Origin of the sequence: Bacillus sp. CGMCC 1.60114 (assembly GCF_042676365.1) — a bacterium.
GTDB classification, from domain to species: Bacteria; Bacillota; Bacilli; order Bacillales; family Bacillaceae_G; genus Bacillus_A; species Bacillus_A rhizoplanae_A.
Map to the genome: position 1 here is coordinate 1 of NZ_JBHTHG010000093.1, position 115,343 is coordinate 115,343.

Consider the following 115,343-nt stretch of genomic DNA (forward strand, 5'->3'; position numbering starts at 1 on the left):
GCAGAGAGGTCACACCCGTTCCCATACCGAACACGGAAGTTAAGCTCTCTAGCGCCGATGGTAGTTGGGACTTTGTCCCTGTGAGAGTAGGACGTTGCCAGGCTGGTATTATTCCGCAGTAGCTCAGTGGTAGAGCTATCGGCTGTTAACCGATCGGTCGTAGGTTCGAGTCCTACCTGCGGAGCCAATTGGAGAGCTGTCCGAGATGGCCGAAGGAGCACGATTGGAAATCGTGTATACGTCATAAGCGTATCAAGGGTTCGAATCCCTTGCTCTCCGCCATAACATTTTGGCCCGTTGGTCAAGTGGTTAAGACACCGCCCTTTCACGGCGGTAACACGGGTTCGAATCCCGTACGGGTCACCACTTTGGAGGATTAGCTCAGCTGGGAGAGCACCTGCCTTACAAGCAGGGGGTCGGCGGTTCGATCCCGTCATCCTCCACCATATAAATTTATAAATATCGTCGCGGGGTGGAGCAGTCTGGTAGCTCGTCGGGCTCATAACCCGAAGGTCGCAGGTTCAAATCCTGTCCCCGCAACCAATGGTCCCGTGGTGTAGTGGTTAACATGCCTGCCTGTCACGCAGGAGATCGCCGGTTCGACCCCGGTCGGGACCGCCATTTATGAAGGCTCGGTAGCTCAGTCGGTAGAGCAGAGGACTGAAAATCCTCGTGTCGGCGGTTCGATTCCGTCCCGAGCCACCATTTTAGATATATTTGATAATGCCGGCTTAGCTCAATTGGTAGAGCAACTGACTTGTAATCAGTAGGTTGGGGGTTCAAGTCCTCTAGCCGGCACCATGTAAGTCGGAGGGGTAGCGAAGTGGCTAAACGCGGCGGACTGTAAATCCGCTCCTTCGGGTTCGGCAGTTCGAATCTGCCCCCCTCCACCATTTACATTTTATATAGGGGCATAGTTTAACGGTAGAACAGAGGTCTCCAAAACCTCCGGCGTGGGTTCGATTCCTACTGCCCCTGCCAACACAGCATGGCGGCTGTGGCGAAGTGGTTAACGCATCGGATTGTGGCTCCGACACTCGTGGGTTCGATTCCCATCAGTCGCCCCATTTTTAAGTATTACTTTACAAGTCATATTAATTGTGATAATATACTAAATGTCGAGTTTGGATATTTAGAGTAATAAAAATGATAATAAATCATATAATGTATTAATAATTCGATGGGCTATAGCCAAGCGGTAAGGCAACGGACTTTGACTCCGTCATGCGCTGGTTCGAATCCAGCTAGCCCAGCCATTTTTGCGGAAGTAGTTCAGTGGTAGAATACAACCTTGCCAAGGTTGGGGTCGCGGGTTCGAATCCCGTCTTCCGCTCCAAATTTAATATGGCGGCATAGCCAAGTGGTAAGGCAGAGGTCTGCAAAACCTTTACCACCGGTTCGAATCCGGTTGCCGCCTCCATATTATGCCGATGTGGCGGAATTGGCAGACGCGCACGACTCAAAATCGTGTTCCGTAAGGAGTGTCGGTTCGACCCCGACCATCGGTACTGTTTAGACGAGATTACTCGTTTTTTTTTTTGACTTATAGTATATCAAGCGTTTTCTACTGTAGTAGAAGACGCTTTTTTTCTTTCGAGTAATTTCTCTTACAACTTTGTAAGGAAGTTGTAAGAGAAATCGATTGGATATTTTTAAAAAGCAAGGTATTCTTAAATTAAGAACATTGAATGTTAGAGAAACGGGGGGTGTCTGTCGTGAAAGAACGAACAGTATCTCGTACTGCTTTTGATCACAATATTACTTTAACTGCGAGAACAAAATTTTTTTATAAAGCTCTTATATTATTATTAATACTATGCTGTGCATTATTATTTGCTGGAAATAAAATGATTGAACAAAAAGATATAAGTAAATTGAAAGTACCTGTTCATTTTGAGGTGCCAGAGCAGTTAGGGAATGCATTTATTGCAACTGAAGATAAGCGCTTCTATCATCATAATGGGTTAGACTATATTGCAATTGTTAGAGCGGCAGTGGAAAATATAAAGGCGGGCGGTGTTGTACAAGGTGGCAGTACAATAACTCAGCAGCTTGCCAAAAATGTTTTTTTAACAAAAGACCGAACATTTTCTCGTAAATGGAATGAAGTTTTCTATACAAAAAAAATTGAACGAACATTTACGAAAAATGAGATTTTAAAACTGTACTTAAGCAATATTTATTATGGAGAAGGAGCATGGGGAGTTGAGAATGCGGCGAAGCTTTATTTTGGTAAAACGGTAGATCAATTAACATTAAGTGAAAGTGCTATGCTTGCAGCTGTTGTGAAAGCTCCTACTTATTATTCGCCTGTACAGCACTATGATAAAGCTGTAGAAAGACGTAATATTGTGTTAAAGCTTATGGAACGGGAAGGATATATTACTCACGCGGAGTATGTACAAGCTGCAAATGAAAAGCTTATTATTCGTAATGATATTCCAAAAAATCAACCAGTACAGCATGTAAAAGCGGCTAGTTAAGAGTAAGTTCAAAATGAACTTACTCTTTTTTTCATGAATGAATTCTAGAAAAGTGAGACACAATATTGTCACATTTGCTTAATTTTGATTATTTTGTGAGCGACTTCAATGGACTGTTTATATGAGAATTGATATCATGATTATTGTGTGTATAAGTAGCATACAAAGAATAAAACATTAAAGAGGAATGTGTATGAAATCAAAAAATATTATGATTCTTGGCGTTGTTTTTTCTATTGCAGTGCTTATTGTAATTGGTACTATTGCATATAGCATTGTGAGTAATAAGACGGAAAATGGAAAAGATACATTTTTATATGGTACACAACAATCGTTAGGAGAGAAAGATGCTCCAATTCATATTGTTGAGTTTGGAGATTTTAAATGTCCAGCTTGTCGCACATGGGATTCAACGGTATTCCCACGTTTAAAAGAAGAGTATATTAACAAAGGAAAAGTTCAGATGCACTTTATTAACTTTCCATTCATTGGAAAAGATTCTAATATAGGGGCAGCAGCTGGGGAAGCAATTTATAAGCAAGATCCAAAAGCTTTTTGGACATTTTATGATGAAATATATCAAAATCAAAAGAATGAAAACGAAGAGTGGATTACAGAGGATCTATTAGTAAATATAGTAAAGCAAAAGCTTCCTAGTATTGATATAACGGAGTTTAAAAAGGACTTAAATAGTAAGGAAATAAAAGATAAAGTACAGAAGGATTTTGACCTTGCTCAGAAATTAAAGGTACAAGGTGCACCATCCATATACGTAAACGGTAAGCTTGTTAATCCAGACTACGATAGTATTAAAGCTGCAATTGAGAAAGAATCGAAAAAGTGATGAATACTTCATCACTTTTTCGACTTTTTTCGATAAAATTCTTGCAACACCTAATATTCCATGTTATACTTCTTAACATAAGTTAACAAAGAATTAACATTTTCTTTATATTTGCGGGTGTAGTTTAGTGGTAAAACAAGAGCCTTCCAAGCTCTGGTCGAGAGTTCGATTCTCTTCACCCGCTCCAAATCTCATTCCAAATTCCCATAATTATTGTGATCAACGCAGTGTTTCGTTTCTTAGATAAACGAGGTATTGCGTTTTTTTATGTTTGGAATGCATGAATATACGTGAAAATAGTAATGTGGAATTTCCTATAATATATATTGTTATAACAAAGTGAAATGTTTATCAGTGAATATATTAAGAAGCGGTGAATCGTTTGTAAATATAAATGAAACATAATTAATGAGGACATTAAAGCGTGAACAGCGACCTCTATATGGATTCTATAAAAAGAAAGGTGGTAAAACTGTTACTGAAAAGAGGCGGAACCTCAATAAGCAGAGTATGTTGTATGAATTTAATTAATCAACATATATACCAGTAACTAGGCGGAAATTTACGCCTATGGAACTATACAAGCCAAAGTGCCGAGGTAGGGTTTGTAGAAGCAGGAAAACTCTGAATGGGTATGTTTGTACACATTTTCAGTAGCAGAGTAAGTGTGAACTTCGAACAATTAAAGCAAGATGTGATAGCTTATAGTAAAACAATCGGAATTGATAAAATAGGTTTTGCGAGTGCTTCACCATTTGAAGAGTTAAAGCAACGACTGGTGCAGCAACAACAATTAGGATATCAATCTGGATTTGAAGAATCAGATATAGAAAAAAGAACGAATCCGCAATTATTATTACCAGGTGCAAAATCAATTATTGCGATTGCGTTGGCTTACCCTTCAAAATTGAAAAATGCGCCGCTAAGTAAACGAGGTGAGCGACGAGGTATTTTTTGTCGTGCTTCTTGGGGGAAAGATTATCATCTTATTTTACGGGATCGTTTAGAGAAACTAGAGGCATATTTAATTGAACGTTTGCCAGAGATAGAAGTAAAGTCGATGGTAGATACGGGAGAATTAAGTGATCGAGCTGTTTCAGAGCGAGCGGGTATTGGGTGGAGTGCAAAGAACTGCTCCATTATCACGCCAGAGTTTGGTTCGTATGTCTATTTAGGTGAAATGATTACAAATATTCCTTTTCCACCAGATACTCCAATTGAAGATCAGTGTGGCAGCTGTACAAAATGCATAGATGTGTGTCCAACAGGAGCGCTTGTACAAGGGGGACAATTAAATTCCCAAAAATGTATTGCATTTTTAACTCAAACGAAAGGTTTTCTTCCAGAAGAATATCGAGATAAAATTGGAAATCGCATTTACGGGTGTGATACGTGTCAAACAGTTTGTCCCAAAAACAAAGGAAAAGACTTTCACAATCATCCGGAAATGGAGCCGGATCCAGAGCTCGTAAAGCCGTTATTAAAACCGCTTCTTACGATTAGCAATCGTGATTTTAAAGAAAATTATGGCATTATGTCTGGATCATGGCGGGGAAAAAAGCCATTGCAGAGAAATGCGATTTTGGCGCTTGCACATTTTAAAGATACGACTGCTATTCCCGATTTGGTTGCCTTAATGAAAGAAGATCCTCGTCCTGTTATTCGTGGAACAGCGGCGTGGGCATTAGGTAAAATTGGTGGAGAAGGGGTGCAAGAGGCTATTGAAAAAGCAAAAGAGCGGGAGAAAGATGAGGAAGTACTTCATGAAATGAATCGTGGTCTTGAACTATTAGGTGAGAAAAAGTAGCAGATTCTTCCTCGTTCCCTCATATTGTAATAGGGGGAGGGATACGCTATGTCTATAAAACAGCACCTTCAAGAATGTCTTCAAAGGCAATTGGATTATATAACAAATAAACGTATTGATAAACAAGAAATTTCAGATGATATTGTTGATATGCTACAACGTAAACGGGGGCTCTGTAAGCAGCGAAATGCTGAAATTGTAAAGAGCAATGCCAATGTATCTTTTATTAGACAGTTAAAAGGTATTAACTATGATGAGGTGGATTATCAAATTCATTTTCAGTATTTAATTCGTCATCATCATTTATTTTATGTAGAAGAAGAACTAATGGAGAGGCGTTTACGATTAGAAGCTGGGTGTATCACGCAAGATATAATGCTTGGAACGTCAATGGATGAACAGAAAATTGGAACGCTAGAACGTGAAATAACAAAGGGAAAAGGAGAATATATCCCATACAGTTATAATCGATTAGAGGCAGTGAAATATGCAGAGCGTTGGTGGGATGACCGCAATCCAGCTTATCAAAACTTCCCTGATAATTGCACAAATTATATTTCACAATGTCTTCATGCTGGGGAAACACCGATGACTGGGTATCCGAATATTCGCAGTGGATGGTGGCAGCAAAATAACCAATGGAGCTGGAGTTGGGCGGTAGCTCATTCTTTTCATTGGTACTTATCAAGTGCTTCCATGGGACTTCGAGCAAAACAGATGGAGAAACCAGAGGATCTTATGCTCGGAGATGTGATCGTATATGATTTTGAAAATGATGGAAGATGGAATCATACAACGATTGTCGTAGCAAAAGATGCGAATGGTATGCCTCTTGTAAATGCCCATTCTGCTAATAGCCGCATGCGTTATTGGAATTATGAAGATTCAAGTAAGTATACACCGCAAATGAAATATAAGTTTTTTCATATTCTCGATAACGACTAGAGATTTTTTGTCCAAGTGGTATAATACGTAGTAGAAAAAGATTGAGGTGAACATTGTGGGAATACATGTTGTTTTATATCAACCAGAAATTCCAGCGAATACAGGTAATATCGCACGTACTTGTGCAGCAACAGGTACGGAATTACATTTAATTAGACCGCTCGGATTTTCTACTGACGATAAAGCGTTAAAGCGTGCTGGATTAGATTATTGGGAACACGTAAAAATTACGTATTATGATTCTATTGAGGAATTTTATGAAAAAAATGCAAATGGTGAGTTTTTCTACTTAACGAAGTATGGTGAGAAAGCACACACAACATTTGATTATGGCAATGTAGAACAAGATTACTATTTCGTATTTGGAAGAGAAACAAATGGTCTTCCAGCAAATGTGATTGAACAGAATTTTGATCATTGCTTACGCATCCCAATGACTGATAAGGTCCGTTCTTTAAACTTATCTAATACTGCAGCAATTTTAATTTATGAGGCATTGCGCCAGCAAAATTATCCAGGATTAGATGTAGAAATTGTTTATTAAAAACCGTCATATGACGGTTTTTTTTTGGGGGAAGAAAATTAATATTTTTGATAAAAATTTGCATCTGTTTAAAAAAACGACAAATTCCGTTAAAATAGTATATATAAATACAAAATAAGACAGGTTGCGATGCTAATGAAAGAATTATTTACAAACAAGAGAAGTATAGTTAACTCTTTACATGGCATAGATATGAATTTAATACACCAAGGCTTGCTTCATGCCATTCAAGATTTCGTGTTTATTGTAAAAGTTGTAGAAAATAAATGGTTCCAATACATATATATAAATGAAAAAGGGATGCAACATTCGAGGTTAGATGAAAGTTGTTACGGTAAAATATTGCAAGAGGTATTACCTTCAGATCTGGCCCATTCGTTACAAGTAAGATATGAGGATGCTTTACAAAATAAAAAAGTAAGTACGTTTCGTGACTCTATGATTCTAGATACAGGAGAAATTTCACATTATGAGTCATTGCTATATCCAATATGTTCAATCGATGGTATATGCCAATATATTATTTGTATTACACGTAATATTACCGCTCAGTTACAAGAGAAGACAGAGATGCAAGAAAAGAAAATGTTCTTTCAATCCTTATTAGAATATGATGATGATGCTATTATATCGCTTGATTTGACAGGACACATCATATATATGAACTCTGCAACAAATAAGATTTTTGGTTACGGAGCTACTGAGTTGAGCAATCAATCTATTTTTCAATATCTTGAAGAAGATATAATGAACAAGTTTCAACCCATGTTTCAAGATGCAGTACAAGGCTATTCTAAACAAGCTTTTGTACAAAAATACGAACACAAAAATGGACATAAATCGTATATATCGCTAAAAACAGTTCCAATTATTGTTAATGATAATATTACTGGTGTGTATGTCATAGCACGAGATATTACGAAGCAGATACTACATGAACGGAAAACAGAGTATTTAGCTTATCATGATCAATTGACAGGCTTATTGAATCATATTTCCTGTACAGAAATTCTAGCTCGTTTGTTAAGAGAAAAAAAGAGATTTACAATTATTTGTATAGACTTAGATCAGTTTCATTTGATCAATGATATATTCGGTTATGAAACTGGAGACGAAGTATTAAAAAAAGTGGCAAGACGTTTAAAATCTCTTCTTCCAAAGGAAGCATATCTCTTTCGAGAGCATGGTAATCAATTTGTGATTGTAAAAGAACATACAGATAAAGAGTGCGTTGAAAAACTTGTTCGGATGTTATTAAAAGGAATGGAGAAGCGTTTTGTCATAAAGGAAGAGGAAGTATATATAAATGCTTCTATTGGAATTGTAATGTCACCTACAGACGGAGAAGATGAGAAAATATTATTAAAATGTGCGGACGTAGCATTAGTACATGCAAAAGAGCAAGGAAAAGGTAACTATAGCTTCTACCATTGCGGTCTCAATGCGCAGCGTGAGAAACAATTTATGATGGAAAATCAATTGCATCAAGCTCTAGAGCGTAATGAGTTTACAGTATATTATCAGCCGCAAATTAATATTGTAACAGAAGAGATGGTAGGGATGGAAGCCTTGCTTCGCTGGAACAATAAAGAACTCGGAAATGTATCACCTGAAGAGTTTATTCCACTTGCAGAAAAAACGGGATTTATTCTTAAAATTGATGAGTGGGTATTACATGAAGTGTGCAGACAAATACGTGAATGGTTGGACAAGGGGATTGCTCCTGTACCAATTGCGGTAAATATTTCTGCAAAGCATTTTCGTTCTTTTAAATTAATAGAGACCATTACGAATGCTTTAACGACATATCGTATTCCGCCGCATTTACTAACAATTGAAATTACAGAAGGAGCTTTAATGCATAAAGAATTATCAGAGAAAGTGCTTCTTCGCTTAAAAGAGAAGAAGTTGGAAATTCATCTTGATGATTTTGGAACAGGATATTCGTCGCTTAGCTATTTAAAACAATATCCAATTGATACTTTAAAAATTGATCGATCTTTTATGCAAGAAGTAGGTACGGATGAAAAGGGGACAAATATTACAACAGCTATTATTGATCTTGCTCACACATTAGGGTTGAATGTCATTGCTGAAGGAGTGGAGGAGGCAGAACAAATTCAATTCTTGAAAGAAAAAAATGCAATTTTAGCCCAAGGCTATTATTTTAATAAGCCTCTTTCGATAAGCGATATTGAGAGGCTTTATTTTAGATAGACAAAAAGTGATGAGCATTAAGCTCATCACTTTTTATTTTGTTCCTGGCTTATCATTGTATCCTGATGTAAAAATGGCAGTGAGAAATGTGAGCATAACACCTAAAATTAATAAAAGTTTCATAAGAATTTAGCCTCCCATCCATATTCATCCACCGTTACTTGTATTATAACGAATTTTCTTTCAATTTTGGTAATAAAATTTATAAAGTTTGTGTGTGATTTCATTTTGATTCGTATGAATGTTTAAGGACATCCTCGCATACTTTTATAATAATCCGATTGAACAAGGAGATGGGGGAGGAGCTATAATGGATATTTTAAAGAAAATCGAACAGCACCGGGAAGCAGAAGAACGCTTAAAATGGGAAGGTACATTTGCTGACTATTTAGAAATTCTTAAAGAAAGACCATGGGTGGCGCAAACAGCACATTCTCGTATTTATAATATGATTAAGGATGCTGGAATTGAGGAAGTAGATGGCCGAAAAAAATACAATTTCTTTAGTAATCAATTATTTGGATTAGAAGAAGCATTAGAGCGCCTTGTAGAAGAGTATTTTCATCCATCTGCAAAACGTTTAGATGTAAGAAAACGGATTTTATTATTAATGGGACCAGTTAGTGGCGGGAAATCTACGTTGGTTACGATGTTAAAGCGTGGATTAGAGGCATATTCGCATACAGATCGAGGCTCGGTTTTTGCAATAAAAGGGTGCCCAATGCATGAAGACCCGCTGCATCTTATTCCTCACCATTTACGTGATGATTTTTATGCAGAGTATGGCGTGCGAATTGAAGGAAACTTATCACCATTAAACTTAATGCGTCTAGAGCAAGAGTATGGAGGCAGAATTGAAGATGTAATTGTAGAGCGTATTTTCTTCTCGGAAGATCGCAGAACAGGGATTGGAACATTTAGTCCATCTGATCCTAAATCACAGGATATTGCTGATTTAACAGGTAGCATTGATTTTTCTACTATTGCTGAATTTGGTTCAGAATCAGATCCACGTGCTTATCGGTTTGATGGAGAATTGAATAAAGCGAACCGTGGAATGATGGAATTTCAAGAGATGTTAAAATGTGACGAAAAGTTTTTATGGCATTTATTATCATTAACACAAGAAGGGAATTTTAAAGCAGGCCGGTTTGCACTGATTTCGGCAGATGAATTAATTGTTGCACATACAAACGAAACAGAATATCGTTCTTTTATTTCTAATAAGAAAAATGAAGCACTTCATTCACGGATTATTGTAATGCCAATCCCATATAATTTACGAGTAAGTGAGGAAGAGCATATTTATGAGAAAATGATTCATGAGAGTGATGTTGCCAATGTCCATATTGCACCGCATACATTTCGCGTTGCAGCAATGTTTACAATCTTAACACGCTTAAAAGATCCGAAGCGGCCAGACATCGATTTAATTAAGAAAATGCGTTTATATGATGGTGAAATGGTAGAAGGATACAATGCTATTGATGTAGAGGAACTGCAGCGCGAATATCAAGATGAAGGTATGAGTGGAATTGATCCGCGTTATGTTATCAATCGTATTTCTTCTACAATTATTCGTAAAGAAGTAGCATCAATTAATGCTTTAGATGTACTACGTTCTTTAAAGGATGGATTAGATCAACATCCATCTATTAGCAATGAAGATCGTGAGCGCTATATGAATTTCATTTCATTAGCACGTAAAGAGTATGATGAAATTGCGAAGAAAGAAGTACAAAAAGCATTTGTATATTCTTATGAAGAATCTGCGAAGACACTTATGGATAATTATTTAGATAACGTAGAAGCATACTGCAATAAATCGAAACTACGCGATCCATTAACTGGAGAAGAAATGAGTGCGGATGAAAAACTTATGCGCTCTATTGAAGAACAAATTGGTATTTCTGAAAATGCGAAGAAAGCGTTCCGTGAAGAGATTTTAATTCGTATCTCTGCATATGCTCGCAAAGGGAAGCGATTTGATTATAATTCACATGAGCGTCTTCGTGAAGCAATCCAGAAGAAACTATTTGCCGATTTGAAGGATGTTGTGAAGATTACGACTTCAACGAAAACGCCGGATGAAAATCAGCTGAAGAAAATTAATAATGTTGTAGCACGATTAATTGATGAACATGGCTATAATTCCACATCTGCAAACGAATTACTGCGTTATGTAGGTAGCTTGTTAAATCGATAATAATCCTAGTCATAGAAAAAGAAAAGCTGTCTCTTGGAAAGGGGCAGTTTTTTTATATTTTGTTTTCGACTATAAGAGGTGCTTGTCTACTATGAGTAAATTTAAATGCAATCTTATGAATTTATTTGTCAATTATTTTCACCACGAGCATATGATAGAGTAACCAACCATTCATACAGAAAAAGGCCAACACAATACAATATGTTGTGCAACTGGAAAGTGTGCAACAATGCATTGTGTTTCTTTCTTAATTATGAAAGTGTATTAGTTTTTATTAGTGTGAAAGTAAATTTTTCTCGGTAGGATTTTCATGTTCGAATCTGTGTTTAAGTGAAAGTATAAAAATTAATGTAAGGAGGGAAAGAAATGGCAGAAGAAAATCAATATAATTATACGGTTTCACAGGAAAATTGGTCCCTCCATCGTAAAGGGCACGATGATCAACAACGTCATCAAGAAAAAGTACAAGAGGCAATAAAAAATAATTTACCAGACCTTGTTACAGAAGAAAGTATTATTATGTCCAATGGTAGGGATGTTGTGAAAATACCAATTCGTTCACTAGATGAATATAAAATTCGTTATAACTATGATAAGAATAAGCATGTTGGTCAAGGAACTGGTGATAGTAAAGTCGGGGATGTTGTAGCGAGAGATGGATCTAGTGGTCAAAAGCAAAAAGGACCAGGGAAAGGGCAAGGAGCGGGAGACTCTGCAGGAGAAGATTACTATGAGGCAGAGGTGTCGATTTTAGAGCTTGAGCAAGCGTTTTTTAAGGAATTAGAGCTTCCTAACTTAAAGCGGAAAGAACTGGATGAAAATCGTATTGAACACATTGAATTTAACGACATTCGTAAAATGGGTCTTTGGGGGAACATTGATAAAAAGCGGACAATGATTTCCGCTTATAAACGAAATGCAATGAATGGAAATCCAGCTTTTCACCCGATTAAAAGAGAGGATTTAAAATTCCGTACGTGGAATGAAGTGTTGAAACCAGAATCAAAAGCTGTTGTGTTAGCAATGATGGATACGAGCGGTTCGATGGGGCTTTGGGAAAAATATATGGCTCGTAGCTTTTTCTTCTGGATGGCTCGGTTTTTACGTACAAAATATGAAACAGTAGATATTGAATTTATCGCACACCATACAGAAGCAAAAGTTGTTACTGAAGAAGAGTTTTTTTCAAAAGGTGAAAGCGGTGGAACAATTTGTTCATCAGCATACAGAAAAGCATTAGAACTGATTGAAACAAAATATTCTCCGGAACGCTATAACATATATCCGTTTCACTTCTCGGATGGAGATAATTTAACATCTGATAATGCCCGTTGTGTGAAACTTGTGCAAGAGTTAATGAAAGTATCTAACATGTTTGGGTACGGAGAAGTGAATCAGTATAATCGTCACAGTACACTCATGTCAGCATATAAAAACGTAAAAGATGAGAAGTTTCGCTATTATATTTTAAAACAAAAAGCTGACGTGTTTCATGCGATGAAGAGCTTTTTCCGAGAAGAATCGAATGAGAAGATGGCTTGAACCCCTAAGTGCAGGGGTTTTTGTTTTTAAGTGAAACCAAAAAGATTGAGTAGAAAAAACTACTCAATCTTTTTTATACGATCAAATAATAAACCATCTGTTGTATTATTTTCTCCTATTACAAAATCTTTCATATAATAAGAAAGATACTGACCATACTTTGAATCCGTATTTAACAGAAGTTCATCTACAAAATAACAACCAAGTGGTAAATCATCGAGTAAGAGGCTAGCGAGTGCACCGTAAACGCCGCAAGCCACTTGAAAATAAGTTGCATTTGTTCTGTATTGTGTATACACATTTTGGGTAGCGGTGGTGTTGTACATATATACCTCTTTGTCTTTATACACAAGTAGGACACCAATTAAATCTTCACCGATGAGTTGTCCATTTTCTGGATTTAATACGTGATGATCCCAGTTCCATAATTCATCAACATTATGTTGATTGTTATGAATTAATTGCGTCATATAATCATTGATACGATATAAAAAACCAACCTCCATGTCATATAACTTTCCGAGATTAATAACTTCTTCATGTCCCATTAAACAACCGTAAAACTGTTTCTCTCCTAACGTTACTTTAAATTCTTGTTCATAAGAGGTGTTACATAAAAGAATGGGAGTTTGATGTTTCATAAAAAGAGGATAGTTTAAAATACCTTCTTCTAAAAAACCTGCTGGAGACCATGTCGAGTATACGGTTTTTTCTTTGATAAGAGTTGGATCCTGATAGAAAGTTGTATCGTGTTCGACGATGAAGCAAGCGAGGGGGATTTCCGTAGGATTTTGCTTCATTAATTTAATTGCCATCCATTGGACGACACCGGGATTCATACCGGAACAAATAATGCCTGTCATTTTTGTGAAGGTAGGTTTATGTTCTTCAAAGAAATTTTGTCTTTCTAGTAAACTGAATCGCTTTATATGTTCATTCGCATCAATTGCTGGTGATTGCAATGCTGTATTAATATAATGTACGCCAAGTTCATTACAGCATGTCAACATTTCTACAGCATCAGCTAAGGAAGCATCAATAACCAGGGTTGTCCCCGTTTTTTGTAGATGATTTTGAAATAATGCGTTATCGCTTAGATCGAATATATGAAATGTAAAACTCTCGTATAATGCAGGATACATTTCTTTAAAATAGGATTGTGGTTTTTCCTTTATGTCAATTAAATGAATCGAACAGTTTTGCAATTGAGAGTATATAGGATTATGACTATCTTTCATGGCATGATTTAATAAAGATAAAAATGCACGAGCAGCGCCGCCGCTGCTTCCAAGTATAGTAAGAATGAGTTGTTCTTTTTTCATGTTTTCCCTCCTATGTGATTAAGATATTCTCTACACATAAGAAAGGCTTATTTGTTTGTCCATAAATGCATAAAAATCAGCGTCTATTTATAATACAGATTTTTGCTCTATGTTTATCCCGCATTAACGGGCAGTAAGACCCCCACCTCAAGATTCAGAGAGAGGCAAAGAAGATAGGTGGGGGATAACTGCCCGTAAAAGCCCGATTGGTTCAACTAACCGTCAGTGGGGGATGAAGAAAACCCCCACTGACGGAAGTTTCACTTTATCATTTCTAGCGATTTATCCCCCAACTCAAGCATGAAGCGGTAGGAGGGGGAGTTCAATACTTCTGTTTTCTGGATAAAGCCCCATCGCCATCAAGCTAAATTTTAATTCCTCAAAATACGAAGATTATATCTTTTTAAAGTTAACCATGAGTTATCAACCACACAGCCCTATTAAGTTAAGGTCAATTTATAAAAACTATCTTATATACCGAAAACAATACAACTACATATTAAAATTAGAAATGCAATTAATAAACTTTTAGGGAAATTTTCCATAGGATAAGACTCCTTTTTTATAGGATGCTTAATAGATTTTATCATAAATTGAATTAGAGAATAATAATAAAAGACATTGTTTCCACAATGTTTTAAAGTTTAAAGTAATATTTAATTCAATTCCAAATAAAATATCGAACTTGTCAGGATTCCGTGTTTTTTGTTCATTTTTTTGAACTCTTTATTTACAGAGTTTTGAATGTATACTTTTGTTGTGCAAACACAATGTACAAGTTCAAAGGAGTGAAGTTTTGTTTTTCCTGCGATAAAGTCTATTGAATCAAAAATAGCCATAGGTGATACTAAACTTGCTACAGCAGCAGTATTTTGTTTTGATAATTCGAGTTGATTCGCAGTATCTTTTATAAAAAATGTATAATTTTTAAAATGTAACATTATAATTTATTGATGCGTTCATAATGAATACATCAATAAATTATAGATAGTATAGGGATAAAATTGAGTTATAAAGAAAACACCAATATATATAAAACTTTACTTTTTATGTAAAAACTTGTATTCTATAAATATATAATATAGTGATTTATTTTCAGGAGGAGGCTGTCACCATAGCTTTCTCCTGTTCTTTTTTGGAGTCTGTGGTATAAGGCTCTTTTTTTAAGGATTAAATGATTGAAAATTAAGATAATAGGAGGGGATGCATGTGTGAAAAAGAATTGTGATCTTACTATTTGTCACATATTAATGGGGAAGTAAGCTCCTACCTCAAGAATGAGAAGAATCTGAAGAACTGCCTGTAGTTTCACTTTATCCCGCACTAACGGACAGTAAGCCCCCCACTTCAAGATTCAGAGAAAGCGAAGAAGATAGGTGGGGAATAACTGTCCGTAAGAGCTCGATTGGTTCATAACCATCAGTGGGGGATGAAGAAAACCCCCACTGATGGAAGTTTCACTTTATGTTGAAAGGAGTGAAGCAGTATGTTATTTAACGTTTCAATTGAAACAATTTATTTGTATGGGCTTATTATCACTGCAGCTATTGCCATTCTTTATTTGCTTTTTGGGGATATTTTAGAATCTCTTTTTAGTATATCAAGCGGAGCTACTTCTCCTTTTACACTGTTATTTAGTTTTCTTGCTATGCTATGTGGATTTGGCTACATATTAGAATATATATTTCCTTGGAGTAGTATTTCTATTTTTGTTATTTCTTTTTTTCTTGCACTTGTTGGCGTTATTACAATGAAAATGCTTGTTTTAGCACCAATTTCTAAGGCGGAGCAAAATACAATGCACCGCATGGAAGAATTTATTGGATGTAAGGGAGAAGTGATTATAACAATTCCAAAAGAAGGGCTAGGTGAGGTTTTGCTAGCTTCTCAATTTGGCAGTAATGCGATGCCAGCTAAAACGATAGGAAAGAAAGATATTTTACAAGGATCTTATGTCATTGTTGAAGCTGTGCAAGATGGTGTTTTGCTTGTGCAAAATTTAGCAATGTCTTTAAAGAAACCAAAATAATAAGGAGGATTTATTATGGTTCCATTAATTATTGGCGGTGTTTTATTAGCGATATTAGCCATTCTTATTTTAGTATTTATTACAAAATATCGAACGGTTGGGCCAGATGAAGCGCTGATTGTAACAGGTAGCGGTCTAGGAAGTGGGAAAAATGTTGTTACAACAGATGATGGTAAGAAGATTAAGATCATTCGCGGGGGCGGTACATTTGTTGTGCCAATTATGCAACAAGCAGAACCTCTTAGCTTATTAAACTATAAGTTAGAGGTAGGAACACGTGATACATATACGAAGCAGGGTGTTCCTGTAACAGTAAATGGTGTTTCGATTATTAAAGTGGGTTCTACAATTGAAGAAGTATCAACAGCAGCAGAGCAATATTTAGGAAAAGAAACAGAAGAGCTAAAGGTAGAGGCAAAAGAAGTGTTAGAAGGACATTTACGAGCAATTCTTTCTTCGATGACAGTAGAAGATGCGTATAGTAATAGAGAACAGTTTGCCCAGAAAGTACACGAGGTTGCTTCTACTGATTTGAAGAAGATGGGGCTACGCATTGTATCATTTACTATTAAAGAAATTAGTGATAAAAACGGATATTTAGATGCACTTGGCCAACCGCAAATTGCGACAGTAAAACGTGATGCACAAATTGCAAACGCAGAACGAGAAAAAGAGGCACGGATTGAAAAAGCGCGTGCCGAAAAAGAAGCAAAAGAAGCAGAGTATCAACGTGATGCACAAATCGCTGAAGCAGAGAAATATAAAGAACTAAAGGTGCAAGCATATAAAAGGGAGCAAGAACAAGCACGTGCTGATGCAGACCTTTCATATGAATTACAGCAAGCAAAGGCACAACAAGGTGTAACAGAAGAGCAAATGCGTGTAAAAATTATTGAGCGTGAAAAACAAATTGAATTAGAAGAAAAAGAAATTGCTCGCCGTGAAAAGCAATATGACGCAGAAGTGAAGAAAAAGGCAGATGCAGATCGTTATGCAGTTGAGCAAGCTGCGGAAGCAGAAAAAGTGAAACAAATTAAAAAAGCAGATGCAGATCAGTATAAAATTGAAGCGGAAGCAAGAGCACGTGCAGAAGAAGTACGTGTTGAAGGTTTAGCAAAAGCAGAAGTACAAAAAGCCCAAGGTACAGCAGAAGCAGATGTTATTAAACTAAAAGGTCTTGCAGAAGCAGAAGCAAAACAAAAAATTGCTGAAGCATTTGAACTATACGGTCAAGCAGCGATTATGGATATGGTACTGAAAATGTTACCAAGTTATGCGAAAGAAATTGCAAGCCCGCTTAGTAATATCGACAAAATTACAGTTGTGGATACAGGCGGCGGTGGAAAAAATAGCGGCGCTGGTAAAGTGGCAGGCTATGCAACAGATTTAATGGCAACGATGCAAGAAACATTAAAAGCTTCTTCAGGGATTGATTTGAAAGAATTGCTAGAGAGCTTCGCTGGAAAAGGTGCAGTGCAGCAGACACCGAAGGAAAAAATGGTTGTGCAAGTAGTTGAAGAAAACAAAGATAATAATTAGTTAAAAATAAGAAAACTCTAGACCATATTTATCAAGACCTAAATTCAAAAAAACTTAAAATATAAGGGTTGCAACATATTATATATGACTAATATGTTGCAACCTTTTATTTTTGGAACTGATTTTTGAAACTGAATTTGCATAGTATTTTTCTCTATTTGAATAGAAGTAAATAAAGCACCATAAACGGTCGTTTATGGCACTTTTTTCACCAATTGGACAGGTTTGTAGTGCACAATACAAAGGTGTGAGTAGAAGAGTGCGTTTTTTACTCATGTTTCCTTATATGTTGAATAATAAACTTAACATATTAATAAATTGAAGGGAGTAAATATGATGAATACATTAGTATCTGCAAAAAATGTGACAAAGATTTACAACAAAAATCAATTACCTGGACTTAATAAAGTATCTTTTGACATTGAATCGGGTGAATTTGTTGGGATTATGGGGGCGTCCGGATCTGGGAAGACAACTTTATTAAATATCCTATCAACCATTGATACGCTTACAGATGGAGATGTTTTGATAAATGGTGTCAATATTAAAACACTTAATGATAATAGATCTGCGGATTTTAGGAAGGATCATTTAGGCTTTATTTTTCAAGAGTATTTTTTACTCGATAGTTTAACAGTGCAGGAAAATATTGCTGTGCCACTTACTCTGTTACACAAATCCCCAGGAGAAATTGAATCGTCTATAAATAGTTTAGCAAAGCGTTTCGGGATATTCGAACAATTATCAAAGTACCCTAGTCAACTATCTGGAGGGCAAAAACAAAGGGTTGCGGCAGCAAGAGCGATTGCGAAACAGCCAAGTATTTTATTTGCAGATGAACCCACAGGCGCGTTAGATTCAAACTCTGCGACAGAGCTACTTCAAAAATTAAGAGAAGTAAATGAGGAACTTCATACAACAATTTTAATGGTAACTCATGACGCTTATGCAGCAAGTTTTTCAAGCAGAATCCTAATATTTAAAGATGGGGGTATTATAAAAGAATTAAAAAACAATGGACAGGGTCGAAAAGAATTTTTTGAAGAGATATTAAAGGAAATCTCTAAAGTTGATGAAAAACGATATAACTAAGTGTATGAAAGGAAGACATGAGCGTGGGATTATTAACAATAGCAAAAAAGAATCTGAAGAATAACTTTTCCTTCTATTCGTTCTATTTTGTTTCAGTAGCTTTTGTGCTGATGGTGTTTTTCTCCTTTATTTCTTTTTCCATGAACGATATTATCATGGAAAAGATTTCGTCTGATGGTAGAGTAGAAACAATGTCGAGAACGGTGGCAGTCTTTGTTATGACATTTGTATTATTTTATATGTCATATTCCAATACTTTCTTTATGAAAAAAAGAATGAAAGAACTTGGAATTTATTCGCTCTTGGGGTATCGAAAGTCAACCATGGTAAAGCTATTAACCTTTGAAAATATTGTTATTTGTTTTGCTGCTCTAATTGTAGGAATCACTTTTGGTGCTATTGCTCATAAAGGAATTGTCGAAGCGATAGTCAGAGTACTAAAATTACAAATTGATACTTCTGAAGTGCCAATTATTAATCCTAATGCGGTACTATTCACTTTTGTTTTTATATTTGCTGTTTTGACTGTTTTATTTTTATCAAACTGGATAATTCTTCGAAAAAGTTCCTTATTGACTTTGGTACGTATGGAAAAAAAGGAAGAAAAAAAAGTGAAAATCAATACAGCTTTCTCGTTACTGGGATTATTCTTGATTTTAATTGGTTATTTCTTAGCTATTGATATTACAAGAGGAACTAAATCATTTTGGAAAACGATAGGGTTTTCACCAATCGCACTTTTAACAATGTTAAGTGTAATACTAGGGACAATTTTCTTTATTCATTCTTTTTTACCATATGCCATTCAAAAATTGAAGAAAAAGAAAAATTGGTTTTATAAGGAATCGAATATTATTATCATTCCAAACTTTATATTTAAAGTCCGTTCGAAGGCAAAAACTTTAATTTTGCTAACTTTATTAGCTGCAGGAACTTTGGCTATATTTTGTTCCACTATACTGACTCTCTACTACCCTGTTGCTGCTACAGAACGTATCATACCGTCAGCTATTGAGTTTCCGGTGGAGGATAAGCAATTAGCTACTAAAGCAATTAAAATCGCACAAGATACAGTCGGCAAAGAAAATATGAAGTATAAAGAAACGACTATTATCCACGCAACATCCTCTTCTGACAATTTGCCTAAAGAATATAGCGCAAAAAAAGAACATGGATTTGATCTTATATCCGAGTCGGATTACAAGGAATTAATAAATATTCAGGATAAAAATGTAGAGTTTAAGAATTTAGCTAAAAATGAAGGTATCTTAGTAAAATATCGACCTGAAAAAGAAAAGTTAGATAAAGGGAAAATATATACTCTGAACTTAACACCTACAAATAACGTGGATATAAAAGTAAAAGAGACTACATTACTTAATCCAATCGGATTTGCAAATAGTGTAGGAACTTTTATTATTTCGGACCAACTTTACAAAGAAATAAAAATCTTAGGGCTTACAGGAAAGACTATGATGAGCTTTAATGGAGCAGATATGAGAGATAACAAGGAAGTTTATGAAAACTTAGCTCCACTATTTAAAAATAATATTTATTTTACAAGTAGTTACCAAAAAGTAGACTATATTATTCAACAAAATAGCTCAACATTCTTGCTCATTAGTTTTGTTACTATCATCTTCTTTATTGCAACAGGTAGCATTCTCTATTTCCATAACCTTTCAAGTATGATGTCGAATAAAGATGAGTTTACAATTCTAAAAAGAATGGGGTATAACAGGAAAAATATAAAAAGAATAATAAGTAAAGAAGTCTTTACGTTATTTAGCATCCCCTACGTATTAGGGTTAACGCATAGTATTTTTGCACTGCTGGCCTACAAAACTGCTTTAATGGACGATTTATTAGGAAAAAGCAGTGCCTTTATATTACCTATTCTTGTTGCGGTAATTATTTTTACCCTGGTGTATATCATTTATTATTTGTTAACAAAACGAGCATGCTATAAAATCATATTTAACGATAAAAAGTAAAAATTTGTAGATAAAGCTGATGATAGTAGGCAAACATTAGCTTTATCTGCATTTAACCTAGTAAAGGCAAGTGAGTTTATGAAAAAGTACTATGAGCAAAAACAAATCTTTATTTTAATTAATCAACTTTGTATGATTATTTTTTTATGTTATGAATTTTTGCAGAGTAATATTGTAGGAACAGCAAAGTTACTTCCACTAACGCTTATAACGATAATGCTCATCTACGGAGCATACATCAGTTTTGTAAACGTAAAAGAAAACAACACGCTATCACAATTTTCTAATTTGCTACTCTTTACTTCATGGCAGTTTTTACTAACGCTTAATGGGAGTGGAATTTTTTATACACTAAGTATGCTACTTAGTGTAGTGGTTCTATATATGACAGTACAATTTTTGCTCCTGTTCTTTTTCCAAGATTCTAACTTTACTTATAAAAAAGAAACAGATTGGATTCTACAGATTACATGTGTATTAACATTAATTGCGAACTTTATAAACGATAAAATATTTGCCATTTTATTTTCATGTCAATGGATTTTTAGTTTTAGTTGTATTATTTTTCTGTTCTTGAAGCATCGAAAACGAATTAAATTTGTCTTCAAAAGCGAAAAGAAGCATTTGCTTAGATCTGTTACTATTCTTATTTTTCCCTTTAGTATATATGCTATGGTGTTTGCAGAGAGTCCCGAATATTTAAGTAATTTAGGATGGTATATAGTGATCCTGTTACCACTATTTAGTATTACTGCAATAGCTTTTAAAAACCATATATCTATGAGGCAATATTTTCTCTTAAAAGAAGATAAAATGGGCTTAATATTTTTATGTTTTCTTGTTTTTATTAGTTCGCTTGGGGTGTTGTTTAGATTTAATATGATTACTTATTTCATCATTATACATACAATTTTTTGGTTTATTCAGCTTTATTTCATATTATTATTTCAAGACACAAAAACTACTATCTTAAATTCAGATACAGAAGAACTAAAAACCTTGCCAGAGAGCTCTTACGTTCATAACCTCGTACAGATAGCTAAAGAGGAAAAATTAAAAAGTGGGTTTTCTGATTATTTACATGACGAAATATTACAAGATATATTAGCTGTTAAAAATATGATGAATAAATCTAACAAAGAAGAGATCCATGAAATGATAGTAGAAACGCTGGGAAACTTAAACCAGTCAATACGTGTACAAATGCAAGAGTACCATCCAACCCTATTAAAAACACTCACATTAAAAGAAAATTATAGCAATTTGCTTGAGATGATACAGCAAAAATATGGAATGAAAAATATTGATATATCTTTTAAGTGTAATGAAAATTTATTTTTAGTTGAACCCTATCATCTTGTTATATACCGAATTTTAAAAGAATTGGTAACAAATGCATTCAAACATTCGGAATGTTCAAAGCTAGTTTTGAGTTTGACACAAGAAAATAGTGAAATAGAACTTATAGTAAAAGATAATGGTAAAGGCCTGATGGCTACCGAAACAGGCGCTCTTAATGGCCATAGAGGATTGAATTCGATTAAAAAACAGCTATTTTTATTAAACGGTAAAATGACAATTTCAGAGTGCAATCCTACTGGCTTATGTGTTGCTATTCTTATTCCCATGAGAGGAGATGATTCCTATCAATATTTTATTAATAGATGACCATGCTTTGTTTGCAAAAAGTTTGGAGATAGCCTTAGAAGATTATCCTGAAATAGACCATTTTTACTCATTACACTTATTACAAAATATTGAAAATGTCATTGCAATCATCAATGAGTTTAAGCCAGACATTACCTTAATAGATATTAACTTAAGTAACATCAGTAGTGAAGATGGTTTAGGAATAGCAAAAAATATTTTAGATAGTAAATGTGACACGAAAATAGTCATATTAACAGGCTATGATTTGCCTGTTTATCGGTATGAAGCTCAAAAAATCGGTGTAAGTGGTTTTATTAATAAAAACATTATGCCAGATAAGTTATTGCAAATTTTAATTGAGATTAATGAGGGTATTTGCTATTTTCCAATGTCCACGGACTATGTTGAGGAATTGACCCATAGCGAAAAACAAATCTTACAATTACTATGTGATGGATATAAGCGTAAAGAAATTGCGTCTATGTTATATGCTAGTGAACGCACAATTTCAAACCATATTCAACACATATTTGATAAGTTGGATGTTTCATCCTCGTTAGAAGCTGTAACCAAAGGAATAAAATCAGGTTATATTCAGCCTAATTATTAAAAATAGTTAATTAAACTAATAGCTTTAAGAAAAAGAAAAACGGAGCATGACAGTCACAAAAATACAAGTCACGCTCTCGTTGCTTTATAGATTGATGTTCTTCTAAGCGTACAAAATTCGCGTTTTGCGGTCGGGACCCCAGTATTGAGCAAGACCATCCATATATTAGATTGAATGCTCCAAATATTAATGGTCTTGCTTTGTTTTCTTTTCTAAAAAGGCTTATGATAAAATTGGATCTTTTTATTAATTATTAAAATCTAAAGCTCTTAAATCTGTTTATATACATCTGCATAAGCAACCTTCAATTGCTCACGCAATTGTTTTTTCTCTTCTTCTAATTTCTTAATCTTACGTTTCAAAGAGGCGATAATTGCATCTTTATTGTTTTCATCTATCTCCCGCTTCACCTGTTTTTAGTTTTGCCCCGTTCTCCAATTCCCCTCGGTCCGTCAGATGAATACGATGTCCTTTTCCGTGGTCGAATCGTAAGTCTTCCAAAAATAACGAGAGAGCCTCTCCAATCCGTAATCCTGTCTCAAACAATAATTGGATGAGGAAAGTGTCGCGTATATTCGTGGTGGCTGCTTAGACCTGCTTCACCTGTTCCTTTGTAAGTATCTGTATCCTCTTACGAGGCTCTTTTATCTTTAACACATTCCGTATAGATGGCTTATCCTTATTGACATGATGAAGGAAGCTTTTGTACGGTTTTCTGCCTCCCGTAAAGATCTCACGCATCAACTTCTCGCTCATATCATACGGCAACTCTTCATTACGGTACAAATAGTCATAGAAGTTTGTGACAGCCGTGACCGTCAGGTTCACCGTCTTCTCTGTTTTCTTTGACTTTACAGGTCGAAGGGATGTCACCTTTGTGCTCTCATGAGGATTCCGCAACCAGCCAATAAACTCCACTAAGTCCTCCAGTCTTATATGCTTGTAATCTTTCCTTATCTCCTGCAAATACAGAAAATACTGTTTTAGTGCATAACAGTATGTCTTCTGGGTGTTGCTACTTTTCCCTGTAACATCTAAAAACTTAAGGTACTTTATCACTGGGATTACAGGAAAGCCCTCTTTGTCTACTAACATGTATCTTTTACCTTCCTCCAGTTTCACTTCTTGTACACGCACAGTTCCTCACCCCTAAAATCTTTTTACGTTCAGTCTACCGACCTCCCTACGCCTCCCGCTATGGGCTACGTCCTCTACCCCCTTGAACAAACGTAAATTCCTTAAACATAGTATACATCTTATACGATTTTTTAAATCTCTTGTTATGTGATATATAATGTAATAAAAAAGAGGATATGTCCTTCATATTAGACATAATATCCTCTGTTTATTATAGTACGTTTAAAAAAATTCTAGAGTTTTCTTATTTTTGATATATCTAAAAAAGGCTGGATATGATTGAATCAAGTGACATAGTAATTACATTGTTATAAGGTAGGTTATAGATTCATAGCTTGTATAGGAAATAGATCTCTTAGTACAATATAGATAAGAGGAATGTGGTTCATATAATGTAGAATTAAATTTCTGTATATTCTTAAAACTTAAGTGTGGTATTAGTTAGGGGATCTTGCTTTGAAACTGAAAAAACTAAAATTGCAGCCAAGAGTTGCATTATTTATAGGCATTCTTGTTTTGTTCGTTATCGTTCAAATGAGTATTTTATTTTATTACATATTATCTGATAGCATGGAAGATCAAATTGGGAAGAGAGCTTTACAGGTAGCTAAGACAGTGGCTTCTATACCAGAAATTCGTAAGGCATTTCATACAAATCATCCATCTGAAGTGATTCAGCCAATTGCAGAACAAATTCGAGCTGAAACGGGCGCAGAATTTATTGTAGTCGGTAATAAGGAAGGGATTCGTTATGCGCATCCTGTACCGGATAGAATTGGTGAAAAAATGGTTGGTGGAGATAACGAGGGTGTACTAAAAGAGGGAAGATCTTACGTATCAAAGGCGACTGGAACTTTAGGGCTTTCTGTACGCGGGAAAGTTCCAATTCGTGATGAAACGAATAAGGTTATAGGAGTTGTGTCCGTGGGGTTTCTTGCAGAGGATATACATGAAGTAATAGAAAAACATAGTGTTCCAATCTTGTGGGTAGCTGTATGTGGACTTGTAGTAGGTATTGTTGGTTCTGTCTATTTGGCACGGGGTATTAAAAAATTAATGTTTGGATTAGAGCCGGAAGAGATTTCTTCTTTGTATGAGGAGCATAGCGCTGTAATTCAATCTGTACGTGAAGGGATTATAGTTATTGATAAACGAGGGTGTATTAGTTTAGTAAATCAGGCAGCCTGCGATATCCTTTCTCTACGGCAAGGGGAGTATGTTATTGGGGAGCCTATTTTGCAGATTGTGCCCAATTCTTCCATATTAGAAGTACTTTGGACTGGAGAGGAACAATTGGATCGACAAATGGATTTAAACGGGAAAGTAGTGATTGTAAATCGATTGCCTGTCAAAGTAGAAAATGAAGTAATCGGAGTCGTTTCTAGTTTCCGGCTAAAATCAGAGATTGACCAGTTAACCGAAGAACTCTCACAAGTAAAAACATATACAGAAGCACTTCGTGCGCAGACACATGAATATAAGAATTTTTTATATACATTATCAGGATTAATTCAACTAGAATCTTATGAGGAAGCGATAGAGCTTATTCATAAAGAAACAGCTCTTCAGCAGGATTTTGTACAATTTATTATGACAAAATTACAAAATCCGTGGTTAGGAGGAATTGTAGTTGGTTTTTATAATCGTGCTAAAGAATTAAAAATTGATTTGATAATAGATCGAGAGAGTTGTTTGAAACAATTGCCAGCTCATATAGATAGTAACCATGTTGTATCAATTCTCGGCAATTTAATTACGAATGCTTTCGAATCAGTAGAGAGAAAAGAAGAGAATAAGAAAATAATAAACTTATTTGTAACAGATATTGGAGATGAAATTATTATTGAAGTAGAAGATTCTGGACCTGGAATTGATGATAAGGTTGTTGCACATATCTTTCATAAAGGTTTTTCCACGAAAGAAGGCGAAAAGCGTGGGTATGGATTGGCTAAAGTGAAAGAATTAGTAGATGAATTGCATGGTAACATTACGATTGAAAAAGGGGACTTAGGGGGAGCTTTATTTATTGTGGCGTTACCAAAGGAAAGAGGGGAATAACATGTCTCAAACTATTGAGGTGTTAATTGTAGAGGACGATGTTCGCATTGCTGAAATTCATCGCCGTTTTACTGATAAAGTAGAAGGGTTTACTGTAGTGGGTACAGCAATAACAGGGGAGCAAGCAAAGGAATGGATAGAGCTTGTAAAGCCGCAGCTTGTATTACTTGATGTTTATTTACCTGATATGAAAGGAACAGATTTAGTAACGTTCATTCGTCATAATGTGCCAGATACAGATGTTATTATGATTACTGCAGCATCTGAAGTTGAGGTTGTTCAGCGTGCACTCCGTGGTGGAGTATTTGATTATATTGTAAAACCGCTTATGTTTGAAAGGTTCAAGGAAAGTCTAGAAAACTATCGAAATAAAGTGGAGAAATTAAAGCAATCTCAAAAATTATCACCAGAACAGATTGAAAGTTTATGGAACAGGAGAAATCAGGGGGAGAGTACTCATATAGAACATTCGCCTAAGGGGATTGATCCTTTGACTCTAAAAAAAATTTTACAGTGTGTGTTAACAATGGAGTATAACGGAATAACTGCGGAAATGCTTAGTAAAGAATCAGGAGTCAGCCGTTCGACAGCAAGAAGATATTTAGAGTATTTAATTTCGCAGAAGAGAATTTATGCTGAACTGATTTATGGAAATGTGGGACGACCAGAAAGAAGATATTTTCCTATTTCTTCATAATTTAAAAAAAGGAGAAGAGCAGCTCGTATACAAAGGGGCTGCTCTTTTTTGTGGAAAGTAGCCCGGAGTAGATGAAAAAAGAAACTCCTTATGGGAAAGGAGTTTCTTGTATAGAATAAGCGAGTCCTGTTTCTATCTTATTAGCCTAAAATATGATTATACATGTTACAAATTATTATGATGCAGGCTTTTTTATCCCGCTATTCGTGGACAGTAAGGCCCCCACTGATGGAAGTTTCACTTTATAAAGAAATTACCCCTGTAAGAATAGCAATGAACAACATAAAGAGTGTCGTTCCAACGGCCCATTTTAATGTGAATCGTTGATGATCTCCAAAATCAACTTTTGCCATTCCTACTAATAGATATGTAGATGCGACGAGTGGACTAAGCATATGAACGGGTTGTCCTAATAAGGAAGCCCTTCCCATTTCAGCAGCACTAACTCCGTAGCTTGCTGCAGCTTTCGTAAGAATTGGCAGCACACCGAAATAGTAAGCATCATTAGACATAAAGAACGTGAATGGCATACTTGTAATTGCTGTAATGATTGGAAGATGCGGGCCAAGGGAATCTGGAATAAGAGCAACTAAACTATGTGCCATCGCATCGACCATTTTCGTGCCTGATAAAATACCCGTGAAAATACCAGCTGCAAATACTAAGGAAACAACTGCTAACACATTTCCGGCATGGGAAGCAATCCGTTCTTTTTGTTGTTCAAGGTTCGGATAGTTAATCATGACAGCGATTGCAAAGGCAATCATGAATAAAACAGGAAGAGGTAAGATTTCCATAATTAAACATGTCATAAGAACTACAGTTAATAAGAAATTAATCCATAATAATTTTGGGCGTTTATAATCACATACTTCTACAGTTGCTGCTTGTTCTGTAAAAGCTGATTTCTCTGCTGTGGAAAATTGAATATCGACGATTCCTAATCGTTTCTGTTCCTTTTTTCCAAGCATGTAAGCGACAAAAATCACCCATATTGCCCCGCCAATTAACGCTGGAATAAGCGGTGTAAATAATTGAGAAGCATCAAGGCCAAGTGCGCTCATTGCTCTAGCAGTAGGACCACCCCATGGAATAATATTTGTTACACCAGCGCCTAGCATGACAATTCCGGCCAAAATGAGTGGATTCATATTAAGGCGTTTATAGAGCGGATACATAGCAGATACAGTAATCATATATGTTGTTGTACCATCACCATCTAAAGAAACAAGTAGTGTCAAAATGGCTGTTCCAACAACAATTTTTAATGGATCGCCTTTTACAATTTTTAATATTCTCGAAATAGCGGGATCGAATAAACCGCTATCAATCATAATACCAAAGTATAAAATAGCAAACATTAACATAATACCAGTAGGTGCTAAATTTTTAATCCCCGCTAGCATCATTGGACCTACATTAGCATAAAAACCGCTTATTAAAGCAAATAAAGTAGGTATAAGCATTAAGGCCACTAGTGCGGACATTCGCCTTGTCATAATTAAAAACATGAACACAAATACCATTGCAAATCCCAATATTGCTAACATAAAAAACCCCTCCTTAATAAATTGATTACGCTTTCAATAAATGATTTAATTTTCAGATAATGACGTTATTACGGTCATGATACGTGATAAAGGATACCTGGTAAATAATTAGAGAAATAAATCTATTAAAAGCATAATTTTTATATAGTTCATTTTGTTCACAGGTTTATCAGAAAATGGGCAAGAAACTCCCATCTTCAAAACGCGCAGGGCATAGCCCAGGTTAAGGTGGGGATGAAAAAACCCCGCTGATGGAAGTTTTACTTTACTATATTGGTATAGCTAACTAGAAAATGTAATACAATTCAAACCTTTTAAAATATAAAAGATCTGGAATAACAGTGATAGAATGGGTGAGGAAAATGAGATTTTGAATAGGAAAGTAAGGAGTAGAGCTTGTATGAAAGCAGTTATTGAAAGTGTCTATAGTCCATGTAATGGAGTAGTAGAAGAAGTGTTAATCAATGAAACGTCTTATGTATATGAATGGGAAAAGCTACTTATTGTTAGAAATAATAAAGGTGTATTAGAAGCAGCAGCAGTTGGGATTAGTGGAAATATATTATCTATAGATGTAGTAGTTGGACAGGAAGTAGATACGAATACAGTATTGTGTAAAGTAGAAGATGATTTTTTAATAACGGGATGCGAATAAATTTCATTTTATTAAAATATAAAAAAGACAAAAACGAGTATGTGTGTAAGTAATACATGTACTCGTTTTTTTGTAATGAAAAATGATATACCGAAGGGTTCTATTCGTTGCTATCCATCAATATTTTTAATATGAATGAAAGATTATCCCGCTATTCGTGGGCAATAATCCCCCCACCTGAAGATTGCGAGAAACGAAGAAGATAGGTGGAGATGAAGCCCCGCCACTGATGGAAGTTTCACTTTATTTTGTATTTATTTTTGTTATCATATTTGATAATATAATCATAAGATATAGTAAAGGAAGTAGGTTTTTTTATTATGAAAGAAAAAAAGATGGACATATTATTTCATCCGATTCGTTTTCAACTTATTCAAGAGTTTATTGGTGGAGAACGATTAACAGCAAAGCAACTTGCTAAAAAATTACCTCATATTCCACAAGCGACGTTATATCGTCATTTAGAAAAATTAACAACAGCACATATTTTACAAGTTGCTCAAGAAACGCAAATACGAGGAACGGTTGAAAAGTTATATGTGTTAAATAACAGCGTGGCCAGTGTTTCACAAAATGATTTACAAGATGTAACAAATGAAGAGCATATGCAATATTTTATGATGTTCGTCACACAGCTTACAGCAAATTTTAAAGATTACTTGCAGCAAGATCATATTGATTTTGAGAAAGATGGAGTGGGATATCGACAAGCAAGTTTTTATATGAGTGATGAGGAGTTTCAAGAATTTATACAGGACATGAGTGGAGTGTTTTTAAAAGCAATGGAGCGCAAGCCATCTCCAGAGCGAAAGAGAAGAACCATTTCAACGATTATAATTCCTGAAAGGAATGGGAAGGGAGAATAAAAAAGATGGCAAAAGAATTGTTCGTTACAATTGAAAGTACGGTTTCACTTCAAGGAACGTTAACAATTCCAGGATATGATGCACCAACATACCCAGCTATTTTACTTATTGGCGGAACTGGAAAAGGAGATCGGGATGGAAATGCTCGTGGTTTAAAATTACATTTATATAAAGATTTAGCGGACTATTTCACATCATTAGGATTTGCAACGTTACGTTATGATAAGCGTGGTACGCACAAAAGTGAAGGCGATTATTATAAAACAGGTGTTACAGATTTAATTGATGATGGGGTTGCTTGCGTACGTTTTTTGAAGGAGCACCCGCAAATTGATCCAAAGCGAATCGTAATTGTAGGGCATAGTGAAGGTGCTTTACTGGCGCCAGCTATTTATGTAAGAGAATCAGTTGCTAACTTAATTTTACTTAGCGGCGGAGCTGAACCTTCGGAAACATTACTTCCAAGACAAATTGAAATGGTAGTAAAAGAATTGGAAGAAACAGATGGATTTCGAGGTAGGCTATACCGCCTTTTAAAACTTCCACAGCGTATTAAGAAACAGAATGAAGCGGTAATGGAAAAAATACAACAATCATCAAACCCCGTTATGCGAATAAAAGGGGCAAAGGTAAATGCAAAGTGGATACGTGAACAATTTCAATACAATGTCGTAGAGTATTTAGAGAGAGTAACATGTCCTGTTTTAGCGATTACTGGAGATCGAGATATACAAGTGCCGCCAGAACAGGCAAAGGATATTGCGGATTATGTAGCTGGTGAGGCAGAGTGGCATATCATTCCAAATATGAATCATATTTTACGAGAAGTTGAGAAACAGCACACAATGCTAGGCCTAATGAAGGAATATAAAGGGCTTGTGGATAAGAATATTCAAGAAGAGTTATTGTCTGTTATGAAGGAATGGTTAGCAAAATACAATCTTCCATAGGGGATGAGACTGTGCAAAGAAAAAACGTTTCATTTCTCGTATTACTTGGACTATTGGTGGTAATGACAGCTTGTGAAAAACAGGATCAAGCAAAGTTTATGATAGTGAAAAAGGAAGACGTAGCTACAAAGGAAGAGAACTGGATGGATAAGCAGTTATTACTTTCAGCGCAGCTCGGAGATACAGAAACAGTTGTAAAATTGATAAAAAGCGGGGCAAATCTGAATGTAAGAGGTACACAAGGGGAAACCCCGGTGATGGCAGCAACGTATTATAACCATATCGATACTGTGAAAGCATTACTGACAGCAGGGGCAGATGTAAATATTCAAGATAATTACAAAGATAATCCATTTTTATATGCTGCGGCAGAGGGAACTTTAGAAATATTAAAGCTAACGATTGAAGCAGGCGCTGATACGAAGATAATAAATCGATTTGGCGGTACGGCATTAATTCCAGCAGCAGAACGCGGCCATGTTGAAGTTGTAAAGGAACTTCTCGCTTATACAGATATCGATGTCAATCATATGAATAACCTTGGCTGGACTGCATTAATGGAAGCTGTTCTATTAGGAAATGGAGGTAAAGAATATCAGCAAATTGTACAGATGCTAATAGAGCACAATGCTGATGTAAACATTCCCGATAAAGAAGGGGTTACCCCACTCCAACATGCTAAAGAAAGAGGATTTACAAAAATCCAGTCTATCCTAGAAAAAGCAGGTGCTTATTGATAAGGTGAAACTTCCTCCCCCCACGGATGGAAAGCTCTCACCAATCGGGCTTTTACGGGCAGTAGCCCCCACCTATTTTCTTCGTTTTGCCCATTAATGCGGGATGAAAAAACCTCACACGTTTTATTGTGTGAGGTTTTTACTCTAACTGTTAAAAGTATTATTTTTTTGTTTGTTCCCAAGTACCATCTTGGTTTAGAAAGTACCATTTACCATTATCTTGAATCCATCCGGTTTTCATAGCCCCGGAGGAATCAAGGAAGTACCATTTACTATTATCTTGAATCCATCCAGTTTTCATAGCCCCAGAGGAATCAAGGAAGTACCATTTCCCGTTGTTTTGAATCCATCCAGTTTTCATAGCTCCGGAGGAATCAAGGAAGTACCATTTCCCGTCGTTTTGCAACCATCCGGTTTTCATAGCCCCGGAGGAATCAAGGAAGTACCATTTCCCGTTGTTTTGAATCCATCCAGTTTTCATAGCCCCGGAGGAATCAAGGAAGTACCATTTCCCGTCATTTTGCAACCATCCGATTTTCATAGAACCAGAAGAATCGAGGAAGTACCACTTACCATTCTTTTGAATCCATCCTTTTTGTATGGAGTTATTTTGGTTTTGTGATTCATAAGGTAGATGTGCATCTTGTAAGATTTTTTTATAAGCCGCTGCTTTTGGATCACCGTTATTAATCTTTTGTGAAAGTTCTTTTGCATAATTTGTTGTCGCAGAAGGATATTGGCTACGGTCCCATACATGATCGCCTGAGATTTGGTCGTCTGTTAAATTAAAATAAGAATATGTAACCCAGTTTTTTACATCTGGAACGGGATCATCAAAAGTTGTATCAAGATGGTACCATTTGCCTTCTATTTCAACAAGGTTCCATGCATGTGGTCCGCCATTTCCAGTTCCTTCTACAATCTTTACATTGAGCCCAGCTTCTTTTAACAACTGATATGTTAATAATGCATATCCTTGGCACACGACAGTGTGAGTAGTTAATGCTTTATATGCTGTATATGATTGTAATGAAGTGTCATATGAGATGAGTTTCACAACATAGTCATGTACCGCTTTTACTTTCTCATGATCGTCCATATTGGTTGTAATAATAGAATTGATAATTTGTTTCGATTGTTCTGCTACATATTGGGTTTGTTCTTTTGATTCTAAGTAATTCGTAGTCAATGTAAGTGTATAGTTCCCTGAGAATCCCTGAACAGAAAAATAAGTAGTACCTGTTATAGTGAAACGTAAATAATCATCTTGTTTGATTATATCGTTATACGAGTTTTTAAATTGGTTGAGTACGTCTTGTATGTTATTGCTTTGTGTATTATACGGAAGTACAATTTTTGTTTCACGATTGTTGAGATGTGCTGTAAGCTGCTGTTTAAATTGCTGTAATAATTGTGCATCATTTTGTGAGACTGCTAGTTTTGTTTCTGCATAACTATGAGAAGGTATAGTTGATATGCCAAGAACGAAAGTAGAACAAAGAGTTAGTGTAGAAATATATTTTTTATATAATTTCATAGTAGTACGTTCTCTCCCTTAGATGTGTGTACATGTCTAAATAAAATTCCTATCAACTATCTATTTAAAATTATCCGAATAATTTTTACAAGTGTATTTTTATAAAAATATTATCTTATTAAGAAATAATAACTTTATATTAATAGTTCCGTTTATTATCAATTAACTCACTAAATTTAGTGGGGTACATAATGGCAATTTTATCCTGCTATTAACAGGGAGTAAAACCTTGATTGATGGGAGCTTTTCAGCGGTGAATGACGAAGAAAATTCCTATTGATGGAAAATTAATATATATAATTTTTTTTGTATATATATTGAACACATCTTGGACACACATTTGACATATGTGTGTGCTATATTTCAAATTAAAGCTGTGTGCTCTTGTTCTTCGTAGTCTTTGAGTAATAATATGAGCACTCCATTCATACAGCTTTCAGTGATAAAAAACGATTTGTTATTCGTTACATGTTAGTTTTGGGAAAGGATTGAATTGTATGAAGTCCATACTAGAAACATCTACACATACGCATTTTCCTCCTTTCGAATGGAATTACGGTCAAAGAAAACCAGAACTTCTTAAAGAGGAATGTTTACATTATATATTTGAAGAAACTGTAGATCGTTACGAAAATAGAATAGCTGTTATTTGTGACGATAGAACGATAACGTATAGAGAGCTAGAAGTAGAATCGAATAAATTAGCAAGATATTTACGATTGAAAGGAATTACACGTGGCAGCTGTGTAGCGATTCTTCTAGATAAGTCTATAGAATCTTATATAGCAATGCTGGGTATTATGAAAGCGGGGGCAGCATATGTACCGCTAGATCCGAGTTATCCGGAAGATCGGGTGCAATATATTGTACAAGACTGCGGTATTGCTGCAGTTATTATGACTGAGGAAATTGCTGCTCGGTATCATGTAGGATGTTTAGCTGTACGATTGGATCAAGAAGCTACGCTGATTGCAAATCAAGACGGTGAACGTTTATGTAAAGAAGAAGTGCAAGTACAATGTGAGGATTTGTCTTACATTATTTACACTTCAGGCACTACAGGGCGTCCAAAAGGTGTGCTAATCGAGCATCATACTGCAGCTCATGTTGTGAGAGCTTCGCAAACTTTTTATAAAGTTGTGCCAGAAGATCGAGTGTATCAAGGATTTACGACTGCGTTTGATGCCTCTGTAGAAGAAATTTGGATGGCATTTTTAAACGGTGCAGCGCTTGTAGTTGGTACACGCAAGTTACAGCAAAGTGGAATGGAGTTACCGAAGAGATTGACGGAGCTTCGTGTGACTGTTCTTTCTTGTGTACCAACATTGCTTACGATGTGGGAAGAAGATATTCCGACACTTCGTTTGCTAATTGTAGGAGGAGAAGAGTGTCCAAGTCATATTGTGAAGCGCTGGTGTCTTCCAGGAAGGCGCATGATGAATACGTACGGTCCAACAGAGGCAACGGTAATTGCTACTTATGCAGAATGTGATCCGAATAAACCAGTGACAATTGGAAAACCTCTTCCTAACTATACTGTTTATATTTTAGATGAACAGATGCATTCCGTTCCAATTGGAGAATCTGGTGAATTATATATTGGAGGTGCCGGATTAGCTCGTGGGTATGTGAATCGAGCAGATTTAACGAAAGAAAAGTTCGTTAATAATCCATTTTGTAAAACGCCTTTTGATTCTTCACGTTTATATCGGACAGGAGATTTAGTTCGTTTTAATAAGGAAGGAGACATTGAATTTTTAGGCAGAATTGATAGCCAGGTGAAAATTCGTGGATATCGAGTTGAGCTTAACGAAATTGAAGCAGTTATTATGGCCGTTCCCGATGTACGCAATGCCGTCGTGAATGTACATGAGCAAGCACCTGGACTACAAGTATTAGTTGCTTATATTGTATTGGATGAAGGAAAAACGTTGGATGTATCGGTTATACACAATCGTCTTAAAGAGCGTCTTCCAGCATATATGGTACCTTCTTACATTGAGGTACTTGATGAGCTTCCGACTCTTCTAAGCGGGAAGGTTGATCGTAAGAGTTTACCGGCACCAACGGGACAGCATCGTTTCAATAAAGAATATACAGCGCCGAAAAACGAAACAGAAGAAATAATCGCAAAGGCATGGCAAGAAGTTTTTCAGCAAGAGATGATTTCTGTTACAGAGCATTTCTTTGATGATTTGGGCGGACATTCCTTATTTGCTGCACTTGTTGTATCAAAACTTCGGGAACATAGTATGATGACAGGCATGGCTGTTTCAGATGTGTATGCGCATCCAACAATTGAACAGCTTGCTGACTTTATACAATCACAATCTAGAACTGAAATAAAGCAACCAGTTAGTAAAGAATTACCGCCTGTATCAGACGGTGTATATAAGAGAAATGGGTTTATGCAGGGAATCAGTATATACGCTCTTACACTGCTAGCATCTTTGCCACTTGTACTTGTATATTTACATTTATCTAATAGTCCATGGGGAGATGAGCAAATTTTCTTAGCTGTAGTTTCTATGTTTGCTATTTATTGCCCGGCTATGATGATTATTTCTATTGCGGCAAAGTGGCTCTTAATTGGTCGTTTTAAAGAGGGAGAGTATCCACTTTGGGGAAGTTATTATTTTCGTTGGTGGCTTGTGCGCCGAACTCAAGCACTTGCACCGGTTAGCTTCTTAACAGGAACACCATTTTTAAATTGGTATTATCGTCTGATGGGAGCAAAAATCGGAAAAGATTGTTATATTGGCACGCAGCACTTGCATTCGTTTGACTTAATTGAAATCGGAAATGAAAGCAGTATTGGATTAGACGCCCAACTTCTTGGTTACACAGTTGAAGGGAATATGCTGAAAATCGGTAAAATTTCAGTGGGAAGCAACTGTTATATCGGAGCAAATGCTGTTATTTCTCCTAATACAACTGTCCAAGGTCACTCGCAATTAGGAGAGCAATCGATGCTTCCTTCTAATATGGTCATACCATTCAATGAGCGTTGGAGCGGCTCTCCTGCAAGACAAACAAATGTAAAAGATGAGCATGTAGAGGCAATGGCGACTGTTACAGAAAAGCACAGCAGATTTCATCGTTTTGGGCTTGGGATATTGTATGTAATGGGAATCATTATGCTTATGTTTGTTCCAAGTATGAGCTCTTTACCAGCTATTTTTCTAATACGAGGCTTATTTCCATATATGGGAGCTTGGGAATTCCTGCTAGCACCTATATTTTCGCTTATTGCTGTAGTTACGTTATGTTTTGTAATCGTATTGCTAAAACGGGTTATACTCGGTCGAATAAAAGAAGGACAATATTCGTTGCATAGTACATTTTATGTACGAAAATGGTTTGTAGATAAGCTACTTATGATGAGTTTAGTATTCAACAATTCGCTGTATGCAACAATTTATGCAGCACCATTTTTACGTCTACTTGGTGCGAAAATGGGAAAAATGGTTGAAGTTTCTACAGTTACGAATATTGCTCCAGATTTACTAATCGCGGGCGATGGCAGCTTTATTGCTGATGCTGTTTCTATTGGTACACCAAAAGTATTTCATAATCAAATTTATATTGCAAAAACAAGGATTGGAAGCCGTACGTTTATTGGAAATAGCGCTCATATTGAAGGAGGAAAAACAATCGGAAATGGTTGTTTAATTGGAGTTATGTCTGTTCCTCCTGAAGAAAAAGAGATTTCGGATGATACATCATGGTTAGGTTCACCATCTATGTTTTTACCAAAACGAGACATTAATACTTCTTTTTCGGAAGAAGAAACATATCATCCAACAAGAAGTCTTTATATAAAACGACTTATGATTGAATTTTGTCGCGTTACGCTTCCTGGTGCTTTTGCGATTTGGATTAGTGGCTTGTTAGTGTTTAGTCTCTGGGAGGAAACTCGCTATTTTTCTGCCCTCGAGATAATTACGTTGTTTCCATTGTTGACTATAGGAGCAGGTTTACTAGCATCAGGAGTAGTTGTTCTTATTAAAAGGTTGCTTATTGGCAGTTATGAGCAAACGGCAAAGCCACTATGGAGCACATTTGTATGGCGCAGTGAATTAGTGACAGCTTTATACGAAAATGTGACTGTTCCTTACTTGTTAAATTTATTTTTAGGGACACCATTCGCTCGGTATATTCTTGGTTGGTTTGGTGTGAAAGTAGGAGAAAGAGTCTTCCTGGATTCCACACACATATCAGAATTTGATTTAGTTCATATTGGAAATGGGGCTGCTATTAACTTGAACAGTACATTGCAGACTCATTTATTTGAGGACCGTGTTATGAAAATGTCTAATCTTGTTATTGGTGATAATTGTTCAATCGGAAATGGTTCTGTTGTTTTATATGATACAGTTATGAATCAAGGATCATCACTTGGAAATCTTTCGCTTGTCATGAAAGGAGAAACTTTGCCAGCGTATACACATTGGGAAGGAGCATCTGCCCATTATTGTTATGCTACGCAGAGACAAGATAAGGAAGTGGGGTGATTTCATATGCCAGAAATATATGCTGTGCATATGGAGAAAGAGACGTTCATCGATTGGGAACGTCTTCTCCCTTATATAAGTGAAGGAAGACGTGCGAGAATTTCGCTTCGAAAAACGTACGAAGATATTATGAGAGAAATAGTATGTGATGTATTGGTGCAGCACATTGTTTATAAAAAATATGGTATAGAAAATATGATAGAGTGGGGCCGTACTTCATATGGAAAGCCCTATATTCATAATTTACCTTCATTTCAATTTAGTTTATCTCATGCAGGTGAATGGGTTGTATGTGCAGCTGATACAGAGCTTATTGGAATCGATATAGAATGTGTACAAGCAGTGGACTTTCAAGCAACAAAGCATTTATTTTCGTTACAAGAACAAAAGTGGTGGCAGCAAATAATAGAAGACAAACAATTAGAGACTTTTTATCGCATTTGGACTGCAAAGGAAAGTTATATAAAAGCGATTGGAACAGGCGTATCTAAAAACTTGTCCTCTTTTACAGTTTCCCTTTCAGAAGGGAGAGTATACGATGAACAATTGAAGGGAATTTGGTTTATAAAACATATCCCCTTCCGCCAGGAGTATATTCTTTCGGTATGTACAAGAGGAAAGAATTGTTCGAAGGACGTTCAATATACTACTATGAAACAATTAATAGAAGAAAGACTTTATCGTTCTAGTTAGTAATGAAGAGTTTTTCTAGCTCAATCTAGCGAGTGGTAAGTTCCATCAGCGGAAGATGAAAAAGCTTTCCACTGATGGAAGTTTCACTTTATCCCGCATTAACAGGCAGTAAAATCCCCACCTCAAGCTTGAGAGAAAAGCGAAGAAGAAAGGTGGTGATAACTGCTCGTAAAAGCCCGATTGGTGAGGGCTAACCTTTTGGAGAAGAACGCTCCAAAAGGAAGCTTCACTTTATTACAATCATAGCGGAAAATGCAGAAGAACTGTTCTGATTTTGGTTGTTTTATCTTAAAAAACATAGTGTTAGCAAGGACTTTCAGCTTTAGCTATTCTTTGTACAAAATACGTGCAAGAAATAGAAAAGTTGCTTATACTATTGCTACACTTCATTTTTATTAAAAGAGGGATTCAGATGAATATGAGTAAGAAAATTTTTACACTAATGTTAGCTTTCACTTTGTTTGCCTTACCAACATTTGCACAGGCAAAAACCTTTAGTGGTGGTAAATCGTCAGTTTCATCTCATTCTAGTAGTAGTGGATTTAGTACGAAAGGATCAACTTCTGGTAGCTATCGTTCTTCAGATGGGACATATCATTCTGGCTATAAATCTTCGTCATCAAATGTGCAATCGAAGAAACCAGCTTCTGTAGATCAGCATACATCACAGCCACAGCCAGCTCCTAAGAAATCTAGCTTTTGGGGTCATGCAGCATCATTTGGGGCAGGAGCTTTACTAGGTAGTATGCTACATCCATTTGGAAATCATGGAGTTGGTGGAGTAGGTGGAAGCTTTTTCTCTAGTGGTTTATTAATAGATATTGTTATCATTTTGGGAATCGTTTGGATTCTACGACGTATTTTCGCAAGACGTTAAGAAGGAGAGAGAACGATGAAGATTTTCTTTATTGAACAGGATGTAGTTGATGCGGTTTGTGTACATGCGGCCTCTATCCACGCGTATCGTCCGGAACAAATTGATGTTGATTTGCAGTTTCATCCGGATAGAGGATTTGGTGCCAGTGCTCGTTTACCGTACCGAACTGTAGAGCTTGGAGAGCAGGAGTTAATCGATGCAATTGCATTTTACCTAAGGGAATATCACAACTTTATTCCAGAGAGTTTGCGTATTGACTTACAATTCCATGAGCAAACAGGGTTTGCTGCGGATATTGAGGTAGCGTAGATAAGAAATGCTTGTTTTGGAATAAAATAATATAAATGCGAGATCAACCTGATTATAGTATATGAAGCATGTTTAAAAGACTAGCGTCTAAATAGACGCTAGTCTTTTATTTTAGTAACATCTTTTTAGTTTGAAAATTGAGATATTAATAGAGCTTCTCTATAATATGAATTAACTTTCATAATTAGAAAGAAGGAAATACATATGAGAAGAACGCTTGTAATAAGTGATATTCATGGCGAATTAGAGAGATTTGAAAAGTTATTAGAAAAAGTAGAGTACAATCCAAAAGAGGATCAACTCATTTTGCTGGGAGATTATGTAGATCGTGGTCTTAATGCTAAAGAGGTAATTGAAAAAGTAATACGATTAAAAGAAGCTGGTGCACTAGTCTTAAAAGGTAATCATGAAGATATGATGATAAAAGCTTTAACGACAGAGGAAGAGAAATTTTGGGATCATTGGGTAAAGAGAAATGGAGGAGATCAAACGTTACATAGCTACGGTTTTTCTGAGAGTGATATTGCTGTAAATGAAGAGGAGTTCATAAGACCACAGTTACATTCTGAAGTGTTAGAACAACATTTAGAATTCATAAAAGGGTTAGAACACTATATTGAAACAGATGAATATATTTTTGTTCATGCGGGTGTACAACCAATGATACCTGTTTCTGAAACAGATGCGCATACATTGATGTGGATTAGAAATGAGTTTCATAATGGATATAATGGTGAGAAAACTGTTGTCTTTGGGCATACAGAAACGAAAATTCTTCACGGGGATAACGAGAATTTTGGTGTGTATTTTGGTGGAAATCGTATCATTGGTATTGATGGAGGGGCTGTATATGGCGGCCAGCTGAACTGTTTAGAATTGCCGAGTCAAAAAGTATATTCTATAAAATAAGATAGATTCCCTATACAAACGAGCTAATGTAGGGGAAAAGAGGAGATAAGGGATCAAAACAATGATGAAACCTTATCTCTTTTTATTTTTGTTAAGGGAATTTTAAGGAATAGATTCGATAATAAGTCTTACTTAATGAACAATGAAGTATAGGAAAGGAGACACGATTGTGAAAAAGTGGATTAGTATTTTAGGGGTTCTTATCATTGTACTCGGTGCAGGGGCTTGGTATGTATTGAAGAATAAGTCGCAACCAGTGATGAATCAAGCAGTAAGTGTGGCAGTTCAAAAAGGGAAACTAGATGTGAAAGTAACAGGTTCTGGTTCTACTCAATCTGTGACAAATGAAGATATTACAGCAGACTCAAATAAAGTAGTCGATTCAGTATTAGTTTCAGCAAATGATGTAGTAAAAAAGGGTCAGGAGTTAATTACATTTACAGATGGAAGTGATTCAATTGTAGCGCCAGCTGATGGAACGATTACATCTATATCAGTGCAAGCTGGAGATCGAGTAGCAGTTGGAAAGACAGTTGCTCATATTACGAACTATAGTGATTTAGAAACAGTTACTCAAGTTGATGAATTAGATATTCCAAAAGTGCAGGTTGGACAAAGTGTAACGGTAAAAGTAAATTCATTTCCAGATACAACCTATACAGGAAAGGTAACAGATGTAGCGAAGGAAGGAACGGTTTCTAATGGTGTATCTACATTCAATGTAACAATTCATATTGATAATCCAAAAGATTTGAAAATTGGAATGACAACAGAAGCTAGTATTTTGACTGATAGTAAAGATAATGTTCTATATGTTCCGGTAGAAGCAGTTCATACAAGAGGAGATCAAAAGTTTGTTCTCGTTCAATCTTCAGCAGCTTCTTCTAATGGACAGACAAGTTCTAATGGACAAGCAAGTTCTAAGGGTAAGACAAATTCTAATGGACAGGCAAATATGGAACGAAAACTTGTTAAAACAGGTATTCATAATGAAGATTACGTAGAAATTACGGAAGGATTGCAAGAAGGGGATCATGTTCAATTACCTATGGCTGCACAAGGAAATGCAGCAAGTAATAACAACAATAATAAACAAAGAGGCTTTATGATGTCACCAGGCGGAGGCATGGGAGGCGGCTACGGCGGCGGAGGTATGAATAGAAATAGAGCTGGAGGGAGAGGGTGAGAATGAAACCAATTATTGAGATTCATAATATGGCTAAATCATATGAGATGGGCGGCGAAATTGTACGTGCGCTCGATAATGTTTCTCTTACAATCTATGAAGGTGACTTTCTCTCCATTATCGGTCCTTCTGGATCAGGAAAGTCTACGTTTATGAATATGGTTGGTTGTTTAGATCGTCCAGATGATGGACAGTATCTATTGGATGGAGATGCAGTAGATAAGATGAATGATAATCAACTAGCCACGATTCGAAATGAAAAAATCGGATTCATTTTTCAAAATTTTAATTTGCTTACAAAATTAACTGCCCTTGAAAATATTGAATTGCCCCTTTTATATCGAGGGATGAGTCAAAAGGAAAGAACAAATATGGCGTATAGTTGTTTAGAGAAAGTGGGTTTACAAGAGAGGGCTCATCATTTGCCGAGCCAATTGTCAGGTGGACAGCAGCAGCGCGTTGCAATCGCACGCGCTTTAGCTGGAAACCCACCAATCTTATTAGCGGATGAACCGACAGGGGCATTAGATAGCAAAACAAGTGAAGAGATTATTGAGGTCATGAAAGAGCTGCATATGCAGGGACATACAATTATTTTAATTACGCACGATTTAGAAGTAGCAAAACAAGCAAGCCGCATTGTTCGTATACAAGATGGGCAATTGTTTGAAAGTAGAGGTGAGTACATTGGGACTAATACAATCCATCAAAATGGCAATGCGCAGTATCAAAAGCAATAAGTTACGAGCATTTTTAACGATGCTAGGCATTATTATTGGTGTTGCGTCTGTTATTGTACTTGTCTCGATTGGTCAAGGTTCAAGTCAAGCTGTAGCAAATCAAATTAATAGCTTAGGAACGAATTTGTTAACAGTAAATATGATGGGATCTGACACGATAAAATTTACTGAAGAAGATGTTGCGAAGTTTCAAAAGATTGATGGGATAAAAAACATGTCCCCTGTTGTTTCAGGACGAGTTACTGTAAAAAATGGGAAGGTTTCAACACAAGTATCGCTTACTGGAACAAATAGTTCTTATGAGCAAGTTCGCGATATGAAGGTAAATGAAGGTCGCTTTTTATCAGATATGGATGTAGAATATAGACAAAAAGTCATTGTACTTGGTACGAATACAGCACAAAATCTATTTGGATTTGAAAATCCAGTTGGAAAATATGTACAAGTAAATGGTGGATCTTATAAAATAGTAGGTGTACTTGCTTCAAAAGGTGGTTCTATGGGACAAAGCGGTGATGATGTTATTATTATGCCGTTAAGTACAGCGCAGCGAGTTGTAAAGAATACAAGCATCCAAACGTTGTATGTGCAAGTAAGCAGTGAGGAAAAGATAGATACTGTCATGGCACAAATTCAAAATAAATTAGCTGTGATGTTCCCGAATAAGCAAGATAACTACAGCGTGTTTAATCAAAAAGATTTAGTAGATACGATGAGCTCGGTAACAGGTACAATGACGATGATGCTCGGAGGAATTGCTTGTATTTCCTTATTAGTCGGTGGAATCGGAATTATGAATATTATGCTTGTATCTGTTTCGGAACGCACGAAAGAAATCGGCATTCGTAAAGCAATCGGGGCGAAAAGAAGAGATATTTTACTACAATTTCTGATTGAATCGGTAGTGCTAAGTTCACTCGGAGGGCTAATCGGGATGGGACTAGGAATTTTTGTTGCAAAGATTCTTTCCATGGCAACAGGTATGACGATTGCTTATTCTCTTCCTGTTACATTGCTTGTATTTTTATTCTCCTTATTAGTAGGAGTTGGATTTGGAGTATTTCCAGCCAATAAAGCATCGAAGTTGCACCCTATTCAAGCACTTCGATATGAATAGAACATGTTATTGGCAGCATTTTTGCCTAGAAAAGAAAGCGATCGCATATGGCGGCCGCTTTCTTTTGCTAGTAGAAAGTGGAACTTCCATCAGTGGAGGAGTTACTCTATGATAAGCTTATAAGTAAATTTTTTTTGTGGTTTCTCATAATCTAGGGGATTATTGCTTGTTTGTGTGGGATAAAGTAGAGATTTTTTCATCCCTACTGATTAGCATCATCAACGGACTTTTACGGATAGTTATCTCCCACCTATTTTCTTTGTTTTTTTAGAATTATGAGGTGAGAATCTTACTGCCCGCGAATAGCGGGATAAAAAATAAGAGGTGAAGAACTGAGATGCGTTTATTAGTTGTGGAAGATCATCCTCCATTGTTGGAGTCAATTACACAAATTTTACGAAATGAATTTGAAGTAGATACAGCAAAGAATGGTGAGGAGGGATTATTTCTAGCATTGCAAAATATTTATGATGCAATTCTTCTAGATGTGATGCTTCCAGAGATGGATGGATTTGAAGTAATTCAGCGGATTCGAAGTGAAAATATTCAAACGCCTGTTTTATTCCTTACTGCAAAAGACTCTTTAGAAGATCGAGTAAAAGGATTGGACTTTGGCGGAGATGATTATTTAGTGAAACCATTTCAGGCACCAGAACTTCAGGCAAGAATTCGCGCTTTATTAAGAAGGAGTGGGAGCTTAACAACTAATCAAACGATTCAGTACCGTGGCATTGAGTTGTTTGGAAAAGAGAAAGATATTCAAGTGGATGAGGCATCTATAAAATTAACGTTAAAGCAATATGAGCTATTAGAGTATCTGATTCAAAATAGCGGGAAGATTTTAATGCGCGAACAAATTTTTGATAGAGTATGGGGATTTGATTCTGATACAACAGTAGCGATTGTGGAGGTATATGTGCATCATCTGCGAAAAAAATTAGAACCATTTGGATATCATAAAGATATTCAAACTGTTCGTGGGATCGGATATATATTAAAAGAACAATGAGAAAACAGAGTATGTTTCAAAAGACGCGCATTCAACTTACCATTTTGAATTCATTAGTATTTATTATATTAATTGCTATGTTAGGAAATGTTATTTATTCATATACACATAAACGTTTATATGAAGGAATAGATGATTCAATAGATAGATTTATTAACAAACAAGAAAAGGAACACAAGTCTATTCCAGGTCAGTTTGATTTTAACAAAGACGTGCATATCGGTGATTCTCGGACTATCGTTTTACAATGGGATGCAAAGAATCAACTGGTAGGGATGGAACCACGATTTATAGATTCAAACTTTTTTGAGAGAAATCAATCTAAATTATTTCCTAAAACATTTGGAGAACGGCAAGATATAGAAGTAGAAGGCGTAAATTTTCGGATGATTGCAGTTCAGGGAGATACTGATTCAGGGAAAGTTACGTTTCAAGTGTTACGAGAAATAAACGCTGAAAAGGAAATGCTGCATACACTGCTACTTATTCTTGTAATTGGATGCAGTATAGGAAGTATATGTGCGGTGGGGATTGGCTTTTTTTTAGCCGGCAGGGCGCTTGTACCAATTAAGAATGCTTGGCATAAACAACAGCAGTTTGTTTCAGATGCTTCACATGAATTACGAACCCCTTTAGCAGTGATTCAATCTAAATCGGATGTATTGTTTCAATCACCTACCGCAACAATACAAGATAAGGCGATGGATATTTCAACTATATCAAAGGAATGCCGACGCTTATCCAAACTAGTTGCAAACTTACTAACATTAGCACGTTCTGATTCAGATCAAATTGAAATGGACAAGAAAACTTTTTCATTAGATCAATTACTAAGTGAAATTGTAAATCCTTATTCGGAAATTGCTTTGTATGAAGAAAAAACAATTACGTTGGATGTCGTTCCTTCTATTTTATTTATGGGAGATAAAGAGCGTATTCATCAATTAATTGTAATTTTATTAGATAATGCGATGAAGTATACAAATGCAGGTGGAAATATTAAAGTATCTTGCTTTGAAACAACAAATGGGATTGTCATCCAAGTAAAAGATGATGGGATCGGCATCATTGAAGAAGATATCCCGAAAATTTTTGACCGTTTTTATCAAGGTGATAAATCAAGATCAGCATCAAATGGAGCTGGATTAGGCCTTTCTATCGCAAGCTGGATTGTTGAAAAGCATTCCGGAAAAATAAAAGTGCATAGCAAAATTGGAGAAGGTACTTGTTTTGAAATTATATTTCCAAAGAATCCAAAGTACGAAATATTTATAAGAAAGAAAAATAGGTGATTAAAAAGACGACTTTGTTTTATACTGACGAGTTCGGATTTGAAGTGCAAAATTAAAAATAACCATTTAAAAAGAGGTGCAATTAGCACCTCTTTTGCATTTATTTTAGCAATTAAACTAGCACCCAAATTGGTGAACTTATTGATAGTATCAGTTTATCATTAATTTGTCCTAACGATTTCTTGGAGTTTTTCCATTATCCTCGATAAAGCTAAAATTGAGTTTGTTGTTTCAAATTCTCCAACATCTAAGGAATGGTTTGCATTTTGGACAACATCAATCTTAAATTTTGATTTACTTAATTGGTTAATTTGATTTGAATTGTAATGATGGTCTTTATCCCCAATAACTAAAAGCCCTTGATGTTCACTATTCAAGATTGAATCAAAAATTGAATCAAACTTTAACAGCGGAGTAAGTAAAATCATTTTTGACTTTAAGAATTCATCTCTCTTCATTAAGTCATTCGCAATTGGAATTGTTCCGAGTGATTTTCCTAAAAAAATCGAATTGTTGTATTGCCCATTTTTTAAAACATCTAAAATCACAGGATTAATATCATCCATCATTATTTTGGTTAGTTCCTCAATCGTTTTTTTCATTGTTTGCTCATCATAGGAGTAATGGATGTGGACAATATCGATTTTGTTTTGGCGCATTACCATCGTCGAGTAATAAAACAAGGGTTTATCGTAATTGTAACCTGAACCTGAAAACATAAAGCAAATCGTTTTGGAACCCATTTCTGCATGTGTATAACGAATCGCTTTGTTGTTTGTTTGTATCTCCTTTTTATTTCCTTTCATCATTTTCCCCTCCGAAACTTTTATAACATCATAACATAAATTACCAATCGGTTTATAAAAAAATCATCCTCTCTAGAGCAGGATGATTCATCGGAAATAAATTATATCCTTACCTGTTAGTTTTTTACAGGGTCGTCTTTTTTAAGGGAAAGTTAAGGAACCTTTTTCATAATAAATATAGACCTAATGACGAATTACAAATGAGAAATGATAAATGATGAAAAAGGAGAGTGAAGAGTGGAAAATGAAAAGAATGAGAAAACTTCATTTTTGGATTGGGTTAATTGCTTCGGTATTTATTTTTATTCAATCTGCAACAGGGATATATATGTATTTTAATGAAAAAGGCCGCGGTGAAAGAATAGGAGGAGCTGCTAATTTTAGAGAACGAGGATTTGGCGGAAATGGTGCTATAGGGAATGGACAAAATGGACAAGGAATGCAAGCTGGGAATTCCGATTTTAATCAAAGAGGTGCAGCGGCAAATGGACAATTTTTTCAAGATAGAAATAATGGGGGACTCAATTCTCTATCAAAATTAGTTAAGGAACTGCATACAGGAGTAATTGGATTAATCGGTGCGATTGTTATGCTTATTTTAACTGGAACTGGACTATGTATATCTTTTGTCATGTTGCGAGCAAAATGGAGAGTAAAGCGTCAAAAAGACATAACGGCTTAAGGAACAGTTATGATGAAGGGAGGAAGTGAAAGGTGGTTAGAAAAAAAACGTTTGGTCTACTGGTTGTTGGAGTATTAAGTCTCAGTGTAATGGGTGGAGCTTCAGCTTGTACAAATAAGGAGATAGATAAAGGAATACAATCATCTCAACCTAGTAGTGCACAAGTCAATGGTGAGGTTATACATGCTGCATATACGGAAGATAAAGCGCAGAATTTAGGAATTGAAACAGAAGGAAAAGAGCTACTTACACTTGAGAAGGAAATTCATGAAACGGAAGTAGAGAAAGAAGCAAATCAGCTGGGGGTTTCCACAGAGGGCAAAGATGTTGGAACACTTTCGGAAGAAATATATGAAGCGAAGGTCAAAAAAGAAGCAGAAAAACTTGGAATACCAGTAGAGGGAAAAGCAATTGTAGATTTAATAGCGGAAATTAATAAAATCAAAATAAAAAGTGAAGCAGAAAAATTAGGAGTTTCTACAGAAGGGAAAGAGATTGGTGCGATAGCTGAAGAGCTTTATGGCACAAAAATAAAAAACGAAGCAAAGCAACTTGGTATTTCAGAAAAGGGAAAAAGTATGGAAGCGTTAGCGAAAGAAATATATGAAACGAAAATTCAAACAGAAGCGAAAAACCTTCATATTGATCTGTATGGAAAAGATATTTATCAAGTGCTACAAGAAATTAATGAACAAAAGGCTTTGCAAGTGGCAAAAGAACTTGGGATAGATGTAACGGATAAGGATACACAGCAGCTTACAGAGGAAATTGAAAAACAACAGCCAGACAGAGTGCAAGAACTTCATTTTTCACCTTGGGTACAAACAGATGCAGAGGCATTTTACTATTATTTAACGTCCTAAAAAGGAGTTTTATAACGTATGCTGGTTTTTCATAAAAAGAGATAAGGGATCAAAACAATGAAACCTTATCTCTTTTTATGTGATTGTATGGGAGATATTCATTATTTGTTTAACTCCATTGCAATATTTTTACCATTCACTAAAACTAGGACTACCGCTACTACAACTTCCATTATTTTTTTCATCTCTTATCTCTCCTTGTTTTTGGTTTCATTTCTTACTTTTAGTATAAATGAGAGGAAGAGATGGAACTATTGAATTAGATGACGTAAGGATTACAGTTTTGTAAGGGAAATGCTATGATTTGTCCCGCTATTCGCGGACAGTAAGACCCCCACCTCAAGATACAGAGAAGATCGTTGTCCAGCTCTAGCGGATAGAATCTCCGGTCGTTTCGCCTCCTCGGACGAGGCAAAAAGCGCCTCTCTGTCGGGTGCTCCAACGTCCTGCGATTCTGGGCGAGCCGCTTCCGCTTTTCTACAGAAGATAGGTGGGGGAATAACTGCCCGTAAAAGCCCGATTGGTTCAACTAACCATCAGTGGGCCCCACTGATGGAAGTTTCACTTTATTACTTTCTTCTACATGTACAACAATCTGTCCATACAACTTTTCTCCAATGTATACATTTAATAGCCATAAGCCAGAAGAAGGGAGTAACATACTAGAGGGAATACTTGTGATATCTTTTGTAATCTCTTGCGGTGCTGTCCAAACATTGCCTGTTATCTCATCTTGAAAAAGGACAGGAACTGGTTTCGTTGAGCCTTGTTTTATTGCAATGACGGTTAGTTTCCCAGAGGGTATATTTGAGTTGAGAAAAACCCACATATATTTATTTGGTTGATTAGCAATCCAAGTAGCATCTACAATTGCAACCTTGTCTTGTATACCTTTTACAGATATTTTATCGTGCTGAAATGATGGACTTTCTTCCCAATTGACATCTTTAAGAATGCTAAGGTGAAAGAAAGAGGGGATGTTATTTTGTGGTTGTATCGTTTCAATTATTTTTGGGGAAGTAGATGTCTTTACTGTAGTCGTACAGCCAGTGATGAGACAGGAGAGAAGTAGCACGGTTCCAAGTTTTTTCATTTGGCCACGCTCCTATTCATATTTGTATTTTAATTGTATTGGACAAAATAAAGAACAATTCCTGTAAAAGAAAAAGAGAGGCTACGCGGATAGCGTCTCCTCTTTTCTTACATGTGTTCTGTTGCTGGATTTTTCTGGCATTGTTAAAAAGACAACTGCGACAATAATGAAAATACCACCTAATAATTGATAGGCTCCAAATGATTCATTTAACCAGATAATTGAAACAATAGCTGCTACGAGTGGTTCAATACTTGATAAAATACTTGTTTCTGTTGCAGATAAATATTTTAGACTACCAATATAGAGAAGGAAAGAAAGTGTTCCACTTATAATTACGAGAATAAGCATAGAAAATGTGCTTATTGTTAATGTATTTGCTACATAACGGAAATGAAATTCCTGATTATATAGAAATAAGAAAATTCCTCCAAGTAACATCCCCCAACCAACAATTATTGATGTCCCCCATTGTTTTATGAGAGAAGCGGGATGGAGTGTGTAAAAAGCAAAGCCGACTGCTGTTAAAATACCAAATAGTATTGCTTGTTTAGAAAGAACAATATTTTCAATTGAACCATTGGTAATAAGGAAATACGTACCTATTAGTGCAGCAGAGATTGCTATAACCTGCATAAAGGAAGGAAGTTTTTTATGCTGTATTACAATATAAATAGTAATAAGAACTGGACCGAGAAATTGAAATAGTGTTGCGGTTACAGCATTACTTATATGCACTGTTTCAATGAATGCATACTGAGCACCAAGCATGCCAACAATCGCAAAAATTAGTAGTTGAATCCAATGACGCGGGTGCTTCCAAATCCCAAATATATTTTGTTTTGTAAATAGTAAGGAGCATAAAATAAACATGCCTGCTAATAGTAAACGAATGACTAAAAAATCAGTAGATGATAGTTCAGTATAGTTAAATAGCCATTGAATCATAGGGCCAGATAATCCCCATAATGTTGCTCCACTAATAATCATCATCAGACCGAGATGTCGAGGTGATTTCATGATGTATCCTCCTTTGATATGAAAGTTCTTGATTTATTAAAACAGAAATGATAATTATGAAAGTATTATATATAACTTCTGATACTGTAAAAAGTGTCAGTTTTCTACAAAATAAAGGGGTCAGTTTGTATGTTAGAATTAACGCCGAAACTTGATATTCATAGTAAAGAACCACTATATGTACAACTATATAATTACATGAAAGAGGAAATGAAATCTGGAAATGTCCCGCCTTATACGAAATTACCATCGAAGCGTAAATTAGCTCACTATTTGCAAATTAGTCAAAATACAATTGAAGCTGCTTATGGACAGCTTGTTGCAGAAGGTTACATAGAGGCGATTCCACGTAAAGGATATTTCGTATGTGAAATGGAGCAAAATGTATTGCATGTAAAACAAAAGATGCAGCATGTAAAAGAAATACTTTATGATGAACGAGACTATGTATTTGACTTTACGCATACAGGTGTTGATGCTCAGTCATTTCCATTTGCCCTATATCGCAAATTGACGAATGAAGTGCTGCAGATTGAGAATGAAAAAGTACTGCTGCTTGGGCATCCGCAAGGGGAACTTGGATTGCGAAAAGAAATTGCAAAATATCTGTACGAATCGCGAGGTGTCCATTGTTCACCAAGTCAAATTATTATTGGAGCAGGAACCCAATATTTAATAAGAATGCTATTTCAATTGTTAAAGGAAAGTACATTTGCGGTAGAAAATCCAGGATATCATCGAAGAATGGTTACGTATGAAAAAGGGATAGAGCATGTAGAGCAGCTTCCGCTTGATGAAGATGGAATTATGCTGTCACGTTTAGAAGAAAGCGATGCAGATGTTGTATTTGTTACACCGTCCCATCAATTTCCATGCGGAATGATTATGCCAATTTCAAGGCGGATACAGCTTTTACATTGGGCAGAAAAAGAGGAAGGACGTTATATTGTAGAAGATGATTATGATAGTGAATTTCGCTATTCTGGTAAACCCATTCCAGCCCTCCAAGGATTAGATACAAATGGAAAAGTTATTTATATGAGTACCTTTTCGAAAGCGTTACTTCCATCGTTACGTATCAGTTATATGGTGCTCCCAAAAAAGCTAATTGAAGTATATCAACAAGAATATTTCTTTTATACACAAACTGTATCTCGAATTGATCAAGAAATTGTGGAACGTTTTCTTGAAGGCGGACATTGGGAAAAGCATATTCATAAAATGAGAGTTGTATATCGAAAGAAGAGAGATACATTGGTTTCAGCAATTTCAACGTATTTTCCAAAATATGTTGAAATAATTGGACAAGACTCAGGGCTGCATATATTATTACGCACAAATAATGGCATGACAGAGGAAGAGCTTATTGAACGAGCGGCAGCATATCGTATAAAGGTATATTCGGTTTCCATGTATTATGATGAGGTGAAAGCTGATAATAAAACCGTCTTGCTTGGTTTTGCAATTTTATCTGAGAAAGAAATTGAGAAAGCGGTTCGATTGCTGGCAAAAGCATGGTTTGATTGAAGGGGTATTCCTTTATTAATATATGTAATAAAGGAAAAGGGACTTTTTAAAAAAGTCCCTTTTCCTATTCGTTTTCTTCATGTAAAAACAATACCATATGCTCTTCGTCCCAATATTGATCGTTATATTTTAACGAACGTTCTTGTACGCCAAATGTTTTAAAGCCTAATGATTCATAGAGTTTTTTCGCACCTTCATTGCCAACGACAACATCAAGCATAAGTTGTTCTACTTCTAATTCTTTTGCTTTTTCAATTGCTGCTTGCATAAGCGCTTTACCAGCACCGAGTCCACGTGCTTTTGGAGAGACATAAACAGCACCGATTTTTGCTTTATGTTCCTGCTTTAAAAATGATTTCGTTTCCAGAGTTGCAGCACCGATTAATTCGCTATCTTTAAAAGCGCCAAGTGTATAATTTTCATTTTGAGATAATACTTCTGCTTTATATTCAACAGGATCTTCTTTGTTAAGGATATCTTCGTAAGTGGAACTAAAAGCTTCTGGGTTTTGCTTTAATCCTTCAACGCGAAGTTCTAAATAAATTTCTGCATCCTTTTTTGTCAATACACGAATTTCCAATCATATCACCCTCTAAATCTTTGGTAGTTGTATATACATATTATATTAAAGTAATAATAATTTCAAAAATATACTATTTATGGTTAATGTTATTGGATAAAAATATTTACTAAAATAATAAAAATGTTTATTGAATTGGTAATTCTATCGTAAATATAGTTCCAGTTCCAACTTCACTTGTTACATGTATAGAACCACCGTGTAATTCTACGATTTCTTTTGTAACAGCTAAGCCAATACCTTTTCCACCAGTTGCTCGTGTTCGGGATTTATCGACTCGGTAAAAGCGCTCAAAAATATGTGGTAAGTCTTCACTTGGAATTCCCTCTCCTTCATCTTGCACTTGTATAAGAAAAGTATGCTCCTTTTTTAATACTTGTACTGTAATTTGAGAATCTTCATGAGAATGTTGGTGTGCATTATGAAGCAAATTCAGCATGACTTGCTCCATACGGCGTTCATCTATGCAGACATATAAATCTTCAGGGCAATATAAAGAGATGTCTATTTTCTTTTTTTGAAGAGATGGTTTTATTTTTTCAACCATACGCTCTACAAATGGCAGTAGTGAAATATCCTGCTTTTTAATAGCAAATTGGTGTTGTTCAAGCTGTGCAAGTTCAAATAAATCTTGTACGAGTTCGGTAATATTTTCTGTTTCCTCTTCAATGATTTGTAAATATTCTTCCCGTTCTTCTTTCGATAAAGATTCTCTTTTTGCAACTTTTGTATAGCCTTTTACATATGTGAGCGGGGTTAATAATTCATGTGCGACACTTGCGAGAAATTCATTTCGTTCTTTTTTCATATAGGTTAGCTCACTAGAAAGCTGTTCAATTGTTCCTGCTAAGCTTCCTAATTCGTCTTTACTCTTAATACCTAATGTAATCGGTTCATTTTGCTTCATCATTTTTTCGGTTGCTCGCTTCATTTTGATAAGCGGATTTGTAATAACTCTTGAAAATAAAAATACTAAAATTGTTGTGAGAGCTACTGTCAAAGCACCAACGGAAACGAACTGTTTTGTTAAGCGAAAAATCATTTCTTTTATAGAAGCAGTTTCTAAAAACATATGGACATAGCCAACCACTACCCCATATTTTGTAATAGGACTGACTGTTGAAATATATTTTGATTCTTTCCAGCGATCTTCTGTTATCATTCCGTCTTTAGGAATATACTCAATCTTTTGTTCAAGTTGTTTGTGCATGCCTTCTGTAATGGGATTAGAAGAAGCTAAAATATGACCTGTTGCATTTGTTATGACGAGTTTCGTACGAGAAGGGGCGTTAGATTCCATCGCCGCCACACGTTCAATGGCTCGTTCGCTATAGCGTTTTTCAATAATATCACGATACCAATTTCCTTTTGCCAATAAGGCCGTAGTTTCTTCATTTACACGCATTTGCGCCAGTGTTGTATGAAAGGATACAAATAATACGGATTCAATGCAAAGAGATAATAATAAAAAGTATGTACCAAGCTTTATAGAAAGTTTATTCATTATGATTCACAACCTTTTTCCTGTACTAACAGGCAGTAAGACTCCCACCGCAAAGTTCTGAAGAAACAACGAAATTCGATAGAAGAAAAACTGCTGGCGTATGCCCGAGTGGTTCAAATAAAATTTCTTCACTAGCGGAAGTTTCACTTTATCCCGCTCTAACAGTCGGTAAGATGCTTAGCTACGAGGTAATACCAAACCGACTGTAAGAGCCCGATTGGTGAGGGCTTACCATAAGTAGGAAACTCACCTACTTATGGAAGTTTCACTTTATCTTTACGATTAGTTACCTTTCCATTTGTAACCGATTTTATAAACAGTTTCTAGATAATCTTCAATAGGGAATCCTACTTTTCGAAGCTTTTCGCGTATATTACGAATGTGAGAATCAACGGTACGATATTCAATATCTGTTTGAAATCCCCATATTTTTTCGATAAGTTCATCACGGCTATAAGCACGGTTTATATTTTGCAAAAAGAGTCCAAGTAATGAAAATTCAATTGGTGTAAGAGCGAGTTTTTCATCATAGACAGTTACGGTATGCCTCGTTTTATCCCAATCAATTCCGTTAAAGCTTACGAACCCTTCCTTTTTCGTACGACGCAGTACAGCTTCAATACGAGCAATTAATACTTGCTCATCAAACGGTTTTGTAATATAGTCATCAGCACCTAAGGTGAGACCTTTTACCATGTCATAATTTTGATTACGTGCAGTTAGCATAATAATAGGGACGTTACTTATTTGCCGAATTTGAAAGCAAGTCTCCCAACCGTCCATTTCTGGCATCATCACGTCTAATAAGATAAGATCAAATTCTTTTTGTTGAACGAGTTCAAGTGCTTCTAGTCCTGAAGTTGCCTTCATGCAAAAATGCCCGCGCGGACTTAAAAATAAATCTAATAAGCGCAGCATGCGTTCTTCATCATCTACTAATAATAGTTTTGCCATAACGATGTACACCTCAAGTTTCCAGTATTTATCCCGCTATTAACGGGCAATAAGACCCCCACCTCAAGATTCAAAGAGGAACAAGGAAGATAGCCCGTAAAAGCCCGATTGGTGAGGGCTAACCTTTTGGAGAAAAGCGCTCCAAAAGGAAGTTTCACTTTATCCCGCTATTCGCGAGCAGTAAGCCTCCATCTCAAGATTAAGAGAAGAGCGAAGAAGATAGGTAAGATCAGGTCCTCATTGTCAAAAGTTTCCCTTATATATTTTACATGAACTTTCTAAAAAACACTGTTTATATTATAAAGAAAAGGACAATTGCCATAAAAAATGCACTACTTTTGCAAATCTTTCTTTTATAATGAGGGTGTAGCAGCACAAAAAATACCCTATGTTGCGACATAACGTCTTGTCATTTTGTTTTTCAAAATGACAAATTCCATTCTATTGTGTAAGTGAGATAGAAAACATTTTTCGTATTCACCTCGCATCGGATAAGAAAAATTTCTATCTCACCTTTTTTTTATAAAGGGAATTTACATAGTGAACAAAAAGAAGGATTCCTTGAAAAGCAGGAACGATGATTGTTGTTGTTTGTGCTAGGAAGGTACTTGGATTATTAGAAAGAAAAGCTTTTATCAATGAAGAGTTTCCTCACTGATAATGAACTGAGCCAATGGCTCTTATAGATGATTTTGTATTACACACCCGCCTGTTGTTAGAACGGGATAAAAATAAGAAGCCTCGCACGCATTGTGCGAGGCTTTTTTAGTGATCTTTTATGTGTAAAAAATCACTAAGCGTTTAAAAATAAAACCATATGCTCTTCATCCCAATATTGTCCGTTATATTTTAAACCACGTTCTTCTACGCCATATGTTTGGAAACCAAGTGATTCGTATAGTTTCTTTGCCGTTTCATTTCCGACAACAACATCAAGCATGATTTGTTCTATATCTAATCTGGGTGCATTTTCAATGATTGTTTCAATTAACGCTCTTCCAGCACCAAGACCACGTGCCTTCGGAGAAACATACACAGAGCCAATTTTTGCTTTATGCTCTTGTTTAATAAAAGGTTTAATTTCAAGTGTGGCAATGCCAATTAATTCATCGTCTTTAAAAGCGCCTATTGTAAATTTTTCAGGATTATCTAATCGCTTTGCCATCGCAGCAACAGGATCTTCTTGTTTCATAACATCTTCATAAGAGGAACTAAATGCTTCTGGGTTTTGAGTTAACCCTTCTACGCCAAGCTGTAAATATATACTTGCATCTTCTTTTGTTAAGACACGAATGTTCATACAAGCAACCTCCTAATGTAATGGTTTTATGTAATAAAATTATATATTAACTTTATTAACTATTCAACAGTTATATATGTTACATTTTTATAACTAAAAAGGTTTCTCATGTGAGAAACCTTTTTAGCTTTTTATATGGAAGTTTCACTTTATCCCGCTCTAACATTCGGTAAGATGCTTAGCTACGGAGTAATAACAAACCGTCTGTAAGAGCCCGATTGGTGAGGGGTGACCATAAGTAGGAAACCCACCTACTTATGGGAATTTCACTTTATAAATCCTTCGATTCGTTTTGGATGTGTGTAAATATTGCAAGAATCACCACGAATAAAGCCAACGACAGTAATTCCTAAATCATGAGCAAGTTCTAGAGCTAATTTTGTCGGGGCTGATTTTGATAGGACAATTTCACAGCCGATTTTTGCCACTTTAAGTAGAATTTCTGATGAAATGCGGCCGCTAAAGGCAATTACTTTTCCGGTTATTGGAATATTGTTTTGTAAGCAATAACCGTAAATTTTGTCCAAAGCATTGTGGCGTCCAATATCCATTCGTGAAATAAGAATTTGCGTTGCATCACATAAGGCGGTGTTATGTACACCGCCTGTTTGTCTGAAAGTAGAGGAGGATTGTTGTAAATCTTTCATTAAACGAAAGCAATCTTCGGGCTTGAGTGTAATATGAATATCGTGCATTGTTTTTGCTTTTGCAGCATCATTGACAAATACAAAGCCTTGTCTGCTTTTCCCACAGCAAGATGTAACATACCGTTTGTTATAGCAAGTTTGATATAGTGGATTTGTTTGCGATGTTGTTACATGAGCAAATCCTTTTTCTTTTTGGATCCATAATTGTTCAATGTGTTCATAGGAAGGAATAATACCTTCTGATATTAAGAAGCCAACGACCATATCTTCAATATGATCAGGCGTACAGACAATTGTTACATATTCTTCACCATTTAGTTTAATTGTAAGTGGATATTCTGTTACAATTTCGTCATCTTTTTGATGAAATGTACCATTTCGGTACTGAATCATTGGATATGTACTTTGAACAGACTCCATATAAATTTCCCCTTTATCAATTATTCTCCCATTTTCATCATAAAACAATAGAAAATGAAAAGCATCCAGTTTGTACTTTTACTACATTCCTTGGTGATTATTTGTGTTCTACGATATAATAGAATCGTAGTAATATACATTCATTGTAAGCTTTTTATACATCAAGATAGGAACTTCTTAGAACTGGTTTTCGTGTTTTTGAAAAAAAGAGCGTATAGCAACGCTGTTTTGAAAACGCATTCAAAAGCGTGTTTGAAACGTGTTGGACGGTTGGCCATAAGGAGAGGGTAAAGATGTCAGAACACATAATTCGTGTAACTGTTGATGGCGCAGAGTATATTTCATCTGGTAAGAAAACGATATTACAGTTATTAAACGAAAGAAAGCTTGAGCATCCGCAAATTTGCCACGTACCAGAAGTAGATCCAATTCAGACATGTGATACATGTATTGTTGAAGTAAATGGGAAGTTGATGCGTGCTTGTTCGACAGCACTTGAAGACGGTATGCATATTGAAAGAAAATCAAAGCGAGCGATTGAGGCACAAACAGAAGCGATGGATCGGTTACTGGAGAATCATTTATTATATTGTACTGTTTGTGATAATAATAACGGGAATTGCAAAGTACATAACACAGTGCATATGATGGGAATTGAAGAGCAGAAGTATCCGTACGAACCGAAAGTGAGCGCTTCGGAAGTGGATATGTCTCATCCGTTTTATCGTTATGATCCAAATCAGTGTATTGCATGTGGTCAATGTGTAGAAGTGTGTCAAAACTTACAAGTAAATGAAACCTTATCAATTGATTGGAATTTAGATCGGCCGCGTGTAATTTGGGATAATGGCGTATCGATTAATGATTCGTCTTGTGTAAGTTGTGGTCAATGTGTAACGGTTTGTCCATGTAATGCTTTAATGGAAAAGTCGATGCTTGGGGAAGCTGGCTTTATGACAGGTCTTAAACAAGATGTTTTAAATCCAATGATTGATTTTGTTAAGGATGTAGAACCTGGTTATAGTAGTATTTTAGCTGTTTCGGAAGTAGAGGCAGCAATGCGTAAAACGAAAATAAATAAAACGAAAACTGTTTGTACGTTTTGCGGTGTAGGATGTTCATTTGAAGTATGGACGAAAGATCGTCAAATTTTAAAAGTACAGCCTGTATCAGATGCACCAGTAAACGGGATTTCAACGTGTGTAAAAGGAAAATTTGGATGGGATTTTGTAAATAGTGAAGAACGTATTACAAAGCCGCTTATCCGTACAGGAGACATGTTTGTTGAAGCAACTTGGGAAGAAGCAATGGAAGTTGTTGCATCAAATATGAGTCATATTAAAAATCAATACGGCAGTGATGCTTTTGGTTTTATTTCTTCTTCTAAAGTAACAAATGAAGAGAACTATTTAATGCAAAAGCTTGCGCGCCAAGTATACGGAACAAATAACGTGGATAACTGTTCCCGTTACTGTCAATCACCAGCAACAGATGGTCTATTTAAAACTGTAGGCATGGGTGGTGACGCAGGGACAATTAAAGATATCGCAGAGGCTGGACTTGTTATTATTGTTGGTGCAAACCCAACGGAAGGTCATCCCGTTCTCGCGACGCGTGTGAAACGTGCACATAAACTACATGATCAAAAATTAATTGTGGCTGATTTACGTAAACATGAAATGGCAGAGCGTGCCGATTTATTTGTTCACCCGAGTCAAGGTACAGACTATGTTTGGCTTGCAGGTGTAACGAAATATATGATCGATCAAGATTGGCATGATAAAGCATTTTTGGCTGAAAACGTGAAGAATTTTGATGAATATAAAACAATGTTAGAGAAGTATACGCTTGATTATACAGAAAGTATCACAGGCATTTCCAAAGATACATTAAAAGAAATGGCAAAAATGATTCGTGATGCAGATGGTACATGTGTACTTTGGGGCATGGGTGTAACGCAGAATACAGGTGGAAGTACTACGTCTGCTGCCATCTCAAACTTATTGCTTGTAACAGGTAACTACCGTCGTCCGGGTGCTGGAGCATATCCGCTTCGCGGGCATAATAACGTACAAGGTGCTTGTGACATGGCAACATTACCAAACTGGCTGCCTGGATATCAAGCAATATCGGATGATGCACTGCGCGCAAAATTTGAAAGTGCATACGGCGTATCTATTCCGAAAGAACCAGGATTAAATAATATTGCGATGCTGATTGCTGCTGAAGCAGGGAAATTACGTGGCATGTATGTCATGGGAGAAGAAATGGCATTAGTCGACTCTAATGCTAATCATGTGCAGCACATTTTAGGAAATCTTGATTTCCTTGTTGTACAAGACATGTTTTTAACAAAAACAGCTCGTTTTGCAGATGTAATTTTACCAGCGGCACCAAGTTTAGAAAAAGAAGGCACATTCACGAATACAGAACGCCGCATTCAACGTTTATACGAAGTAATGCCGCCGCTTGGTGATTCGAAACCAGACTGGTGGATTCTTCAAAAGGTAGCTCGTGCTTTGGGCGCAAATTGGAATTATGAACATCCAAGCGAAATTATGGATGAAATCGCATCACTTGCGCCGTTATATTCACAGGCAACATATGACCGTTTAGAAGGATGGAATAGCTTGTGCTGGGGTAGTCATGATGGAAGTGATACACCATTATTATATGTAGATGGATTTAATTTTCCTGATAAAAAGGCACGCCTATCACTTAATGAATGGATACCGCCAGTCGAGGCGCCAGAAGAATATGATTTATTATTAAATAATGGCCGAATGTTAGAGCACTTCCATGAAGGGAATATGACAAAAAAATCAGCAGGTATTTTATCTAAAATGTCAGAGGTGTTTGTTGAAATTTCACCAGAGCTTGCAGCGCAGCGAAATGTGAAAGATGGAGGTCTCGTAGAACTTGCATCACCGTTTGGAAAAATAAAAGTTCCAGCACTTATTACAGATCGTGTAACTGGAAATGAACTATATTTGCCAATGCATGCAACAGTAAATGAAGAAGCAATTAATATTTTAACAGGAACGGCGACTGATCTTTATACATGTACACCGGCATATAAACAAACACGTGTAAAAATGCGTGTGCTGCGTGAAAAAGGAAATCGTCCGCTGCCTGCTTCCAATCCGCGAAATAAAAAACGTCATCCGCAAAATGGTGTTGAAGTAGAAAAGAAATGGCAACGAAAACAATATGTATCACTTGTGGATGAAAACTAGGGGGGAGCACTGTGGCAAAAGAAATTACGATGATTCAAAAAACAGTTTTAACAGAGGAACAAAAGAAACAACAACTATCTGAAGAGTTATTACAACAAGTAGGAGAGAATCAAGAGGCAATTGAAGAAACAATTCATTTGTTAGCGCAGCTTCAAAAAGCAGGTATACTTGATGCAGCTGTGAGCTTGCTGGCAGCGAAAGAAGATGTTTCGAAAATTGCAATTGAACAACTAAACCGTGAACCAGTGAAAAATGCATTAAATAATATGATGGGTGCAGGAGAAGCGCTATCTTCAGTAGACCCAGAAGTGACCAAGCAAGTAACATCTAGTTTAGTTACAGGTTTACAATATGCAACAGATGAATTAAAAAAAGGCCAGAAAACAAGTGTGATGGATTTCTTTAAAGTATTACGAGATCCAGATATAAATCGAGCAATTACATTTGGATTTAATTTTTTGAAAGCATTTGGTCAAGAACTAGAAAAGAAGAACTAATAAGAAAAATAGGCTGCTAGCTAAATACTAGTAGCCTATTTTTTGTATAGAGAGATCTGTACTAAATTGTTAGTAGTGTAAATAGGATGGTAGAAGAGTACAACAAAGGAGGCCGGGAATGGAACGGTATCGTATCATTGGAAAAAGTGTTAAGCGAAAAGAAAGTGCTGATAAGGTAACGGGAAGAGCGAAGTATATTAATGATGAAATAGAGGTTGGTACGCTATATGCGAAACTTCTTACGAGTACATATGCACATGCTTACATTAAGAGTATAGATATTCGTGAAGCGAAGAAAGTACAAGGCGTACATGCTGTGATAACAGGAGCTGATTATCCTATTCTTGTCGGTTCAAGCATCGTTGATCGTCCTCCGTTAGCCTTTGAGAAAGTACGATACTTTGGTGAACCTGTTGCGCTTGTTGTAGCGGATAATGAAGCGATTGCAAGAGAGGCAGCAACACGAATTCGTGTGATATATGAAGAGCTTCCGGCTATTCGTTCGCCTTTGCAAGCCTATAATGAATCAAACATATTAGTACATGAACATGTGGAACAATATGAATTAGAAGACAAAGTATACCCAAAGCCGCATACAAATATCGCAAATCGGACGAAAATCCGTAAAGGTGATATTCAAAAAGGATTTACTGACAGTGATGCGATTGTTGAAGAAACATTTTCTTTTCGGCAATCCGATCATGTGGCAATGGAAACACGGTGTGCTAGGGTAGAAATTAAGCCTAATGGAGATGTTATTGTTCATTCTACTTCGCAGGCTCCTTTTGAAATAAAGAGGCAGTTAAGTAAATCGTTTCAAATTGATGAAGGAAAAGTCATTGTATATGTACCGTTAGTTGGAGGCGCATATGGCGGAAAAACAGCGGTACAACTTGAATATTTAGCATATCTTGCTTCAAAAGCAGTAGGGGGAAGACGAGTTACTCTTCGAAATAGTAGGGAAGAAGATTTTATAACGTCTCCTGTTCATATCGGTTTACAAGCAAAAGTAAAGCTTGGATGCACAAAAGATGGAAAGCTGCAAGCAGCAGAAATTTTGTATTTATTTGACGGCGGTGCTTATGCTGGTCGGGCAGTAAAAATGAGTCAGGCGGCTGGACTGGACTGCACAGGCCCATATGCTATTGAGAATGTTTGGTGTGATTCGCTTGCTATGTATACGAACCATACATATGCAACGTCGTTTAGAGGTTTTGGGCATTCGGAGTATACATTTGTAATGGAACGAACGATTGATATGCTTGCTCAGAAATTAGGAATGTGTCCGCTTAAGTTTCGCCTGAAAAATGCGATTAGACCAGGAGATACAACACCGACACAAGTGCCTGTCACATCAAGTAATACGGGAGATGTGACAGCTTGCCTACAAAAATTAAAATCGCTTATAAATTGGGAAGAGGGAAATAAAGTTACTCTATCTAATGGCATGGTACGTGCAAAAGGGATCAGCTGCTTCTGGAAAAATTCGACTACACCAAGTAATGCCGGAGCAGGTGCTGTGTTAACCTTTAACGGTGATGGCAGTGTCAATATTAATTGCGGCGCTGTTGAAATTGGGCAGGGAACAAAAACGGTGCTCACACAAATGGTTGCAGAGAAAATGAACATGAATACTGATGATGTACATGTAATGATGGAGGTAAATACACAAGTTTCTCCAAAACATTGGAAAACAGCAGCGAGTCGAACGACACTCCTTGTTGGAAATTCGGTTGTAATGGCTGCAGAAGATGCAATGAGACAGTTGCGACAAACGGCTTCAAATTTACTTGGACACCCCGCGGAAGAATTAGAGATTGCAGGAAAACAAGTCTATGTCAAAATGAATCCGACTATGTATGTACCTTTTTCGAAAATTGTGTTTGGATATGTAGATTCAAATGGAAATGTAAAAGGAACTGAAGTGGTGGGGAGAGGTAGTTACGTATCTGAGGGACTTACAGAAATTGATTATGAGACAGGGAAAGGCAGACAAGGACCTGAATGGGGAGTAGGAGCGCAAGCAGTAGAAGTGGAATTTAATCCTAAAGACTATACATACCGATTGTTGAATGCTGTAACAGTTGCAGATGCTGGAACAATTTTAAATAAAAAGGGAGCAGAGACACAAATTATGGGAGCCATGAGTATGGGGCTAAGTTTTGCAACGCGAGAAACATTTCACTATGATGCAAAAGAAAGGAACTTGAATCATCAGTTTCGTTCTTATAAAGTCATCCATTACGGCCAACAGCCAAAGTATATAGTGGACTTTGTAGAAGTACCGCATGAGCAAGCTGCATTTGGTTCTAGAGGACTTGGGGAGCATGGAATTATTGGCATGCCGGCAGCTTTAGCGAATAGTCTTTCAATTGCGGCTGGTATTTCATTGCGAAACTTACCGCTTACTCCAGAATTAATTTGGAAAGAGACGCAAAAAAAGGATGGGATTGAATGATACCATTTGATTTTGAGTATTATCGTCCGAATTCTATTCAAGAAGCAATTCAGTTATTTCACCAGCTAGATAAAGAGGGAAAGAAGCCGCTCTACTATGGAGGCGGCACAGAAATTATTACGTTGGGACGTTCGCAGCGGATTAGAACAAAGGCTGTGATTGATATAAAAGGTATTCCGGAATGTAATGTTTGTGAATGGAAGGATGACCAACTTTTTCTTGGTGCAACATTGACGATAACAAGTGTTCAAGAAGCGCAAGTCTTTCCGCTTCTTGGTGAAACTGCTGGCCGAGCTGCAGATCGCACAGCAAGAAATCAAATTACGATTGGTGGAAATGTTGCGGGAAGGATTAGATATAAGGAGGCAGTGCTGCCTTTTTTACTAGCTGATAGTACATTTGTCATTGCAGGGATAGAGGGGATTCGGTATGTACCTGCTCATCAAGCTTTTGTGGAAAAACTACAATTACAAAAGGGTGAGTTTCTTGTACAAATGATTACAGAGCGGCGGTATGTGACAGCGCCGTATTATAGTGTGAAAAAGCGCCAACTAGAAAAAATTGATTATCCCCTTGTGACAGTTGCAGCGATAAAATATGGCGACGAAATTCGGATGGCGTGCAGCGGTTTATGCGCATTTCCGTTTCGTTCACTTATAATGGAAGCTGATTTAAATAATAAGCATATTCCATTCGAGAAAAGAATTGAACGGGCTCTAACTCATATTCCTGCTCCTGTATTAGATGACATAAGAGGCTCGTGTGCTTATCGGACTTTTGTATTTCAATATGTACTTCACGATATGCTGATTAAGCTTGAAGGGGTGGGAGAGTCATGAGAAATGTGCAAATGATTCTTCATGTAAATGGAGAAAGACGAGAAGTAGTTGGCAGAATGGCTGATACTCTACTACATATATTACGTCACGAACTTGATTTAACAGGAGCAAAGCCTGGCTGTGAAAATGGTGACTGCGGTGCTTGTACAGTTCTTGTTGAAGGAGTAACAATTAAGTCTTGTATTATGTTAGCTGTTGAAGCGGTTGGAAAGCAAATTACAACGATTGAAGGATTACAAGGGGCACCCATTCAACGAGCCTTTGAAGAAAAATGGGCTTTTCAATGCGGGTACTGTACACCAGGATTTATTATGAATTGCCACGGGCTTGTTACACAAAGGCCTGATGCAGATGATCGAACCATTGAAGAATGGTTAAGTTCTAATATTTGCCGCTGCACGAGTTATCAAGAAATTGAAGAAGCTGTAAAGTCTGTGTTACAAAGGCAGCGGGGGGATTCATAATGGCTTCCACATATGACGTATTAGAAGCGTTGTTATGTTGTGAAAAACGTTGTGCATTAGCGACGATTATTCATGTTGAAGGATCAGCATATAGAAAAGAAGGAACGATGATGCTTTTTCAAGAAGATGGTACAAAAGTGGGAATGCTAAGTGCAGGGTGTATAGAAGAAGAACTTTCCTACTATGCTGCAGATGTTATGGAGCATAATACTTGGGCGATTCATACATTTAATACGAAAGCAGAAGATGATTTGTCCTGGGGAGTAGGGTGTAATGGTATTATTCATGTATTAGTGGAGCATATAGATGATACCTATAAAGGGATTTTACAAGATTTATATATTCACCTTGCAAATGGTTCCTCCGCTTGGATGGTGAAAAACCTTTCCTTAGAGCAAACTGCGCTTATATATAACAATGGTAATACGCGTGGGAATTGGGAAGGATCTCTTCCGCAGGCAACTTACTTGAAAAATGGTTTACAAGATGAATATTATAGCCAACATTTTATACCAAAGCCCCGCCTTTTTATTTTTGGCGCAGGAGAAGATGCAAAGCCACTCGTTCAGTTTGCAAAGGAAACGAGTTTCTTTGTAACAGTTTGTGATTGGCGGGAGGCCTTATGTAATACGGATCAATTTCCAAATGCTGATGCATGTGTGGTTGGTTTTCCAGTGGAAATGATACAAAACCTTTTATTCCATCCAAGTGATTTTCTTGTAATTATGACGCATCACTTTGAAAAAGATCGACAATTATTATCTCTCTTGTTAGAACAAAATGTTCGTTATATAGGCATTTTAGGACCGCGTCATCGTACAGAGCGCTTATTAGAAGGTAAACCAATCCCTCATCACCTCCATTTTCCTGTTGGCATTTTAATTGGTGCACAAGGTCCAAGTGAAATTGCCATTAGTATCATGGCTGAAATCATCGGGCAGTTGCGGGGGAAGTGATATGAAAATCATTGGTGTATACTTGGCGGCTGGAAATAGTAGACGAATGGGACCGGGAATACATAAACTTTCTCTTCCTTTACATAATGAACCACTAGGTAATGCAGCCCTCAAAACCGCTTTGTCCTCAAATCTCTCCGATATTATTATTATCACAAATGATGCGAGTTGGGTTTCACAATCATTACGATACGAGAACGTGCACATTCTTTCTTGTTCCCATTCTAGTCAAGGACAATCATATTCACTTCGCTGCGGTGTTAAAAAGGCAATGCGTATGAAAGCGGATGGAATTGTTGTCTTACTGGCTGATCAACCCTTTATTAAAACAGAGCTAATTAATGAATTAATAGATTGTTATAAACAAAATGAAACGGTCTATTATGTAGCAGCAAAGTATCGCGGAATTGTAAGACCGCCTGTTTTGTTTGCAAAGAAAATATTTCCTTATTTGCAAACATTAAAAGGTGATCAAGGAGCGCGTACTATTTTTCAAGAATCATTTGTAAAGGGCATAACGATATCGTATGAAGAAGCAGCCTTTTTTTATGATGTGAATAGTTGGAGCGATTATACGAAAATTATAAAGTGAAACTTCCATCAGTGGGGGTTTTTTCATCCCTCACCTACCTTCTGTAGAAAAGCGAAAGCGGCTTGCCCAGAATCGCAGGACGTCCGAGGGGGGCGAAACGACCGGAGATTCTAGCCGCTAGAGCTGGACAATGCTTGTCTCTCAATCTTAAGGTGGGGATCTTACTACTCGCGAATAGCGGGATACAGTGATACATATATTTCGAAAATAGTTATTATATATTGAAGAAACTGGTATGCTGTTAGCCTTTTAACATATTTGTCGACATTCATAATCAAGAAGAATCTAGAAAAAGGTTTTTTACCTAATACTTCTAGTAGTTCATTTATTGTAGCATTTATGTTATCCTTGTCCGTGTGAGTTTCCTTATAATTAGAAATTTGGATAGGATTACCCATCTTAATTATAAGGGGTTGTTTGTTTATCTATTAAAGATAATAAGCGAAGTGAAGTTTTCATACGTTTCTTCGCGAAAACACTTGATAAAGTGAAACTTCCATCAGTGAGGGTCTTACTGCTCACGAATAGCGGGATGAATAGGAAATATATTCATATAACGCTACTGTGTACCATTATAGATAGTGTCATTCTAAAGGTATTATTCTAGTCTTTATAAGCATTTTTAGAAATATGTATATTTTGTGTAATACAAAGAGGTGTGAATTGGATGAAATCTTATACACAATTTGAACGAAGAAAATACATACTTGATGAGTTAGAAAAATACAATCGGGTAATGGTAAATGATTTAGCTAAAGCGCTAAATGTTACCACAGAAACAATTCGAAGAGATTTAGATATGATGCATAAGGAAGGTAAGCTTACGAAAATACATGGTGGTGCAGTTAAGAAAAAAGATCATACCATTGAATTCTATTTTGATAAGCGTCGATCTGAGAATATTGAAGAAAAACGAAAAATTGCTATGGAAGCAAGTAAATTAGTAGAAGATAATGATATTATTGCAATTGAAATTGGGACAACCACGATGCAAATTTTAGATTTCATACATGATAAAAAGAATTTGACGATTCTAACAAACTCGATACCTGCTGTTAATAAGGTTATCGAGCTGAAAGAACAGTATGATTCATTTGATTGCAAATTAATAGTATTTGGTGGAATGTTAAACTCAAATTCATTAGCATTGTCTGGAGAAATGATGTTAAACTATCTTGACCAATTTACTGTTAATAAATTATTTGCTTCATGTGATGGAATTTCTTTAGAAAAGGAACTGACGTGTTCGTATATTGAGGACGCGCAAGTTTTCCAGCAATTAAAGAAAAACGCAAAACAAGTTGTGATGATGATAGATGAGACAAAGTTTAATTTAACAAAGTTTTATAAAAGTGGAAATTTTGAGGATATCGATGCGCTGTATACAAATGCTAAGCTCGATGAAAGATGGCAAAATGCCCTATTAAGTAAAGGTATTGAAGTAATAACAGTATAGAAAGAACATTTTAAAGTAGACTATTTCTTAATGAGAAATAGTCTTTTTTGTTATGTTTTTTGTAAATATATTGTTTTGTTTTGTTATTATGTTGATTTTACAATTCGTTAACATAATAACAACATTGCATTAATAATGTGCCCGTACAATATGAATTAGGAGGTGCGAGAATGCAAATAAAATTATCAAAAGCTGTGTTCTTTTTATTACCGGTTGGAATACCTCTAATATTGTTTTGGATCATTCCGAATTTCATTAGTTTGGGTATTAGTTTTACAGACTGGGATTTCATGACCAATGGCTTTAATTTTGTTGGTTTAAATAACTATATTAATTTGTTTACGCAGGATTCTTTTATACAGGCATTGTTAAATACTCTTTATTTTGGAATTGGGACAGTCGTTCCAACGATTGTATTAGGTTTAGGTTTAGCATTATTCTTCCGAAAGAAGTTCAGAGGTTCTGCAATTTATCAATTAATGATTTTTTCACCTTGGGTAACGCCAACGGTAGCTGTATCCATTGTATGGTCACTTCTATATGAACCTCAATTTGGAGCTATCAATAAGGTGCTAGAATTTTTCGGGATACCGGGTTTGGACTGGCTAAAGAGTAGTCATACAGCGATGCTAGCGGTCATTATTGTAACGGTATGGAAACTAGTTGGATGGACGATGCTTTTCTATATCGGTGCACTAGAGAAAGTACCAGATAGCTTGTATGAAGCTGCTAGTATTGATGGAGCAAATGCATGGCAGAAATTTCGATATGTAACACTACCGATGGTTTCACCAACAACATTCTTCTTAGTTGTTGTCAATATAATTACTTCGGTGCAGGCTTATGATCAAATTAAAATTTTAACACAAGGTGGACCGAGCGGTTCGACACGAACGTTACTTTATTTATTCTTCCAACAAGCGTTTGAACAGTTCGATATGGGGTCTGCAACGGCAATCGCATTTATTATATTAATCATTACAATTCTGCTATCCGTTATAAACAAGATAGTAGGTGACAAGTGGGTGAACTATTAAGATGAATGATACGAAAAAGAAGCCATTAATTCTAAAGCATATCTTTTTGACTTTATCAAGTATTGTGTTTGTCTTTCCATTCATATGGATGGTACTTGGTTCGTTTAAAACATCCAGTGAAGTATTACAAGGAGGTTTTTGGCCTACGCAATTTCACTGGGAAAATTATCGTCAAGTATTAGACACTCTTCCGTTTGGCACGTATATATTTAATAGTTTTTATACCTCTTTCCTTATCACGATATATGTACTTGTTTCGTCTGCACTCTTTGCTTATATGTTGGCATTTTATAAGTTCAAAGGGAAGAACTTGACATTTAGTGTTGTCATGGCAACGTACATGATTCCTGGAGCTGTATCTTATGTTCCGGTATATGTGATGTTAGGAAAAATGGGCTTACTTAATTCACACTTTGGATACATGATTACTATGGCTGTTAGTGTATTCGGTATTTTCTATTTAAAACAATCATTCCACAAGGTTGGTTATGAAACAGTAGAAGCAGCCAAAATTGATGGAGCAAGTGATTGGCGTATTCTTTGGAAGATTATTTTTCCGATGACGCGATCATCATTTGTAACATTAGGTTTAGTTACATTTATTGGTAATTATAATAACTATATTTGGCCAGCTCTTATATTGAATGATGGCCACAAAAAATTAATTACTAACGGAATTGCTGATTATTTCATTAATAGTTCTTTAGGCCGAGATTGGTCGCACATTATGGTTGCAAGTACAATCGCCACAGTGCCGCTCTTAATCGTATTTTTAGTTTTACAAAAATGGTTCCTCTCAGGCGTTACTGATTCAGGAATAAAAGGCTAACTAAACATTAAAGGAGACATTCGGGATGAGAAAATTATTAATGCTTTTAACAGTTTTGTCCTTATTTGTTGGTGCACTTGCAGGCTGTTCAGGTGGAACAGGAAGTACTGTCAAAGTAAGTAAAGAAGGAGATAAGATTGTTGTTCCGTTTATTAATGGTGTAGGTGGTTCACTTGCAGACAAAGTAGACAAGATTGTCGAGGAATACAATAAAAGTCAAGACAAATATGTAGTGAAAACAACAAAAGCAGGTAACTACGATGAGTCTTATCAAAAGCTTCAAAGTGGATTTGCAGCGAATAACCAAGAGGCAATTGCATTGTTAGGTTCAGACGTTGCTCAAGAATATGCTAAGAAAAAGTTAATTGTACCTTTAGATGAATATGTTAAAGATGATAAGCAATTTAACAAAGAAGATTACGGAAAAGGTTTTATGAATCAAGCGACAATTGATGGGAAATTATATGGGGTTCCTTTTTACGGTACAACTCAAATTTTTTATTACAATAAAAAAGTGTTAGCGGAAAATGGCTTTACACCTGACGATTTAAAGACATGGGAAGGCGTAGAAAAAGTAGCGAAAAAAGTAGCAAAACGTGACGCAAATGGAAATGTCACATACGCAGGTTGGATGCCAATGTGGGGTACGTCAAACTTAATTGACGCGGTTCGCAGTGCTGGCGGAAATGTATTAAGTGAAGATGGTAAAAAAGTATTAATTAACGACGACACTTGGGTTACAGTATGGGAAAAATTCCGTACATGGCTTCACCAAGATAAAATTATGAAGATTAATTCAGGTGGAACTGGATGGGAATATTGGGATAAAACAATCATCGATTTAGTTGAAGGTAGAACGTTAGGATTTACAGGCTCATCTGGTGACCAAGGATTTGTTTTTAAATCGTTAGGCAAAGGAATGACTGAGCAAGAACGTCTTGACACATTTGGAGCATTACCGCAACCAGCTTGGGGTAATAATAAACCAGCACCAAAATTAGAAACGTATTTATTAACATTAACGAGAAATGTTGATCCAGAAGTAGCAAAAGGTGCATATGACTTTATGAAATTTGCTACAAGCACTAAGCAAACGGCTGAATGGTCAATGGCAACAGGTTATATCCCTGTTCGTAACAGTGTAACAGACTATGGTCCTTATGCTGAATTTGTTAAAAAACAACCACAAGCATTAGTTCCATTAGAGCAAGCTAATAAAAATGGAGTTGCGCCATTTGTGGATCCAACAGGCGGTAAAATCAATGACGCATTAAATGTAGCTAAGGATAAAGTAGAAATTGAAGGAGTGCCTGCAAAACAAGCATTAGATGAAGCAGCTAAAGTTGCGCAGGAAGAATTAGATAAAGTTCTGAAAAAGCAGAAATAAAATTTCCATGAATTAGTTTGTAGAGAACAGAGAGGTGCTTTTGAATCAAAGAGGTACCTCTCCTCTATATTTTAGTAAGTAAAAATAAAAAAAGGGTGTGGGAATCATGATTGAAATGAAAGGTGCCATGACTCTTTCTCCATTTATAAAAAATAAACATTGTTTCCAAATGGATTCAACTGACATTGCTAACTTTACATTAACTATCGATCAAGGGGTCGGCCGAAAAATTCCGCTTTTACTAATCTTGAGAGATCCTAAAGGTTATGTGCGTATACAGTATCAAACGCCAATTGTTGACGAAAAACTGGTTGTTGCAAAAAATCCGAAGTTTTGTTCAGCTGGGTGCGTTGGAGGGGAAATACCATCTGGTAATTGGGAATTAGAAGTAGTATATACCCCTCATTGTGCAGATAAAGCACTAAAGTTTACCGGAAGAAAACTGGACTATCAGGTAAATATATTGGTGAATGATGAGGTAGAACGAGAATATGATCGAGAGCATTTTTGCAAGGAAAATGTCTTTATTGATGAATACAATTTTGAAAAGGTAATGAATGAAGAGCATCGTTGGTACAAAGGAGATTTTCACGTCCACACAGATTTAACAGATGGTGAGATGGATGACGAGCTGGCAATGAGCGTATGTGAAAAACAAGAGTTAGATTTCTTATATGCAACGGAACACAATATTGTTATGCCATCTTATCAAAAAGGAAGCACATTGATCATACCATCGATGGAACTGACAACTCCTTACGGTCATTACAATGTGTTCGGGATGAAAGAATATGTTAACTTCACAGAGTATTTAGATGAATCGCTGAACGCTAAAAGCATGGATGAACTATTTTCTTTCATAAAAGAAAAAGGCTATTTAATTAGTGTGAATCACGCATTTATGAAACCTTGGACGAACCAAGTTGATATTGATCTAGAAAATATTCATACAATGGAAATCATGTGTGATCCAACTTATAAAAAGAGCAAGCCATCTACTTTAGAAGCTTTAAAGTTCTTCGATCAAATGTGGTTAAGTGGTCTTAAAATTTGGGGGATTGGCGGAAGTGATTCTCATTTACATCCATCTAAAACATTCCCAGGATCTAAAGACCCATCGATTTATGGTGACCCAGGAACGTACGTATTATGTGATGGCTTATCTATGAAAAACTTAAAAGATTCTATTCAAAGAGGCAGAATTTATTTTTCTCGATTTAGAAAATTAGAGATAGATATTCAAAATGAAGGTAAAACCATTTATGTCGGTGACGAGGCGCAAGGAAATATTCGTTACAGCATTCATACAGATAAACCATGCGAGTGGAGATTAATTGTGAATGGCCAAGTGATTGAAAAAGAATTTGGCAGCCAAGTAGCCTTTGACTTTTCTTTAAATGAAGGAGCATATGCTAGAGTTGAGGGTTGGGAAGATGATGAATTAGTAGCGTTTATAAATCCTATTCATAATAACGTTAAGCGTCAGAGCATAAAAACATGGTATGAAGTTTTAGGAGGACCAGAAGGTGAATAAAGGAATTATTTTTGATAAAGATGGAACACTCATACAGCTAGATTCTGTATGGTACAAAGTTGTTCATCGTGTGCTAGATGATATATTTCAAATGTATCCAAATGAAAAAAGTAAACGAAATGAATACCTTAAGATTATTGGTATGGGTGATAATGATTTTGAGAGTACGAGTTTACTAGCTTGTCAAACAAATTACTTTATTGCGGCTGCATGGTTTTCGTTATTAGAAAATCAAAATGTGGATAAAGAGAGTTTTATTGATGATGTATGTGCATTATTTAAAAAACATTCTACAGCAGATGATCTCGTATTTACAGAAGTGAAAGGTGCGAAAGAAACCTTAAAATATTTAAAAGATCATAAATATGTAATAGGGGTTGTTACAGCAGACGACGTTGATGCAGCTGTTCACTCACTTAAAATGACAGGATTATATGATTATGTAGACTTTTTAGGCGCAGATGATGGTGTTCATAAGACAAAGCCTGACAGTGATTTCTATTATATGTTCAAAGAGAAATTTTCACTGAATGAAGAAGATGTTTTAATGGTAGGCGATACACTAACAGACATTAAATTTGCAAGAAATAGCAATATTAAAGTAGTAGGCGTTTTATCGGGTGCAAGCAGTAAGGAAGATTTAGAAGGCGAAGCGGATTATATTTTAGACAGTATGAAGGACATTTCCAAAATTTTATAAAGTGAAACTTCCATCAGTGGGGGTTTTCTTCATCCCCCACTGATGGAAAGCTCTCACCAATCGGGCTTTTATGGGCAGTTATCCCCCACCTATCTTCTTCGCTTCTCTCAATCTTGAGGTGGGGGTCTTACTGCCCGCGAATAGCAGGATAAAACAATGTGTGGTCAATATTGTCAATAACAGTATCTTTAAAAATAGCTAAAATTATAGGAGGCAATTATGGCTCAGCTATCATTCAAAAATATTTATAAGAAATATGATCATGATGTGACAATCGTAAAAGATTTTAATTTAGAAGTGAATGATGGAGAATTTATCGTTTTGGTTGGACCTTCAGGATGTGGGAAATCGACGACATTACGTATGATTGCAGGACTTGAGGAGATTTCAGAGGGAGACTTTTATATTGATGGAGAGCGTGTAAATGATGTTACACCGAAAGATCGAGATATCGCAATGGTTTTTCAAAACTATGCTCTTTATCCACATATGACAGTTTATGATAACATGGCGTTCGGCTTAAAGCTGAGAAAATATAGTAAAGAGGAAATTGACCAACGTGTGAAACATGCAGCACAAATCCTTGGACTTGAGCAATATTTAGACCGAAAGCCAAAAGCACTTTCTGGTGGACAACGTCAGCGTGTTGCATTAGGTCGAGCGATTGTTCGAAATGCAAAAGTTTTCTTAATGGACGAGCCATTATCAAACTTAGATGCAAAGCTGCGCGTTCAAATGCGTGCCGAGATTACAAAGTTACACCAACAACTGCAAACAACAACTGTGTACGTTACGCATGATCAAATAGAAGCGATGACAATGGCAACACGCTTAGTTGTGCTAAAAGACGGTATCATTCAACAAGTTGGCACACCTAAAGAAGTTTATGAAAAACCAGAAAATGTATTTGTCGGAGGCTTTATCGGTTCTCCTGGAATGAACTTTTTCAAAGGAACATTAACAGAAAATGCTGTTATGATTGATAAATGGAAAATTGAAGTTCCGGAAGAGAAGATGAAGAGTTTACGAAACAAAGGGTATGTGAATAAAGAAATTATCATAGGTATACGTCCAGAAGATTTTTATTACGGCAAAACACTTTTAGAGTCACCTCATAATACAAAGATAACGGTAACGATTGATGTGTCAGAATTAATGGGATCAGAAACATATCTTTATTCTAATATCAATGGTCAATCCTTCGTTGCACGTGTTAACTCCTCAGTTGATGTGTATAGTCAATCTGAGATGGATCTAGCTTTGAATATGGACAAAGTTCATTATTTTGACTCTGAAACTGAAAAACGAATTGTGTTATAGATTATTCAACGAACAAGTCATTAATATTTCAACAAAGGCCTATCCCAAACTGGGGTAGGCCTTTGTTGTTGATTACTTTCTTTAATTTTTAATAAGGTGAAGCCTCCACCAGTTGCCCAAATTAGGTTGCAGCTGATACTATTTCGGAAAATGCAGATGGTGTAAGAAAAAATTATTCGAAATCGTATAGAAGCTTATATATGATGTAACTTAACTATACTTGGCATTCTTTTAAAAACACGGATTGATGTAAAAAGATACAATGATAATGCTCTGCTTTATAAGCGATTTTGTTCAATTGAATGTAATGAGCATAGTAGTTGATTTAGTTTCGGGAATTATACTGATAAAGGAATAAGTATGTAATCTAAGCTTTTGTAAAGGTGTTAAACAGGAATTTAAAAGAACCATTTCTGAAGTTTTACCTATATAATCCAAATTAATCTTCTGATATTTGTCTATTTTAGAGCATTTTCTGGGAATAATAAAAATAGAATGGTAGAATAGAGAAAGAGAGTATGCACCCTTTTTAAATAAATATAATTCCTTATATTTACACTATTCGAAATATAAAGACTTTTACTTTTTAAATATGTTAGCGTTTTCATAAATATGAAGTTATGCTAGAATAAATTCATAAGTTATTAATTATTATAAAAAGAAAAAAGAATTGCTTTTTTCTGTTAATTATAAGGGGGCATTTCATTATGCGTATTGGGGTACCTGGAGAAATTAAAAACAACGAAAACCGTGTAGCTATGACACCAGCTGGTGTTGTACATTTAATTCGTAACAACCATGAAGTATTCATTCAAAAAGGTGCAGGATTAGGCTCTGGTTTCACTGATGAGCAATATGTAGAAGCAGGAGCAAAAATCGTAGAAACAGCTGAAGAAGCTTGGTCTATGGAAATGGTAATGAAAGTTAAAGAGCCAATTGCGAGCGAATACAAATATTTCCGTGAAGGTTTAGTGTTATTCACTTACTTACACTTAGCGCCAGAACCAGAATTAACAAAAGCATTAATTGAAAATAAAGTAGTAGCAATCGCTTACGAAACAGTTCAATTAGAAAACCGTTCTTTACCATTATTAGCACCTATGAGTGAAGTTGCAGGTCGTATGGCAGCACAACTTGGTGCACAATTCCTTGAGAAAAATAAAGGCGGAAAAGGTATCTTACTTGCAGGTGTTCCAGGGGTAAAACGCGGTAAAGTAACAATTATCGGTGGTGGACAAGCTGGTACAAATGCTGCTAAAATTGCAGTTGGTCTAGGTGCTGAGGTAACAATTATCGACTTAAGTGCAGAGCGTCTTCGTCAATTAGATGATATTTTCGGCAATCAAGTAGCAACTTTAATGTCTAATCCTTACAATATTGCACAAGCTGTAAAAGAGTCTGATCTTGTAATCGGTGCAGTATTAATTCCAGGAGCAAAAGCACCAAAACTTGTAACTGAAGAAATGATCAAATCTATGGAGCCAGGTTCTGTTGTTGTTGATATCGCAATCGACCAAGGCGGTATTTTTGAAACTACTGACCGTATTACAACTCATGACAACCCAACTTACGAAAAACACGGCGTAGTTCACTATGCAGTTGCAAACATGCCTGGTGCGGTTCCACGCACATCTACACTTGCGTTAACAAACGTTACAGTACCATATGCAGTACAAATCGCAAACAAAGGCTACAAAAAAGCTTGCTTAGAAAACACTGCATTATTAAAAGGTATTAACGCATTAGAAGGCTATGTAACATTTGAAGCAGTTGCAGAAGCTCATGGTGTAGAATATAAAGCAGCAAAAGAATTATTAGAAGCAGAAGCAGTATCTTGCTAATTTAAATATCGGACAATATTTTCATGCATCAGGATAAGAGCTAAGAGAAATGCCTCTTAGCTCTTCTTACTAGAAGGAGGTAAGAAGAGTGGCCAACTTATTCAAAAAGAAATCTGTGACACAATTGTTAAGCCAAAGTCAAGGTAAGACTTTGACAAAAACATTAGGGGCATTTGACTTAACAATGTTAGGAATTGGTGCGATTATCGGTACAGGCGTTCTTGTATTAACTGGAATCGTTGCAGCAAGAGATGCTGGTCCAGCTGTTATTTTCTCATTTATGATTGCAGCAATTGTTTGTGGCTTTGCGGCATTATGTTATGCAGAGGTTGCCACAGCACTACCTGTATCAGGGAGTGTATATACGTATGCATATGCAACGATTGGAGAATTTATTGCTCATTTAATGGGATGGACATTGTTGGCAGTGTATGTCGTAACAATAGCAGCAGTAGCTGGTGGTTGGACAGGTTACTTTAGTAATTTAGTGAGTGGATTCGGATTAGAAATTCCGAAACAATTGTTAACGATTCCAGCTCATGGCGGAATTGTGAACCTTCCAGCGATTGTAATTACGTTAGTATTAACATGGTTACTATCTCGTGGTACGAAAGAAAGCAAACGTGTAAATAATGCAATGGTATTAATTAAACTCGGTATTGTTATATTGTTTATTGCAGTTGGTGTGTTCTATGTAAAACCAGCAAACTGGACACCGTTTGCACCTTATGGTTTAAGTGGAATTTTCGCTGGGGGAGCTGCGGTATTCTTTGCTTTCTTAGGGTTTGATGCATTAGCAACTTCAGCTGAAGAAGTAAAAAATCCACAGCGTGATTTACCGATTGGTATTATTGCTTCACTTGCAATTTGTACAGTTATTTATATTGCAGTTTGTCTTGTTATGACAGGAATGGTGCCATACAAAGAATTAAATGTACCAGAAGCGATGTCTCACGTATTAGAAGTTGTTGGACAGGATAAAGTAGCGGGTGTTATCTCAATTGGGGCAGTAATTGGTATCATGGCTGTAATTTTTGCTTACATTTATGCAACAACACGTGTATTTTTTGCAATGAGCCGTGACGGTTTACTTCCGAAATCATTTGCAAAAATTAATCCAAAAACAGAAGCACCGGTATTTTCAACATGGTTAACAGGTATCGGAGGTGCTTTAATTGCCGGATTTGTCGATTTGAAAGAATTGTCAAACTTAGCGAATATTGGAGCATTATTAACATTTTTAATGGTAGGTATTGCAGTACTGATTCTTCGCAAAAAACATCCGAATTTAAAACGCGGCTTTATGGTGCCGCTTGTACCAGTACTACCAATCATTTCGATTGCATGTTGTTTATTCTTAATGGTTAACTTACCATTGACAACATGGTTATACTTCGGTGGATGGCTTGCACTAGGGGTTATTGTATACTTCGGGTATTCTAAAAAACATAGCCATTTAAAAGAAGATGAAAGTTCGCAAGATCATTTAAAACAAGCAAATTAAAGGGGAAAAGCCTTGTACGCTTAGGAGCGTGCAAGGCTTTTTGGTTTTTAGAAGGAAGTTTAGGAAAGTATATAGAAACCTTTATGTCGAAAGATGTAAAAGGGGGAGAAATAATGTTTGTAAAAGAAGAAATAAGAGTTGTAGTTGGAGCAGAAGGATATAACAATAATCCAGGGTGGTTACATACACAAGAAGATGAACTGAATTTATTGAAAAGAGCAGATTGGACAAAGAAATTTGCTTCAAATTCTATAAAAGCAATCTTAGCAGAACATGTATGGGAGCATTTAACGTATGAAGAGGGAATAGAAGCTGCAAAAGTTTGTTATGAATTTTTACAACCAGGCGGCTATATTCGCTGTGCAGTACCAGATGCATTTTTTCCAGATGAAGATTATCAAGCTGGGGTACAAGTCGGAGGACCTGGACCATTAGATCATCCAGCTGCAAGTCATAAAATTGTTCATAACTATAAAACAATGACTTCGATGTTTGAAGAAGCTGGTTTTGAAGTAAATGTACTAGAGTATTGTGATGAAAATGGAGAATTTCATTTTAACGACTGGAATGAAAAAGAAGGCTTTATTTATCGATCAAAACGCTTTGATCATCGCAATCAAGATGGGAAACTTGGGTTTGTCTCATTAATTGTCGATGCAGTTAAGTCTGAATAGGAATATTATGCAAGAAAGAAGAGATATATTGTCTCTTGAATAGTTGGAATTTTCGGAATTGAAAACTTGAGGTTATTTATACAATAAAGAAGGAACCTATTTCATTTTCTGATAAGTTCCTTCTTTAATTATATAAATTTTTAATTTTGGCGGGTTATTTCTCGAATTGTTGTCATAACCCAATAGCGGCTTTTATTTTTGCAAAAATGAAAAGATATTAATAGGTAAGGTAATTAAATAAGATGCATATAATCTAAAATGTTTTTTCCGATTAGAAACAGAGTAACAACGATAAACAATATTCTTACATATGATACACCTTTCTTAATTGCAAAGTTTGATCCCACTAAAGCTCCTAAGATCATAGCAATTCCCATGGGAATTCCATACGAAAAATTGACAACATCTAGATATAGAAACATGATGAGTGCTGCAATGTTACTACCAAAGTTAAGGACTTTTGCATTGCCTGCTGATTGTACAAAATCAAATCCGATAATTAGAAAGGAAAATAACAAAAAAGAACCTGTGCCAGCCCCAAAAAATCCATCGTAAAAGCCAATACTTAATACCGCTACTGCAAAGATGAGGCCCCTTTTCCAGCTCATTCCTTGATATCTAGAATCTTTGCCCCAATCTTTTTTTAGAATTGTGTAGATAGCAACTGCGATTAGTAATACTAAGATTAACGGCTTTAAGACCTCTGAGGAAATATGTTTTACAATGTATGCACCTAAGAAAGAACCAACAACAGTCAAAGGGAATAGCTTAGATACGAGTGGAAAGTTTACTTTTCCAGATTTAATAAATGATATGGTACTGGTTAAAGATCCCATTGAACTTGCTAACTTATTGGTAGCAATTGCTGTTGAAGGTGGTAATCCTGTAAACAGTAGGGCTGGGATAGAAATTAACCCTCCTCCTCCTACTACTGAATCTACGAAAGCAGCAAAAAAACCAGAGAGTACTAAGAAACTTAATGTGTAAAAGTTGATATCTTCCATATCCATTCCTCCTATGAAGTAAAAGCTATTAATTCTTTCATTAAAGAATTAATAGCTTGTTCATTATCATTTGTTTGAAGTTAGTTCTATTTTTAAGGGCATACAAATGTTACCTGATAGTGAACGGCTCGCACTAGAATTCTTCATATCAATTACAGCAAACATACGTTGTAACCATCTATCTTTTCCATCGTATCGAGGAGTAAATGCTGTTCTAGCATGGGCAGCTAAGTGATTGTCAATTATAATTAGATCTCCTGGACGTAATACAATTCCAATAGATACTTTATGTAAGGCATTTTTTAATTCAGTCAAGGCCCATTGAGCTTCTTCATTGATACCTTCCATTAAAGAAGCATGAATACATAAGTTAGGCTTCATTATATTCCCTGTTAATACAGCTGTTTGTATGGATAACTCAGGGGAATTAAAAGATGCTGGTGGACGTAATATGAATAATGGCTGTCTTAGAATATCAATAGCGTATCCTGGTAGTAATTCCAACGCTTTAATAATAGAAGCTGTCTCGGTTTCTGCTTTTTCGTCATGATCCGAACGTAAACAGAATAAAGAGAGGTAATCTGGTTTGTAGGGATGGATGGCGTCTTCTGTATGATAGCTAAAGAATACTTTCGAGCCGCTGTTTTCGATATTTTTCTCTTTACCTTTAATTGGACAAATATCATGAATAATCTGTCCATTTTTCTCATCGGCATACCCGATAGGCTCACCTAAATTCAACATAAACAGATATGATAGTAACTCACTTACATTAGTTTGCTTTTGAGATGAAGGTCTACCGTCGTGTGGAGTATCAGGTAACTCAGAATCTGTTGGAAGATTTCTAAAAAGGATAGTACCATAAGAGTTTTTTTCTCTTTTGAATTGAATGAGTTGTTCCATTACTTTGTCAGGTAACCTATGGGACATTCTTTCAAGATAGTTTAATGTAAAATGATCCATGTGCTGAAGGTCCACTTTTAAGGAGTCGACTAAACTCTTTACTTCTTCTTTTTGTTGATCTGTTAATACTAAAATATGAGCTTCTGTTTTTTCGATTGTTGCTAACAACGTTCTCCACCTACCATATGTATTTTATATATTAGAAATCAGCTCGTAATTAGAACTGTAAATCCCTTAATTAGAACAATTGATAAGATTTATTAACATAGCACTATAGTCACCATTTAAGTAGTGACTATAGTGCTATGTTAGCAAACTGATTAATATTTGTATATAGAAATTTAAAAAATAAAGGAAATTAGACATTATTAGACAATTTTCTCCAATTAGTTATTTGTAAGGCCTTTTTATGAGAAATTTACAATGCAATAGAAGGCATTTACTAAACTGTTGTTTAACGATACTATTAGTTTTAGTAGATTAAAAAATTAAAAATTATTTATCGTTTTTTAAATGCTCACATAGGAAGGTTAATATGGATAAAATTTTACAAGAAATTCAGTTGCTAGGTTTTAAGCAATACGAAGCGAAAGCATATGTAGCTTTAGTATATCTAGGGACGTCCAGTGCTTACCAAGTAAGCAAACAATCAGGTGTTCCTAGAGCCCGAATTTATGAAGTATTAGAAGGATTAGAGGAAATGGGTGTAGTTATGAAAGAAGAAGTAAACGGAGCTGCACAATATTCTCCTTTGCCTGTTGATGTATTTTTAGAATCTATCAAACAAAAGTGGGAAGAAACATATACATCTGTAAAACAAGAATTAAAACTATTCGAGAATCAAGAACCCAAGGCTGATACACGTGTTACAACTATTAAGGGAGAAGAAAATATTCTTTCATTCTGTCGTATTCTGCTTCGTCGTGCTCGGCACAGAATTATAGTATCTATTTGGGATTCTATGTACGAGAAACTCGTAGACGACTTAAGAGAGAAACAACAAACTTGTAGCCTTAAGGGGATTGTCTTTGGGGTTAAGAATCCATTACCAGAGCTGGTGGTTCATCGTAAGACTGATTATGTAGACAATATTGGAAAAAAGAAGTGGTTTATTATTTCTATCGACGGCAGGGAAATGGTTTATGGTCATCCTGTAGAGCAAAATGGAAATGCCTTTTATACGGATGATGCTGTACACGTATCTTTATTAGAGAATTACATCTGGCATGATGTACTAGTCAATCGGTTGCTTCAAGAAAGTAAGGATGATTTACAACCTTGGATTTCTAGAGAAAGAGAGAAGTTTTTCAAGATATAATCAGTTAGAATTTACTTGTTTCATTTCTCAATGTTGTACTTATAAAGATAACCATATAATAGTGACAAAGAAATGGGGAGAGCGCCTACTATCAATGTAGGCGCTTTCCCCATTTTTAATATACTTTACATAAAGTTATTTTTTTAGTTATTCAAATGGGATAGGGCACTTTCCGTACTCATCTTCATTATGGAACTAGAAAAGGAGTAACCATTTACCGATTTTTATCTTTTACATATAATGTTCAAAAAATAAAATCGGAAATTATTGACACATATGAGCAGTCGTTCATATAATAAAGGTATAACATATATGAATGATTGTTCATATGTTCAAATAAAGAGGTGAGCTATTGTGACTGAACAAAAAGTAGAAACAACTGAAGAAACGTGTTTACAAAATGTCATTCATCAAGAAATTGTAGAACAAGTACAACAAACAATTCCAAAGGATGATAGCTTAAGTCAAGTAGCAGAGTTATTTAAAGTATTAGGAGACCGTACACGCACACGTATTTTGCATGTTTTATTTGAAGCAGAGCTGTGCGTATGTGATTTAGCATATTTACTCGGAATGACACAATCGTCTATTTCTCATCAATTACGTGTATTAAAGCAAGCAAAGCTTGTGAAAAATCGTAAAGAAGGAAAAGTAGTGTACTATTCACTTGCTGATGATCATGTCATTCGTATTTTCGAACAGGCATTTGAGCATGTAAACGAAGAAGAACAGTAGAGACACAAGGAGGAAGACATATGGGGGAAGCTTTGATAAAACGAAAACTTGTGTTAGAAGGATTGGATTGTGCGAACTGCGCAATGAAAATTGAAAAAGGTGTTGGGGAGTTAGAAGGGGTATCCTCTTGTTCCGTTAACTTTGTAACGAAAACAATGACGGTAGAAACAGCGAAACAAAAAGAAGAACACGTTGTAATGGAAGCAAAGCAAATTGTAAATAAATTAGAACCGCATATCCATGTGAAAGAAGAACAAAAAACGAAAGCAACAAAAAAAACATTTGTGTTAGAAGGATTGGATTGTGCGAATTGTGCAATGAAGATAGAAACAAAAATAAATGAAATGCCTGCGGTTGCATCTGCATCTGTTGATTTTGTTTCTAAAAAATTAAGAGTAGAAGTAGCGAATAAAAAAGAATTAGAGACTACTATTGAAAACATAAAAGAAATCGTACAGCGATTAGAGCCAGAAGTGAAAGTAGTTCCAGAGAAAGAGCAAACAGAGCATGATCATAGTCATGACCACGGAGGAGCTGGTACGAAAAAAATAATCTGGCGTTTATCGATTGGGGCAATTTTAACTGCTATCGCTGCACTAGCTTCATTACCACAAATGGTTACAATCCCGCTTTTTGTTATTGCCTATATTATTATAGGTGGAGAGATTGTTTTACGTGCTGTAAAGAATATTACACGCGGGCAAGTGTTTGACGAAAATTTCTTAATGGCAGTTGCGACGCTTGGTGCTTTTGGGACTCAAAACTATCCGGAAGCTGTCGCGGTTATGCTCTTTTATCAAGTAGGTGAACTGTTCCAAAGTATTGCGGTAAATCGTTCTCGTAAGTCGATTAGCTCGTTAATGGATATTAGACCTGACTATGCAAACTTAAAGCTAGGAAATGAAACGAAACAAGTATCACCAGAAGATGTGCAAATTGGTGATTTCATTATCGTCAAACCAGGTGAGAAAGTACCATTAGATGGTAAAGTAATAGAAGGAACATCGATGGTAGATACATCGGCGTTAACAGGAGAATCGGTACCGCGTGAAGTAGAGGTCGGCAGTGACGTATTAAGCGGTTTTGTCAATCAAAATGGTGTATTAACAATTGAAGTGACGAAAGAATACGGTGAATCTACTGTTTCAAAAATTCTTGATTTGGTGCAAAATGCAAGTAGTCGTAAAGCACCGACGGAAAACTTTATTACGAAGTTTGCTCGTTATTATACACCAGCTGTTGTAATTACAGCTGCAATATTAGCTTTTGTTCCGCCAATTATTTTGGAGGGAGCAACATTCTCAGACTGGATTTACAGAGCGTTAGTCTTTCTCGTTATCTCTTGTCCTTGTGCATTAGTTGTCTCTATTCCACTTAGTTTCTTCGGTGGTATTGGCGGAGCATCTAAGAGCGGAATTTTAATAAAAGGAAGTAACTATTTAGAAGCATTAAACGATGTGAAACATATCGTATTTGATAAGACGGGTACGTTAACAAAAGGTGTATTTAAGGTAACAGATATGCAGCCAAGTGAATTTGTGACGAAAGAAGAATTGTTAGAGTATGCAGCATTTGCAGAAGTATATTCGAATCACCCAATTGCACAGTCAATTCGAGCTGCATATGGAAAAGTAGTTAATGAACATATGATTGAGGAATATAATGAAATTTCTGGTCATGGTACAGTTGTGAAAGTAAGCGGAAAAGAAATTTTTGCTGGAAACGCAAAGTTAATGAGTAAAGAAAATATTACATTCCAGCAACCGCAAACTGTTGGAACACTGGTACACGTAGCCGTAGATTGTGTGTATGCTGGATACATTGTCATTTCTGATGAAATCAAAGAGGATGCTAAGCAAGCAATTCAATCATTAAAACAACTTGGTGTGAAGAGAACAGTAATGTTAACTGGCGATGCGAAATTAGTCGGAGAAGCAGTTGGAAAACAGCTTGGTGTTGACGAAGTACATGCAGAACTGTTGCCACATCAAAAAGTAGAAGAAATCGAAAAAATTGATGTGACAAAACATCCGAAAGAAAAAATTGCGTTCGTTGGAGATGGCATTAACGATACACCAGTATTAGCAAGAGCAGATGTTGGTATTGCAATGGGTGGTTTAGGATCGGATGCAGCAATTGAAGCAGCTGACATTGTTATTATGACAGATGAACCTTCGAAGATTGTAACCGCTATTCAAATTGCAAAACGTACGCGCAGTATTGTATGGCAAAATATCATTTTTGCTTTAGGGATAAAAGGAGTTTTTCTTTTATTAGGGGCATTTGGCATTGCGACAATGTGGGAAGCAGTCTTCTCAGATGTTGGTGTAACGTTACTAGCTGTGTTAAATGCGATGCGTGTATTACGAGTAAAAGATTTGTAAAAGTAAAAGGAGAGAAGCAAGGTGCTTCTCTCCTTATTTTTTTGTAGGATTTGCAATTTGTTCTCGGACTGTTTGGATATAGTTCATTTTATGATCCCAGCACGCTTGACTTAAATCGACTGGATATTCTTCTGGATTTAGTGTCCGTTTATATTCTTCCCACAAGGATGCTAAACTGTGTTGTGTGTGACGCTGAATATCAAGGATGTCTGGCGATTCGTATGTGCGCTGTCCGTTTACGAAAATATCATGATGCAGTTCTTTTGCTTCAAAGTTCGTGACAAATTTACTAATATACGTATGAACAGGATGGAACATTTTTAAGCGCTCTTCTTGCTGTGGTTCTTCTGTCTCTAATGCAATATAATCACCTTCTGCATGCTGATTGATGCGATTAATAATGCGATAGAGGCGCTTTAATCCTGGTGTTGTAATTTTTTCAGGATTGGAAGAAATTTTAATTGTGTCGTTCAGTACACCATTTTCGTCTTCAATACAAACTAATTTATAAACAGCGCCTAATGCTGGTTGTTCAAATGATGTGATTAGTTTTGTTCCAATACCCCATACATCAATTTTTGCTCCTTGTGATTTTAAATGTAAGAGGGTGTATTCATCTAGGTCACTTGAAGCGATAATTTTTGTATTTGTAAAACCGGCAGTATCTAGCATTTTACGTGCTTCTTTTGATAAGTATGCCATATCACCGCTATCGAGACGGATACCGTAAAAATCAATGCGGTCTCCGAATTCTTTTGCTACGCGGATAGCATTTGGTACACCAGATTTTAATGTGTCATATGTATCGACGAGAAAAACGCATTTTTTATGTGTTTCTGCATATTTTTTGAATGCCACATATTCATCACGATACGCTTGTACAAATGAATGAGCATGTGTGCCGGCAACCGGGATGCCAAAACGTTTTCCAGCTCGAACATTACTTGTTGAAGAAAACCCACCGATGAATGCTGCACGTGTTCCCCAAAGTGCCGCATCAAACTCATGAGCGCGGCGTGTTCCGAATTCAAGGAGCTCATCATCACCAGCTGCATGCTTCATCCGTGCAGCTTTTGTTGCGATTAATGTTTGGTAGTTCACAATATTTAAGAGAGCTGTTTCAATAATTTGTGCTTCTCCAAGCGGTGCTTCTATACGTAAAAGCGGTTCGTTATGAAAGACAACTTCGCCTTCCTGCATGCTGCGAATAGATCCGCTAAATTTCATGCTTTGTAAGTAGTGTAAAAAACCTTCCTCAAATTGAAGTTCTTTTAGATAGGCAATATCACTATCTGTAAAATGAAAGTTCTCCACATACTCTATAATTTTTTCAAGCCCTGCAAAAATAGCATAACCATTGTCAAAAGGCAGCTTGCGAAAGTATAAATCAAATACTGCACGGCGGTTATGAATATTATCTTTCCAATATGTATAGGTCATATTAATTTGATATAAGTCTGTGTGTAAGGCGTAGCTATCATCTTTATAATGAGTCATAACGTAAACACCTCCATATTTTGGTTATAGTATACCGCTTTTTTTGTAGTTTTTGCTAAAAATAATAAATATCATATAAATGTTATAAAGTGAAAATGAATAAAAATGTTCGGAATGTTTTTATTTATCAATTTATCTTTCGCCCAATTTTATGTATTATTAAGGTAATAGGGTATACATTAGAATGGAGGAGGGAGCTATGCAGCAAAATTTAGAAAAAATGGGCAAACAAATCTTTTATAAACGCCTTCATCAAAAAATGACTCAAGAGGAGCTCTGCCAGGGCATTTGTTCCGTCTCATATTTAAGCAAAATTGAAAATGGGAAAATTGAAGCTTCTGAAGAAATATTGCAGCTGCTATGTACGAGATTAGAGATTGCAGTTTCAGATTTAAGAGATATAGAGGCGGAAGTGAAAGGGAAGTTAGATGAGTGGTTACAAGCGCTAGTTCACTTAAATAAGCATAAAGTTGAAGATGTATATAGAGAACTAGAAATTGAAATGAAACAAATTAGTGATTTTGAAATTGTAAATTATTATAAATTATTATATACACGTTATTTAATTATGAAGAGAAATATACCAGTTCTTAAAGAGGAGTTGGAGAAACTAAAAAAAGTTTATAAAAAATATTCTCCATTTCAGCAACTGTTATATAAGTATAGTCAGGCTTTATGCTATTGCCTACAGCATAAATGGCAAGAGGGATTACGTCTTTTAGTTCAGACAGAGTTAATGGCAAAAGAACAAAATTATTATGAAACCGGAATTTATTATAATTTAGCACTTGCATATAGTCATTTGGAAATTCCACATATGGTACTTCATTTTGCTAATATTGCTATGGAAGGATTTCGAAATGAATATAAGTTCCGAAATGTGATTAATTGTCAAATCATCGTTGCGTTAGGCTATGTTGAAAAAGGGCAGTATGATGAAGCATTAAAAATTTATGAAAGTATACTGCGTGAAGCGGATTCTTTTTCAGATAAAGATGTGCTGATGTCAATCACATTAAGCAATATTGGAGATATATACAATAGAAAGAAAAAGTATAAAGAGGCCAAAAAATATTATGTAGAAAGTTTACAATATCAAAAAGAAGATGTGAACTATGTCGATACGTTATATGAGATGGCACTTCAATGTATTTACCTTGAACAACTGGAAGAAGCAAAAGAGTGGATTGATAAGGGGATCATTTTTGCTAAGAAAGATGAAAGGTGCAATACGAAGTTGTACTTACTCCTTATGCTTCGTTATAAATATTTTGCAGAACCAAGTGCGTATAAACTATTTTTAGAAACAGAGGCAATTCCTTTTTTTAAAAGTGCAGGAAGTATAAAAGAATTGAAGAAAGTATATGTAGAGATTGCGGAATATTTCGCTAATCGTTCGGAATTTAAAGAAAGTAATAAGTATTATAAACTAGCCATTGAGGTTCTAGAAACAATTCGGGAGGGATAAGGATGAAAAAAGTAGTAATTGGTATCATTTTAACAGTAGTATCATTAGTTGTAATAGTTGATACGCAGTATGGTAATAGACCAGATGTTTTTGGACAAGAGGCAAATGAAACTGAAGTTGTAAATATATAATGGAAAGCTCTCACCAATCGGACTCTTACTGCCTAAAAGTAGCGGGAGATCTTTAGAAACGCAAGAACTAAAAAGATGGCTTCGGTATTGTACCGAGACCATCTTTTTTTAGTGTTCGCTGGCAGCGAGAATAATTGTAACTTGCATATAATTATTTATCCGTTCTGAAGGCACTTTTCAAAAAATGTTTTGTCGAAACTCTTCAAAACTTGAGGAATAATATACTTTAATATAGTGACTTTGAGATATTGATTGTTAGAATCAACCCGACATAAGTATTGAAATAGTATAGCGTAGAAGAAAAACCTCTTTCCTTCAGGAAAGAGGTTTTTCAAAAATTGTTCGTCAAAATTCTCCAAAACTTGAGAAAGAAATTATTTCAATTTTCAGTATTTTAATAGTGGAAACTTAATGCTACTATAAAGCTACTCTTTTAAAAAAAATTTTTAGGGGGAAGAGAATATGAAGAAAAAGGGTTTAGCGTTTGTGTTAGCGGCAGGAATGGCAGTAACAACATTTGGGGGGACAAGCTCTGCGTTTGCAGATTCAAAGAACGTACTGTCCACAAAGAAATACAATGAGACAGTACAGTCTCCTGAGTTTGTATCGGGCAATCTAACTAGTGCATCAGGAAAGAAGGCGGAAACTGTTGTATTTGATTATTTAAATTCTTCTAAAAAGGATTATAAACTAGGCGCAAAAAGTGCAGAAGAATCTTTTAAAGTACAACAAGTTACAAAAGACTCTGTTGGCGATGCAACAGTTGTTCGTTTACAACAAGTATATGAAGGTGTACCGGTATGGGGATCTACCCAAGTGGCTCACGTTGGGAAAGATGGCGCATTAAAAGTTGTATCAGGAACAGTTGCGCCTGAGTTAGACAAGAAAGAGAAATTGAAGAACAAAAATAAAATTGAAGGCAAAAAAGCAATTGCAATTGCACAACAAGACTTAGGATTCACTCCAAAGTATGAAGTAGATCCATCTGCGGACTTATATGTATATCAAAATGGTGAAGACACAACGTATGCATATGTTGTGAAATTAAACTTCTTAGATCCAGAGCCAGGAAACTATTATTATTTCATTGAAGCTGATAGTGGTAAAGTTTTAAACAAATATAATACAATTCATAATGCAACAGAAAATAAGTCGCCAATTAAAACTGCAGCTGGTACTACTGCTAAGCCTGTAACAGGAACAAATAAAGTAGGGACAGGAACAGGTGTGTTAGGTGACACAAAGTCTATTAATACGACATTATCTGGATCTACTTATTATTTACAAGATAATACGCGTGGTGCGACGATTTACACATACGATGGAAAAAATCGTACGACTCTTCCAGGAACGTTATGGGCAGATGTGGATAACATCTTTAATGCTACTCGTGATGCAGCGGCAGTAGATGCGCAGTACTATGCTGGTGTAACGTATGATTACTATAAAAACAAATTTAACCGCAATTCTTATGACAACGCTGGTGGGGCGTTAAAATCAACAGTTCATTATGGAAGCAACTATAACAATGCCTTCTGGAATGGAACACAAATGGTGTATGGTGATGGAGATGGATATACATTTATTCCATTATCCGGTGGTGAAGATGTTGTCGGACATGAATTAACGCACGCTGTGACAGAAAGAAGTTCTAATCTTATTTATCAAAATGAGTCTGGTGCATTAAATGAAGCAATCTCTGATATTTTTGGAACATTAATAGAATACTATGATAACCGTAATCCAGATTGGGAAATTGGTGAAGATATTTATACACCTGGTACAGCTGGTGATGCGCTTCGTTCTATGAGTGACCCATCAAAATATGGTGATCCAGATCATTACTCTAAACGTTATACAGGAACGAGTGATAATGGCGGGGTTCATACAAATAGTAGTATTATCAATAAAGCGGCTTACTTATTAGCAAATGGCGGTACGCATTATGGTGTGACGGTGAATGGTATTGGTAACGAGAAAGTAGGTGCAATCTACTATCGTGCAAATACAGTATATTTCACTCAATCTACAACATTTAGCCAAGCGCGTGCTGGATTGGTACAAGCAGCTGCTGATTTATATGGTGCGAATTCTGCGGAAGTGGCAGCTGTTAAGCAGTCTTATGACGCAGTAGGTGTGAACTAAGTTCCACTCACATGTATATAAAATGAAAAAAGGAGCATATGCTCCTTTTTTCATTTTTTCTTCCATCTTTTCCATACATAAAACAGGCCAATGCAACCAGCAATGGCAATAATCCATTTTGCTTCATTTGTTCCCTTCATAACGTGATAGGTGGAATACACTTCAATAAGTAATGCTGGTATTTTACCAAGTGTACTAGCGACGCTAAAAGTTAAAATGGACATCGTTCCTAAAGACGCAAATAATGTAACGATGCCAGAAGGGATAAAGGGGAAGAGGCGAAATGATAAAACGAGAAAGAAAGCCTCTTTTCCTTGTACATAAAGAAGTTTTTGTACTTTTGGATACTTATCTATATTTTTTTGAGCCATTTTTTGAAAACCAAGGCGATATAAATAAAAAGAGATGATAGCCCCTAATGCTTCCCCAATAATTGATATGAGTGTTCCTTCTGTTACTCCAAATAACGCGATGTTAATAGCAGTTAAAAAAATACTGGGAATAAAGGCTATTAAGCTAATAAGAATATTGAGTAAAATGCTAAGTGGGATTGCAATTGTATGATGCGCTGTGAGAAAAGATTGAATCGTTTCTTCCATATAAATTAGTTTTCCTTTGCTTTTTCTAGCATTACATCACATTTTTCATACTAAGACAATAGAATTGTGTAAGGTCATAGATATATTTGAAGAAAAAGTCATATTTCTATATGAATACAAATTGAGAAAACGACATGAAAATTTTAGGTGGGTGAGAGCATCTAGACATACATAGAAACGGTTGAGGCCTTTTTCTGCCGTGGATTTATCCCGCTATTCGCGGGCAGTAAGACCCCCACCTCAAGCTTCAGGGAGGAACAAGGAAGACCGGTGGGGGATAACTGCCCGTAAAAGCCCGATTGGTTCAACTAACCATCAGTGGGGGATGAAGAAAACCCCCACTGATGGAAGTTTCACTTTACCATATATCAAGAACTGCTAGGAAATAACAGGATACATACGATAGAATTGACTTTTTCTAGAGATAATACAATAATCATGGAAGAGGTGATACGATGAAACGATTATGTAACGTTGTTATAAGCGTAATGCTTATGATGATACTTGTATTAAGTGGATGTTCAGGACAGCAACAAAAACAAACCACGTCGAAAGAAAATAGTGCAGCAATTGAAAAAGTTAGTGACAACATTTTAGATGAAATGGAAGGACCACCGAAAAATGGTCATACGTTAGAGCGTCACGTTGGTAAAACAGAAGAGCAATTAAAAGAACGATTGCGTACAGATAAAGTATCTGCTGCAAGTACATATTACGATAAAGAAACGGCAACAAAGGCTGTAAAAGATAGTTTAAAGCAGCATGAAAAAGAAATTGATAAATGGCTGAAAGAATCGAAGGAAAACCGTCTTGTATTGAATACAAAGCATGCATTTCCAGTTGGAAAAACAGTATTAAAAAAAGATATGCGTGTAAAAGATGGACTTCGTAATACAGTGACTGTGTTGCAGAAAGATAAAGGGAGTCAGCTCGGTTTTAAAATTATTACTTCTTATCCTTCTGAATAAATAAGAAAGGAGAGAGAGTTATGTATTCGACATTTCAATATTTTCTTAGGGCATATTGTACACTAAGTATATATGAAGAAGAAATGACTGATCTTATGCAACAGTTTCAAGAACAGGAAGAACAAGAAACGAAAGAGAAATTATTACAAGAATTTACTCAAATGCAAAAAACAGCAGATTGGAAGAAAGTGTGTCAAGAAGTTGAGCGGTATGGAAATCGTATATGGACAATAGAAGAAACAAAAGTGCATGTTAGCAATTTTGTTTCTATATTACAAAACAAAAAGGCGTGAATCATCACGCCTTTTTGTATGTACTTTTTGAAATTTGACCGTTAGATAGCACTTGGCCATTTTGTGTTACTTTTTTATATGTTACAGCTACAATGCTTTTATCAGTTTCACTTATAACTTTCGAAGAAATTTCTACATCTTTTCCTGTTGATGTACCGAAAATACGAGCAGTTACACTACTACCATTCGTGAATGATTGAATGTAAATGTACTTACCAGTATTATTTGTAAATTTCAAATCAGGGCCATAGTCAGCAACAGCTGCATCCTGACCAAGTGGTAAGTAATGTACTGGTAAAGAATGGTTACTTCTAGCCACAACTCCTAAATCAGCACGCAATACGGCCCCGTATAATGTACTACTTACTTGGCAAACACCACCGCCGGCACTTTGCTCAACTTTTCCGTTTACATATACAGCAGCTGATTTATAGCCATGTGCCGCATCTGTTATGCCAACACGGTTGTTAAAGCTAAATGTTTCACCTGGTGCAATAAGTACTCCTGTTAATGTATTCGTAGCGCGTTGTACGTTAAATGTTTGGTTTGCATTTCGTCCAGCCAGTGGAGTAGAAAATTCACCAATTACTTCTTGAATCCCCATGTTTTTTACATCTTCTGTTGAGTGTTCAGGTTTCACGGCTACGACTGGAACTTGGATGTCCTGTTTATTTGTAGCAATTGCTTCAGCTGTTAAAGATTTTAATTTTTCTTTATCAACCTTTTCGCCATCTTTACTCTCGCTAATATTAACCGTTGTTCCCGAAACAGATAACTCTGCATTGACAGGCTCTACTAAGAGATCATTGTATTTTTCTTTTATAAATGCATCGTATTTTGCTGTGTTTATAGAAGGATTTATCTTATAGTCACGTTTTAGTTCACCTTTTTCAGCTTGTTTACGCATTTTATAACGATTGGAAATGTTGCCCTGTTGTTCTTTGAAAATTTTATCTGCAACATCTATATCTTTATATTCAACGCCTAGTTCTTGCAAAGTATATGTATGTGTGTTGTCTTGGAAGGCATAGTTTACGGATTTTTTATTTAGCTCATCAACTTTTTGCTGAATAACTTTTTGAACGTCGCTTTTCGTTTTTCCATCTAAGGAAATACCTTCAAATGTTGTGTGGGGTAAAACGTATGTATCTAACTGATGATTCAATTTGGATACATATTGATATGCGCCAACACCGCCAGCACAAAGCACGATTCCACCAGCAATCGCTGAACCAATAATCCAATTGCGTAATTTCATTTATTTCCCCCCAAAAAGAAAATGTTTAGGTTATTATATGTATGATTTCTAACGTATAAAATGATAAAAACGATATTGATTACAAACTAGTATACTATTAATTTTATTGTCTGTGTAACATTTTTGTAAAAAAACGTTACATTTTTGTAATATAATTACCTTTAATTAGGATTTTTATGTGGGGGAATGAGAGAAATTCATGCTTGTATTGCAGTGTGAAATGTATGCTGCTATTTTGCGGTAGTAAGCCCCTCACTCCAGGATTGAGAAAAGCGAAGAATATAGGTGGGGGATAACTGATGGAAGTTTTGTACTGGAATAAGAAGAATATATAAAAAAACAGCTGTTGTATACAACAGCTGTTTTTCTTATAGTTTCTTATGATCTGATTTACCTGTAACACCAAGGTGGTTTTGTAGTTCTTCAGAAATATCTTGAACACTTTTTTCTTCAGGAACGTAATAATATACACCATCGATATATTCGTCTTTTCCTTTTACCTGCAATTTATCCATTTTTAGATTAGAACTCATCATATTTTTTGTGACTGCCATCATATCATCGAAAGTTAAGTTTGTTTTGATATCATTGTCTACCGCATCCAGTAAATCACCAAGTTTGTCAATTGAATTTATAGATAATGCTTTTTTAGCGATTGCTTCTAAAACAAGTTGTTGACGTTGGCCGCGCATATAGTCAGTATCAATATGGCGTGTTCTCGCTAACGCAAGTGCTTGTTCGCCATTTAAATGCTGACGACCTTTTTCAAGGTGAATAGCATCAGGTTGGTCTTTACTATCTTGTTCAGTAAATGTAACTGGTACATCTACATCAATACCGCCAAGAGAATCAACAATTTTTATAAATGATTTAAAGTTAAATTTTACGTAATAATCAACAGGAACATCTAAAAAACGTTCTACTGTATTAATTGTACTATCAACACCACCGAATACATGGGCGTGTGTAATTTTATCTTCTTTCTTTTCTGATGGAATATATACACGAGAATCACGAGGGATGCTTAATAGCTTTACAGACTTATCATTTTTATTAATAGTTGCAAGTAATAATGCATCTGTACGAATTGCTCCTTTATATTCATTTGCGCGTGTATCACTTTCATCTACACCCATGATTAAGATGGAAACATTATCTGTCATCGGTTTTACTGCTTTTGCGCGTTTTTCAGATTTATCTCCTCGTCCTAATTGGGAGTATGCACCATCTGCAACAGCTTGTGCTTTGTTATATATATGGAAGAAATAGCTGCCTCCCCCAATAATCACAAGGAATAAGGGAATGAGAACAAACCATAGTATACGCTTTTTCTTAGAGCGTTTTGTTGATACTCTATCTGTCGTTTCTAAATCAGGCTTCATTAATATTTCTCCTTTTAAACAATCAATTAAAGTATTTTCTTATAATTTTTAAAAAAGGCACACTTTCTATTGTACATAAATACAATGAGTTTTCACTATAAATTTTTAATTGACATGAAAATGAAATATATGAAATAAATAATTTGATATAAAGTGAAACTTCTATCGGAAAGCCCGTCCAATCGGGTTTTTACGGGCAGTCACCTAATTTTGAGGTGGGGGTGTTACTACCTGCAAATGGCGTTCATAAGTCACACTGTATGAAGAATTTCTATGCAAAAAAACAGATGCCTTATACATAATAAAGGCATCTGTTTAAAAATTATTGTATAGAAAAAATAAAGACTAACATGTACCTATGTTAAATCATAACACTGACAATAATTGCAGATAGAATACTCACTAAGGTCGCTCCGTATAGGAGTTTTAAGCCGAACCTTGCAACGACATTTCCTTGTTTTTCATGTAAGCTTCTTACTGCTCCTGAAAGAATTCCAATAGAGGAGAAGTTTGCAAAAGACACTAGAAAGACGGAAATAATACCTACAGTACGAGGAGAAAGTGTATTTGCAAGTTTATTTAAGTCCATCATGGCCACAAATTCATTTGTAATAAGCTTTGTCGCCATAATACTGCCTGCTTGTACAATTTCTGTAGCAGGTATGCCAATAATGAAAGCAATTGGAGAAAATGCATACCCAAGTAATTGTTGAAATGTAATACCAAAAATAATTCCAAATAAACCGTTTATAGCACTTATTAGAGCGACAAAACCGATCAACATGGCTCCCACAACAACTGCGACACGAAATCCATCTAAAATATACTCTCCCAGCATTTCGAAGAAAGTCTGTTTTTCTTCCTTGATTTCTAAAATATCTTCTTCGTCTTTCACATCGTATGGATTAATAATTAATACGATAATAAATCCGCTAAATAAGTTTAAGACGAGAGCAGTTACAACATACTTTGGTTCAATCATCGTCATATAGGCACCAACGATGGACATGGATACTGTGGACATTGCTGAAGCACATAGTGTATATAGACGATGTTTTGGAATTTGTCCGAGTTGTTTTTTTACAGTAATAAACACTTCAGATTGTCCGACAATAGCAGATGCAACTGCGTTATAGGACTCTAGTTTACCAAGTCCATTTATTTTACTAAGTAAAAAGCCGACCCAGCGAATAACAAATGGTAAAATTTTAAAGTGTTGTAAGATTCCAATTAACATTGAGATAAATACAATTGGAAGTAAAACATTTAAAAAGAAGGACATTTCTCCTTTGTTTAAAAGACCACCAAATACAAAATTTATACCTGCAGCAGCGTATTCTAATAATTTACTGAATAAGTTGGAAATTGCTGTTACAAGGACAAGTCCCATTTGTGTATTTAATAATAGAAACGTTAAAATTAATTGGATAATAAGCATGATAAGAATCGACTTGAACTTAATATGTTTTCTATTGTTGCTTGCTATAAAAGCAAGAAAAAAAACAACAATGAGCCCGAGCACAAATGTGAAAAATTTCATAATACCCCTCCTTATGAACAGTTGTATCCTGCTATTTGCGGGCAGTAAGACCCCACCTCAAGATTAAGAGAAGCGAAGAAGATAGGTGGGAACTACTGATATGCGCCCGATTGGACGGGCTTTCCATCAGTGGGGGATGAAGAAACGCCCCCACAGATTAAAGTTTCACTTTATATATAGGTTTTTCATTTCATAGAAGAATATGCAAGAAAGGAAAAGATACAATGAATATTACTCATGTTCACCACATTGCAATTATTTGTTCAAATTATGAAGTATCAAAAAAATTCTATACAGAAGTACTTGGTTTTCAAGTTCTGCGTGAAGTGTATCGAGAAGAAAGGGAGTCATATAAGCTCGATTTATGTGTTGGAGATACATATCAAATTGAATTATTTTCATTTCCTAATCCTCCAAGACGAAAAACTTTTCCGGAGGCAGCGGGATTGAGACACTTAGCGTTTGCTGTTGAGTATATAGAAGAAGCTATTTCATATTTACAGCAGCATGGTATACAAACTGAAGCAATTCGAATTGATGGAATTACTGGAAAACGTTTTGTGTTTTTCCAAGATCCAGATGGTTTACCGATTGAACTATATGAGGAATAAAAATTTGTGAAATTTATACAGGTTTTCTTGTGAGGGAAAGAGAGAAAATAAAGAAAGTTAAACTTATCTTTGCAGGAGGTGTAACTTTAGCTGTCTGCAGCTAAGGGAGATACTTGGAAATAGGGAATTTAATACTGGTTGCAATTTTAATTGCGTTAACGGGCTTTTTTGTTGCAATTGAATTTGCAATTGTCAAAGTACGCAGTAGTCGCATTGATCAACTCGTAGGAGAAAAAAAGCGAGGAGCAATGGCGGCAAAAAAAGTTATTTCTAATTTAGATGAATATTTGTCAGCGTGCCAGTTTGGAATTACAATTACAGCACTTGGACTTGGGTGGTTAGGTGAGCCAACTGTAAAACATGTATTAGAACCTATATTGATTACATTTCAAATCTCTCCTCCAATTGCTAGTACTGTATCTTTTGTTATTGCATTTGCTGTTATTACTTTTTTACATGTTGTAATTGGAGAATTAGCACCAAAAACATTTGCAATTCAAAAGGCAGAACAAATTAGTCTGATGTTTTCAAAGCCATTAATTTATTTTTATCGCATTATGTATCCATTTATTTGGACATTAAATCATGCCGCTCGTTTTGTGACAAGTTTATTTGGACTAAAACCTGTTTCTGAACATGAAGTTGCACACTCAGAAGAAGAGCTCCGCCTTATTTTATCAGAGAGTTATGAAAGTGGAGAGATTAATCAAGCGGAATTCAAATATGTAAATAATATTTTTGAATTTGATAATCGTCTTGCGAAAGAGATTATGGTACCGCGAACGGAAATTGTTGGATTATATGAGGAAGATTTATTTGAAACACATATTGAAATCATTCGACAAGAAAAATATACAAGATATCCAGTATTCGGTGAAGATAAAGATGAAGTTATGGGAATGGTGAATGTGAAAGATCTCTTCATCCGTTACATAGATGGAGAAAACCAAGAAGCAAAATCAATCGCGACATATACAAGACCAGTTATTGAAGTAATGGAAAACATTCCGATACATGATTTATTGTTGAACATGCAAAAAAAACGTATTCCACTTGCTATTTTATATGACGAATACGGTGGAACAGCAGGGCTTGTTACACTTGAGGATATTTTAGAAGAGATTGTGGGAGAAATTCGAGATGAATATGATGAGGATGAACATCCACCTATTCAACATGTCAGTGATAATTGTAAAGTAGTTGATGGGAAAGTGTTAGTAAGTGAAATTAATGACTTATTTGGCTTACATTTGAATGAATATGATGTCGACACAATTGGTGGTTGGTTAATGATGCAAGGACAACCGATTGCAGAAGGGGATGTTACTGTTGTTGGTGAGTGGACATTTACTATTCTTGAAAAAGATATTCATCAAATTAAGCGAATAGAAATAAAAAAAATGGAAACAGCAGAAAAAACAGCAGCCTATAAATAGCTGTTTTTTTGCTTGCTGTTCATCAAATTTAAAGTGATGCAGGAACTTGGGAGTAAAGTTAAAAGGTTTAACGTAAGCTAATAGAGATTCACAAGAAAAGAAAATGAAACAAAGAAGTAACTTTGTGAAGAACTAACCGTTATGCATCCATCTACTTTTAAAATCTAGCTGGTAATAACTTAGAGTTCATTACAATGTTAGAAGAGAATCCACTAGGGATTCATGAAGTATTGTATGTAAGTGAATGATTAGAAAAAGGAAATAAAGCAAAAGGCTGATGAACGGGTCATCAGCCTTCTATTTTATACAATATGAAACACAGCGTTAAGTTGAAGTAAGCTAATAATTAATAAGAAGATTAAGCTATATTTCATTGTTATTTTAAATAACTCTGATTCTTTACCAACTATTCCAACTGCCGCGCAAGCTACAGCAACTGACTGTGGTGATACCATTTTTGCCATTGTACCGCCCACTACGTTTAAGGCAACGAGAGTAGAAGGGTTGATATCTAATTGAGCGGCTGTAACAGCTTGAAGAGGTGCAAATAGAGAGCCGCTGGATACTACAGAACCAGTTATGAATACGCCGATCCAACCTAAGATTGGAGATAAGATTGGGAATATATTTCCAGTAGATGAAAAGGCTAATCCAAGAGTTGAAGACATACCAGAATAGTTTGTTACATATGCTAATGCAATTACACTACAGATTGTATAGATTGGTGCTTTTAACTCTTTTAATGTTTCAATAGTTAATTCTTTAACTAACTTACCGCTGACACGGAATACAAGTAAAGATACGATAATTGCAAGTACAATTGCAGTAGTTGTTGATGAGAATACATCTAACTTAAAGATTGCTGGAAATGGTGTATTTGCTTTAACGATTGGCGCTGTTTTAATCACGTGATTGTGCAGGCCAGGTACTTGAATATTCCATACTAAGTTACTTAGCGCACCATTTGGAGCGAATAATACTTTTACTGCTTTTAAGTTGAAAATTGTTACAAATACAGTTAAGAATACAAATGGTGACCAAGCATATAAAATTTGTTTCATAGTATAACTATGTTTTTCTGTCTGTTTTTGTTTTGTTTTACTTTTTTCTGAAGATTTTGGCTGCCATACACGTAAGAATAATGCTAATGCAATCATGCTGACAACAGCTGCGAAAATATCAGTAAGTTCTGCACCAAGGAAATATGTTACAACGAATTGAGTAAGAGCGAAAGAACCGCCGCTTACAAGAATACCTTGCCAAGTTTCTTTAATTCCTTTAAAACCATCGACGATTGCAACAAGTAAGAATGGTAATACAAAGCTAATGAAAGGTAATAATGTTACAGTTTGATGACCAACAATTAATGGATCTAGTTGTGTTAATTGAGCAGGTACTGTAACTGGAATACCCATTGCTCCCATCGCACCACCAGCAATATTGGCAACTAAACAAATACCAGCTGCTTTTAATGGATCAAATCCCATACCTACAAGTAATGCTGCTGTAATAGCGACTGGTACACCGAAACCTGCTGCACCTTCTAAGAAAGCACCGAAAGAATAAGCGATTAATAACACTTGAAGACGAGGATCGCTTGTAATGCTAGAAATGCTATCACGAATGACGTTAAATTGCTCAGTTTTTACAGTTAGTTTGTAAAGGAAAATTGCTGCGATAACAATTGTACAAATTGGATAAAACCCGGCTGCTACACCAAAGGCAGCGGATGATACAGCCATAGTTGCTGGCATCTTATAGACAAATATAGAAAGAATAATAGCTAAAATAACACTATAGAGTCCAGATAAGTATCCTTTAATTTTAAACACTGTTAAACATAGTATAAAAAATAAAATTGGTAGAGCGGCTACAAGTGCTGATAGCCAAATGTTGTGTAACGGGTCATAAACCTGTGTCCATGTACTCATAATTGCGACATCTCCTATATATAATTTGTGAACCTATTCACAAATGTTTGTGAAATCATTCACAATCAACTTACATTGTTAGTATAGTCTCCTTCAACACTATTGTCAACGTGGAAAAGTATAATTATTCCATAGAACCTTGAACTGTAAAAAATCTGCTACATTTTATGAAGAAATTGGCAAAGTTTAAAGAGGGTAGGTATACAGTAAAAAGCGTACATGAGTAGGATATGTTATATGGTGCATATATATTCTAGCATCATTGGTTTTATATGTTTTACCCTGTATTAACGGGTACTCTCTTTCAGGATTAAGAGAGAATAAAGTGAAACTTCCATCAGTGGGGCCTAATATAGAAAAAGTAGTGTGTACAAAATATAACAAAAGTGTTGAGAAAATTATTTTGGAAAGCAATGAATACGATTAGAGATACTTTGCTTTTTGTCAGAGCTGTATAGTATAATATTCAAACATCAAAAGAGAATTTTCTCTTCATGTAAAGGGGGGAAGATGGTTTTTATTGTTGGAAGTTATGTTTTTATTGTTGAAAGTTATTCCGTATAAAATTTAATAATAAGAAGAAATATAAAAATAAACATGTACAAATAGAAAAATAAAAAGAAAAAATGAGGGGAAAGTATGTTTCAAAATCAATTTGAGTGTCGTATTTCAGAAGAGGATGTACAAATGTTGCGAGCGCTAGCTCATCCGCTTCGTCTTCGTCTTGTAATGGAGCTTATGCAGCGTGGAACTTGTAACGTAACACAGCTACAGGAAGTATTAGAAATTCCACAATCTACAGTATCACAACATTTAACAAAATTAAAGCAAAATAAGGTCGTACGTTTCGAAAGACGTGGTTTAGAAGTATATTATCAAGTGCACAGTGATAAAGTAAGTGACGTTGTAAAAACATTATTTTCTTAAAATTTGGATATTATGGAAAAAAAGGTATGTATTTCTACATGCCTTTTTTTTGTGTGAATTGAACAAAACTTCAAAGTGAAACTGTGACTTTAGGTTATAGAAGTGAAGGGGGATAAATAGGATAAAATTCATCCAGACATGGCAATATAAAAAAGAATGTAATAAAGAATAAGGAGGGACCAATAGTGGATTTAAATCGAGTAAAACAAATTTTATCATCATCAAGTAGAATTGACGTTACATATCACGGTGTGCCTGTTTGGATTGAAAGCTGTGATGAGACAAGTGGGCTTGCTAATGTCCATGATATAAAAACACCACATGAAACAGTACAAGTAGACATTAATGCATTAGAAGAGCATTAAAAAAAGCGGAGAAATTTCTCCGCTTTTTCATTTATTCCATCATACGTGAAATCATTTTAGAGAACATAAGAAGTACTAAACCGAGTACCATAACCATAATACCGATGCTTGCAAATACTTCTAAGTAGCCTAAAGATTGTGTGAAGGAAGCAAGTGCACCAGCTAGATAGTTCGCCATACCAGAACCTGCTAACCATACTCCCATTAATAGAGATGCTAATTTTACAGGAGCAATTGCACTTACCATTGATAGACCGATTGGTGATAGGAATAGCTCACCAATTGTGTGGAATAGGTATGTGAAAACAATAAATAGTAAGTTAGCTTTTGTAGCAATATGAGCTTCATCACTACCTGTTTTTAGAACTGCTAATGTTAATACAAGGTAACCGATTCCTAACAAAATCATACCAAGTGCCATTTTTGTCGGGATTTTTAAATCGCCATTTTTTGTTTTAGAAAGTTTTACCCATAACGCAGAAACAAGTGGTGCTAATATAACGATAAATGCTGGGTTAACAGATTGGAACCAAGATGTTGGAATTTCCCATCCGAAAATAGTACGATCAACGAATTTATCTGTATAAAGAGTTAAAGAACTACCGGCTTGTTCAAAACCTGCCCAGAAGAAAACAACGAAGCAAGTTAAAATGATGATTGCCCAAGTGCGGTTCTTTTCTTGTTTTGTTAAAGGTTTTTTCTCAACTACTTTTTCGCTTTTGTTTTTTGATTTTTTACCTACAACTGTTGTTCCTGCTTTACCAAGGTAACGAGGAGCTAATAGGTTAAAGAAAATCTGACCGATAATCATACCGATACAAGCAGCTAGGAAGCCATATTTGTATCCCATTACCATAGTGCCGTTAACGCTTGTTTTAAATAAATCTTCTGCTAGGAAACCACAAACAAGTGGTGCAAAGAAAGCCCCTACGTTGATACCCATGTAAAAGATTGTGAAGGCACTGTCACGACGTGAATCATTTTCACCGTATAGTTCACCTAATAGGGTAGAGATATTTGGTTTGAAGAATCCATTACCAATAACTAATAATCCTAATCCTAAAAAGAGTCCAGTTTTTGTATTCATTGAAAATAATACAAAGTTACCAAGTGCCATAATAATACCACCAAGAGTGATTGCAAAACGTCTTGGGATAAAGTGGTCAGTTAACCATCCACCAAAAATCGGTGTGAAATATACTAAAGCTGTAAAAGTTCCGTATAATTGCACTGCAAAAGCCTTGTCAAATCCAAGTCCACCGCTAACAACTGCGGTTGTTAAATAAAGAACTAAAAGTCCACGCATTCCATAATAGCTGAATCTTTCCCACATTTCTGTTAAGAACAACAAGTATAATCCCGGAGGATGTTTCTTCGGTGATTGTTGTTCTTCAGCTTTTTGTAACTTTAAAGCTGCATCCATATTTTTTCCTCCTAATCCTGTCCTGTATAACGGATATTTATGTAATCATTTTAATTTACAAAATATTTAGAAGTCAATAGAATTATATGGAAATATAATAAAAAGATTGCATGAATTCTAAAAAAACCTCGTCATAATTTGTATTTTCCCCTGAAAACCTTAAAATAAGCGTTTTCAAATGTGTATTTTTTTGTCCTAAAAGAACAAAAAAATGTACTAATTCAGAAAATTCTAATTAAAATAATTTTTCTGATATAAATGATGTTTTTTTGATATACTTTTGGAATATAACATGTTTTGAATAAGAATACAAAATAAAAAACAACTCCCGTGTATAGGAGTTGTTTTCATTGAGGATAGATTTAAAGTTAAAAGTATTATTTCATTTTACTTTTAACGAGATAGTTTATCCCGCTACTTTTGGGCAGTGTGTGCCTGATTGAGCAGGCTTTTTATAAGTGGGTGATGAAGAACCCACTTTTTATCCCGCATTAACGGGCAGTATAATCCCCCCCTCAAGATCTTGAGGGGGGGATAACTGCTGGCATGCGCCCAATTGATTCAACTAACCATTAGTGTGGGAAAGCGCCCCACTGATGGAAGTTTCACTTTATTTTACAAAGCGTTTTTCAATGTCATCTAGCATTAAATTAGCAGCTATTACACCGCCAGCTGTATTCCAGATGACATCGTCAACTTTGTATGCTTTACCGTTTTTCACTGCATTTAAGTTTTGGAATAGAGGATCGCTCGTATATTCTTTTTCTAATTCAGAACCTTTGTTTTCGTTTCCTTTATTGTATGTGAAGTAGAATAGTATATCGCCATCCATTGCAGGGATTCGCTCTTTTGATACGTTACGCTCTGCAAAATCATTTTTATTTTGATCACCAGGACGTTTGAAACCAAGTTCTTTTAAGATAACCCCAGAGAATGTATCTTGATGATAAATACGAACATCACCAGGCATAAAGCGTACCATAGAAATTTCTTGATTTACTTGATCACCAAGTTTTCCTTGTAAGTCTTTTATGCGCTTGTCATAATCAGCTAGGACTTTTTGACCTTCTTTTTCTTTATTCACTGCTTTTGCATAAAATTTAAAGTTTTCTTTCCACTCACCGCGCAGTGTTTCTGAGAAAACAGTAGGAGCAATGCTATTTAGCTGCTCGTACACTTTCTCCTGACGCATTTTGTTACCGATAATTAAGTCGGGTTTTAAAGCAGCAATTGCTTCGAGATTGACTTGTAGCTCGTCACCGACAGGTTTTGTATTTTTCAATTTGTCTTTCGTATGTGGATACCATGGGTCACCGGTTGGTGGTTGTGCAGCTCCCACTGGTGTTACACCAAGAGAAAGTAAAGCTTCCGTTCCCTCGTTTGTTAAAATAACAACACGTTTCGGATTTGCAGGAACTTCAGTTTTTCCCATTGCGTGTTCAATTGTAATCGTCTTTTGCTTTTCTTCTTTTTTAGCTTCAGCTTTGTCATTGGTTTTACCACATGCCCCTAAAAGAAGTGAGAACGATAGTATAAGTGCAAATAATGCAAATGATTTTTGTTTGATGAAATTCATTATGTATCCCCCTTGTATTTATTGAGAATCTTTTTCAATTACAAGGTTGATATTAAGGGGTTATAAATAGATTGTCAATAGTAATTGAAAATAATAATTATTATCATTGACAAGGCGAATTCAGCTACAATACACTAAAAATGTATGAGTATGCATTAAAGGAGAAACGCTGCATGTTATTAAAAACAAATCGAGCAAAATGGATTGGGTTATTTGTTGGAATCATTGCAGTTATTACTTGTATTTGGGGAAGTATTATTTTGGGATATACAAATACAAGTTCGAAACTAGCAATGGATGCTTTTTTCAATTTCAATGGCTCAAATGAACATATTATTATTCAAAACGTACGTCTTCCTCGTGCGCTTATCGCAGCTAGTGTTGGTGCTAGTTTAGCCATTGCTGGTTGCCTTATGCAAACTTTAACTAAAAATCCGCTTGCTGCTCCAGACTTTATCGGATTAAACTCAGGTGCTTCTTTTTTTATTGTGGTAGCGACCGTTGTTTTTTCCGTGACATCTTTATCAGCGTTTACGTGGATTGCCTTTTTAGGAGCGGCGGTTGCCGCGGCATTCGTATTTGCTTCTAGTTCTTTAGGAAAAGAAGGAGCAACTCCGCTTAAGTTAACATTAGCCGGAGTAGCAATCAGTGCCTTATTTTCTTCTTTAACACAAGGGTTACTTGTGTTAAATGAAAGTGCATTAGAAGAAGTATTATTTTGGCTTGCTGGTTCGGTGCAAGGTAGGAAGTTAGAAGTATTGCAATCTGTATTTCCATATTTATTAGTTGGATGGCTTGCTGCTCTTATAATGGCTGGGAAAGTGAATACACTCATGATGGGAGAAGATGTAGCGAAAGGATTGGGGCAACGAACGGTACTGATGAAATCGTTAATATTCTTCATTATTGTACTACTATCAGGCGGCTCTGTTGCAGTTGCAGGTCCAATTGGATTTGTTGGGATTATTATACCTCATTTCGCAAGAGCACTTGTTGGTGTAGACCATCGTTGGATTGTGCCATATAGTGGGCTATTAGGCGCAATATTATTGTTACTTGCAGATATTGCTGCAAGATATATTATTATGCCGCAAGAAGTTCCAGTTGGAGTCATGACAGCATTTATTGGGGCACCATTCTTTATTTATATTGCACGTAAGAGAGGGCTTAGCAAATGAAGAAGTATATTCCGTTTCGTGTAGGAAAAGACGGCCTCTCGTTTTTAATATATAAACGAGCTTGTCTCGTCTTATTGGGTTTACTAGTTGTTTTAATTGGGCTATTCTTTGCAAGCGCTGGTATGGGAGAGATGAAAGTAGCTCCATATGATGTATGGCAAGCAATTACCGGGAATGGCGATGCGATGTCAAATATGGTTGTAAACCAATTTCGGATGCCACGTATTTTAATTGCAATTCTTGTAGGGATAGCTCTGGCTGTAGCGGGCTGTATTTTACAAGGCCTCGTTCGAAATCCGCTTGCTTCTCCTGATATTATTGGAATTACAGGTGGTGCAAGTGTAGCAGTTGTACTATTCCTTGCTTTATTTAGTGATAAAAATAATGCATTAACAGTAAGTATTCATTATATGCCGCTGGCAGCCTTTATTGGAGCGACCGTTGTTGCATTTTTTGTATATTTATTTGCATGGAGAAATAATGGATTATCAGCGATTAGCCTTGTTTTAATTGGCGTTGGATTTTGGGCGTTAACGAAAGCAGCGACGACTTTATTTATGCTGTTAGCCCCTATATATCAAACGAGTCAAGCAAATATTTGGATTACTGGTACTGTTTACGGATCTTCATGGAAAAATGTAGCGATATTAGCACCTTGGATTCTTATTTTAACAGCGGTAGCATTTGTAGCTGCCAGACATTTAAATGTACAAGAACTTGGTGATGATATTGCTACCGGACTTGGAATCCACTTAACCAAATCACGTTTCTTCCTGCTACTCCTTAGTACGGCGTTAATTGGAGGAGCAGTTGCTTTTGCAGGTGGAATTGGATTTGTTGGTTTAATGGCGCCGCATATTTCAAGAAGATTAGTGGGTTCTTTATACGGTGCATTACTTCCAGTAGCAGCTGTTGTCGGTGCGATTTTAGTACTTGCTGCAGATTTAATTGGACGCACAGTCTTTGCTCCGCTTGAAGTTCCAGCAGGTGTATTTACATCAGCAATCGGTGCTCCGTATTTTATTTATTTACTTTATAAAAGTCGAAATTCATAAAGGTAAAGAAAAAATACATAGATGATTTACTATCTATTAAAAAACGGAGTAAAGGAAGAGAAACATGCAAAAAGCTTTAGAGACTAAATCGTTAACATTGTCTTATGGGGAAACAATTATTATTGATGAATTAGATTTAGAAATTCCAAAAGGAAAAATTTCAATTTTTATAGGTTCAAATGGTTGTGGGAAATCTACTTTATTACGTTCACTTGCCCGTTTATTAAAGCCTACATCCGGGGATATTTTATTAGGAGATCAAGTTATTCAAAATATGCAAACGAAGCAAATTGCCCGCCAGCTTGCGATTTTACCACAAGGTCCACAAGCACCAGAAGGAGTAACTGTTCTTCAGCTTGTGAAACAAGGGCGTTATCCATATCAAACATGGCTAAAGCAATGGTCGGAGCAGGATGACGAAATGGTGTGGAAAGCACTAGCTGCAACGGGAATGACCGAATTTGCAGAACGAGATGTTTACGCCCTTTCAGGTGGACAACGTCAGCGTGCATGGATTGCAATGACGCTTGCACAGGATACAGATATTATTTTATTAGATGAGCCAACAACATATTTAGATATGACACATCAAATTGAAGTGCTTGATTTATTATTTGAGTTAAATGAGAATGAGCAACGGACAATTGTAATGGTGTTGCATGATTTAAATTTAGCTTGTCGTTATGCAGATCATATTGTAGCAATTCGTGATAAACAAATTTATGCACAAGGCAAACCAGAAGATATAATTAATGATAAGCTTGTACGTGATGTTTTTCGTATGAATTGTGAAATTATAAGAGATCCGTTATTTGGTACACCGCTTTGTATTCCGCAAGGAAAGGGGAGACGTATACTCCCGCAAACGGTTAATTAAAAGAGAAAAACATAAAGTGAAACTTCCCTCAGTGGGAGGCTTACTGCCCGCGAATAGCGGGATAAGAAAGGGCGATGAATCATCATCGCCTTTTTACTTTGTACATGAATATAATAAAAACAGAGGGATACGCAGTCTACGTTCATATTCTTTTTCACTTTGAAAATGCTGAGGTTCGGGTGCTGCTTCGCGTAAACTAGTAATTGTAAAACCAGCTTTTTGTAAGGAGAGGAAGTATTGCTCAATTGTACGATGATATTTAATAACTTCCTCATTAATCCATGGCTCGACGCGTTTGCCAGTTTTAAAATAATCATCAACAAGCCAGCTAGTTCGTTTTCCGCTTGTTTGTAAGCTTTCGAATGCGGAAGTTATAACAGGGTGTTGGACACTAAAGGCGAAAGTGCCGCCAGGTTTTAACGTTTGAAAAATTTGTTTGAAAGTATCATCAATATGTTCAATATAGTGAAGGACAAGTCTAGATGTAACGATATCAAAAGTAGAAGGTGGGTATGTATAGTCTTTGAGGTTTAAAAGATGGACAACTCCATTTGTATTTTGTAATTGCTTTTGAGCTTCTTCATACATACGATGGGAGCCTTCAATTCCGGTATAAGATTGGCAGCCTTTTTGTAGTAACTCTACTCCAAATTGTGCATCACCACAGCCAAGGTCAAGAATACTTTTATTTTTTATATGACCAAGTAACTGTAAGAGAGCGGGCTTTTCAATCGTGTCATTTGGATTATCGGTTCGATGTCTACGTTTCATATATTGTTCAAAAAATAGGTCCTCATTGTAAACATCAGATTCTGTATAAGACATTGTATCATCTCCTTGAAAACGTTTTTTCTATTCTAGTAAAATCCAAATAATAATAATAATAGATTTCTGTAATTATATAGGATATAATCATTAGTTGTAAGCGTTTACTTTTGGCTATTTTCCTATAATATTTTTTTGAAACGTGTTAAGCTATTAATAGAGTATTGTCTATATTATGATAATGCTTTCTTTATATAAATGATAGGGAGGTTTCACGATGTCTAGCAAAACACTTGACAAATTTTTAGTAGAAAACCTAGATGATTTGAAATCAAAGGGGCTTTATAACGTTATTGATCCGCTTGAAAGTTCTAATGGACCAGTCATTACAATTGCCGGAAAAGAATATATTAATTTATCTTCAAACAACTACCTTGGTTTAGCAACAGACGAACGTTTAAAAGAAGCAGCAATTGGTGCAATTCATAAATATGGCGTTGGTGCAGGTGCTGTTCGTACAATTAACGGTACGCTTGATTTACATGTGAAATTAGAAGAAACAATTGCAAAGTTTAAACATACAGAAGCTGCAATCGCATATCAATCAGGTTTCAACTGTAATATGGCAGCGATTTCAGCTGTTATGGATAAAAATGACGCGATTCTTTCTGACGAATTAAACCACGCATCAATCATTGATGGTTCTCGTTTATCAAGAGCAAAAATTATTGTTTATAAGCATTCTGATATGGAAGATTTACGTAAAAAAGCAATCGAAGCAAAAGAATCTGGCTTATACAATAAATTAATGGTTATTACAGACGGTGTATTCTCAATGGATGGCGATGTAGCAAAACTACCAGAAATCGTTGAAATTGCAGAAGAACTAGATTTAATGACTTATGTTGACGATGCGCACGGTTCTGGCGTACTTGGAAAAGGTGCTGGTACGGTTAAACATTTTGGACTATCTGATAAAGTAGATTTCCAAATCGGTACATTATCTAAAGCAATTGGTGTAATTGGTGGATATGTTGCTGGTAAGAAAAACTTAATCGATTGGTTAAAAGTTCGTTCACGTCCGTTCTTATTCTCAACAGCATTAACGCCGGCTGATGCAGCAGCTTGCATGAGATCCATTGAAATTTTAATGGAAAGTACAGAATTGCATGATCGTTTATGGGAGAATGGTCGTTATTTAAAACAAGGCTTAAAAGAGCTTGGTTTTAACATTGGAGACAGTGAAACACCAATTACACCTTGTATTATTGGTGATGAAGTATTAACACAACAATTTAGTAAGCGTCTAAACGAAGAGGGCGTATATGCAAAATCAATTGTGTTCCCAACTGTAGCAAAAGGAACAGGTCGTGTTCGTAATATGCCAACAGCAGCACATACGAAAGAAATGCTTGATGAAGCAATTCGCACGTATGAAAAAGTTGGGAAAGAAATGGGGATTATTTAACACATTCGCATCTATGAAAGCTTGCAAATGAGGAGTGGGGAAAATGAAAAAAATTCTAGTAACCGGTTCTTTAGGCCAAATTGGTTCTGAACTTGTAACGAAACTTCGTGATGTATATGGTGCAACAAACGTTATCGCAACAGATATTCGTGAAACAGATAGTGAAGTTGTAAAGTCTGGCCCATTTGAAATACTAGATGTAACAGATGGTCAAAAATTACATGAGATTGCAAAGCGTAATGAAGTGGATACAATTATTCATCTAGCAGCATTACTTTCTGCAACGGCGGAAAAAAATCCGCTATTTGCTTGGAACTTAAATATGGGTGGTCTTGTAAATGCGTTAGAAGCGGCACGTGAATTAAACTGTAAGTTTTTCACACCAAGCTCAATCGGTGCATTTGGTCCAACAACACCAAAAGATAATACGCCACAAGACACCATTCAGCGTCCAACTACGATGTATGGAGTAAACAAAGTAGCTGGAGAGCTTTTATGTGATTACTACTATCAAAAGTTTGGTGTAGATACGCGCGGCGTACGCTTCCCAGGTTTAATTTCTTATGTTGCACCTCCTGGAGGGGGAACAACTGACTATGCAGTTGAAATTTATTATGAAGCAATTAAAAAAGGTACGTACACTTCTTACATTGCAGAAGGAACATACATGGATATGATGTATATGCCGGATGCACTGCAAGCGATTATTTCTTTAATGGAAGCAGATCCAAGCAAGCTAAAACATCGCAATGCATTTAACATTACAGCAATGAGCTTCGAGCCAGAACAAATTGCGGCATCTATTCGTAAACACATTCCAACATTCACGATGGATTACGCAGTTGATCCAGCTCGTCAAAAGATTGCAGATAGCTGGCCAAACTCAATCGATGCAACAGCAGCAAAAGAAGAGTGGGGCTTTAAAGCAGACTACGACTTAGACAAAATGACAGCTGATATGCTTGCGAAATTAAAAAAAAAATTAGAAGCTGAGTTAGTGCTTGGCTAATTGAGAAAAAGCCGATTCAATGTATTGAATCGGCTTTTTTGTCTGCGTATCCAGTTAGGTTGAGGGCTACTTGCTGGTGAAAGTTCAATTTAGGTAAGAAACAAGTCGCCTAGTAGCGATTAAAGGCGTTATCCCGCTATTTGTGGGGGAAGAAAATTCCCGCTCTGATGGGAGTTTCACTTTATCTAGACTTTCGTTCATGCGTGTCTATATCTTCCGCTTCTGGGTATTGGTATTCCGTTTCCTCGTACTGTTTTTCATATTCGTAGCTAAATGCTTTATGTGTTTTTTGATCCTCATCCCAAGGTGTCGATTTTCCTAACTTTCTGTTAGTCGGAGAACCGTAAGGACCTTCAGGAAGTTCCTCAGGAATAACATATTGATGCCGAGCTTCTGCAGCTGTAACATCTGTATATTTCTCATCTTTTTTCGGGGACAAATGAAACACCCTTTCAAGTATATTCTATGAGTAAAGCTCCTTTTTAATATACCCCAAAAAATTTCTATAAATTTTGGATATCCTTTCATTTTGTTTTGATAATAAAAATGTGGACTATAAAGTGAAACTTCCAGCGGCGGTGGGGGGCTTATTGCCCACGAATAGCGGGATAAAAAGAGCAAAAAAACAGGAGCTGCACCCAGCTCCTGTTTTCTATTCAATCGTCTTCAGTAATAATTTCTTTAATAACGGCTTAATCTTCAACCGTAAATCTTCAGCATGATTCGCTACTAAGAAATGGTGGTTATAAATATTTTTCATCAACTGATAGGTTGCTTCTTTTGCTTCGCCTTCCTCGATGAAGATTCCAATGACTTCTATGCCGCTTTTACGAGCAAGCTTTACAGCTTCATGGGTATCTAAAATACCATCTTGTTGATAATCTAATGCAGATGGTTCACCATCTGTAAAGACGAGTAGGAATTTATGTTTTTCGGGACGTTTCGCAAGTTTTTCTGAAACGATGCGAATAATATATCCGTCGCGATTATCTTCTTCTTCACGAAGTTGCATGACTTCTGGACCAATGCTTGGAATCGTTGAATTTTGATACGTTACGACTTCGTGAATGACATTTGGTTTGGTTTCTGGGGTCGCGCTAGAAGCATCTTCCCAAAATCCACTAATTGCATGTGGGATTTTTAATGATTTTAAAGCTTCATGGAAAAGAACAACGCTTTTTTTTGTTTCTTCCATTTTGTTATACATTGAACCAGAGCAGTCAACTAATAAGTGAAAGACAACGTCAAGTTCTTGTGATTCTTGTCCTTTTTTATAAAACATACGTGGTTGTTTCTCTGTATAAATACGTAAGAACTTTTTACGAAGTCTCCCGTAGTATTTATCAGCATTTGCATTTGTTTTATTTTCAATCGTTTTTTCGATGATTTTCTTTAATTCTTTTACATCTTTATTTACGACAGATTTAATGGCTTGATAGTCTTTCTTTTCATCAGGATTCGGCTTTCTTGCTTCTTTAAATGTATGTGATGCACCGACATTATATTTACCGTATACACCTTCATTTTGGCTAGAAGCATGAGATGCTCTCGTATCTTCAGTATCTGCACCGTCGAAATTCGACTGTGTACTTTTTTGGGAAGTGCCTTGCACAGAAGCAAGCGCTTGATCACTATTATCAGATTCTCGTGCTGTATCACCCATCATGTTTGTTTTTGTACCACTCTCTAATTCAAAGCGCAAGAAATTTTCGTTTTCATTGTTTTTATTTTCACGATGCCACGTTGAAAAGCTTTCGTTTATTTTACTTTTATTATCGTCATCGTCAACAATTTGAACATCATCATTTGCTAATTCATCGACCCGTTCCTCTATTTTATCAAAAACTACAGAAGTATTGAGCGGCGCAAGGCCAAAGTAGTTGTTAATCATATCATTTTCTAGGAGTTCTTCTAAACGATAACGAATTTTTTCTACAACATACATCGTATCTTCTGTAGTACGAGTTTGGAATGTTTCGTGTAAGATTGCTTCAATGTGCTCGAAGTAGTCGTTGTTAAACATTTCATATTTATCGCTTGTTAATGTTAAGTAACATAAACAAATAAGCATATCGGCATGATAGTTACGAATACGATTAATTTCGTATTGTGAGCTGAAATAATTTCGATACATTTCCTTTCGGCGTGTAAAAATTGGTTTTGTACCAGGACGCTTTTGTTTCACAATTTCTTCAACTCGTAAATCTTCTAATAGGACAAATAACTGCGTTAAAAAATTTTTAAGTGGTGATTGTTGTAACTCTTTTGCATAGTTGCGAATAAGCTTCATATCGGAATGATGCTTGTAGCCGAGCGCTTTTAAATATACTTCACTTTTTAAACCAATTACTTTATCGGTTTCGCTTCGATCATCCCAAAAATGACTGATGACAATTTTATTTTCGATTTCGTCATAATATGCTTTATAGCCATATTCTAAATATGCATTTTCTTCTTTTAGAAGGGCATACATTAAATTTTCCATCTGCAGAAACAGAGACGCATCGATTTTTTTGTCGCTAAAAATTTGTCTCATGGATTATCCCTCAAAGAAATAACTTTCTGCTAATTCACGCACCGTCATTTGTTCTGTTTCATCGCTTAATTTTGCGATAATGCTTCGTTCAATTGCACGCATCACTGGAATATAGACACTTAAATCACATGCATCGATAATACCGCGAATACTTGCAGCTTCTTCACTTACGCGGCCGTCGCGAGCAAGCGGCATTAGGTCACTTGCGAATGCAACAAACTTTTCGATTGTTACTGTGTCCTTTAATTTTGATTCAGCTAATAAGAGTTCTTTTAATGTTTCCCCTTGAATATAAGGAACTTCGATAATAACAAAACGATTTTTTAATGCTTCATTTAGTTCGCTCGTTCCAACATAGCCTTCATTGATTGCTGCAATTACACGATATTCATCGCTACCGTACACAACTTCTTGTGTGAATGGATTTGTAATCATTTTACGGTAGTCTAATGCACCGTGAAGAAGTGGAAGGGTTTCTGGTTTTGCCATGTTAATTTCGTCGATATAAAGGAAGTGACCGTTTTTCATTGCTTTCATTAATGGACCATCAACGAAAGTAACTTCAGATGCAGCGTCTTTTGTTGTTAAAGTGTTATACCCTAAAATACCTTCTACATCTAAATCAACAGAACAGTTAATGCTATGCATTGGCTTTTGGAATAAATAAGACAGCGTTTCAGCAAGAACGGTTTTACCGCTTCCGGTAGGCCCTTTTAATAGAACGTTTTTCCCAAGAAGTAATGCAGTAATGGCATCTTCAATAATACTGTTATCCGATGCTTTATACATTTTTGTTCCAATTAAAGTAGCAGCATTGCTAGCTGTGTGTTTATTTGTCTCGTGAATATTTGCAAGTTGTTGCTTTAATCCTTCATGTATATGAAATTGCTCTAACATGTATTTCCCACCTAACATTATTTTCATAAAGTAAACAATCCATCTTATGATAACTCGTTTTCATAGGTGAAGCAAAGAAAAAACATCTTCCAATTTGGAAGATGTTCCCTTATAAAAGTGGTGAAATAAGACGCATTAGTGATTCAAGCGTTCTTTTTCGAATGCTTCTCTTTTTAAAGACTTCCCAGCGAATTTCTGTAGAGTCCTTAAAATCTTGTTCGAAATCATGTTTAATATCAAGGACAGTCGGAGAGTCATATAAGATAGCGATTAATTCATAATTCAGTTCAAAGCTACGAATGTCCATATTCGCTGTTCCAATTGTTGCAATTTCATCATCAATTAAAACAATTTTAGCATGCATAAATCCATCTTTATAACGATAAATAGAAACACCTGCTTCTAATAATGGCGCAAAGTAAGATTGAGAAGCTTGATCACTTATGACGCTATCGCTTATGCCAGGATACAAAATGCGAACATCAATTCCAGCAATCGCACTTAAACGTAGTAATGTTAATGTTTCTGGGTCTGGAATGAAGTATGGCGTCGCAATCCAAATGGAACGTTTTGCTGATGTCATGGCCGCTAGTAAGGTATTTCGAATCGTTTTGTCATTTGCACTCGGGCCACTTGCGACAATTTGGACAGCACCGTCTGTATCAACAGTCCACATCGGAAAATACTCTCTATTCATGAAAGGTTCCCAAGAATAGCTATTTAATCCACTACATGCGTATAACCAATCTTCTAAAAAGATGGCTTGTAGTTTGTATAGTGCTTTCCCTTCAAGTTTTAAATGACTATCTCGCCAAATTGGAAATTTCTTAGAACGACCAAGATATTCATCTCCAACATTCAATCCCCCTGTAAATCCAATTTTCCCATCAATAATAATAATTTTACGATGATTCCGGTAGTTGACGGTTTCGATTAGCCACGGAGAAAGGATAGGTTCGAATTCTACTACCTCAATTCCTACGTCCTTCATCGGTTGCAAAAAGGTGCTTCGTAATGAGGAGCTTCCGAGGTCATCAAATAAAAAGCGGACAGTTACACCAGCTTTTGCTTTTTCAATTAAAGCATCTCGAATCTTTGTTCCAATTTCATCAGCTCGATAAATGTAATATTGAATATGAATGTGATGTTTTGCCTCTTGAATGGAGGTCAAAATTTCTGTAAATGTTTCATCGCCGTTTGTTAGTAATTTTGTTGCAGTTTCATTAGCGATAGGTCCCCCGCCAAATTTTTGAACGACAGTAGCCAAATGGGCAGCGCGTTCATTTA

The 115,343-nt window shown here is 35.9% G+C and carries 93 protein-coding genes, 16 tRNA genes, 1 rRNA gene and 2 pseudogenes (1 of these 112 running past the window's edge); 84 read left to right on the top strand and 28 right to left on the bottom strand.

Annotated elements, in window-relative coordinates:
• The 25 genes from rrf to yhbH all read left to right on the top strand — a co-directional run.
• A 5S ribosomal RNA gene (rrf, locus tag ACFQZ1_RS13615) occupies positions 1–103 on the top strand; the annotation flags it as partial.
• 9 nt (positions 104–112) lie between these two features.
• Positions 113–187 (top strand) — tRNA-Asn (locus ACFQZ1_RS13620).
• Between the two features lie 3 nt (positions 188–190).
• Positions 191–282: transfer RNA gene (locus ACFQZ1_RS13625), tRNA-Ser, on the top strand.
• A 9-nt stretch (positions 283–291) separates the two neighbouring features.
• A tRNA-Glu gene (locus ACFQZ1_RS13630) sits at positions 292–366 on the top strand.
• Between the two features lie 4 nt (positions 367–370).
• Positions 371–446 (top strand) — tRNA-Val (locus ACFQZ1_RS13635).
• A gap of 20 nt (positions 447–466) precedes the next feature.
• Positions 467–543: transfer RNA gene (locus ACFQZ1_RS13640), tRNA-Met, on the top strand.
• A gap of 2 nt (positions 544–545) precedes the next feature.
• Positions 546–621 (top strand) — tRNA-Asp (locus ACFQZ1_RS13645).
• Between the two features lie 8 nt (positions 622–629).
• Positions 630–705: transfer RNA gene (locus tag ACFQZ1_RS13650), tRNA-Phe, on the top strand.
• Between the two features lie 20 nt (positions 706–725).
• Positions 726–801 (top strand) — tRNA-Thr (locus ACFQZ1_RS13655).
• Positions 802–809: 8 nt separating this feature from the next.
• A tRNA-Tyr gene (locus ACFQZ1_RS13660) sits at positions 810–893 on the top strand.
• Positions 894–907: 14 nt separating this feature from the next.
• Positions 908–981 (top strand) — tRNA-Trp (locus ACFQZ1_RS13665).
• A gap of 10 nt (positions 982–991) precedes the next feature.
• Positions 992–1,067: transfer RNA gene (locus tag ACFQZ1_RS13670), tRNA-His, on the top strand.
• 114 nt (positions 1,068–1,181) lie between these two features.
• Positions 1,182–1,256: transfer RNA gene (locus tag ACFQZ1_RS13675), tRNA-Gln, on the top strand.
• Positions 1,257–1,261: 5 nt separating this feature from the next.
• Positions 1,262–1,336: transfer RNA gene (locus tag ACFQZ1_RS13680), tRNA-Gly, on the top strand.
• A 10-nt stretch (positions 1,337–1,346) separates the two neighbouring features.
• Positions 1,347–1,420: transfer RNA gene (locus ACFQZ1_RS13685), tRNA-Cys, on the top strand.
• Positions 1,421–1,426: 6 nt separating this feature from the next.
• A tRNA-Leu gene (locus ACFQZ1_RS13690) sits at positions 1,427–1,508 on the top strand.
• 207 nt (positions 1,509–1,715) lie between these two features.
• A complete protein-coding gene (locus ACFQZ1_RS13695; RefSeq protein WP_377882729.1) occupies positions 1,716–2,483 on the top strand; it encodes a transglycosylase domain-containing protein in 768 nt (255 codons plus the stop codon).
• A gap of 193 nt (positions 2,484–2,676) precedes the next feature.
• The gene (locus ACFQZ1_RS13700; RefSeq protein WP_377882730.1) at positions 2,677–3,327 is read left to right on the top strand and encodes a DsbA family protein; all 651 of its coding nucleotides are present in this window, start codon (positions 2,677–2,679) and stop codon (positions 3,325–3,327) included.
• Between the two features lie 113 nt (positions 3,328–3,440).
• Positions 3,441–3,514: transfer RNA gene (locus ACFQZ1_RS13705), tRNA-Gly, on the top strand.
• A 480-nt stretch (positions 3,515–3,994) separates the two neighbouring features.
• Positions 3,995–5,134, top strand: a complete 1,140-nt coding sequence (queG, locus tag ACFQZ1_RS13710) for a tRNA epoxyqueuosine(34) reductase QueG (protein WP_377882731.1) — start codon at positions 3,995–3,997, stop codon at positions 5,132–5,134.
• A 48-nt stretch (positions 5,135–5,182) separates the two neighbouring features.
• Positions 5,183–6,079, top strand: coding sequence for an amidase domain-containing protein (locus ACFQZ1_RS13715; RefSeq protein WP_377882733.1), 897 nt, complete (start codon positions 5,183–5,185; stop codon positions 6,077–6,079).
• Between the two features lie 55 nt (positions 6,080–6,134).
• A complete protein-coding gene (gene trmL / locus ACFQZ1_RS13720) occupies positions 6,135–6,623 on the top strand; it encodes a tRNA (uridine(34)/cytosine(34)/5-carboxymethylaminomethyluridine(34)-2'-O)-methyltransferase TrmL (RefSeq protein ID WP_377882734.1) in 489 nt (162 codons plus the stop codon).
• Between the two features lie 135 nt (positions 6,624–6,758).
• Positions 6,759–8,840, top strand: coding sequence for an EAL domain-containing protein (locus ACFQZ1_RS13725; RefSeq protein ID WP_377882736.1), 2,082 nt, complete (start codon positions 6,759–6,761; stop codon positions 8,838–8,840).
• 310 nt (positions 8,841–9,150) lie between these two features.
• The gene (locus ACFQZ1_RS13730) at positions 9,151–11,046 is read left to right on the top strand and encodes a PrkA family serine protein kinase (RefSeq protein ID WP_377882737.1); all 1,896 of its coding nucleotides are present in this window, start codon (positions 9,151–9,153) and stop codon (positions 11,044–11,046) included.
• A gap of 366 nt (positions 11,047–11,412) precedes the next feature.
• Positions 11,413–12,588: a sporulation protein YhbH gene (gene yhbH / locus ACFQZ1_RS13735; RefSeq protein ID WP_377882738.1), complete on the top strand. Its 1,176-nt coding sequence runs from the start codon at positions 11,413–11,415 to the stop codon at positions 12,586–12,588.
• 59 nt (positions 12,589–12,647) lie between these two features.
• Here the strand turns inward: yhbH and ACFQZ1_RS13740 are convergent, their stop codons facing one another.
• On the bottom strand, positions 12,648–13,910 hold the full coding sequence (locus ACFQZ1_RS13740) for a Rossmann-fold NAD(P)-binding domain-containing protein (RefSeq protein WP_377882739.1): 1,263 nt from the start codon (positions 13,908–13,910) through the stop codon (positions 12,648–12,650).
• A gap of 1,486 nt (positions 13,911–15,396) precedes the next feature.
• On the opposite strand from ACFQZ1_RS13740, the gene ACFQZ1_RS13745 reads away from it, so the two are divergent.
• The 6 genes from ACFQZ1_RS13745 (at position 15,397) to ACFQZ1_RS13770 (ending at position 22,824) form a co-directional block, all read left to right on the top strand.
• On the top strand, positions 15,397–15,939 hold the full coding sequence (locus ACFQZ1_RS13745; RefSeq protein WP_377882740.1) for an NfeD family membrane protein: 543 nt from the start codon (positions 15,397–15,399) through the stop codon (positions 15,937–15,939).
• 12 nt (positions 15,940–15,951) lie between these two features.
• Entirely contained in the window at positions 15,952–17,478 is a 1,527-nt protein-coding gene (locus ACFQZ1_RS13750; RefSeq protein WP_377882887.1) for a flotillin lipid rafts scaffold protein FloT, read from the top strand.
• Positions 17,479–17,814: 336 nt separating this feature from the next.
• Positions 17,815–18,570 carry an ABC transporter ATP-binding protein gene (locus ACFQZ1_RS13755; protein WP_377882741.1) on the top strand — a complete coding sequence of 252 codons (756 nt, stop codon included), beginning with the start codon at positions 17,815–17,817 and terminating at the stop codon, positions 18,568–18,570.
• 23 nt (positions 18,571–18,593) lie between these two features.
• A complete protein-coding gene (locus ACFQZ1_RS13760) occupies positions 18,594–20,564 on the top strand; it encodes an ABC transporter permease (protein ID WP_377882742.1) in 1,971 nt (656 codons plus the stop codon).
• A gap of 78 nt (positions 20,565–20,642) precedes the next feature.
• Positions 20,643–22,232, top strand: coding sequence for an ATP-binding protein (locus ACFQZ1_RS13765; protein ID WP_377882743.1), 1,590 nt, complete (start codon positions 20,643–20,645; stop codon positions 22,230–22,232).
• Positions 22,201–22,824 carry a response regulator transcription factor gene (locus ACFQZ1_RS13770; RefSeq protein ID WP_017154357.1) on the top strand — a complete coding sequence of 208 codons (624 nt, stop codon included), beginning with the start codon at positions 22,201–22,203 and terminating at the stop codon, positions 22,822–22,824. The genes ACFQZ1_RS13765 and ACFQZ1_RS13770 overlap by 32 nt, the downstream gene beginning before the upstream one ends.
• A gap of 269 nt (positions 22,825–23,093) precedes the next feature.
• Here the strand turns inward: ACFQZ1_RS13770 and ACFQZ1_RS13775 are convergent.
• Together ACFQZ1_RS13775 and ACFQZ1_RS13780 are read right to left on the bottom strand one after the other, a co-directional pair.
• Positions 23,094–23,240, bottom strand: a pseudogene (locus ACFQZ1_RS13775) (DUF6262 family protein); the annotation flags it as partial.
• Positions 23,230–23,961: pseudogene (locus ACFQZ1_RS13780) on the bottom strand (tyrosine-type recombinase/integrase); the annotation flags it as partial. The pseudogenes ACFQZ1_RS13780 and ACFQZ1_RS13775, both read right to left, overlap by 11 nt.
• Before the next feature lie 456 nt (positions 23,962–24,417).
• Between ACFQZ1_RS13780 and ACFQZ1_RS13785 the strand changes: the two are divergent.
• Together ACFQZ1_RS13785 and ACFQZ1_RS13790 are read left to right on the top strand one after the other, a co-directional pair.
• Positions 24,418–26,019 carry an ATP-binding protein gene (locus ACFQZ1_RS13785; protein ID WP_377882744.1) on the top strand — a complete coding sequence of 534 codons (1,602 nt, stop codon included), beginning with the start codon at positions 24,418–24,420 and terminating at the stop codon, positions 26,017–26,019.
• Position 26,020: 1 nt separating this feature from the next.
• Positions 26,021–26,716, top strand: a complete 696-nt coding sequence (locus ACFQZ1_RS13790) for a response regulator (protein ID WP_377882745.1) — start codon at positions 26,021–26,023, stop codon at positions 26,714–26,716.
• A 242-nt stretch (positions 26,717–26,958) separates the two neighbouring features.
• On the opposite strand, the gene ACFQZ1_RS13795 is transcribed toward ACFQZ1_RS13790, so the two are convergent.
• A complete protein-coding gene (locus ACFQZ1_RS13795) occupies positions 26,959–28,266 on the bottom strand; it encodes a CitMHS family transporter (protein ID WP_377882746.1) in 1,308 nt (435 codons plus the stop codon).
• A 400-nt stretch (positions 28,267–28,666) separates the two neighbouring features.
• On the opposite strand from ACFQZ1_RS13795, the gene ACFQZ1_RS13800 reads away from it, so the two are divergent.
• From ACFQZ1_RS13800 to ACFQZ1_RS13815, 4 genes are all read left to right on the top strand, one after another.
• The gene (locus ACFQZ1_RS13800) at positions 28,667–28,921 is read left to right on the top strand and encodes a hypothetical protein (protein ID WP_377882747.1); all 255 of its coding nucleotides are present in this window, start codon (positions 28,667–28,669) and stop codon (positions 28,919–28,921) included.
• A 320-nt stretch (positions 28,922–29,241) separates the two neighbouring features.
• Entirely contained in the window at positions 29,242–29,787 is a 546-nt protein-coding gene (locus tag ACFQZ1_RS13805; RefSeq protein ID WP_377882748.1) for a helix-turn-helix domain-containing protein, read from the top strand.
• 5 nt (positions 29,788–29,792) lie between these two features.
• Complete coding sequence (locus ACFQZ1_RS13810; protein ID WP_377882749.1) at positions 29,793–30,737, top strand: alpha/beta hydrolase family protein; 945 nt, start codon at positions 29,793–29,795, stop codon at positions 30,735–30,737.
• Complete coding sequence (locus tag ACFQZ1_RS13815) at positions 30,710–31,474, top strand: ankyrin repeat domain-containing protein (RefSeq protein WP_377882750.1); 765 nt, start codon at positions 30,710–30,712, stop codon at positions 31,472–31,474. The genes ACFQZ1_RS13810 and ACFQZ1_RS13815 overlap by 28 nt, the downstream gene beginning before the upstream one ends.
• Positions 31,475–31,634: 160 nt before the next feature.
• On the opposite strand, the gene ACFQZ1_RS13820 is transcribed toward ACFQZ1_RS13815, so the two are convergent.
• Entirely contained in the window at positions 31,635–33,011 is a 1,377-nt protein-coding gene (locus tag ACFQZ1_RS13820) for a transglutaminase domain-containing protein (RefSeq protein WP_377882751.1), read from the bottom strand.
• A 497-nt stretch (positions 33,012–33,508) separates the two neighbouring features.
• Here ACFQZ1_RS13820 and ACFQZ1_RS13825 point away from each other — a divergent pair, with 497 nt between their 5' ends.
• From ACFQZ1_RS13825 to ACFQZ1_RS13870, 10 genes are all read left to right on the top strand, one after another.
• A complete protein-coding gene (locus ACFQZ1_RS13825) occupies positions 33,509–37,525 on the top strand; it encodes a Pls/PosA family non-ribosomal peptide synthetase (RefSeq protein WP_377882752.1) in 4,017 nt (1,338 codons plus the stop codon).
• A 6-nt stretch (positions 37,526–37,531) separates the two neighbouring features.
• On the top strand, positions 37,532–38,218 hold the full coding sequence (locus tag ACFQZ1_RS13830; protein ID WP_377882753.1) for a 4'-phosphopantetheinyl transferase family protein: 687 nt from the start codon (positions 37,532–37,534) through the stop codon (positions 38,216–38,218).
• Positions 38,219–38,630: 412 nt separating this feature from the next.
• Positions 38,631–39,095: a hypothetical protein gene (locus tag ACFQZ1_RS13835; RefSeq protein WP_377882754.1), complete on the top strand. Its 465-nt coding sequence runs from the start codon at positions 38,631–38,633 to the stop codon at positions 39,093–39,095.
• A gap of 15 nt (positions 39,096–39,110) precedes the next feature.
• On the top strand, positions 39,111–39,404 hold the full coding sequence (locus ACFQZ1_RS13840; RefSeq protein ID WP_377882755.1) for a DUF2653 family protein: 294 nt from the start codon (positions 39,111–39,113) through the stop codon (positions 39,402–39,404).
• A gap of 204 nt (positions 39,405–39,608) precedes the next feature.
• Positions 39,609–40,313 carry a metallophosphoesterase family protein gene (locus ACFQZ1_RS13845; protein WP_377882756.1) on the top strand — a complete coding sequence of 235 codons (705 nt, stop codon included), beginning with the start codon at positions 39,609–39,611 and terminating at the stop codon, positions 40,311–40,313.
• A gap of 169 nt (positions 40,314–40,482) precedes the next feature.
• Positions 40,483–41,499 carry an efflux RND transporter periplasmic adaptor subunit gene (locus ACFQZ1_RS13850; protein WP_377882757.1) on the top strand — a complete coding sequence of 339 codons (1,017 nt, stop codon included), beginning with the start codon at positions 40,483–40,485 and terminating at the stop codon, positions 41,497–41,499.
• A 2-nt stretch (positions 41,500–41,501) separates the two neighbouring features.
• Positions 41,502–42,239 carry an ABC transporter ATP-binding protein gene (locus ACFQZ1_RS13855; RefSeq protein WP_377882759.1) on the top strand — a complete coding sequence of 246 codons (738 nt, stop codon included), beginning with the start codon at positions 41,502–41,504 and terminating at the stop codon, positions 42,237–42,239.
• A complete protein-coding gene (locus tag ACFQZ1_RS13860) occupies positions 42,187–43,356 on the top strand; it encodes an ABC transporter permease (RefSeq protein ID WP_377882760.1) in 1,170 nt (389 codons plus the stop codon). The genes ACFQZ1_RS13855 and ACFQZ1_RS13860 overlap by 53 nt, the downstream gene beginning before the upstream one ends.
• 337 nt (positions 43,357–43,693) lie before the next feature.
• Positions 43,694–44,365, top strand: a complete 672-nt coding sequence (locus tag ACFQZ1_RS13865) for a response regulator transcription factor (RefSeq protein ID WP_377882761.1) — start codon at positions 43,694–43,696, stop codon at positions 44,363–44,365.
• Positions 44,362–45,657 (top strand): sensor histidine kinase, encoded by a 1,296-nt coding sequence (locus tag ACFQZ1_RS13870; protein ID WP_377882762.1) that lies wholly within the window; start codon positions 44,362–44,364, stop codon positions 45,655–45,657. The genes ACFQZ1_RS13865 and ACFQZ1_RS13870 overlap by 4 nt, the downstream gene beginning before the upstream one ends.
• A gap of 161 nt (positions 45,658–45,818) precedes the next feature.
• On the opposite strand, the gene ACFQZ1_RS13875 is transcribed toward ACFQZ1_RS13870, so the two are convergent.
• The gene (locus ACFQZ1_RS13875) at positions 45,819–46,463 is read right to left on the bottom strand and encodes an alpha/beta hydrolase (RefSeq protein ID WP_377882888.1); all 645 of its coding nucleotides are present in this window, start codon (positions 46,461–46,463) and stop codon (positions 45,819–45,821) included.
• Positions 46,464–46,677: 214 nt separating this feature from the next.
• Between ACFQZ1_RS13875 and ACFQZ1_RS13880 the strand changes: the two genes are divergently transcribed.
• On the top strand, positions 46,678–47,145 hold the full coding sequence (locus ACFQZ1_RS13880) for a hypothetical protein (protein WP_377882763.1): 468 nt from the start codon (positions 46,678–46,680) through the stop codon (positions 47,143–47,145).
• Positions 47,146–47,234: 89 nt separating this feature from the next.
• On the top strand, positions 47,235–48,008 hold the full coding sequence (locus ACFQZ1_RS13885) for a transporter (protein WP_377882889.1): 774 nt from the start codon (positions 47,235–47,237) through the stop codon (positions 48,006–48,008).
• Positions 48,009–48,537: 529 nt separating this feature from the next.
• Here the strand turns inward: ACFQZ1_RS13885 and ACFQZ1_RS13890 are convergent.
• A complete protein-coding gene (locus ACFQZ1_RS13890; RefSeq protein WP_377882764.1) occupies positions 48,538–49,101 on the bottom strand; it encodes a DUF4871 domain-containing protein in 564 nt (187 codons plus the stop codon).
• A gap of 81 nt (positions 49,102–49,182) precedes the next feature.
• Positions 49,183–50,121: a DMT family transporter gene (locus tag ACFQZ1_RS13895; RefSeq protein ID WP_377882765.1), complete on the bottom strand. Its 939-nt coding sequence runs from the start codon at positions 50,119–50,121 to the stop codon at positions 49,183–49,185.
• A 129-nt stretch (positions 50,122–50,250) separates the two neighbouring features.
• Between ACFQZ1_RS13895 and pdxR the strand changes: the two genes are divergently transcribed.
• On the top strand, positions 50,251–51,648 hold the full coding sequence (gene pdxR / locus ACFQZ1_RS13900; protein ID WP_377882766.1) for a MocR-like pyridoxine biosynthesis transcription factor PdxR: 1,398 nt from the start codon (positions 50,251–50,253) through the stop codon (positions 51,646–51,648).
• A gap of 64 nt (positions 51,649–51,712) precedes the next feature.
• On the opposite strand, the gene ACFQZ1_RS13905 is transcribed toward pdxR, so the two are convergent.
• The 5 genes from ACFQZ1_RS13905 to fdhD form a co-directional block, all read right to left on the bottom strand.
• Entirely contained in the window at positions 51,713–52,228 is a 516-nt protein-coding gene (locus ACFQZ1_RS13905) for a GNAT family N-acetyltransferase (RefSeq protein WP_377882767.1), read from the bottom strand.
• Positions 52,229–52,355: 127 nt separating this feature from the next.
• On the bottom strand, positions 52,356–53,732 hold the full coding sequence (locus tag ACFQZ1_RS13910; RefSeq protein WP_377882768.1) for a HAMP domain-containing sensor histidine kinase: 1,377 nt from the start codon (positions 53,730–53,732) through the stop codon (positions 52,356–52,358).
• A gap of 282 nt (positions 53,733–54,014) precedes the next feature.
• On the bottom strand, positions 54,015–54,686 hold the full coding sequence (locus tag ACFQZ1_RS13915; RefSeq protein ID WP_377882769.1) for a response regulator transcription factor: 672 nt from the start codon (positions 54,684–54,686) through the stop codon (positions 54,015–54,017).
• A gap of 793 nt (positions 54,687–55,479) precedes the next feature.
• The gene (locus ACFQZ1_RS13920) at positions 55,480–55,986 is read right to left on the bottom strand and encodes a GNAT family N-acetyltransferase (RefSeq protein ID WP_377882770.1); all 507 of its coding nucleotides are present in this window, start codon (positions 55,984–55,986) and stop codon (positions 55,480–55,482) included.
• A 266-nt stretch (positions 55,987–56,252) separates the two neighbouring features.
• Positions 56,253–57,053 (bottom strand): formate dehydrogenase accessory sulfurtransferase FdhD, encoded by an 801-nt coding sequence (fdhD, locus tag ACFQZ1_RS13925; RefSeq protein WP_377882771.1) that lies wholly within the window; start codon positions 57,051–57,053, stop codon positions 56,253–56,255.
• A gap of 293 nt (positions 57,054–57,346) precedes the next feature.
• Between fdhD and fdhF the strand changes: the two genes are divergently transcribed.
• The 17 genes from fdhF to ACFQZ1_RS14010 all read left to right on the top strand — a co-directional run bounded on the left by fdhF (position 57,347) and on the right by ACFQZ1_RS14010 (position 78,377).
• Positions 57,347–60,289, top strand: a complete 2,943-nt coding sequence (gene fdhF, locus ACFQZ1_RS13930) for a formate dehydrogenase subunit alpha (RefSeq protein ID WP_377882772.1) — start codon at positions 57,347–57,349, stop codon at positions 60,287–60,289.
• Between the two features lie 11 nt (positions 60,290–60,300).
• On the top strand, positions 60,301–60,786 hold the full coding sequence (locus ACFQZ1_RS13935) for a helical membrane plugin domain-containing protein (RefSeq protein WP_377882774.1): 486 nt from the start codon (positions 60,301–60,303) through the stop codon (positions 60,784–60,786).
• A 118-nt stretch (positions 60,787–60,904) separates the two neighbouring features.
• Entirely contained in the window at positions 60,905–63,244 is a 2,340-nt protein-coding gene (locus tag ACFQZ1_RS13940; protein WP_377882776.1) for a xanthine dehydrogenase family protein molybdopterin-binding subunit, read from the top strand.
• Positions 63,241–64,083 (top strand): FAD binding domain-containing protein, encoded by an 843-nt coding sequence (locus ACFQZ1_RS13945; protein WP_377882778.1) that lies wholly within the window; start codon positions 63,241–63,243, stop codon positions 64,081–64,083. Before ACFQZ1_RS13940 ends, ACFQZ1_RS13945 begins: the two co-directional genes overlap by 4 nt.
• Positions 64,080–64,547 (top strand): (2Fe-2S)-binding protein, encoded by a 468-nt coding sequence (locus ACFQZ1_RS13950; RefSeq protein WP_377882779.1) that lies wholly within the window; start codon positions 64,080–64,082, stop codon positions 64,545–64,547. The genes ACFQZ1_RS13945 and ACFQZ1_RS13950 overlap by 4 nt, the downstream gene beginning before the upstream one ends.
• The gene (locus ACFQZ1_RS13955) at positions 64,547–65,503 is read left to right on the top strand and encodes an XdhC family protein (protein ID WP_377882781.1); all 957 of its coding nucleotides are present in this window, start codon (positions 64,547–64,549) and stop codon (positions 65,501–65,503) included. The genes ACFQZ1_RS13950 and ACFQZ1_RS13955 overlap by 1 nt, the downstream gene beginning before the upstream one ends.
• 1 nt (position 65,504) lies before the next feature.
• The gene (locus tag ACFQZ1_RS13960; RefSeq protein ID WP_377882782.1) at positions 65,505–66,095 is read left to right on the top strand and encodes an NTP transferase domain-containing protein; all 591 of its coding nucleotides are present in this window, start codon (positions 65,505–65,507) and stop codon (positions 66,093–66,095) included.
• 667 nt (positions 66,096–66,762) lie between these two features.
• The gene (locus ACFQZ1_RS13965) at positions 66,763–67,551 is read left to right on the top strand and encodes a DeoR/GlpR family DNA-binding transcription regulator (protein ID WP_377882783.1); all 789 of its coding nucleotides are present in this window, start codon (positions 66,763–66,765) and stop codon (positions 67,549–67,551) included.
• A 170-nt stretch (positions 67,552–67,721) separates the two neighbouring features.
• Positions 67,722–68,588 carry a carbohydrate ABC transporter permease gene (locus tag ACFQZ1_RS13970; protein ID WP_377882784.1) on the top strand — a complete coding sequence of 289 codons (867 nt, stop codon included), beginning with the start codon at positions 67,722–67,724 and terminating at the stop codon, positions 68,586–68,588.
• Position 68,589: 1 nt separating this feature from the next.
• Positions 68,590–69,417: a carbohydrate ABC transporter permease gene (locus ACFQZ1_RS13975; RefSeq protein ID WP_377882785.1), complete on the top strand. Its 828-nt coding sequence runs from the start codon at positions 68,590–68,592 to the stop codon at positions 69,415–69,417.
• Positions 69,418–69,442: 25 nt separating this feature from the next.
• Positions 69,443–70,804 (top strand): ABC transporter substrate-binding protein, encoded by a 1,362-nt coding sequence (locus ACFQZ1_RS13980; RefSeq protein WP_377882787.1) that lies wholly within the window; start codon positions 69,443–69,445, stop codon positions 70,802–70,804.
• A gap of 115 nt (positions 70,805–70,919) precedes the next feature.
• Positions 70,920–72,338: a CehA/McbA family metallohydrolase gene (locus tag ACFQZ1_RS13985; RefSeq protein WP_377882890.1), complete on the top strand. Its 1,419-nt coding sequence runs from the start codon at positions 70,920–70,922 to the stop codon at positions 72,336–72,338.
• Positions 72,331–73,038 (top strand): HAD family hydrolase, encoded by a 708-nt coding sequence (locus ACFQZ1_RS13990; RefSeq protein ID WP_377882789.1) that lies wholly within the window; start codon positions 72,331–72,333, stop codon positions 73,036–73,038. The genes ACFQZ1_RS13985 and ACFQZ1_RS13990 overlap by 8 nt, the downstream gene beginning before the upstream one ends.
• A 219-nt stretch (positions 73,039–73,257) precedes the next feature.
• On the top strand, positions 73,258–74,358 hold the full coding sequence (locus ACFQZ1_RS13995) for an ABC transporter ATP-binding protein (RefSeq protein ID WP_377882790.1): 1,101 nt from the start codon (positions 73,258–73,260) through the stop codon (positions 74,356–74,358).
• A 707-nt stretch (positions 74,359–75,065) separates the two neighbouring features.
• Complete coding sequence (ald, locus tag ACFQZ1_RS14000; protein WP_377882791.1) at positions 75,066–76,199, top strand: alanine dehydrogenase; 1,134 nt, start codon at positions 75,066–75,068, stop codon at positions 76,197–76,199.
• An 88-nt stretch (positions 76,200–76,287) separates the two neighbouring features.
• Positions 76,288–77,703, top strand: a complete 1,416-nt coding sequence (locus tag ACFQZ1_RS14005; RefSeq protein WP_377882792.1) for an amino acid permease — start codon at positions 76,288–76,290, stop codon at positions 77,701–77,703.
• A gap of 113 nt (positions 77,704–77,816) precedes the next feature.
• On the top strand, positions 77,817–78,377 hold the full coding sequence (locus ACFQZ1_RS14010; protein ID WP_377882793.1) for a class I SAM-dependent methyltransferase: 561 nt from the start codon (positions 77,817–77,819) through the stop codon (positions 78,375–78,377).
• 233 nt (positions 78,378–78,610) lie between these two features.
• On the opposite strand, the gene ACFQZ1_RS14015 is transcribed toward ACFQZ1_RS14010, so the two are convergent.
• The gene (locus tag ACFQZ1_RS14015; RefSeq protein ID WP_377882794.1) at positions 78,611–79,381 is read right to left on the bottom strand and encodes a TSUP family transporter; all 771 of its coding nucleotides are present in this window, start codon (positions 79,379–79,381) and stop codon (positions 78,611–78,613) included.
• A 66-nt stretch (positions 79,382–79,447) separates the two neighbouring features.
• Positions 79,448–80,452 carry a TauD/TfdA family dioxygenase gene (locus ACFQZ1_RS14020; protein ID WP_377882795.1) on the bottom strand — a complete coding sequence of 335 codons (1,005 nt, stop codon included), beginning with the start codon at positions 80,450–80,452 and terminating at the stop codon, positions 79,448–79,450.
• 367 nt (positions 80,453–80,819) lie between these two features.
• Here ACFQZ1_RS14020 and ACFQZ1_RS14025 point away from each other — a divergent pair, with 367 nt between their 5' ends.
• From ACFQZ1_RS14025 to ACFQZ1_RS14035, 3 genes are all read left to right on the top strand, one after another.
• The gene (locus ACFQZ1_RS14025; protein ID WP_377882796.1) at positions 80,820–81,602 is read left to right on the top strand and encodes a TrmB family transcriptional regulator; all 783 of its coding nucleotides are present in this window, start codon (positions 80,820–80,822) and stop codon (positions 81,600–81,602) included.
• A 354-nt stretch (positions 81,603–81,956) separates the two neighbouring features.
• Positions 81,957–82,337: an ArsR/SmtB family transcription factor gene (locus tag ACFQZ1_RS14030; protein WP_377882797.1), complete on the top strand. Its 381-nt coding sequence runs from the start codon at positions 81,957–81,959 to the stop codon at positions 82,335–82,337.
• A gap of 20 nt (positions 82,338–82,357) precedes the next feature.
• Positions 82,358–84,721, top strand: coding sequence for a heavy metal translocating P-type ATPase (locus tag ACFQZ1_RS14035; RefSeq protein WP_377882798.1), 2,364 nt, complete (start codon positions 82,358–82,360; stop codon positions 84,719–84,721).
• 33 nt (positions 84,722–84,754) lie between these two features.
• Here ACFQZ1_RS14035 and ACFQZ1_RS14040 read toward each other — a convergent pair whose 3' ends face one another.
• Positions 84,755–86,218, bottom strand: coding sequence for a nicotinate phosphoribosyltransferase (locus tag ACFQZ1_RS14040; RefSeq protein ID WP_377882799.1), 1,464 nt, complete (start codon positions 86,216–86,218; stop codon positions 84,755–84,757).
• A gap of 199 nt (positions 86,219–86,417) precedes the next feature.
• On the opposite strand from ACFQZ1_RS14040, the gene ACFQZ1_RS14045 reads away from it, so the two are divergent.
• The 3 genes from ACFQZ1_RS14045 (at position 86,418) to ACFQZ1_RS14055 (ending at position 89,962) form a co-directional block, all read left to right on the top strand.
• Positions 86,418–87,686 (top strand): helix-turn-helix domain-containing protein, encoded by a 1,269-nt coding sequence (locus ACFQZ1_RS14045; protein WP_377882800.1) that lies wholly within the window; start codon positions 86,418–86,420, stop codon positions 87,684–87,686.
• A 2-nt stretch (positions 87,687–87,688) separates the two neighbouring features.
• Positions 87,689–87,817 carry an NprX family peptide pheromone gene (locus ACFQZ1_RS14050; RefSeq protein WP_377882802.1) on the top strand — a complete coding sequence of 43 codons (129 nt, stop codon included), beginning with the start codon at positions 87,689–87,691 and terminating at the stop codon, positions 87,815–87,817.
• Between the two features lie 462 nt (positions 87,818–88,279).
• Complete coding sequence (locus tag ACFQZ1_RS14055; RefSeq protein ID WP_377882803.1) at positions 88,280–89,962, top strand: M4 family metallopeptidase; 1,683 nt, start codon at positions 88,280–88,282, stop codon at positions 89,960–89,962.
• Positions 89,963–90,012: 50 nt separating this feature from the next.
• On the opposite strand, the gene ACFQZ1_RS14060 is transcribed toward ACFQZ1_RS14055, so the two are convergent.
• Positions 90,013–90,561 carry a TVP38/TMEM64 family protein gene (locus tag ACFQZ1_RS14060; RefSeq protein ID WP_377882804.1) on the bottom strand — a complete coding sequence of 183 codons (549 nt, stop codon included), beginning with the start codon at positions 90,559–90,561 and terminating at the stop codon, positions 90,013–90,015.
• A gap of 455 nt (positions 90,562–91,016) precedes the next feature.
• On the opposite strand from ACFQZ1_RS14060, the gene ACFQZ1_RS14065 reads away from it, so the two are divergent.
• Together ACFQZ1_RS14065 and ACFQZ1_RS14070 are read left to right on the top strand one after the other, a co-directional pair.
• Positions 91,017–91,529, top strand: coding sequence for an RNase A-like domain-containing lipoprotein (locus tag ACFQZ1_RS14065; RefSeq protein ID WP_377882805.1), 513 nt, complete (start codon positions 91,017–91,019; stop codon positions 91,527–91,529).
• Between the two features lie 20 nt (positions 91,530–91,549).
• Positions 91,550–91,822 carry a hypothetical protein gene (locus tag ACFQZ1_RS14070; protein ID WP_377882806.1) on the top strand — a complete coding sequence of 91 codons (273 nt, stop codon included), beginning with the start codon at positions 91,550–91,552 and terminating at the stop codon, positions 91,820–91,822.
• 4 nt (positions 91,823–91,826) lie between these two features.
• Here ACFQZ1_RS14070 and ACFQZ1_RS14075 read toward each other — a convergent pair whose 3' ends face one another.
• From ACFQZ1_RS14075 to ACFQZ1_RS14085, 3 genes are all read right to left on the bottom strand, one after another.
• A complete protein-coding gene (locus tag ACFQZ1_RS14075; RefSeq protein WP_377882807.1) occupies positions 91,827–93,080 on the bottom strand; it encodes a VanW family protein in 1,254 nt (417 codons plus the stop codon).
• Between the two features lie 368 nt (positions 93,081–93,448).
• Entirely contained in the window at positions 93,449–94,462 is a 1,014-nt protein-coding gene (locus tag ACFQZ1_RS14080; RefSeq protein ID WP_377882808.1) for an LCP family glycopolymer transferase, read from the bottom strand.
• 361 nt (positions 94,463–94,823) lie between these two features.
• Positions 94,824–96,002: a NupC/NupG family nucleoside CNT transporter gene (locus ACFQZ1_RS14085; protein ID WP_377882809.1), complete on the bottom strand. Its 1,179-nt coding sequence runs from the start codon at positions 96,000–96,002 to the stop codon at positions 94,824–94,826.
• Positions 96,003–96,226: 224 nt separating this feature from the next.
• Between ACFQZ1_RS14085 and gloA2 the strand changes: the two genes are divergently transcribed.
• Entirely contained in the window at positions 96,227–96,613 is a 387-nt protein-coding gene (gene gloA2 / locus ACFQZ1_RS14090; RefSeq protein ID WP_377882810.1) for an SMU1112c/YaeR family gloxylase I-like metalloprotein, read from the top strand.
• A 134-nt stretch (positions 96,614–96,747) separates the two neighbouring features.
• Positions 96,748–98,049: a hemolysin family protein gene (locus ACFQZ1_RS14095; protein WP_377882891.1), complete on the top strand. Its 1,302-nt coding sequence runs from the start codon at positions 96,748–96,750 to the stop codon at positions 98,047–98,049.
• A gap of 302 nt (positions 98,050–98,351) precedes the next feature.
• Here the strand turns inward: ACFQZ1_RS14095 and ACFQZ1_RS14100 are convergent, their stop codons facing one another.
• Entirely contained in the window at positions 98,352–99,980 is a 1,629-nt protein-coding gene (locus tag ACFQZ1_RS14100; RefSeq protein WP_377882811.1) for an L-lactate permease, read from the bottom strand.
• Between the two features lie 639 nt (positions 99,981–100,619).
• Between ACFQZ1_RS14100 and ACFQZ1_RS14105 the strand changes: the two genes are divergently transcribed.
• Together ACFQZ1_RS14105 and ACFQZ1_RS14110 are read left to right on the top strand one after the other, a co-directional pair.
• A complete protein-coding gene (locus ACFQZ1_RS14105; RefSeq protein WP_377882812.1) occupies positions 100,620–100,907 on the top strand; it encodes an ArsR/SmtB family transcription factor in 288 nt (95 codons plus the stop codon).
• Between the two features lie 185 nt (positions 100,908–101,092).
• Positions 101,093–101,272, top strand: coding sequence for an acid-soluble spore protein H (locus tag ACFQZ1_RS14110; protein WP_377882813.1), 180 nt, complete (start codon positions 101,093–101,095; stop codon positions 101,270–101,272).
• Positions 101,273–101,303: 31 nt separating this feature from the next.
• Here the strand turns inward: ACFQZ1_RS14110 and ACFQZ1_RS14115 are convergent, their stop codons facing one another.
• Together ACFQZ1_RS14115 and ACFQZ1_RS14120 are read right to left on the bottom strand one after the other, a co-directional pair.
• Positions 101,304–102,695 carry a peptide MFS transporter gene (locus ACFQZ1_RS14115; protein ID WP_377882814.1) on the bottom strand — a complete coding sequence of 464 codons (1,392 nt, stop codon included), beginning with the start codon at positions 102,693–102,695 and terminating at the stop codon, positions 101,304–101,306.
• A 610-nt stretch (positions 102,696–103,305) separates the two neighbouring features.
• Entirely contained in the window at positions 103,306–104,271 is a 966-nt protein-coding gene (locus ACFQZ1_RS14120; protein ID WP_377882815.1) for an ABC transporter substrate-binding protein, read from the bottom strand.
• Between the two features lie 173 nt (positions 104,272–104,444).
• On the opposite strand from ACFQZ1_RS14120, the gene ACFQZ1_RS14125 reads away from it, so the two are divergent.
• The 3 genes from ACFQZ1_RS14125 to ACFQZ1_RS14135 all read left to right on the top strand — a co-directional run bounded on the left by ACFQZ1_RS14125 (position 104,445) and on the right by ACFQZ1_RS14135 (position 107,381).
• Entirely contained in the window at positions 104,445–105,449 is a 1,005-nt protein-coding gene (locus ACFQZ1_RS14125; protein ID WP_377882817.1) for a FecCD family ABC transporter permease, read from the top strand.
• Positions 105,446–106,504 (top strand): FecCD family ABC transporter permease, encoded by a 1,059-nt coding sequence (locus ACFQZ1_RS14130; RefSeq protein ID WP_377882818.1) that lies wholly within the window; start codon positions 105,446–105,448, stop codon positions 106,502–106,504. Before ACFQZ1_RS14125 ends, ACFQZ1_RS14130 begins: the two co-directional genes overlap by 4 nt.
• Positions 106,505–106,568: 64 nt before the next feature.
• On the top strand, positions 106,569–107,381 hold the full coding sequence (locus ACFQZ1_RS14135) for an ABC transporter ATP-binding protein (RefSeq protein ID WP_377882819.1): 813 nt from the start codon (positions 106,569–106,571) through the stop codon (positions 107,379–107,381).
• 93 nt (positions 107,382–107,474) lie between these two features.
• On the opposite strand, the gene ACFQZ1_RS14140 is transcribed toward ACFQZ1_RS14135, so the two are convergent.
• The gene (locus ACFQZ1_RS14140; protein WP_377882820.1) at positions 107,475–108,206 is read right to left on the bottom strand and encodes a class I SAM-dependent DNA methyltransferase; all 732 of its coding nucleotides are present in this window, start codon (positions 108,204–108,206) and stop codon (positions 107,475–107,477) included.
• Between the two features lie 217 nt (positions 108,207–108,423).
• On the opposite strand from ACFQZ1_RS14140, the gene ACFQZ1_RS14145 reads away from it, so the two are divergent.
• On the top strand, positions 108,424–109,614 hold the full coding sequence (locus ACFQZ1_RS14145) for a glycine C-acetyltransferase (protein WP_377882821.1): 1,191 nt from the start codon (positions 108,424–108,426) through the stop codon (positions 109,612–109,614).
• A gap of 34 nt (positions 109,615–109,648) precedes the next feature.
• Positions 109,649–110,623 (top strand): L-threonine 3-dehydrogenase, encoded by a 975-nt coding sequence (locus ACFQZ1_RS14150; protein WP_377882822.1) that lies wholly within the window; start codon positions 109,649–109,651, stop codon positions 110,621–110,623.
• Between the two features lie 181 nt (positions 110,624–110,804).
• Here ACFQZ1_RS14150 and ACFQZ1_RS14155 read toward each other — a convergent pair whose 3' ends face one another.
• The 4 genes from ACFQZ1_RS14155 to ACFQZ1_RS14170 all read right to left on the bottom strand — a co-directional run.
• Complete coding sequence (locus tag ACFQZ1_RS14155; protein ID WP_377882823.1) at positions 110,805–111,062, bottom strand: hypothetical protein; 258 nt, start codon at positions 111,060–111,062, stop codon at positions 110,805–110,807.
• Between the two features lie 213 nt (positions 111,063–111,275).
• Entirely contained in the window at positions 111,276–113,159 is a 1,884-nt protein-coding gene (locus tag ACFQZ1_RS14160) for a vWA domain-containing protein (RefSeq protein WP_377882825.1), read from the bottom strand.
• A 3-nt stretch (positions 113,160–113,162) separates the two neighbouring features.
• On the bottom strand, positions 113,163–114,056 hold the full coding sequence (locus ACFQZ1_RS14165) for an ATP-binding protein (RefSeq protein ID WP_377882826.1): 894 nt from the start codon (positions 114,054–114,056) through the stop codon (positions 113,163–113,165).
• Between the two features lie 109 nt (positions 114,057–114,165).
• Positions 114,166–115,343: the 3' portion of a cardiolipin synthase gene (locus ACFQZ1_RS14170; protein ID WP_377882827.1), read on the bottom strand. 349 nt of this gene lie beyond the right edge of the window; 1,178 of the gene's 1,527 nt are visible here — the last part of the coding sequence; its start codon lies off the right edge, out of view; it ends in the stop codon at positions 114,166–114,168.

Coding starts and splice junctions, on each gene's coding strand:
- ACFQZ1_RS13700 (WP_377882730.1), top strand. CDS start 2,677: ATGAAATCAAAAAATATTATGATTCTTGGCGTTGTTTTTTCTATTGCA.
- ACFQZ1_RS13715 (WP_377882733.1), top strand. CDS start 5,183: ATGTCTATAAAACAGCACCTTCAAGAATGTCTTCAAAGGCAATTGGAT.
- ACFQZ1_RS13725 (WP_377882736.1), top strand. CDS start 6,759: ATGAAAGAATTATTTACAAACAAGAGAAGTATAGTTAACTCTTTACAT.
- ACFQZ1_RS13730 (WP_377882737.1), top strand. CDS start 9,151: ATGGATATTTTAAAGAAAATCGAACAGCACCGGGAAGCAGAAGAACGC.
- yhbH (WP_377882738.1), top strand. CDS start 11,413: ATGGCAGAAGAAAATCAATATAATTATACGGTTTCACAGGAAAATTGG.
- ACFQZ1_RS13740 (WP_377882739.1), bottom strand. CDS start 13,910: ATGAAAAAAGAACAACTCATTCTTACTATACTTGGAAGCAGCGGCGGC.
- ACFQZ1_RS13745 (WP_377882740.1), top strand. CDS start 15,397: ATGTTATTTAACGTTTCAATTGAAACAATTTATTTGTATGGGCTTATT.
- ACFQZ1_RS13755 (WP_377882741.1), top strand. CDS start 17,815: ATGAATACATTAGTATCTGCAAAAAATGTGACAAAGATTTACAACAAA.
- ACFQZ1_RS13765 (WP_377882743.1), top strand. CDS start 20,643: ATGAAAAAGTACTATGAGCAAAAACAAATCTTTATTTTAATTAATCAA.
- ACFQZ1_RS13770 (WP_017154357.1), top strand. CDS start 22,201: ATGATTCCTATCAATATTTTATTAATAGATGACCATGCTTTGTTTGCA.
- ACFQZ1_RS13790 (WP_377882745.1), top strand. CDS start 26,021: ATGTCTCAAACTATTGAGGTGTTAATTGTAGAGGACGATGTTCGCATT.
- ACFQZ1_RS13795 (WP_377882746.1), bottom strand. CDS start 28,266: ATGTTAGCAATATTGGGATTTGCAATGGTATTTGTGTTCATGTTTTTA.
- ACFQZ1_RS13800 (WP_377882747.1), top strand. CDS start 28,667: ATGAAAGCAGTTATTGAAAGTGTCTATAGTCCATGTAATGGAGTAGTA.
- ACFQZ1_RS13805 (WP_377882748.1), top strand. CDS start 29,242: ATGAAAGAAAAAAAGATGGACATATTATTTCATCCGATTCGTTTTCAA.
- ACFQZ1_RS13810 (WP_377882749.1), top strand. CDS start 29,793: ATGGCAAAAGAATTGTTCGTTACAATTGAAAGTACGGTTTCACTTCAA.
- ACFQZ1_RS13815 (WP_377882750.1), top strand. CDS start 30,710: ATGGTTAGCAAAATACAATCTTCCATAGGGGATGAGACTGTGCAAAGA.
- ACFQZ1_RS13820 (WP_377882751.1), bottom strand. CDS start 33,011: ATGAAATTATATAAAAAATATATTTCTACACTAACTCTTTGTTCTACT.
- ACFQZ1_RS13825 (WP_377882752.1), top strand. CDS start 33,509: ATGAAGTCCATACTAGAAACATCTACACATACGCATTTTCCTCCTTTC.
- ACFQZ1_RS13830 (WP_377882753.1), top strand. CDS start 37,532: ATGCCAGAAATATATGCTGTGCATATGGAGAAAGAGACGTTCATCGAT.
- ACFQZ1_RS13835 (WP_377882754.1), top strand. CDS start 38,631: ATGAATATGAGTAAGAAAATTTTTACACTAATGTTAGCTTTCACTTTG.
- ACFQZ1_RS13840 (WP_377882755.1), top strand. CDS start 39,111: ATGAAGATTTTCTTTATTGAACAGGATGTAGTTGATGCGGTTTGTGTA.
- ACFQZ1_RS13845 (WP_377882756.1), top strand. CDS start 39,609: ATGAGAAGAACGCTTGTAATAAGTGATATTCATGGCGAATTAGAGAGA.
- ACFQZ1_RS13855 (WP_377882759.1), top strand. CDS start 41,502: ATGAAACCAATTATTGAGATTCATAATATGGCTAAATCATATGAGATG.
- ACFQZ1_RS13865 (WP_377882761.1), top strand. CDS start 43,694: ATGCGTTTATTAGTTGTGGAAGATCATCCTCCATTGTTGGAGTCAATT.
- ACFQZ1_RS13870 (WP_377882762.1), top strand. CDS start 44,362: ATGAGAAAACAGAGTATGTTTCAAAAGACGCGCATTCAACTTACCATT.
- ACFQZ1_RS13875 (WP_377882888.1), bottom strand. CDS start 46,463: ATGAAAGGAAATAAAAAGGAGATACAAACAAACAACAAAGCGATTCGT.
- ACFQZ1_RS13880 (WP_377882763.1), top strand. CDS start 46,678: ATGATGAAAAAGGAGAGTGAAGAGTGGAAAATGAAAAGAATGAGAAAA.
- ACFQZ1_RS13885 (WP_377882889.1), top strand. CDS start 47,235: ATGGGTGGAGCTTCAGCTTGTACAAATAAGGAGATAGATAAAGGAATA.
- ACFQZ1_RS13890 (WP_377882764.1), bottom strand. CDS start 49,101: ATGAAAAAACTTGGAACCGTGCTACTTCTCTCCTGTCTCATCACTGGC.
- ACFQZ1_RS13895 (WP_377882765.1), bottom strand. CDS start 50,121: ATGAAATCACCTCGACATCTCGGTCTGATGATGATTATTAGTGGAGCA.
- pdxR (WP_377882766.1), top strand. CDS start 50,251: ATGTTAGAATTAACGCCGAAACTTGATATTCATAGTAAAGAACCACTA.
- ACFQZ1_RS13910 (WP_377882768.1), bottom strand. CDS start 53,732: ATGAATAAACTTTCTATAAAGCTTGGTACATACTTTTTATTATTATCT.
- ACFQZ1_RS13915 (WP_377882769.1), bottom strand. CDS start 54,686: ATGGCAAAACTATTATTAGTAGATGATGAAGAACGCATGCTGCGCTTA.
- ACFQZ1_RS13920 (WP_377882770.1), bottom strand. CDS start 55,986: ATGAACATTCGTGTCTTAACAAAAGAAGATGCAAGTATATATTTACAG.
- fdhD (WP_377882771.1), bottom strand. CDS start 57,053: ATGGAGTCTGTTCAAAGTACATATCCAATGATTCAGTACCGAAATGGT.
- fdhF (WP_377882772.1), top strand. CDS start 57,347: ATGTCAGAACACATAATTCGTGTAACTGTTGATGGCGCAGAGTATATT.
- ACFQZ1_RS13940 (WP_377882776.1), top strand. CDS start 60,905: ATGGAACGGTATCGTATCATTGGAAAAAGTGTTAAGCGAAAAGAAAGT.
- ACFQZ1_RS13945 (WP_377882778.1), top strand. CDS start 63,241: ATGATACCATTTGATTTTGAGTATTATCGTCCGAATTCTATTCAAGAA.
- ACFQZ1_RS13950 (WP_377882779.1), top strand. CDS start 64,080: ATGAGAAATGTGCAAATGATTCTTCATGTAAATGGAGAAAGACGAGAA.
- ACFQZ1_RS13955 (WP_377882781.1), top strand. CDS start 64,547: ATGGCTTCCACATATGACGTATTAGAAGCGTTGTTATGTTGTGAAAAA.
- ACFQZ1_RS13960 (WP_377882782.1), top strand. CDS start 65,505: ATGAAAATCATTGGTGTATACTTGGCGGCTGGAAATAGTAGACGAATG.
- ACFQZ1_RS13965 (WP_377882783.1), top strand. CDS start 66,763: ATGAAATCTTATACACAATTTGAACGAAGAAAATACATACTTGATGAG.
- ACFQZ1_RS13970 (WP_377882784.1), top strand. CDS start 67,722: ATGCAAATAAAATTATCAAAAGCTGTGTTCTTTTTATTACCGGTTGGA.
- ACFQZ1_RS13975 (WP_377882785.1), top strand. CDS start 68,590: ATGAATGATACGAAAAAGAAGCCATTAATTCTAAAGCATATCTTTTTG.
- ACFQZ1_RS13980 (WP_377882787.1), top strand. CDS start 69,443: ATGAGAAAATTATTAATGCTTTTAACAGTTTTGTCCTTATTTGTTGGT.
- ACFQZ1_RS13985 (WP_377882890.1), top strand. CDS start 70,920: ATGAAAGGTGCCATGACTCTTTCTCCATTTATAAAAAATAAACATTGT.
- ACFQZ1_RS13995 (WP_377882790.1), top strand. CDS start 73,258: ATGGCTCAGCTATCATTCAAAAATATTTATAAGAAATATGATCATGAT.
- ald (WP_377882791.1), top strand. CDS start 75,066: ATGCGTATTGGGGTACCTGGAGAAATTAAAAACAACGAAAACCGTGTA.
- ACFQZ1_RS14010 (WP_377882793.1), top strand. CDS start 77,817: ATGTTTGTAAAAGAAGAAATAAGAGTTGTAGTTGGAGCAGAAGGATAT.
- ACFQZ1_RS14015 (WP_377882794.1), bottom strand. CDS start 79,381: ATGGAAGATATCAACTTTTACACATTAAGTTTCTTAGTACTCTCTGGT.
- ACFQZ1_RS14025 (WP_377882796.1), top strand. CDS start 80,820: ATGGATAAAATTTTACAAGAAATTCAGTTGCTAGGTTTTAAGCAATAC.
- ACFQZ1_RS14035 (WP_377882798.1), top strand. CDS start 82,358: ATGGGGGAAGCTTTGATAAAACGAAAACTTGTGTTAGAAGGATTGGAT.
- ACFQZ1_RS14040 (WP_377882799.1), bottom strand. CDS start 86,218: ATGACTCATTATAAAGATGATAGCTACGCCTTACACACAGACTTATAT.
- ACFQZ1_RS14045 (WP_377882800.1), top strand. CDS start 86,418: ATGCAGCAAAATTTAGAAAAAATGGGCAAACAAATCTTTTATAAACGC.
- ACFQZ1_RS14050 (WP_377882802.1), top strand. CDS start 87,689: ATGAAAAAAGTAGTAATTGGTATCATTTTAACAGTAGTATCATTAGTT.
- ACFQZ1_RS14055 (WP_377882803.1), top strand. CDS start 88,280: ATGAAGAAAAAGGGTTTAGCGTTTGTGTTAGCGGCAGGAATGGCAGTA.
- ACFQZ1_RS14060 (WP_377882804.1), bottom strand. CDS start 90,561: ATGGAAGAAACGATTCAATCTTTTCTCACAGCGCATCATACAATTGCA.
- ACFQZ1_RS14065 (WP_377882805.1), top strand. CDS start 91,017: ATGAAACGATTATGTAACGTTGTTATAAGCGTAATGCTTATGATGATA.
- ACFQZ1_RS14070 (WP_377882806.1), top strand. CDS start 91,550: ATGTATTCGACATTTCAATATTTTCTTAGGGCATATTGTACACTAAGT.
- ACFQZ1_RS14075 (WP_377882807.1), bottom strand. CDS start 93,080: ATGAAATTACGCAATTGGATTATTGGTTCAGCGATTGCTGGTGGAATC.
- ACFQZ1_RS14080 (WP_377882808.1), bottom strand. CDS start 94,462: ATGAAGCCTGATTTAGAAACGACAGATAGAGTATCAACAAAACGCTCT.
- ACFQZ1_RS14085 (WP_377882809.1), bottom strand. CDS start 96,002: ATGAAATTTTTCACATTTGTGCTCGGGCTCATTGTTGTTTTTTTTCTT.
- gloA2 (WP_377882810.1), top strand. CDS start 96,227: ATGAATATTACTCATGTTCACCACATTGCAATTATTTGTTCAAATTAT.
- ACFQZ1_RS14100 (WP_377882811.1), bottom strand. CDS start 99,980: ATGAGTACATGGACACAGGTTTATGACCCGTTACACAACATTTGGCTA.
- ACFQZ1_RS14105 (WP_377882812.1), top strand. CDS start 100,620: ATGTTTCAAAATCAATTTGAGTGTCGTATTTCAGAAGAGGATGTACAA.
- ACFQZ1_RS14115 (WP_377882814.1), bottom strand. CDS start 102,695: ATGGATGCAGCTTTAAAGTTACAAAAAGCTGAAGAACAACAATCACCG.
- ACFQZ1_RS14120 (WP_377882815.1), bottom strand. CDS start 104,271: ATGAATTTCATCAAACAAAAATCATTTGCATTATTTGCACTTATACTA.
- ACFQZ1_RS14125 (WP_377882817.1), top strand. CDS start 104,445: ATGTTATTAAAAACAAATCGAGCAAAATGGATTGGGTTATTTGTTGGA.
- ACFQZ1_RS14130 (WP_377882818.1), top strand. CDS start 105,446: ATGAAGAAGTATATTCCGTTTCGTGTAGGAAAAGACGGCCTCTCGTTT.
- ACFQZ1_RS14135 (WP_377882819.1), top strand. CDS start 106,569: ATGCAAAAAGCTTTAGAGACTAAATCGTTAACATTGTCTTATGGGGAA.
- ACFQZ1_RS14140 (WP_377882820.1), bottom strand. CDS start 108,206: ATGTCTTATACAGAATCTGATGTTTACAATGAGGACCTATTTTTTGAA.
- ACFQZ1_RS14145 (WP_377882821.1), top strand. CDS start 108,424: ATGTCTAGCAAAACACTTGACAAATTTTTAGTAGAAAACCTAGATGAT.
- ACFQZ1_RS14160 (WP_377882825.1), bottom strand. CDS start 113,159: ATGAGACAAATTTTTAGCGACAAAAAAATCGATGCGTCTCTGTTTCTG.
- ACFQZ1_RS14165 (WP_377882826.1), bottom strand. CDS start 114,056: ATGTTAGAGCAATTTCATATACATGAAGGATTAAAGCAACAACTTGCA.